This is a genomic window from Streptomyces sp. NPDC051207 (assembly GCF_040682395.1).
Lineage (GTDB): Bacteria > Actinomycetota > Actinomycetes > Streptomycetales > Streptomycetaceae > Streptomyces.
In genome coordinates, this window is sequence record NZ_JBFBAX010000003.1 from 1 (window position 1) to 112,198 (window position 112,198).

Sequence of the window (112,198 nt, forward strand, 5' to 3'; positions counted from 1 at the left end):
TAATCCCCACCGAAGTGGTTCATCGTTCGACTTGCATGTGTTAAGCACGCCGCCAGCGTTCGTCCTGAGCCAGGATCAAACTCTCCGTGAATGCTCTACCCGTGATCGGGTGACACATCACGAGAGCGGAACAGCCAGGCGGAATGAGCCCGACCGTTCACAGCGTCCTCGCTGTGTATTCTTCAAAGGAACCTCGCCCCAGCAGAAGCTGGAGACGGGGTATCAACATATCTGGCGTTGACTTTTGGCACGCTGTTGAGTTCTCAAGGAACGGACGCTTCCTTTGTACTTACCCTCTCGGGCTTTCCTCCGGGCGCTTCCCTTCGGTCTTGCGTTTCCGACTCTACCAGATCCTTTTCGACCCGATTCCCTGTCGGCGGGAAATCGACAGACCTTCTCGCTTTCGCTCGTCGGCCTTTCGGCATTCACTACGCTAGCCGATCCTCCGCCCAACTCATAATCGAGGTCCGCAGGCTTCGAATTCGGGCATGCCAGCACGCCGAATTCGACCCCGCTGAGGGGTGATCGTAGGTAGTGGGTTGGCCGCTCCGGCTGCAGGCGATCGCCGTACCCGGTTCAGCGGCTCGGACTACATTACGCACTCCGTGGGGCCCGGGTCAACTTCGGCGGCGCCTCGGCACATGCGCCCGGTACGGGCTCACCGTCGGGTCGTTGGCGATCCAGTACCGCCAGGGATGGACGTCACCGTTGCCGCCGTCGCCGGACACCCCGGTGCGCGGGCCGTTGCGTACCTGGTCGGGCGGTACGGCGCTGCCCGTCAGGACGCGCAGCGGGGTGTCTCCGGCAGCGCACGCGTCCGTGCCGTCAAGGGTGCGGTCGACGTCCAGGGCCGTGGCCAACCGCGCCGGGCCTTTGGCCAGTTCATTGTCGTTGCGGGCCGAAAGCCGACGCTTGCGGGCCCACTCGACTCCCTCGACGATCTCGCCCGCGCGGAGCAGGACCGCGCTCGCCCTCCCCTCGGGGCCGCACACCAGGTTCATGCAGTGCCACATGCCGTAGGTGAAGTAGACGTACACGTGCCCGGGCGGGCCGAACATGACGTCGTTGCGGGGCGTGCGGCCCCGGTAGGCGTGGGAGCCGGGGTCGTTCTGGCCGTCGTAGGCCTCGACTTCTGTCAGGCGCAGGGCGATCGGGCCGTCCGGGTCGCTGCGCACCAGGATGCGGCCCAGGAGGTCGGGGGCCACCTCGAGGACGGGGCGGTCGAAGAACTCTCTGGGCAGGGGCGTACGGTCGGGGCTCGCGATCATGCCCTCCGAGGGTACTGGAGGCGGGCCGGGGCCACGGGGTGGTCAGCGGGTTCCGCCCTGGCGAGGGTGAGTACGGAACCGGCCACCGCCGGATCGCGTTGGTAGAGGTCAGAGGATCTCGGTTCACGCAACACGTGCCGGGCCGCGGGGCCCGTCCGGAGAGGGAGAGACATGGCGTTCAAGAAGCTGCTCGCGAGCCTGGGGGCCGGCGGAGCCTCCGTCGAGACGGTGCTGAACGAGGTGAATGTCGTTCCGGGCGGTGTCGTCCAGGGTGAGGTGCGCATCCAGGGCGGGTCCGTGAACCAGCAGATCGAAGGGCTGTCCGTCGGGCTGCAGGCCAAGGTCGAGGTGGAGAGCGGCGACGAGGAGTACAAGCAGAACATCGAGTTCGCGAAGCAGCGCCTCGGCGGTGCCTTCGAGCTTCAGGCGAACGCGGTGCACGCGGTGCAGTTCGGCCTGGAGATCCCGTGGGAGACGCCGATCACCACGATCGACGGTCAGCCGCTGCGCGGGATGAACATCGGTGTCACGACGGAGCTGGAGATCGCCCGGGCCGTGGACTCCGGTGACCTGGACGCGATCAACGTGCACCCGCTGCCGGCGCAGAAGGCGATCCTGGACGCGTTCATCCAGCTGGGCTTCCGCTTCAAGAACGCGGACATGGAGCGCGGGCAGATCCGCGGTACGCGGCAGAAGCTGCCGTTCTACCAGGAGATCGAGTTCTTCCCGCCGCAGCAGTACCGCGGGCTGAACCAGATCGAGCTGAGCTTCGTCGCCGACGAGAACGCGATGGACGTCGTGCTGGAGATGGACAAGAGGCCGGGTCTGTTCAGCGAGGGCAGCGACACGTTCCGCTCGTTCCAGGTCGGGCTGAACGACTACCAGGGGACCGACTGGGCGGCGTACCTCAACCAGTGGCTGTCGGAGGTCGGCAGCAAGCGGAACTGGTTCTAGGCTCGACACCTACGGAACGAACCGATCAGGAGGTACCGAGGTGACCGAGCTCAAGAGGCGGCCGCTCCCCCACGACTTCCATCCGCCCGTGCCGTCGTTCACGGTGACGAGTGAGGACGTCGAGGAGGGCGCGACCCTCAAGGACGCTCAGGTCCACGCGGCCGGCAACACCTCGCCGCATCTGCGGTGGGAGGGCTTCCCGCCCGAGACCAAGAGCTTCGCCGTGACCTGCTACGACCCGGACGCCCCGACGGGCAGCGGGTTCTGGCACTGGGTCGTGTTCGACATCCCGGCCTCGGTGACGGAGTTGCCGGCGGGTGCGGGCAGCGGCAAGTTCGAAGGGCTGCCCGAGGGCGCGATCCAGGTGCGCAACGACTACGGGACGAAGGACTTCGGCGGTGCCGCGCCGCCGCCCGGGGACGGTCCGCACCGGTACGTGTTCACGGTGTACGCCGTTGACCAGGAGAAGCTCGGACCCGACGCGGACGCGACGCCCGCCTTCGTGGGCTTCAACCTGCGGTTCCACACGATCGCGCGGGCCCAGCTGATCGGTGAGTACGAGGTGCCCGCCGAAGACTGAGCAGTTCCGGGCGTTCACGGAACGTTTGCCCGCCCCTGGTCTTGGAAGTGATCAGGGGCGGGCATTTTTTCGTTGCCGGGGGCCGCGAGGGGCAGCTCTCGCGGAGCAGCAGATATTGCGTTGTCCATCTCGGCGTGCCCGGCCAGAGTTGGTCCCAGCCCGCCAGGGGGGTGGGCCGGTGCACACGGGAGGTGGGCTGGTATGCGGGACACGCTGGTACTCAACGCGAGCTTCGAGCCGCTGTCGACGGTGACGCTGAACCGAGCCGTCGTTCTGGTGCTCCAGGACAAGGCCGTCGTCGAGCAGGCCCACCCCGAGCTGCGTATGCGGGGAGCCGCGGTCGACATACCGGCGCCCCGGGTCATACGGCTGTGCCAGTACGTACGGGTGCCGTTCCGAAGACGGGCTCCGTGGTCGAGGCGGGGTGTCCTGGTGAGGGACCGGCACAGGTGCGCGTACTGCGGCCGGCGGGCGACGACCGTGGACCACGTGGTGCCGCGGTCGCAGGGTGGTCAGGACACCTGGCTGAACACGGTGGCGTCGTGCGCGGAGGACAATCACCGCAAGGCGAACCGGACGCCGGAGCAGGCGGGGATGCCGTTGCTGCGGGAGCCGTTCGAACCGACGCCGGCCGATGCGATGTTGCTGGCGCTGGCCAGGGACGACTTCGATGCGTTGCCGGACTGGCTGGCGGTGGATGCGGCCTAGCGTCCGCCGGGTTCGGGTTGTTGTGCCCGTGACGGTGCGTTTCTGGCTTGTCGCGCAGTTCCCCGCGCCCCTTTGGGGTGCGGGGAACTCTTTCTTTCTCCGTGCCGTCAGTCGATGGACGGCTTCTCGCGGCGTTCCTGGGCCGGGACACTCGCGCCGCCACCGCTGCCGGAACCGCCGCCCAGGCCGCCGAAGTTGCCCATGGCGCCGGACAGGCCCTTGAGGGCGTCGCCGATCTCGCTGGGGACGATCCAGAGCTTGTTGGCGTCGCCCTCGGCGATCTTCGGAAGCATCTGGAGGTACTGGTAGGACAGCAGCTTCTGGTCCGGGTCGCCGGCGTGGATCGCTTCGAAGACCGTACGGACGGCCTGGGCCTCGCCCTCGGCGCGCAGTGCGGCGGCCTTCGCCTCGCCTTCGGCGCGCAGGATCTGGGACTGCTTCTCGCCCTCGGCGCGCAGGATTTCGGACTGCCTGACGCCCTCGGCCTGGAGGATCGCGGCGCGCTTGTCGCGGTCGGCGCGCATCTGCTTCTCCATCGAGTCCTGGATGGAGGTGGGCGGCTCGATCGCCTTGAGCTCGACGCGGTTGACGCGGATGCCCCACTTGCCGGTGGCCTCGTCGAGGACGCCGCGCAGGGCCGCGTTGATCTCCTCGCGGGAGGTCAGGGTCCGCTCCAGGTCCATGCCGCCGATGATGTTGCGCAGGGTGGTGACGGTGAGCTGCTCGATCGCCTGGATGTAGCTGGCGACCTCGTAGGTGGCGGCCCGGGCGTCGGTGACCTGGTAGTAGATGACGGTGTCGATGTTGACGACCAGGTTGTCCTGGGTGATCACCGGCTGGGGCGGGAACGGGACGACCTGTTCGCGCAGGTCGATGCGGTTGCGGATGGTGTCGATGAACGGGACGACGATGTTGAGGCCCGCGTTGAGCGTGCGGGTGTAGCGGCCGAAGCGCTCCACGATGGCGGCGCTTGCCTGTGGGATGACCTGGATCGTCTTGATCAGGGCGATGAAGACCAACACCACCAGAATGATCAGGACGATGATGACCGGTTCCATCGACGTTCCCCGTACCCTTCTCCGCCTCGGCGCTCGTGGAAGATCCGAAGATCCTACGGCTGTTGAAGATCTTGCTGGTCGAGTCTGACAGACCGTCGTGTGCCGCGTGGGGCGTTCGGCGCAGTCCGCGTCGTGCGAGGTCACATGATGATGGCCGTGGCCCCCTCGATGTCCACGACGTCCACTTCCTGTCCGACTTCGTACGCGCTCCCGGTGTCGAGGGCGCGTGCCGACCAGACTTCTCCGGCGAGCTTGACACGGCCGCCGTTCGCGTCGACGCGTTCCAGCACGACGGCTGTCCTGCCCTTGAGCGCGTCCACGCCGCTGGCGAATTCGGGTCGTTGTGAGCGGTGCCGGTTGGCGATGGGCCGTACTGCGGCGATGAGGGCGGTCGAGACGACGACGAAGGTCACGACCTGGGCGACGGCGCCGCCGCCGAAGAGGCCGGAGACCACCGCCGCGGCGACGGCGCCCACCGCGAGCATGGCGAGTTCGGGCATGGCGGTGATCACCAGCCCGATGCCGAGCGCTGCCGCTCCTACCAGCCACCACACCCATGCGTCGATGTCCACATGGTCATGGTAGGACCGGGGAGCCGGTCGCCGACAGGGCGCCGATCATTTCAACGTGCGTGCGCGGGCGGGTTTTTGGGTTTTCAGGACAGCGGCAGGCCCTGCGCGGTCCAGCGGTCGCCGACCTGCTCGACCACGAGGGGCAGGCCGAAGCAGAGGGAGAGGTTGCGGGAGGTGAGTTCCAGCTCGAGCGGTCCGGCGGCGAGGATCTTGCCCTGGCGGATCATCAGGACGTGGGTGAAGCCGGGGGCGATCTCCTCGACGTGGTGCGTGACCATGATCATCGACGGTGCGATGGGGTCGCGGGCGAGGCGGCCGAGGCGGCGTACGAGGTCCTCGCGGCCGCCGAGGTCGAGGCCGGCGGCGGGCTCGTCGAGGAGGAGCAGTTCGGGGTCGGTCATCAGGGCCCGGGCGATGAGGGTGCGCTTGCGCTCGCCCTCGGAGAGGGTGCCGAACCTGCGGTCCAGGTATTCGGACATGCCGAGGCGGTCGAGAAAGGCGCGGGCGCGCTGCTCGTCGATGTCCTCGTAGTCCTCCTGCCAGTGCGCGGTCATGCCGTACGCGGCGGTCAGCACGGTCTGCAGGACGGTCTGGCGCTTGGGGAGCTTGTCGGCCATGGCGATGCCGGCCATGCCGATGCGGGGGCGCAGTTCGAAGACGTCGGTGCCGGGCTTGCCGAGGGTCTCGCCGAGGACGGTGGCGGTGCCCGTGCTGGGGTGGACGTAGCTGGACGCGACGTTGAGGAGGGTGGTCTTGCCGGCGCCGTTGGGGCCGAGGATCACCCAGCGCTCGCCCTCTTTCACCGACCAGGAGACCTGGTCCACCAGAGCCCGGCCCTCGCGGACCACGGATACGTCCTGAAGCTCCAGAACATCGCTCATGAGCGCGTTGTCTCCCCTTGCAGTGTGGCCGGTCTCGGCTGTCGCATTGGCCTGTGGCTCGGTCCGCCGCGCCGATGGGCGCAGCCCTCTAGGAAATCTACGCCACCGGTCGGCGCATCCATTCCATCGGTCCTGTCCTTAGGGTGGGGGGCATGCTCTCGGAACCACGCTCTGGACGACTGGCCTCGTGGGGTAATGCCCTTTTGGCCGGACATGTCTCCCCGGATGAGGCGGTGCTCGCGATCGTCGGTGAGGACGCCGTGCACCGGGTGGAGGGACTGCCGGGTGAGTCCGCGCCGGTCGGGCTGACGCTCGCGCTGGGGCGGCTGCGGACGCTCGGGGTGACCGCGCTGCGGGTGGCGCTGCCCGCGCCGGGGCATCCGCTGGGGCTGAGCGGGCCGCCGGAGTTCAACGCGCGGGCGTTGGAGGCGGAGGAGGCCGTGGTGTGTCACGGCGCTGCCTTCGGGCTGGTGCCCGAGGTGTACGAGGCCGGGCCCGACGGTGATGTGCATGTCGAGGTCGTGTGGCACTGCCTGCCGGTGCGGGAGGCGCCGCCCGCCGATGTGCCCTCGCTCGGGGAGGCCGAGCGGGAGCTGGCGGAGGCGCTGCGGGATGCGACCGAGGTGCTGTCGCGGCTGGACGTGGCCGGGTCGGGGCCCGTGGCGGAGGCGGCGATCGACGCGTACCGGGCGCGGGCCGAGGCGGGCAGGCAGGTGCTGGCCCCGGGGTATCCGCCGCGGGCGGTGCGGGTGCTGGAACTCGCGCAGCGGGTGGGGCTGCTGATCTCCGTGGCGTACGACAACGGGCACGGCGGGGCGGTGAGCGCCTCGGAGATGGCGGCGCGGGCGGAGGCGCTGCGGCCGGTGGAGCGGACGGCCCGGCGGGCGCAGGTCGCGGCGTACAACTCCGTGGTGGAGGAGCGGGAGCGGGGGGTGCGCTGAGCGCCGGCCGATGTGCCGCCGTGCGACCGGGCGGGGTGTGCCCGTCCGGCGTTGACGGGGTGCCGCCCGCGTCCACCGCGCCGCGCCGGGCTGCACGCGTGCCCCGCGGGATGCACGGTCGGTTCCCCGGCGTGGCGGCCGCGGGTCAGGGGTTCAGGCCGAGGTTGCCGAAGGCCGGGTTCAGCGCGCCGATGACGGTCACCGAGTCGCCCACCGCGTTGACCGGGATGTGCGCCGGGGCCTGGATCAGGTTGCCGGAGCCGACGCCCGGCGACGCCGCGGTCCGGCCCGCGGCGTGCGCGCCGTCGGTGGCGGAGGCCATGCCCGCACCGGCGGCGGCCAGACCGCCCGCCATCATCGTCGCGGCACGCTCCGAAGAACGGCCGGGGTGGGCGGAGGGTGCGCCATGTGGGGGACATTCCCACGACAGTATGAATCTCAGCCTGGAGGGGAACCTTCCGGGTCTCCGGTCAGCCGCACAGGCCGTGCCGTACGGCCCACAGGGCCGCCTGGGTGCGGTCCGCCAGGTCGAGTTTCATCAGGATGTTCGACACGTGCGTCTTCACCGTCTTCTCGGAGAGGACGAGGGCGCGGGCGATCTCCCGGTTGGAGCGGCCGTCCGCGATCAGGCCGAGCACCTCGCGCTCCCGTTCCGTGAGCGAACCGCCCCTGCCCTGCCCGGAGTTGGTCTCCTCCTGGGACAGCAGGGCGCCGGCGACCTCGGGCTGGAGCAGGATGTGGCCCGCGTGCACGGAGCGGATCGCGCCGGCCAGGGCGTCGGGGTCGACGTCCTTGTAGACGTATCCGGCGGCGCCGGCGCGCAGTGCCGGGACCACCGTGCGCTGTTCGGTGAAGCTGGTGACGATCAGCACGCGCGCGGGGTTGCCGAGTTCGTGGAGGCGGCGCAGCGCCGCGACGCCGTCCATGACCGGCATCTTGACGTCCATAAGGATGACGTCGGGCCTGAGCTCCTCGGCGCGGGCGACTCCCTCGGCGCCGTCGGCCGCCTCGCCCACGACCTCGATGTCGTCCTGCACTTCGAGGAAGGTGCGCAGGCCGCGGCGGACCACCTGGTGGTCGTCGACGAGCAGCACCTTGATCGCGTCAGCCACCGGGGACCTCCATCTCGATGGTGGTGCCCTTGCCGGGCATCGACTCCACCGTCAGGCGGCCGCCCACGCCGCCGACCCGGTCCCGCATGGAGACCAGGCCCAGGTGGCGTCCCGCGCGGCGCACCGAGCGCGGGTCGAAGCCGCAGCCGTCGTCCGTGACCCGCAGGACGGCGCCGCCGCCGACCCGGTCCAGGGTCACGTCGACGTGGTCCGCCCCGGAGTGCCGCAGCGCGTTGTGCAGGGCCTCCTGGGCGACCCGGAGCAGGGCCTCCTCCTGGGCGGACGGGAGGGCCCGTACGCCGTGGCTGGTGAACGTCACGCGCGCGGTGTGGGCGCGGTCGAGGACCTGTGTCTGGGTGCGCAGGGTGGCGACGAGGCCGTCGTCGTCGAGGGCGGCGGGGCGCAATTCCACGACGGCGGCGCGCAGTTCGTCGGCGGCCTCCGCGGCGAGCGCGGTCACCTGCTGCAACTCGTCCTTGGCGCGGGCCGGGTCGCGGTCGACCAGGGCGGCCGCGGCCTGGGCGGTCAGGCGCAGCGAGAACAGCTTCTGGCTGACCGCGTCGTGCAGTTCGTGGGCGAGGCGGGAGCGTTCCTCGACGATGGTGAGTTCGCGGCTGCGCTCGTAGAGGCGGGCGTTGGTGAGGGCTATCGCCGCGTGCTGGGCGAGGATGCCGAGCAGTTCCTCGTCGTCCTCGGTGAAGCCGCAGCCGCCGTGGGGTCTGGGGCAGTTCTTGTTCGCCAGGAACAGGGCGCCGATGACGTCCTCGCCGTCGCGGACGGGCAGGCCGAGGAAGTCGGCCAGGTCGGGATGGGCGGAGGGCCAGCCTCCGAAGCGCGGGTCCTCGCGGACGTCGGCGAGGCGCTCGGGGCGGGCCTCGTGGAGCATCGCGGCGAGGATGCCGTGCTGGCGCGGGAGGGGGCCGATGGCCTTCCACTGCTCGTCGCTGACCCCGTCGACCACGAACTGCGCGAAGCCTCCGTGGTCGTCGGGGACGCCCAGCGCGGCGTACTGCGCGTCGAGCAGTTCGCGGGCCGAGGCGACGATCGTCTTGAGGACGTCGCGCACCTCCAGGTGCCTGCTCATGGCCAGCAGCGCGGAACTCACCGCCGCGAGGCCGGACCGCGGTCCGTGGCTCATGTCCTCAACGGTACCGGCGGGGGCCGACAGTGCGGATCGGGCGCCTGGCGGCCCTCGCCGGGCCGGTGGTCCTAGGTCCCCGGCCCTCCGTCCGGGCCGCGGGTGTAGGGCCGGGGGCCCGGGGACGGGGGCGTAGGGCGAAGTGCCCCGGGGTCTGCGTCCGGCGCCCGAGGCGGCCGGGGCGGGCCGGTTCCTAGGTTGAGGGCACGCCCGACGGGGCGGCGTTCGACGACGAGGGGACGGATGTCATGCCGGTTGCGATCATCACAGGGGCCTCGAAGGGGCTGGGGCTGGCGCTCGCCGGGGCGCTGGCCGCGCGGGGCTGGGATCTGGTGCTGGACGCGCGGGGGGCGGTCCCGCTGGCGGAGGCGGCCGGGTCGGTGTCCGCGCACGGCACCCGGGTCACGGCCCTGCCGGGGGACGTCACGGACGCCGGGCACCGCGCGGAGCTGGTGGCGGCGGCGTGGCGGCTGGGCGGGGTGGACCTGCTGGTGCACAACGCCAGCGCGCTGGGCGCCGAGCCGCTCGTGACGCTGGAGGAGCTGCCGCTGGAGGGGCTGCGCCGGGCGCTGGAGGTGAACGCGGTGGCGGCGCTGGGCCTGGTCCAGGAGGCGCTGCCGCTGCTGCGGGCCTCCCGGGCGGGCACGGTGATCGCGGTCAGCTCGGACGCGGCGGCGGAGGCGTACGGCACGTGGGGCGGCTACGGGGCGTCCAAGGCGGCGCTGGACCAGCTCGCGGCCGTCCTCGCCGTGGAGGAGCCGGACCTGCGGGTGTGGGCGGTGGACCCCGGGGACATGGCGACGGACCTGTACGCGGCGGCCGTACCGGACGACGACGGTCCGCGGCCCGATCCGGCCGAGGTGGCGCCGGCCTTCCTGCGGCTGCTGGACGAGCGGCCGGTGAGCGGGCGGTATGCCGCCCCGGCGCTGCTGGAGGGACGGCGGTGACGCGGGCCGCGGGGGTTCCCGTGCGGGAGCGGGCGTGGCGGGTGCCCGCGGAGCTGTCGGCGCGGGTGCCGGCCGAGCAGCGCGGCCCCGGGCTGGACCGGGACGCCGTACGGCTGCTGGTGTCGCGCGGGACCGAGGTGTCGCACCACGCGTTCGCGGAGCTGCCGCGGCTGCTGCGGGCCGGTGATCTGCTCGTCGTCAACACCTCGGCCACGCTGGCCGCGGCCGTCGACGGGCGGGTCGGGCACGCGCGTGTGGTGGTGCACTTCTCCACGCTGGGGGACGACGGCCGGTGGGCGGTCGAGCTGCGGGAGCCCGACGGACGGGGCACGACACGCGCGCGTGCGGGCGGGCCCGCGGGTACGCGGGTGTGGCTGCCCGGCGGGGTGCGGCTGGAGCTGGCGGAGCCGCTGGACGCGGGGAGCGACCGGTTGTGGTGGGCGTGGGCGTCGGGGCCGGGGGTGCCCGGGATGCTGCGGGAGCACGGGCGGCCCATCCGCTACGCGTACACGGAACGGGACCAGCCGCTGTCCGTGTACCAGACGGTGTTCGCGCTTGCCTCACCCGACGGGCTCGGCAGTGCGGAGATGCCCAGTGCGGCGCGGCCGTTCACCGCGCGGCTGGTGGCGGAGCTGGTGAGCCGGGGGGTGCAGTTCGCGCCGGTCACGCTGCACACCGGGGTGGCCTCGGCGGAGGCGCACGAGCCGCCGTATCCGGAGCGGTTCGCGGTGCCGGAGGCGTCGGCGCGGTCCGTCAACGCGGTGCGCGCGGGTGACGGGCGGGTGATCGCGGTGGGCACGACCGCCGTGCGGGCCGTGGAGTCGGCGGCCGGCGCCGACGGGGTCGTACGGGCGCGGTCGGGGTGGACCGATCTGGTGGTGACCCCGGAGCGCGGGGTGCGGGCGGTGGACGGGCTGCTGACGGGGCTGCACGAGCCGGCGGCCTCGCATCTGCTGATGCTGGAGGCGGTCGCGGGGCGGGCGGCGGTGGAGCGCGGCTACGAGGAGGCACTGCGCGGGCGCTACCTGTGGCACGAGTTCGGGGACGTCCATCTCGTCCTGCCGTCCACGGGCCCGGAGTTTGCTCACGCAGAGCAGCGCACGGCAGACAGCCGGTGAGACGGGGAGAGGCGGGGTGTGAGCCCGGGCATAGGGCGTAGGTCACGTACGAACGTCAATAGGAGGTAAACACCCCCAAGTCGCGCCACATGGGCGGGGCGGATGGTCCGATCTGCCCCGCTTTACCCTTTCTAGATCCACTACCGGGCTTCGTACGTCACACCTTTGCCACGGGATTTTGCGGCCGCTAACAATGGCTCACGTCGCTCAGCGCCGCGGGTTCCACCGCGGCGTTTGTGCAGGAAGCACCCGTGTCCCCACCGGACGACGAGCGACCTCCGCGCTATCCCAAGAGGTCCAATCGCCATGCCCAAGATCAGCCTGAACCGTGGTCCCAGTCGTGCCCTGAACCGCAAGCACAAGATCGCTGTTGCCGGTGCCGCCGCCTTCGGCGTCTCCGCCCTGGCCTTCTCGGCCGTGCCCAGCAACGCGTCGACGACGACCACGAGCGAGGCCGTGTCCGCCGCTCCGGTGAAGTACAGCTCCGAGCGCATCACCGACGTGAAGACCAGCGTCACCGACCAGCTCGCCGAGGCGAACCTCAAGGTCGAGGCCATCGAGGCGAAGAAGAAGGCTGCTGCCCAGGCCGCCGCGAAGAAGAAGGCCGCCGCCGCTGCCGCCGCCAAGAAGAAGGCCGCCGCCGCTGCCGCCGCCGAGAAGGCCGCGCAGGAGCGCAGGGCCAAGGAGGCCGCCAGCCGCTCCGCGCAGCGCGCCCCGGTCAAGAAGACCTACGCCAACAACCTCGACGGCTGGATCCGTGAGGCCCTCGACATCATGAAGAAGAAGGGCATCCCGGGCTCCTACCACGGGCTGCACAAGAACATCATCCGGGAGTCCTCGGGCAACCCGAAGGCCATCAACCTCTGGGACATCAACGCCCAGAACGGCATCCCGTCCAAGGGCCTGCTCCAGGTGATCCCGCCGACGTTCGAGGCGTACCACGTGTCCGGCACCCCGAAGGACATCTGGAACCCGGTCTCCAACATCACGGCCGCTGCCAACTACGCGGCCGACCGTTACGGCTCGATCGACAACGTCAACAGCGCGTACTGAGGTCGGCGCGGACCTCTCTCGCAGACGCCGAAGGGCGGCACCCTCCTGACGGAGCGCCGCCCTTCGGGCACGAACGGGAGCGGTCAGTTGCGCATGACCTCGGGCTCGTGGCGGCGCAGGAAGCGGGCCACGAAGAAGCCGCACACGACGCCCAGGAAGAGCAGGGCGGCCATGTCCATGGTCCAGGCGGTCACCGTGTGGTCCCACAGCGGGTCCGTGCCGGCGCCCTCCTCCGGCGGGCTGATCCGGTTGAAGTCCAGCGTGGCGCCCGCGGCGGCGACGGCCCAGCGCGACGGCATCAGGAACGAGAACTGGTTGACGCCGGCCGTGCCGTTCAGCGCGAACAGGCAGCCCGTGAACACCACCTGGATGATGGCGAACATCACCAGCAGCGGCATCGTCTTCTCGGCCGTCTTCACCAGCGACGAGATGATCAGGCCGAACATCATCGACGTGAAGCCCAGCGCCATGATCGGCAGGGACAGCTCGACCAGCGTGAGCCCGCCAAGGACCAGGCCCTCCTCCGGGATCTCCCGGGTGGAGAAACCGATGACACCGACCAGCAGGCCCTGCAGCACGGTGATCATGCCGAGCACGAACACCTTCGACATCAGGTACGCCGACCGGGACAGGCCGGTCGCGCGCTCCCGCTCGTAGATGACCCGTTCCTTGATCAGCTCACGGACCGAGTTGGCGGCACCGGCGAAGCAGGCGCCGACCGCGAGGATCAGCAGGACCGTGGTGGCCGTGCCGTTCGGGATGACGCGGCCGGTCTGCGGGTGCGCCGGGTTGGGCAGCAGACCGCGGTCCGGGTCGATGAGCAGGCTCACCGCGCCGAGGACGGCCGGCAGGATCAGCATCAGCGCCAGGAAGCCCCGGTCGGAGGCGATCACCGAGACGTAGCGGCGCACCAGCGTGACGAACTGCGACATCCAGCCCTGCGGCTTCGGCGGGCGCATGGCCTGCATCGGCGGCATCTGTACGGACTGCGGGGCGACGGCGTCGATGTCCGCGGCGTACATCTGGTAGTGCTGCGAGCCCTTCCAGCGGCCCGCCCAGTCGTAGTCGCGGTAGTTCTCGAACGCGGAGAAGACGTCGGCCCAGGTGTCGTAGCCGAAGAAGTTCAGCGCCTCCTCGGGCGGGCCGAAGTAGGCGACCGAACCGCCCGGCGCCATCACCAGCAGCTTGTCGCACAGCGCCAGCTCGGCCACCGAGTGCGTGACGACGAGGACCGTACGGCCGTCGTCGGCGAGGCCGCGCAGCAACTGCATGACGTCGCGGTCCATGCCCGGGTCGAGGCCGGAGGTCGGCTCGTCCAGGAAGATCAGCGACGGCTTGGTGAGCAGCTCGAGAGCCACCGAGACACGCTTGCGCTGGCCGCCGGAGAGGGAGGTGACCTTCTTGTCCTTGTGGATGTCGAGCTTGAGCTCGCGCAGCACCTCGTCGATGCGGGCGTTGCGCTCGGCGGCCGTGGTGTCGGCCGGGAAGCGCAGCTTGGCCGCGTACGTGAGGGCCTTCTTGACGGTCAGCTCCTTGTGCAGGATGTCGTCCTGCGGGACCAGACCGATGCGCTGGCGCAACTCGGCGAACTGCTTGTAGAGGTTCCGGTTGTCGTAGAGGACCTCGCCCTGGTCGGCCGGGCGGTAGCCGGTGAGCGCCTTGAGCAGCGTCGACTTGCCGGAACCGGACGGTCCGATGACCGCGATCAGCGACTTCTCCGGCACGCCGAAGGAGACGTCCTTCAGGATCTGCTTGCCGCCGTCGACCGTGACGGTCAGGTGGCGCGCGGAGAAGGACACCTCACCGGTGTCGACGAACTCCTCGAGCCGGTCGCCGACGATGCGGAACGTCGAGTGGCCGACGCCGACGATGTCGGTCGGGCCGAGCAGCTGCGAGCCGCCCTTCGCGATCGGCTGGCCGTTGACGTACGTGCCGTTGTGCGAGCCCAGGTCGCGGATCTCCATGCGGCCGTCGGGCGTCGAGTGGAACTCGGCGTGGTGCCGCGAGACCTGGAGGTCGGAGACGACCAGGTCGTTCTCCAGGGCACGGCCGATGCGCATCACACGGCCGAGGGCGAACTGGTGGAACGTGGTCGGGCTGCGGTCGCCGTAGACCGGCGGCGCCCCCGCGCCACCACCGGGTGCCTGCTGCTGCGGGATGTGCGCGGCGGGCTGCTGCGGCTGCTGCCAGCCGGCCCGCGGGGCCTGCTGCGGCGGCGTCTGCGGCGCCCAGCCGGGGTTCGCGCCCTGCGCCGCGTACGGCTGCTGCTGGGGCTGTGCCTGCGGCGTCGCGACGGCGGCGTCCGAGAAGGCCACCCGCGGTCCGTCGGTCGCGTTGCCCAGGTTCAGGGCCGTGCCCGGGCCGATCTCCACATGGTGGATCCGCTGCCCCTGCACGAACGTGCCGTTGGTGCTGCCGTGGTCCTCGACGATCCAGCCACGGCCGTTGAAACCGACCGTGGCGTGGCGCCAGGAGACCCTGGCGTCGTCGAACACGACGTCCCCCTGCGGATCGCGTCCGAGCGTGTAAGACCTGGACGGATCGAGCGTCCATGTCCGTCCATTGAATTCCAGTACGAGTTCCGGCACTCCATGCCCCACTGAGTTGTCCCCCGAATTGCCCCCGTTGCGGGGAGTCTAGGGATGTCGAACATCGGGGGGAACTATTTCAGGCTCGGACCCCTGACCGAAAGTCGGGCCTTGTGAAGACCGCGCGAGGGCGCTTCGCTCGTTTCCGTTCACGAGGTGGAAAACGGCCCGAAGAGTGGCAATCCCCTGCGAGGGGGACATGCACGGCATCCGCCGTGCCGCGGATCGGGGGGCGATCGGGGGCCCGCCATGAACTCTGCCGTGCGCACCGCGGCCGGGAGGCACGGCCCACGCGTGCCGTGGGCAGACGTCCTGGTGCCCGCGGTGGCCGCGGCGAGTTGGGCGTTGACCGCCATGGCGGGCGTCGCGGCGCTCGGCCCGCACCTGCTGGACGCGGACGCCACCGCCGCGCTCGGGCCGATGACCGCGGCGGCCGTGGCACTCGGCGCGTGCGGTTCGGTCGCCCCCTCCAGCGACGTGTCCGTGTTCGGTCTGCACGGCGCCGAAACCCCCACCGCCGTCCAGATCACGCCACTCGGCGTGAGCCTGCCGGCGCGCTGCTGATGTCATACGTCTTCCTGCGGTCCTTGCGCAGCGCGGGAGTTGCGGTTCCGCCGGCCGAACTCCTGGCCCGGGCGGGGCGGCTGGGGGTCGGCGCGGGGATGGTGATGTTGTTGGCGGGGGTTTTGACGGGGGGGGCGGAGGGTGTGTCGACGGCTCTGGTGGTGCGGATTCGGGTGCGTACGTTGCTCGTGCGACCGGGCGTGGTGTGTCGTTCGTCGGGTGGTGTGCGGTGCGGCTCGGGGTGGTGCCCGCGGTGACGCTGCCGGTGCTCGTGTGGCTGATGGACGTGTCCGTGGGCGCCTCGCTGCCGGTGCTCGGCGTCGACGTGCTCGGCGCCGGCGTCGAACTGCACAGTCGCCCCGGCCCGGCTGTGCTGCTCGGGGCAGCGTGGGGCGCGGGCGCCGCTGCCGTCGGGGCGGTGCCGGCGTGGGTGACCGGGGCGGCGGGGCGGAGAGCGGCACCGATGCCAGTGGCTGACGCGGTGAGCAAGGCGGGCGCGGCGGGTGGGGACGCTGTTGTCCGTGTCCACGGTGCGACGTTCCGGCCGGGCGGCTCGGTCCGTATACGCCGAGTACGCCGCACCGGCCGCCGAACCCGGCCGCCCATCCGTATCCGCGGCTGCCGGAGGAACGCGGGGAAGCGAGGGAGGCGGGGGATGCACGGAGCTCGGAGGAGGGCGGTGAGGGGACTGGGGGTGGGCGCAAGCCGAACGGCGAGCGGTGATGCCCCCCCTCCGCACACAAGCCAGGCAGCCCGCCGCAACCACCGGGACACCCACTGTTCCCTGTCCGGCTGGCGGACCTCGGGGGCGGAGGGCACTGCGTGCCGGATACGGTGGAAGCACCATGAGCGCATCGCAGACCTCCGACGTCCCCACGCTCCTTGTCAAGATCTTCGGCAAGGACAGGCCGGGCCTCACGGCCGGCCTCTTCGACACCCTCGCCGCCTTCTCCCTCGACGTGGTCGACATCGAGCAGGTCGTCACCCGGGGCCGGATCGTTCTGTGCGCGCTCGTGACGGAGCCGCCTCAGGGCATGGAGGGCGAGCTGCGGGCGACCGTCCACAGCTGGGCGGAGTCGATGAAGATGCAGGCGGAGATCATCTCCGGCATCGGTGACAACCGTCCGCGTGGCCTCGGCCGCTCCCTGGTCACCGTGCTCGGCCACCCGCTCACCGCGGAGGCGACGGCCGCGATCGCCGCCCGGATCACCCGGACCGGCGGCAACATCGACCGTATCTTCCGGCTCGCCAAGTACCCCGTGACCGCGGTGGAGTTCGCGGTGTCCGGCGTCGAGACCGAGCCGCTGCGCACCGCCCTGGTCACGGACGCGGCGGCGCTCGGCGTGGACGTGGCGGTCGTCGCCGCGGGTCTGCACCGGCGCGCGCAGCGGCTGGTCGTCATGGACGTGGACTCGACGCTCATCCAGGACGAGGTGATCGAGCTGTTCGCGGCGCACGCCGGCTGCGAGGACAAGGTCGCCGAGGTGACGGCGGCGGCGATGCGCGGCGAGCTGGACTTCGAGCAGTCGCTGCACGCGCGCGTGGCGCTCCTGGCGGGCCTGGACGCGTCGGTGGTCGACAAGGTGCGCAGCGAGGTGCGGCTGACGCCCGGCGCGCGCACCCTGATCCGTACGCTGAAGCGGCTCGGTTACCAGGTCGGCGTCGTGTCCGGCGGGTTCACGCAGGTCACCGACGACCTCAAGGAGCGTCTCGGTCTGGACTTCGCCCAGGCGAACACGCTGGAGATCGTCGACGGGAAGCTGACCGGCAGGGTCACCGGCGAGATCGTGGACCGGGCGGGCAAGGCGCGGCTGCTGCGCCGCTTTGCCTCGGAGGCGGGCGTACCGCTGTCGCAGACGGTGGCGATCGGTGACGGCGCCAACGACCTGGACATGCTGAACGCGGCCGGTCTCGGTGTCGCCTTCAACGCCAAGCCGGTGGTGCGGGAGGCCGCGCACACGGCGGTGAACGTGCCGTTCCTGGACACCGTGCTGTATCTGCTCGGCGTCACCCGCGAAGAGGTCGAGGCGGCGGACACCCTCGACGCGCACTGAGCCGGCTCCCCCGCCTTTACGGGGCCCGCCCCAGGCACGTGAAGGGCCCGGCACCACCCGGTGCCGGGCCCTCGTCGCCTGTCTGCCGGTCGGCCCCGAGTGGCCTTGGGGCCTACTCCGAGGGCGCCCAGTAGTCGACCAGGGTGGCGACACCGGGCTCCACGGACTTCCAGTCCCCGGTGACGGTCAGGACGGCGAAGGCGGCGGCCGGGAAGCCGCGGCGGACCATCCGGTCACGGACGCCGCCCTCGGCCGAGCCGGCCAGGACTTCGGCGAGGCCGTGGATGCCGGGGTTGTGGCCGATCATCAGGACGTTGCGCACGTCGTCGGGGGTTTCGTTGAGCACGGTGATCAGCTCGCCGGGCGAGGCCTCGTAGATCCGCTCCTCGTACACGGTCTTCGGTCGGTGCTCGAACTCGTGTACGGCGAGCTTCCAGGTCTCGCGGGTCCGGGTCGCGGTGGAGCAGAGGGCCAGGTCGAAGGGGATACCGGTGTCGGCCAGCTTGCGTCCGGCGAACGCGGCGTCCATGCGCCCCCGCTCGGCGAGCGGTCGCTCGTGGTCGGTCACCGGTGGCCAGTCGGCTTTCGCATGCCGGAAAAGGACAATCCTGCGGGGTTCTGCGGCGCTCATGCGTCCCAGCTTCGCACGAAACAGGCCATGAGGCGCAGGGAGTTGACGGCCGTCCCGGACTCCGCCCGGTGCCCGGTCGGCACGCGGTCAGCGCATGATCAGATGCCGCAGGTGGTCGAGGACCTGGGTGACCGCCGGGCCGCCGGCGCCCGCGTGGGCGTCGGACGGGTGCAGTATCAGCGCGAGCAGGGCGACGAAGGACAGCGTGGGCAGGGCGAGGGCCCACCAGGGCAGCCTGCTGTCGGCGCCGACCGGGGATGCCGGGTGGGGCCGGGTGTGCGTGGGGGCCGACATGGGTGCCTCCGCAGGTCTCCGGGACGAGTGGTCCGCGCCGCGTGGTCCGCCGTACGCGGCCACATCTCGAAGCTACGGAATCCGCGGCCGTCGGCCCATCCGGAGATCCACCCAGGTGACCCTGAACCTGGCCCCCTAAGGGATGGGGGTGCCAGCCCTACCATCGGCGGGCCGGGCGGGGTCCGGTCAGGGTGCCGCGAGGGACGCGACAACGCCGATGATCACGAAGATGGCGAAGAAGGCGCCGAAGACGAGCAGCATCTTCTTCTGGCCGTTGCGGGGGTTCGGGTCGAGCACTGGCATACGGCAAGTCTCGCACCCGGGCGGCCCGGACACCGACACCGGGGGCGGGGATCCGCGCGGGGCCGGTGCGCCCGTCCGGCCCGGATCAGCGGGCCGCCTCCGCCTCCACGGTGCGGTCGCGGCCGGCCAGGACGCCCATCACCATCTGCGGGATCATCAGGGCGGTCATCAGCGCGAGCGGCAGTCCCCAGCCGCCGCTGTGCTGGTAGAGCACGCCCACCAGCAGGGGGCCCGGGATGGAGATCAGGTAGCCGGTGCTCTGCGCGAAGGCGGACAGCTGGGCGACGCCCGCGCCGGTCCCGGCCCGCATCCCGACCATGGTGAGCGCGAGCGGGAACGCGCAGTTGGAGACGCCCAGCAGCAGGGCCCAGGCCAGGGCACCGCCGGCCGGGGCGACGTACAGGCCGACGTATCCGGCGAGGCCGCAGGCGCCGAGCGCGAGGGCGATCGGGCCCTGGCTGGGCAGCCGGGTCGCCAGGCGCGGGATGACGAAGGCCAGCGGCACGCCCATCACCATGGTGACGGCGAGCAGCAGCCCGGCGGTGCCCGCGGGCACGCCCGCGTCCCGGTAGATCTGCGCCATCCAGCCCATCGTGACGTAGGCGGCGGTGGCCTGGAGCCCGAAGAACACGGCGAGCGCCCAGGCGGTACGGCTCCGCGTGATGCGCAGCGCGGGCCGCTCCTCGCCCGTGCCGTGCCCCGCGCGGGACGTGTCGGCACGCGGCGTGCCCCGGTCCCGTACGAAGCCGAGCCACGGCAGGACGGCCGCCGCCGCCAGCGCGGACCACACGGCGAGGCCGGACTGCCAGTTCCCGCCCAGGGCGCCGGTGACGGGCACGGTCGCCGCGGCGGCGACGGAGGTGCCGAAGGCGAGGGCCATGGAGTACACGCCGGTCATGGAACCGACGCGGTCGGGGAACCAGCGCTTGACGATGACCGGCATCAGGACGTTGCTGACCGCGATGCCCATGAGCGCGAGGGCGCTGGCGGCCAGGAAGCCGGGTGTGCCGCCCGCGTACGGGCGTATCAGCAGCCCCGCTGCGATGGCGGCCATGCCGGCGCAGACCACCGCGCCGGGGCCGAAGCGGCGGGCCAGCCGCGGGGCGGTGACGCCGAAGACGGCGAAGCAGAGCGGGGGCACGGAGGTGAGCAGCCCGGCCACGCTGCCGCTCATGCCGAGCCCGTCGCGGACCTCTTCGAGGAGCGCGCCGAGGCTGGTGATGGCCGGGCGGAGGTTCAGGGCGGCCAGCACGATGGCGACGACGAGCAGCCGCATCCGCCACACGCGCGTGCCGGCTCCCCCGGCTTCCTCCCCGGGGCCGTGCTTGCCGGACGTGCCGGATGTGCCGGGCTCCCCCGGTTCGCGGGCGTCCGGTGTGGTGTCCGGTACGGCGGCCGATGTGCGTGCGGTCGTCGTGGTCGTCGTGGACTCTGGCGTCCGGTTTTCCTCACTAGCCATGCACACCATCATAGAATCATGGGATGATTGGTTGTCCATGGTCCGGCGGTCCCCCGCCGGAGCGGCCGTGCAAAGGTGGGACATGCCCCTGAGCCATCCCCGGCGTTCCGCGCTCTCCGAGCAGGTCATCGCCGCGCTGCGCACCCAGATCACCTCGGGCGAGTGGCCCGTCGGCTCCCGCATCCCGACCGAGCCCGAGCTGGTCGAGCAGCTCGGGGTCGCCCGCAACACGGTCCGCGAGGCCGTCCGCGCCCTCGCGCACAACGGCCTGCTGGACATCCGCCAGGGCTCCGGCACGTACGTCGTGGCGACCAGTGAGCTGGCCGGTGTGATGCACCGCCGCTTCGCCGGCGCCGACCCGGGGCACATCGCGGAGCTGCGGTCCACGCTGGAGTCGGGCGCCGCGAAGCTGGCCGCCGAGCGGCGCACGGAGAAGGACCTCAAGCAGCTCGACACGCTGCTGCGGCGCCGTGACGAGGCCTGGGAGTCGGGCGACACGGAGGCGTTCGTGACGGCGGACGCGACCTTCCACCTGGCCGTGGTGTCGGCCTCCCACAACGACGTGATGACGGCGGTGTACGCGGACCTCGGCGAGGTGCTCAGGGACTGGCTGCGCGAGGACGTCGGCGCGGAGCTGACACCGGAGACGTACATGGACCACGCGCGGCTGGTCGACGCGATCCGCGCGGGCGACACGGCGGCCGCCGCGGCCGAGGCCGCGAGCTATCCGTTCCTGTGCCGCCCGGGGCGGTTCAGGAGCCCCGGTTCTGGTGGCTGACCCACACCGCGCGGACCTCCTTCCAGCACCGGCCGGTGAGCCGTACGGTCTCGGCCGGGCCGGTGTCGGCGGGGGCGCTGTCGGTGTCGAGGTCCCACCAGCGTTCGCACTCGATGTGCAGGCGCACGCGGTCGGTCTGCACGTACGGGTTGTGGCAGTGGGCCACCGCGTGCGAGCCCCGGACGGCTATGCGGCACTCGGCCCCGAAGGGCGCCGCCACGGCGGACCGCGCGCCCGCCACGCGCGCGTGCGGCATGACGTCGTACGGCACCCGCACACGGGCGTGGGCCGGCGCCTCGTACCGCACCCCCACACGCGCGTGCGGCGTCACCTCGTACGGCACCCCCACACGCGCGTGGGCCGGCGCCTCGTACGGCAGGCTCAGCAGGAGGGCTGCGGCTACGGTCACCGACGCAAGGCCGTGGATCAGGTGCACAGGGACCTCCTCGGCCACGCTGGGGAGGGAATCACGCGGTGGCCGCGTGTCTCCAGAGTGCGCGGACGGCCGGGTCCGCCGCCCGGCCGGCAGGGCCGAACGGGTGACGCCCCGCTCCCCGCGCGGTGCGGGAAACGGGGCGTCCGGGCCGCAGCAAAGGGCTGCGGACCCTCAGGCGCCGATGGCGTGCAGACCGCCGTCCACGTGGATGATCTCGCCGGTGGTCTTCGGGAACCAGTCGCTCAGCAGCGCGACGACACCGCGGCCGGCCGGCTCGGGGTCCTTCAGGTCCCACTCCAGGGGCGCGCGGGTGTCCCACACGGCGGCCAGGTCGCTGAAGCCCGGGATGGACTTGGCGGCCATGGAGCCGAGCGGGCCGGCCGAGATGAGGTTGCAGCGGATGTTCTGCTTGCCCAGGTCACGCGCCATGTAGCGGCTGGTGGCCTCCAGGGCGGCCTTGGCCGGGCCCATCCAGTCGTACTGCGGCCAGGCGTACTGCGCGTCGAAGGTGAGGCCGACGACGGAGCCGCCGTTCTGCATCAGCGGCAGGCAGGCCGTGGTGAGCGACTTCAGGGAGAACGCCGAGACGTGCATCGCCGTGGCGACCGACTCGAAGGGCGTGTTCAGGAAGTTGCCGCCGAGCGCGTCCTGCGGCGCGAAGCCGATGGAGTGCACGACGCCGTCCAGGCCGCCCAGCTCCTCGCCGACGACGTCCGCGAGACGGCCGAGGTGCTCGTCGTTGGTGACGTCGAGCTCGACGACCTTGGTGGGCCTGGGCAGCCGCTTGGCGATGCGCTCGGTCAGCGTGGGCCGCGGGAACGCGGTCAGGATGATCTCGGCACCCTGCTCCTGGGCCAGCCTCGCGGTGTGGAAGGCGATGGAGGACTCCATCAGCACACCGGTGATCAGGACGCGCTTGCCCTCGAGAATTCCGCTCATGGTGATCAGTGACCCATTCCCAGTCCGCCGTCTACGGGGATGACGGCTCCAGTGATGTACGAGGCGTCGTCCGAGGCGAGGAACCGCACCGTCGCGGCGATCTCCTCCGGCTGCGCGTACCGGCCCAGGGGCACCTGCGCCACGATGTTCGAGCGCTGCTCGTCGGTGAGCGCCTTGGTCATGTCGGTGTCCACGAAGCCGGGCGCGACGACGTTGAAGGTGATGTTGCGCGAGCCGAGCTCACGGGCGAGGGAGCGCGCGAAGCCGACGAGGCCGGCCTTGGAGGCGGCGTAGTTCGCCTGGCCGGGACCGCCGTACAGGCCGACGACCGACGAGATGAGCACGACGCGGCCCTTCTTGGCGCGCAGCATGCCGCGGTTGGCCCGCTTGACGACCCGGAAGGCGCCGGTGAGGTTGGTGTCGAGGACGGACGTGAAGTCGTCCTCGCTCATGCGCATCAGGAGCTGGTCCTTGGTGACGCCGGCGTTGGCGACGAGGACCTCGACCGGGCCGTGCTCGGCCTCGATCTCCTTGTAGGCCTGCTCCACCTGCTCGGTGTCGGTGATGTCGCACTTGACGGCGAGGCAGCCCCGGTCGGTCAGGTCGGCGGGTGGCTCGCCCGAGCGGTACGTGAACGCGACCTTGTCGCCGGCGTCGGCGAAAGCGCGGGCGATGGCGAGGCCGATGCCCCGGTTTCCTCCGGTGACGAGAACCGAGCGGCTCAACGGATCACCCTTTCCTTAGCGGTCTGGCACACCGCCCGAGCCACAGGTTCCCCCGGCTTACAGGCGGCTTCCCGGAAAACCTATCGGTCCCGTACCTGCCGGGGACATTCGGGCACCCACAGTGGCTTACGGGACTCACTGTCGGGTCCCTACAGAAAACCGCCGGCCACGTCGGGAAAGGTGTGGTCCGCGGGCGGCCCCGGGGGACATGATCGGAGGCAGCCAGGTCACGTCCACAGAAAGAGACGCCGGTGCCTCATACGATCGACGAAGCCTTCACGGCACTGCCTTTGCGCGCCCTCGCCGACGCCGCGCTCGCCCGGGCGCGGGCCCTGGGGGCCGAACACGCGGACTTCCGGTTCGAGCGGGTGCGCAGTGCCTCCTGGCGGCTGCGGGACGCCAAGCCGTCCGGGTCGTCGGACACCACCGACCTCGGGTACGCGGTGCGGGTCGTGCACGGCGGTACCTGGGGGTTCGCCTCGGGCGTCGACCTGACCATGGACGCCGCCGCCAAGGTCGCCTCGCAGGCGGTGGCCATGGCGAAGCTGTCGGCCCAGGTGATCAGGGCGGCCGGGTCGGACGAGCGGGTGGAGCTGGCCGACGAGCCGGTGCACGCGGACCGGACGTGGATCTCCTCGTACGGGATCGACCCGTTCACCGTGCCCGACGAGGAGAAGGCCGGACTGCTCGCCGAGTGGAGCGCGCGCCTGCTCGCGGCGGACGGGGTGGACCACGTCGACGCCTCGCTGCTGACCGTCCACGAGAACAAGTTCTACGCCGACACGGCGGGCACCGTGACCACGCAGCAGAGGGTGCGGCTGCATCCGCAGCTGACCGCGGTGGCGGTGGACGACTCCAGCGGCGAGTTCGACTCGATGCGGACCATCGCGCCGCCCGCCGGACGCGGCTGGGAGTACGTCACGGGCACCGGCTGGGACTGGGAGGCGGAACTCGCCGAACTGCCCGAGCTGCTCGCCGAGAAGATGCGCGCGCCGAGCGTCCGGGCGGGCACGTACGACCTGGTCGTCGACCCGTCCAACCTGTGGCTGACGATCCACGAGTCCATCGGGCACGCCACCGAGCTGGACCGGGCCCTCGGCTACGAGGCGGCCTACGCCGGCACCTCGTTCGCCACGTTCGACCAGCTCGGCACGTTGAAGTACGGCTCGGAGCTGATGAACGTCACCGGCGACCGCACCGCCGAGCACGGCCTGGCGACCGTCGGGTACGACGACGAGGGCGTCGAGGCGCAGTCCTGGGACCTGGTGAAGGACGGGGTGCTGGTCGGCTACCAGCTGGACCGCAGGATCGCCCGGCTGACCGGCTTCGAGCGGTCCAACGGGTGCGCGTACGCCGACTCCCCCGCGCACGTGCCGGTGCAGCGCATGGCCAATGTGTCGCTCCGGCCGGACCCGGCCGGGATGTCGACCGAGGACCTCATCGGGAGCGTGGAGCGGGGCATCTACGTCGTCGGCGACCGGTCCTGGTCGATCGACATGCAGCGCTACAACTTCCAGTTCACCGGGCAGCGCTTCTACAGGATCGAGAACGGCAGGCTCGCCGGGCAGCTGCGGGACGTGGCCTACCAGGCGACCACCACCGACTTCTGGGGCTCCATGGCGGCCGTCGGCGGCCCCCAGACGTATGTCCTGGGCGGCGCGTTCAACTGCGGCAAGGCCCAGCCGGGCCAGGTCGCAGCTGTGTCGCACGGCTGCCCGTCCGCCCTGTTCAGGAGCGTCAACGTCCTCAACACCACGCAGGAGGCCGGTCGATGAGCGCCCGTGTCAGCAAGCCGCACGAGATCGTCGAGCGCGCCCTGGAGCTGTCCCGCGCGGACGGGTGCGTCGTCATCGCCGACGAGCAGTCCACCGCCAACCTGCGCTGGGCGGGCAACGCGCTCACCACGAACGGTGTCACGCGCGGGCGGACGCTCACCGTCGTCGCCACCGTCGACGGCAAGGAGGGCACCGCCTCGGGTGTGGTGTCCCGGTCCGCGGTCACGGCGGACGACCTGGAGCCGCTGGTGCGGGCCGCCGAGGCCGCCGCGCGGGGTGCCGCGCCCGCCGAGGACGCGCAGCCGCTGGTGACGGGCGTGGCGCCGTCGCCGGAGTTCACGGAGGCACCGGCCGAGACGTCGTCCGCCGTGTTCGGGGACTTCGCGCCGGCGCTCGGTGAGGCGTTCGCACGCGCGCGTGCCGGCGGCCGTGAGCTGTACGGGTTCGCCAACCACGAGATGGTCTCCACCTACCTGGGCACCTCCACGGGCCTGCGGCTGCGGCACGACCAGCCCAACGGCACGCTGGAGCTGAACGCCAAGTCGCCGGACCGCACCCGGTCGGCGTGGGCGGGCCGCTCCACCCGGGACTTCAAGGACGTCGACCCTGCGGCGCTGGACGCCGAGCTGGCCGTGCGGCTCGGCTGGGCGGAGCGGCGGATCGAGCTGCCGGCCGGGCGGTACGAGACGCTGCTGCCGCCGACGGCCGTCGCGGACCTGCTGATCTACCAGATGTGGTCGGCGTCGGGCCGGGACGCGGCGGAGGGCCGCACGGTGTTCTCCAAGCCGGGCGGCGGCACGCGCGTGGGCGAGCGGCTCACCGATCTGCCGCTGACGCTGCGCAGCGATCCGGACGAGCCGGGTCTGCAGTCGGCGCCGTTCGTGATCGCGCACTCCTCCGGCGGCGACCAGTCGGTGTTCGACAACGGGCTGCCGCTGACCGCCACCGACTGGATGCGCGAGGGCACCCTGGCGCATCTGACGACGAGCAGGCACAGCGCCGGCCTGACCGGGCTGCCGGTGGCGCCGGGCGTCGAGAACCTGATCCTGGACGGCGGCGAGGACCGCTCGTTGGAGGAGATGGTCGCGGCCACCGAGCGCGGGTTGCTGCTGACCTGCCTGTGGTACATCCGCGAGGTCGACCCGGCGACCCTGCTGCTGACGGGCCTGACCCGGGACGGCGTCTACCTGGTCGAGAACGGCGAGGTGACCGGCGAGGTCAACAACTTCCGGTTCAACGAGTCGCCGGTGGGCCTGCTGGGGCGGGCCACGGAGGCCGGGCGCACGGAGCAGACCCTGCCGCGGGAGTGGAGCGACTGGTTCACCCGGGCCGCGATGCCGCCGCTCAGGGTGCCGGATTTCAATATGAGCTCTGTCAGCCGGGGCGTATAACCTCGTAGGCGTTCGCAGCCGGCGGGACCCGGCTGCCCGGAGATCACCGAGGAGACACGAGAACCGTGACGGACATCGTCGACGAGCTGAAGTGGCGCGGGCTGTTCGCCCTGTCCACTGACGAGGACGCTTTGCGCAAGGCGCTCGCGGACGGTCCCGTCACGTTCTATTGCGGTTTCGACCCGACGGCGCCGTCGCTGCACGTGGGGCACCTGGTGCAGGTGCTGACCGTGCGCCGGCTCCAGCAGGCCGGGCACCGGCCGCTGGCGCTGGTCGGCGGCGCCACGGGCCTGATCGGCGACCCGCGCCCGACCGCGGAGCGCACGCTGAACTCGCCGGAGACCGTCGCCGGCTGGGTGGAGAAGCTGCGCCGCCAGATCGAGCCGTTCCTGTCCTTCGAGGGTGAGAACGCGGCCGTGATGGTCAACAACCTCGACTGGACGCAGAACCTGTCCGCGATCGAGTTCCTGCGGGACATCGGCAAGCACTTCCGCGTCAACAAGATGCTGACGAAGGACTCGGTGGCCCGCCGCCTGGAGTCGTCCGAGGGCATCAGCTACACCGAGTTCAGCTACCAGCTGCTGCAGGGCATGGACTTCCTCCAGCTCTACCGGCGCTACGGCTGCACGCTCCAGCAGGGCGGCAGCGACCAGTGGGGCAACCTCACGGCCGGCCTGGACCTGATCCACCGCCTGGAGCCGGACGCCTCGGTGCACGCGCTGGCGACGCCGCTGATGACGAAGGCGGACGGCACCAAGTTCGGCAAGACCGAGGGCGGCGCCGTGTGGCTCGACCCGGAGATGACGACGCCGTACGCGTTCTACCAGTTCTGGTTGAACGTGGACGACCGGGACATCTCGGGCTACATGCGGATCCTGTCCTTCAAGTCGCGTGCGGAGCTGGAAGAGCTGGAGGAGCAGACCGAGGAGCGTCCGCAGGCCCGTGCCGCGCAGCGCGCGCTGGCGGAGGAGCTGACGACGCTGGTGCACGGCGCCGACCAGACGGCCGCCGTGATCGCCGCGTCCAAGGCGCTGTTCGGCCAGGGCGAGCTGGCGGAGCTGGACGAGAGGACGCTGGCGGCGGCCCTGTCCGAGGTGCCGCACATCCGGGTCGCCGAGCTGGGACCGGTGGTCGACCTGTTCGCCGAGGTCGGCCTGGTCGCCAGCAAGTCGGCGGCGCGGCGCACGGTGAAGGAGGGCGGTGCCTACGTGAACAACGCGAAGGTCACCGCCGAGGACGCCGTCCCCGCCCGGGAGGACCTGCTGCACGGGCGCTGGCTGGTGCTGCGCCGCGGCAAGAAGAACCTGGCCGCGGTCGAGGTCACCGGCGCCTGACCCGGCAGTGCGGCATGCGCAGGGGGCGGTTCCCGGCGGGAAACCGCCCCCTGCGGCGTGGGTGGGACCGGACGCCGCGCTGTGCGGGCCCGGTGGCCGTCAGGTCCGTTGCCTCTTCTTGCCGCGCATCGTCATGTAGGCCATGTCGACCAGGAAGACGATGACGACGGCGGCGGCGAGCTGGAAGGCGTGCCGCGCCCAGTCGATGCCCGCGGTCTCGTCCACGCCGAAGCCGCGGGCGATCGCGTTGCCCGCGATGGCGCCCAGGATGCCGCAGATGGTGGTCAGCCACAGGGGACTGTGTTGTTTACCCGGAATGATCGCCTTGGCGAGCAACCCCAGTACGAATCCCACGATGATCGCCCACAACCAGCCCATGGCTGCCTCCTCGTCCCGCTCGGCGTGAGCATTACCGCCAGTCTCGGCCGGGCTGCCGTACGCCGCATTCCGGGTTGGGCCGTACGGGGGACGGCGCGGCCGGTGCGGCCGGAAGCCACGGGGCCCCGGTCTCGTGACCGGGGCGGCCGCGGCGTACCGTGGGAGGTGTCCGGGCACGGGTTCCCCGACCGGCCGCGGACCGGGTGACGGGGCGAGCCGATGCGGGCGGATGGTGGAGTGTGATGCGGAAACAGCGTGGCGACGGCAACGCCCAGGTGTTCCGGATCACCGGAGCCCGGACGGGTCTGCAGGAGGACGTGCGGGGCCGGCAGCGCCGGTATGTCATCTCGATGTCGGTCCGCACCCTGTCGGTGATCCTCTCGGCGGTGCTGTGGAACGTGGAACGGCATGTCGCGATCGTGGCGCTGGTGCTGGGCGTGGTGCTCCCCTACGTGGCGGTGGTGATCGCCAACGCCGGGCGCGAGAACGCGCCGTCGCTCCCGTCGACGTTCGTCGTGACGCCGACTCCGCCGATGATCGCGCCGCCGCGTGCGAACGACGGTCCGGCGCGGTCCGTCCCGGACGACGTGGCGTCCGACGCGATGCCGGGCCCGGGAAGCGAGCGGCGTGACAGCTCCTGAGGTACATGCGGGCCGTAAGCGGAAGCAGGTTTCTCGCCAAAGCTCAGGAAAACCTCAGACGGATCATGCCATTCCAGTGCCGGGCGACGGGTTACCCGTGACATACTTCGTAAGCGCTCCGCATCCCCCGTCGGAGCGACGGACCGACGCCGGGCAGCTCCCCCCGTGGCTGCTCGGCGTCGCCTTGTCTGCGGACCTGTGAGACGAACCCGTGAGTGACGAAAAGCCGATCTGCTCCGCCAAGGGCTGCCACGCCGACGCCGTGTGGGTGCTGGCCTGGAACAACCCCAAGCTGCACACCCCGGAGCGCCGCAAGACGTGGCTGGCGTGCGAGGAACACCGCGAGCACCTCTCGCAGTTCCTCGGCGTACGGGGCTTTCTGAAGGACGTCGTGCCGCTCGCCGAGTGGCAGGCACCCGAAGGCTCCGAGCGGCCCGGGAGCAGGCCTGGGGAAAGCTAGCCGCCGATCGCCGACATCGGGCGGTCCGGCTGGACGAAGGACGGGTCGTCCAGGCCCGCGCCCGCCTTCTTGCCCCACATGGCCAGGCGCCAGATGCGGGCGATCTCCTCGTCGGGTGCGCCGGACCGCAGCGCCGCGCGCAGGTCGGTCTCCTCGCGGGCGAACAGACAGGTGCGGACCTGGCCGTCGGCGGTGAGGCGGGTCCGGTCGCAGGCGGCGCAGAACGGGCGGGTGACGGAAGCGATGACGCCCACCCGGTGCGGTCCGCCGTCCACCAGCCAGCGCTCGGCGGGGGCGGAGCCGCGCTCCTCGGAGCCCTCGGCGGTGAGCTCGAAGCGGGTGCGCAGGGAGGTCAGGATGTCCCCGGCGGTGATCATGCCGTCGCGCTTCCAGCCGTGCTGGGCGTCCAGGGGCATCTGCTCGATGAAGCGCAGCTCGTACTCGTGTTCCAGGGCCCAGGCGAGCAGGTCGGGGGCCTCGTCGTCGTTCAGGCCGGGCATCAGCACGGAGTTGACCTTGACCGGGGTGAGGCCGGCCGCGCGGGCGGCGTCGAGGCCTTCGAGGACGTCCTTGTGCCGGTCGCGGCGGGTGAGGGTCTTGAAGACGTCGGGGCGCAGGGTGTCCAGCGAGACGTTCACCCGGTCCAGGCCCGCCGCCTTGAGGGCCTCGGCCGTGCGCTTGAGGCCGATGCCGTTGGTGGTGAGAGACGTCTGGGGGCGCGGCTCCAGGGCCGCGACGCGCTCCACGATGCCGACCAGGCCGGGGCGCAGCAGGGGCTCGCCGCCGGTGAAGCGGACCTCTTCGATGCCGAGGGAGGTCACCGCGATGCCGATGAGGCGGACGATCTCGTCGTCGGTGAGCAGGTCGGGCTTGGCGAGCCACTGCAGGCCCTCCTCGGGCATGCAGTAGGTGCAGCGCAGGTTGCACCGGTCGGTCAGTGAGACCCGCAGGTCGGTGGCCACCCGGCCGTAGGTGTCGATGAGCACGTGGGCCCCCTCCCTCGTCGCGGACCGCGCGCGTTGTGCCGTCGTCAACGAGCCTACGTGACACCACCGACAACGGCCGAGGCCCGATCCCACGACGTGGGACGCGGCCGTGTCGTAGAGAGCTACGACACGGCCGCGCGTGCAGGGGGTGCGTGCAGGGGGTGTCAGTGCGCGCCGGTGCCGGTCAGGGACCGGACCTCCAGCTCCGCGTACTTGGCGGTGTCGGGCTCCTCCTTGGACAGGACCGTGCCGAGCCAGCCCATCAGGAAGCCGAACGGGATGGAGATGATGCCCGGGTTCTTCATCGGGAACCAGGCGAAGTCGACGTCGGGGAACATCGCCTTGGGGTCGCCGGAGACGACGGGCGAGAACAGCACCAGGCCGACGGCCACGATGAGACCGCCGTAGATCGACCACAGGGCGCCCTGGGTGGTGAACCGCTTCCAGAACAGGCTGTAGAGGATCGTCGGCAGGTTGGCGGAGGCGGCGACCGCGAAGGCGAGCGCGACGAGGCCGGCCACGTTCAGGTCGCGGGCGAGGGCGCCGAGCAGGATGGAGACGGCGCCGATGCCGATGGTGGCGAGCCGGGCGGCCCTGACCTCTTCCTTCTCGGTGGCGTTGCCCTTCCTGATGACGTTGGCGTAGATGTCGTGGGCGAACGACGAGGACGAGGCGAGGGTCAGGCCCGCGACGACGGCGAGGATGGTGGCGAAGGCCACCGCGGAGATGGTGGCGAGCAGGATCGCGCCCCAGGTCGAGTCGACGCCGCCGAGGTGCAGGGCGAGGAGCGGGGCCGCGGTGTTGCCGGACGGGTTGGACGCGATGATCTCTTCCTGCGAGATGAGCGCCGCGGCGCCGAAGCCGAGCGCGATCGTCATCAGGTAGAAGCCGCCGATGATGCCGATCGCCCAGTTCACGGACTTCCGGGCGGCCTTGGCGTTGGGCACGGTGTAGAAGCGGATCAGGATGTGCGGCAGGCCGGCGGTGCCGAGGACCAGGGCGAGGCCCAGGGAGATGAAGTCCAGCTTGGTGGTGCCGGTGGCGCCGTACTGCAGGCCGGGCTCCAGGAAGGCGGCGCCCTTGCCGCTGTTCTCGGCGGCCGTGCCGAGCAGGTCGGAGATGTTGAAGTTGAACTTCAGCAGCACCAGGAAGGTGATCAGGAGGGTGCCGCCGATGAGCAGCACGGCCTTGACCATCTGGACCCAGGTGGTGCCCTTCATGCCGCCGATGGAGACGTACACGATCATCAGGATGCCGACGAGGGCGACGATGAGGATCTTGCCGGCGTCGGAGGTGATGCCGAGCAGCAGCGAGACGAGGACGCCGGCGCCGGCCATCTGGGCCAGCAGGTAGAAGATCGACACGACGATCGTGGAGGTGCCGGCCGCGGTGCGCACCGGGCGCTGGCGCATGCGGTACGCGAGGACGTCGCCCATGGTGTAGCGGCCGGAGTTCCGAAGCGGTTCGGCGACCAGTAGGAGGGCCACGAGCCAGGCGACCAGGAAGCCGATGGAGTACAGGAAGCCGTCGTATCCGAAGAGGGCGATGGCGCCCGCGATGCCGAGGAACGACGCGGCCGACATGTAGTCGCCGGAGACCGCGAGGCCGTTCTGGAAGGCGCTGAAGGAGCGTCCGCCCGCGTAGAAGTCGGCGGCGTCCTTGGTCTGCCGGCCCGCCCAGACGGTGATGAAGAGGGTTGCGACCACAAAGAGTGCGAACAGGGTGATGATCAGTGGCCGGTGCTCGCTGGCCTCGTTGGCCGCGAGGGTCGTGGCGAGGTTCATGCGCGCTTCTCCATCCGGGACTTGATCGCCTCAGCCTTGGGGTCGAGCTTCGCCGCGGCGTGCCGGGAGTACCACCAGGCGATGAGGAACGTGGTGACGAACTGCAGGATGCCGAAGACGAAGGCGACGTTGATGTTGCCGAACAGCTTGGTGCCCATGAAGCCGCCGGCGTAGTTCGACAGCAGCACGTACAGCAGGTACCAGACGATGAAGGCGACGGTCAGCGGAAAGGCGAACGACCGGTAGGAGCGCCGCAGTTCACCGAATTCCGTGCTCTGGTGCACCTCGGCGAACTCCTCGGCGGAGGGTAGGACGTGCGGCTCTTTCGAGGGGGGCGGTGCGTCGGTGGCCACGGAGTCTCCTCGCGTTGCGGGTGCGGTTTCGGCAAAGGGACGGGGGCGAGTGTCCTCGCCTTCCCTGCCCAAGGTCACGGCGCCGCGCGAGGACCGGTTCAACCGAACTCGACTACTTTCCGAACTCACGTCCGGCAAGTCATTGCTGGCCAGCGACATGGGAGATAGCTTCACCTCTGCACAACCGTCATGTACCTGCCCGAGCACCACCTGTGTCTCGGGCCGGTTTCGTTTCCGGATGATGTGGAGACCCCATGGCTCATCTGCGTTCCAGACGCTCGCTCGCGCTCGCCGTCCCCGTCGTGCTGTCGCTGACCGCCTCGCTCGGCTTCCTGCCGGCCGCCGCGTCGGCCGCCCCGGCGGCGGAAACCGCCGCACAGGCCGCGGACGCCCCCAAACTGGCGTATGTCGTGAACACCTCGACGAACCGGGACACGATCGCGTCGGTGACGAAGGCCGTCGCCGAGGCCGGCGGCACCGTCGTCGTCACGTACGACAGGATCGGCGTGATCGTCGTCCACTCGGCGAACCCCGCCTTCGCGCAGCAGATGCGCACGGTGCGCGGTGTGCAGTCGGCGGGCGCGACCCGCACGGCGCCGCTGACCGCCGCCGGGACGACCGCCGAGGGCGCCGTCCAGATGCTGTCGGACGAGCAGGCCGAGCGCACCGCGCGTGCCTCCGCGGCCACGGAGGGCAGCGAGCCCCTGGAGGCCGACCAGTGGGACCTGCGCGCGATAGGCGCCGACAAGGCGGCACGGATCAACCCCGGCAGCAGCGACGTGACCGTCGCCGTCATCGACACCGGCGTCGACGACACCCACCCGGACCTCGCCCCGAACTTCGCCGCGTCCCAGTCGGCGAACTGCGTGGGCGGCAAGGCCGACACCAGCGAGGGCGCCTGGCGCCCGTACACCTCGGCCGACTACCACGGCACGCACGTGGCCGGTGAGGTCGCCGCCGCGCGCAACGGCATCGGTGTCGCGGGCGTCGCCCCGGGCGTCAAGGTCGCCGGCATCAAGGTGAGCGACCCGGACAACGGCCTCTTCTACCCGGAGAGCGTCGTGTGCGCCTTCGTGTTCGCCGCCGACCACGGCGTGGAGATCACGAACAACAGCTACTACGTCGACCCGTGGCTCTACAACTGCATGGACGACCCGGACCAGCGGGCCATCGTCGACGCGGTCAACCGGGCGCAGCTGTACGCCACGAAGAAGGGCACCCTGCACCTGGCCTCGGCGGGCAACTCCAATCACGACCTGGACGCCGACGCCATCGTGGACGACTCCAGCCCGGACGACTCCACGCCGGTGAACCGCACCATCGACCCGCACGAGTGCTTCGACATCCCGACCCAGCTGCCGGGCGTCGTCACGGTCAGCGCGACGGGCGTGAAGAACCTCAAGTCGTACTACTCCTCGTACGGCAGGGGCGTCGTGGACGTCGCGGCGCCGGGCGGCGACCGGCGCTACCAGATCCCGGACACGCCGTCGAAGAACGGCCGCATCCTGTCCACCATGCCGAACGGCCAGTACGCCTTCCTGCAGGGCACCTCGATGGCCTCGCCGCACGCCGCGGGCGTCGCCGCGCTGCTGAAGTCGACGTACCCGCACGCCGGCCCGGCCCAGCTTCAGGCCCTGCTCAAGGCGCAGGCGGACAACCCTGGCTGCCCCGAGTCGTACGACCAGGACGGCGACGGAGCGCAGGACGCCGTGTGCGAGGGCGGTCAGCGCCTGAACGGCTTCTACGGCTTCGGCATCGTCAACGCGCTGCGCGCGGTCGACTGACCGGCGCCGCCGACCTCCCGCACGGCCCTCCTGTACCGCGAACGAACTGGAGACACCTCATGACAGCGCCTCACCCGCGCTTCAGTCGCGCGATCGCCCTCCCGGCCGGGATGGCGATGGCGACGGCGCTCGCGTTCCTGCCGAACGTCACCGCGTCCGCCGCGGAGGCGCCCGCGCAGGTCGCCGCGGACGCGACCTCGCTCAGCTACGTCGTCAACGTCCGCCCGGGGCACGCCCCTTCCGGTCACCTGAAGAAGGCCATCGGCGAGTTCGGCGGCACGGTCGTGACGTCGTACGACCAGATCGGTGTCATAGTCGTCCACTCCTCGAACCCCGACTTCGCCGAGCGGATACGCACGGTGCGCGGGGTTCAGTCGGCCGGTGCCACCCGCACCGCGCCGCTGCCCGCGCAGTCCACGACCGACGTGGGCACGCCGAGGGTGCTCAGCGCGGCCGAGGTGGCCGGCGCCCAGGCGGTGGCGGGGCAGGACCCGCTGCAGCCACTGCAGTGGAACCTCCCCGCCATCAAGGCGGACAAGGCGCACGCGAAGTCGCTGGGCAGCAGCAAGGTCACGGTCGCCGTCCTCGACACGGGCGTCGACGACACCCACCCGGACCTGGCGCCGAACTTCGACCGGGCCGCGTCCGTCAACTGCGTGTCGGGCAAGCCGGTCACGGCCGACGGCGCCTGGCGGCCGGGCCCCACGGAGAGCGCGCACGGCACGCACGTGGCCGGTGAGATCGCCGCGGCGAAGAACGGCATCGGCATGACCGGTGTCGCGCCCGGCGTGAAGGTCTCCGGCATCAAGGTGTCCAACCCGGACGGCTTCTTCTACACGGAGGCCGTGGTGTGCGGCTTCGTGTGGGCGGCCGAACACGGCGTCGACGTGACGAACAACAGCTATTACACCGACCCGTGGTACTTCAACTGCACGGACGACCCGGACCAGAAGGCGCTCGTGGAGGCGCTGACCCGGGCGACGAAGTACGCCGAGCGCAAGGGCGCGGTGAACGTCGCGGCGGCCGGCAACGAGAACTACGACTTCGCCGCCGACGAGATCACCGACCCGGTGTCCCCGAACGACACCACGCCCACCGAGCGCGTCGTCGACCCGTCGGAGTGCTACGACATCCCGACCCAGCTGCCGGGTGTCGTCACGGTCGCGGCGACCGGCGCGAAGGGCCTGAAGTCGTCGTTCTCCAACCACGGCCTCGGCGTGATCGACATCGCCGCGCCGGGTGGCGACCGCACGATCTACCAGACGCCGGCGCCGCCCGCCGTGGACGGCCGCATCCTGGGCACGATGCCCGGTGGCACCTGGGGCTACATGGCCGGTACGTCGATGGCGTCGCCGCACGTCGCGGGCGTCGCCGCGCTCATCAAGTCGACGCACCCGAAGGCCTCGCCGGCCTTGGTGAAGGCCCTGCTGTACGCGCAGGCCGACGCCACGCCGTGCACGGACCCGTACGACATCAACGGCGACGGCAAGGTCGACGCGGTGTGCCAGGGCTCGAAGAACCGCAACGGGTTCTACGGCTGGGGCATGGCCGACGCGCTGGACGCGGTGACCAGGTGACCGCGCCGGTCGCGGTGTGAGCGGTGGGGCCGGGCCGTGTGCCCGGCCCCTTCGCATGCCCGGTGGCGGTCGCGGTGCCCGCCCTGTGGGCGTGGGGCGGTCTCAGGCGGCCGAGGTCTCCTCGACGGGTGCCGCGGCGGGCGGGGCGGGCTGCCAACCGGGGCCGCGAAACAGCCGCCCGGCGCGCTCGCGCCAACTTCGCGCCGCCCTCAGGTCCCTGGCGATGGCGACGTACTCGTGGGTGGCGACCTTTAGCGGGTTGTACGTGGTGATGTTCTTCGTCAGTCCGTACACCGGCCGCTCGGTCTCGGCCACGAAGGACCCGAAGAGGCGGTCCCAGACGATGAGGATGCCGCCGAAGTTGCGGTCGAGGTAGCCGCCCTGGGAGGCGTGGTGCACCCGGTGGTGGGACGGCGTGTTGAAGACGGACTCGAACCAGCGGGGCATCTTGTCGATGCGCTCGGTGTGGATCCAGAACTGGTAGACGAGGTTCGCCGAGGAGCAGAACGCGAGGGCCGCCGGGTGCACGCCGCACACGATGAGGGGGACGTAGAACGGCCAGACGGTCAGGGACGTCCAGGGCTGGCGCAGCGCGGTGGTGAGGTTGAACCTGCGGCTGGAGTGGTGCACCACGTGGCAGGCCCACAGGATGCGGACGACGTGGTGGCCGCGGTGCGACCAGTAGTAGAAGAAGTCCTGCGCGAGCAGCATCAGCGGGATCGTCCAGTACAGCACCGGCACGCGCAGCGGGGTCAGTTCGTAGAGCGCCGTGTAGACGGCGACGATCGGGATCTTCCACAGGAAGTCGAAGACGAGGCTGCCCAGGCCCATGCCGACGCTGGTCGCGGCGTCCTTCGCCTCGTAGCCCGCCGCCTCCTCGTCGGGATGGAGGCGCACGCTGATCATCTCGACCACGGTGAGCAGCACGAAGGCGGGTATGGACCACAGCACGACATCGGGCAGGTTCGGCATGAGTGCACCGTAAAACCGCGGGCGGCCCACGACCAGACCTTGTTACCGACAAGTATTGCGGCGTCGGCGGGCGAATCCTCCGTCACATCCCGGGCGGGTCGGGACATGTGACGCCGAGTCCGGCGCGGCCCTCCCGGTCCGCGCTGTCAGTCGCGGCCCGTATCCTCAGGGACCATGCTCGAAGACCGCATGACGACCGCAGCGCCCCCGACTGCGTGGCCGGCCGCGTATCCCCGGGGATACGCGGTCGTTGACGTGGAGACCACCGGCCTGGCACGGGACGACCGGATCATCTCCGCGGCCGTCTACCGGCTGGACGCGCGCGGCGAGGTCGAGGACCACTGGTACACGCTGGTCAACCCGGAGCGCGACCCGGGCCCCGTGTGGATCCACGGCCTGACGAGCGACGTCCTCGAGGGCGCGCCCCTCTTCGGGGACGTGGCCGAGGAGTTCACGGACCGGCTGCGCGACCGGGTGCTCGTCGCGCACAACGCGGTCTTCGACTGGCAGATGATCGCACGCGAGTACGCGCGCGCGGAGCGCGAGGCGCCGGTGCGTCAGCGGCTGTGCACCATCGCCCTGTCGAAGGAGCTGGGCCTGCCGCTGCCCAACCACAAGCTGGAGTCGCTCGCCGCCCACTTCGGTGTCGTGCAGCGGCGCGCGCACCACGCGCTGGACGACGCGCGCGTGCTGGCGGAGGCGTTCCGGCCGAGCCTGCACGCCGCCGCGGCGGGCGGCCTCAGGCTGCCGCTGCACGAGTGCCGGCCGCTGACGGAGTGGTCGGACCGGCCCGCGCCCCGCATCGGGCAGCAGGCCGGCCACGGCGGCTACCGGGCGGCGACCGGCTGGCGTCCGTCCCGCAGGCGCCCCGCGTGCCCCTACCCCAACCCGGGCCGTTACGAGGTGGGCAAACCCCTCAAGCAGGGCATGCGCGTGGCGTTCTCCGGGGACACCTCCGTCGACCGCGAGCTGCTGGAGGACCGGGCGACCGAGGCCGGTCTGCACGTCGCGTCGAGCCTGTCCCGGCTGACCAGCCTGCTCGTCACGAACGACCCGGACTCGGGCACCTCCAAGGCCGTCAAGGCCCGGCAGTACGGCACGCCCGTGGTCGACGAGGCGGCCTTCGGGCAACTGCTGGGGGACGTCGAACCGGCGGACGGGTGACCCGTACGGACGGGTGATTGCCGGGCGACTCGCCCGGCGCCCGCTCGCCCGCGCGGCGCCGAGCGCCCACTGTGTGGCGCATGGCACGTTGCGAGGTCTGCGGAAACGACTACGGCATGACGTTCGAGGTGCACGCGCAGGGCGCCGTCCACGTCTTCGACTGCTTCTCCTGCGCCATTCACCGCATGGCGCCCATCTGCGAGCACTGCCGCGTCCAGATCATCGGCCAGGGCGTCGAGGTCGAGGGCCACTGGTACTGCGGTGCCCACTGCGCGCGGGCCGAGGGAAAGGCGGGCATCGTCGACAAGGTCTGACAGGTCTGAACCCGTACCCGGCGCGAGACACCCCCCGACCGAGTTGTACGGTCGTGGGGTGTACCGCTTCCTGTTGTCCCGGCAGTGGGTGATCCTCACGCTGGTCGCCCTCCTCCTCATCCCCACGATGATCAGGCTGGGCATCTGGCAGATGCACCGCTACGAGCAGCGCACCGCCCGCAACGAGCTGGTCTCCGAGGCGCTGGCCGCCGAGCCGGTGCCCGTGACCAGGCTCACCGCCCCCGGGCACGAGGTCGGCGCCGGCGAGCGGTACCGCCGCGTGACCGCGCGGGGACACTTCGACACCGACGGCGAGGTCGTCGTCCGCCGCCGCACCAACGCCGACGAGCAGGTCGGCTACCACGTCCTGACCCCGTTCGTCCTCGCGGACGGCAAGGTGCTGCTGGTCAACCGGGGCTGGATCCCCGGAGACGGCCTCGGCCGACAGGCCTTCCCCCCGGTCCCCGCACCGCCGCGCGGCGAGATCACCGTCACCGGGCGGCTGATGCCCGACGAGACGACCGAGGCGAGCGGCATCAAGGACCTCAAGGGCCTGCCGGACCGGCAGGTCATGCTCATCGACAGCGAGGAGCAGGCGCGCCGCCTCGGCGCCCCGGTGCTCGGCGGCTACGTCGTGCAGACCGCGCCCGAGCCGAAGGGCGGCACCCCGCAGCTGATCGGTGAGCCCGGCCGGGAGAACGCCGCGCTGAACTACGCGTACGCCGTGCAGTGGTGGCTGTTCGCCGCGGGCGTCCCCGTCGGCTGGTTCGTGCTGGTCCGCCGGGAGGCGCGCGAGCGCGCGGAGGCGGCGGCGAAGCGCGGCACCGGCGAGCCGGAGGAAGCCGAGGGCGAGACGGACGACACGGACAACACGGACGACGCTGACGACGCTGAGGGCGCGGAACGGGCTTCGGTGTAACCGACGTCACATCCCTCGCGTCGCCTGGCCGAGCCCGGCGCGGATTGCGCCCCAGGTCCGCCGGGAACCCGCACGTGCGTGCACCCCCGCATCGAGGACTACGCCCTCATCGGCGACGAACAGACCGCCGCGCTCATCGGCCTGGACGGCTCGGTCGACTGGCTGTGCCTGCCCCGCTTCGACTCGGCCGCCTGCTTCGCCAAGCTCCTCGGCGACGAGGACAACGGCCACTGGCGCATCGCCCCCGTGGGCGCCGAGCGGTGCACCCGGCGCGCCTACCGCCCCGACACGCTGGTCCTGGACACCGAGTGGGACACCCCGCAGGGCAGCGTGCGCGTCACCGACCTGATGCCGCAGCGCGACCGCGCCCCCGACCTGGTCCGCATCGTCGAAGGGCTCAGCGGCGAGGTCACCGTGCACAGCGTCCTGCGGCTGCGCTTCGACTACGGCTCGCTCGTGCCGTGGATGCGCCGGGTGGACGGGCACCGGGTGGCCGTCGCCGGACCGGACTCGGCGTGGCTGCGCTCCGAACCCGAGGTGCGCACCTGGGGCAAGGACTTCGGCACCCACTCGGAGTTCACCGTCGCCGCCGGCGAGAAGGTCGCGTTCGTCCTCACCTGGCACCCTTCGCACGAGCCGCGCCCCCCGCTGGTCGACCCGTACGAGTCGCTGGAGCACAGCGTCGCCGACTGGCGGGCGTGGGCGGCGCGGTGCCGCTACGACGGGCCGCACCGGGACGCCGTGGTCCGCTCCCTGATCACCCTCAAGGCGCTCACCTACGCGCCGACCGGCGGCATCGTCGCCGCGCCCACCACCTCCCTGCCGGAGGAGCTGGGCGGCGTGCGCAACTGGGACTACCGGTACTGCTGGCTGCGCGACTCGACGCTCACCCTGGGGGCACTGGTGGCGGCGGGCTACCAGGAAGAGGCCGAGGCGTGGCGGAACTGGCTGCTGCGCGCGGTCGCGGGCTCCCCCAAGGACCTGCAGATCATGTACGGCCTGGCGGGCGAGCGGCGGCTGCCGGAGTTCGAGGTGCCGTGGCTGTCCGGCTTCGCCGAGTCGGCGCCCGTGCGGATCGGCAACGACGCCGTGAACCAGCTGCAGCTCGACGTGTACGGCGAGGTCATGGACTCCCTGGCGCTGGGCCGCCGTTCGGGACTGTCCGCCAAGCCCGACGTGTGGGCGGTGCAGCGGGCGCTGATGGACTTCCTGTGCACGGCGTGGCGCCAGCCCGACGAAGGGCTGTGGGAGGTGCGCGGCGGGCGCCGGCAGTTCGTGCACTCCAAGGTGATGGTGTGGGTGGCCGCCGACCGGGCGGTGCGCGCGCTGGAGCGGCACCCGGAGCTGCCGGGCGACCTCGACGGCTGGCGGGCGATGCGCGACGAGGTGCACCGCGAGGTCTGCGAGAAGGGCTACGACCCACGGCGCAACACCTTCACGCAGTCCTACGGCTCGCGCGAGCTGGACGCCGCGCTGCTGCTGATCCCGCGCGTGGGCTTCCTGCCGCCCGACGACCCCCGGGTCCTCGGCACCATCGAGGCCGTCCGCGAGGACCTGGGCCACCACGGCCTGCTGCGCCGCTACAGCGCCGACGAGACGATCGTCGACGGGCTGCCCGGCGGTGAGGGCGCCTTCCTGGTGTGCTCGTTCTGGCTCGCGGACGCGCTGCACGCGACCGGCCGCACCAAGGAGGCCCGCGAGCTGTTCGAGCGGCTGGTGGAACTCAGCAACGACGTCGGGCTGCTGGCGGAGGAGTACGACCCGGTGGCGGGGCACCAGCTCGGCAACTTCCCGCAGGCGTTCAGCCACATCGGCCTGGTGAACACCGCCCTCGCCCTGTACGGGGACGACGGGGCAGGATAGGGCCATGGATCTTGGACTGAAGGACCGGGTGTACGTCGTCACCGGGGCCACCCGGGGCCTCGGCAACGCCGCCGCGCGCGAGCTGGTCGCCGACGGCGCGAAGGTGGTCGTCACGGGGCGGGACGACAAGACGGTGACCGAGGCCGCCGCCGCGCTGGGCCCGAACGCGCTCGGCGTCGCCGCGGACAACGCCGACCCGCGGGTGGCCGAGCGGCTGATCACCGCCGCGCGTGAGCACTTCGGCGGCTTCCACGGCGTCCTCGTCAGCGTGGGCGGGCCGCCGCCGGGTTTCGTCGCGGACACCACGGACGAGCAGTGGCAGGCGGCGTTCGAGTCGGTGTTCCTCGGGGCGGTACGGCTCGCCAGGGGGGCCGCGGCGGAGCTGGACGAGGGCGGCGTCATCGGGTTCGTGCTGTCCGGTTCGGTGTACGAGCCGATCCCGGGCCTGACCATCTCCAACGGGCTGCGCCCCGGCCTCGCCGGCTTCGCGAAGTCCCTCGCCGACGAACTGGGCCCGCACGGCATCCGCGTCGTCGGCCTGCTGCCGGGCCGCATCGACACCGACCGGGTGCGGGAGCTGGACGCGCTGTCCGCCGACCCGGAGGCGACCCGCCGGGCCGCCGAGTCCCGCATCCCGCTGCGACGGTACGGCGCCCCGCAGGAGTTCGGCCGCGCGGCGGCGTTCCTGCTCTCCCCGGCGGCCTCGTACCTGACGGGCATCATGCTTCCGGTGGACGGGGGCGTACGGCACGGGTTCTGAACGGCGGGGCGGGCCCGCCGGAGTCGGCCCGGCCCGGGTCGGCGCGGCGCCGACCCGGCGTCACCCCACCCGTTCGGCCTGGTGCCTGACGCCCTTCAGGCGTACCTCGGCCGGCAGGGAGGCCAGGCCCGCCGAGTCGCGGGCGTGCGCGAGGGCCCCGGTCGTCAGCCGGTGGAGCGCGGTCGCGGGGGCGACGTGCGGTGCCAGCAGCAGCCGTACCCGGGCCGCGGGTGCGCTGCGGCGGCCGGTGAGGGCGACGTCGGCGCGTTCGACGCCGTCCATGCCGCCCGCGTCCTGCGCGACGGCGCTCTCCAGGGCGCGTCCGCGCAGCAGGGCGCCCTCGCCGTCGCCCGTGTCGACCAGCACCTCGGCCAGGCGCCGCCGGCGCAGTACCGCGACCAGCCACCACAGGGCGAGCAGCACGAGGACGGCGAGCGCGGCGAGGACGGCCGGCCACCACCAGCCGGCGTCCCGCCAGCGGGTCCGCTCGGCCGCGCTCAGCAGGACGTCGCGCCGCCCGTGGTGGATCCACCAGGACGGCGCGGGCGCGCCCAGCCCCACGGCCAGCACGGAGCCGCCGAGGGCGAGCAGGACCAGGCCCAGCAGGCCCAGCAGCACACGGTTGACGGTCCTGAGCACGGTCCTCACCCCTTCCTGCCGGGCCGCCGGACATGCACCGACAGCGCGGGCGGCCGGGCAAGGCCCAGCCCTCCGACCGCCTCGGTGAGCACGTCGTCCAGGTCGGCGCGTACCTCGTCCAGTGCGCGGAAGTGCGACACCGCGCGCACGTGGGCCCGGGAGCGGCGCATCCGCACCCGCGCCGACTGCACGCCCGGCACTTCCATGGCCCGGTCCCGCAGCACCAGGGCGGCGGCGTCGCGGTGCAGCCCGGCGCGCACGTCGGCGTGCGGCCGGCGCATCGGCAGCACCCCCCGCAGGCCGGGCGTGAGGGCCAGCACGAGCAGCCACAGGCCGAGGGCGGCAGCGACGCCGGCGCCGATCAGCACCCAGATGTCGTCCAGGGGCCGCTGTGCGAGCTGCCGGGCCAGTGCGCGGCGCCAGCCCATGGCGGGCCGGCCGGCGCGCACGGCCGCGACGTCGTACAGCAGCAGCCCGGTCCCGGCCAGGAGCAGCAGGGCGACGAGGCCCGCGGGGACGCGGCGCGCCGACCAGAACCGTCCGCTGCCGCCCGCGTCGCCGTCGAGCACGGGCGGCGCGTCGTACGCGGCGGCGGACGCCGACTGGCCCGGCCTGCCCCGCTCTTCGTCGTCGCCGGGGCCGGTGGCCTTCTCGATGACCGGCAGCCGCCGCGTGGTGCCCTCGGCGCCCTCGGGCTCGCTCATCGGGTCCTCCCGTGTGCCGCGCCGTGCGCCGGGGACAGCTGCAGCCGCTCCACCTCGACCGCGACCTCCGGCACCTCCATGCCCACCAACGTGCCTACCCGTTCGGCGACTTGGCGACGCACCGCGCGGCAGCGGGCGCCGATGTCGCAGGGGTAGTCGAGTTCGACGTGCACGCGGACGCGGGCCGCGGCGTGGCGGACCACCACCGTGGCGTGCGGCGGCCTGCCGTCCGGGGGCGGCGCGCCCAGGGCCTCGCGCGCCGCCTGCGAGGCGATCTTGGCGACGACCCGGTCGGCGATCCGGGTCGCCCCGCGCTCGCCCGGCGGTACGACGGCCCGGGGTGCGCGGAACGCCTCGGCCGAGGTACTCACCCGAGTCACCGCCGCCGGTCGTCGCGGGTGCGGAAGAAGTCGCCGAACTCCAGGTCCCCCTCCAGGAACCGGCCGACGACGAAACCGACGGCGCCCAGCGCCGCCACCAGCAGGAATGCCCCGAAGCCACCGAAATATCCGGCGAATCCCAGCGCCATTCCGGCCACCATGCCGATCACGGCCATGCTCATCCTGCGCTCCTCAGCTCATCAGCCTCGTCGTCGGGTGCGGCTCACTGGATCCGGGGCTCGGGTTCTTCGTCCTCCTCCTCGGGGAGCTTCACGTCGCTCACGGCGATGTTGACCTCCACCACCTCCAGGCCCGTCATCCGCTCGACGGCGGCGACGACGTTCTCCCGCACGTCCCGGGCGACATCGGCGATGGCGACGCCGTAGTCCACGACGATCTCCAGGTCGAGCGCCGTCTGCACCTCGCCGACCTCGGCCTTCACCCCGCGTGTCACCGACTTGGCCCCGCCGGGCACCCGGTCCCGTACGGCGCCGAAGGTCCGCGAGATGCCGCTGCCCATGGCGTGCACGCCGACGACGTCCCGGGCCGCCAGTCCGGCGATCTTCTCGACCACCCCGTCGGCGATGGTGGTCCGTCCCCGGCTCGCGGGGTCTCCCCCGCCGCGCTTGGCCGACTGCGTCCTGCGGGCGGAGGCGTCGGGCAGCTCCTTGGCGTCTTCGGGCACACCCGTCCGGTTCGGCTCGGTCGTGTCACTCATGTCCACACGTCCCTTTCGGTCGTCCTCACGACCACCGTAAGCGCGGTTGCCCTCCCGCGCGCCGGGGATGCGGCAGGCTGGAGGAATGACAGCGGACGGGTGGAAACGGGCGGTACGGCAGCAACTGGGCCTCGGCAGGCTGCTGCCGCTGGGCGGACCACGTGACGGGGCGTGGCTCGCGGAGGCCGCGGCCGGGGCGGTGCTGCGGCGTGCGGCACGGGACGTGCCGGGGGTGCGGCCGGACGGGCTGCGGATCGCCCTCGCCGACCCGGAGGACACCGACGACCCGGTGGTGCCGCCCCCGCCCGGCGCCCTGCCGCCCGGCCCGCTGCGCGTGACGGCCGACTTCGCGGCGACGGCGGCCGAGCCGCTGCCGACGACGGCCTCCCGGCTCCGGGCGGCGCTGTCGGCCGCGGCGGCGGACCGGCTCGGGCTGCGGGTGACGGAGGTGGACCTCCGGGTGACGGCGCTGCTGGAGGACCTGGAGGGTTCGCAGGAGGCCGCCGCGGGACCGGGCGAAGCGCCTGCTGCCGAGGGCTCGGGCCGTGCGACACCTGCCGACGACTCCGGCGCACCGGACCCTGCCGGGCCCGGCGACGCCACGCCCCCCGGCGACGCCGCCCCGGGGTCCTCGGACCTGCCGGACCCTTCCGGGCCCGGTGACACCTCGGCCTCCGGCGACGCCGCCCGCGTGGCCCGTGCCGTGCTCGCCGTCCCCGGTGTCACCCGGCTGACGGGCGTGCCGGGGCGGCCGGTGCGGTTCCAGGAGACGGCGGGGGCCGCCGCGCTGCCGAGACGCCACGTTCAGGTGCAGTGCGCCGTGCGCGCGGACCACCGCGTCCTGGACGTGGCCCGGGAGGTCCGCGCGCGGGCGGCCGAGGTGCTGCCGGACCGGCCGACGGTGACGGTGCTGGTCACCGCCGTGGAGTGACGGTCCGGGGACGGGGGCGGACGGGCTCAGTCGCCGATCCCGGCCAGGTCCCGCAGTCGGCGTGCCTGTGCCGCGCGTTCGGCGGCGCGCTGCGATTCGTAGTCCCGGTCGAGGGCGCCGCGCAGCAGCGCCTTGGTCTCCACGACGGCGTTCCGGTCGGCGGCGAGCAGCGCCGACGTCAGGTCGCGTACGGCGTCGTCGAGCTGGTCGGCGGGCACGGCGAGGTTGGCGAGGCCCGTGGCGACGGATTCCTCGGCCGTGACGAACCGTCCGGTGACGCAGATTTCCAGCGCGCGGGCGTAGCCGACCAGGCCGACGAGCGGATGGGTGCCGGTCAGGTCGGGCACCAGGCCGAGGCTGGTCTCGCGCATGGCGAACTGCACGTCGTCCGCGACGACGCGCAGGTCGCAGGCGAGCGCGAGCTGGAAGCCCGCCCCGATGGCGTGCCCCTGGACGGCGGCGACGGACACGATGTCGCTGCGCCGCCACCAGGTGAACGCCTCCTGGTACTCGGCGATGGCCGCGTCGAGCTCGGCGTCGCCGCCACGCGCGAGGTCGAGGAACGACGGTTCCCCGTCGAAGCCCTCGGGTGTGAACGCCTGCCGGTCGAGCCCGGCCGAGAACGACTTGCCCTCGGCGCGCAGCACGACGACCCGGACGGTGCCCGGCAGCAGCCGGCCCGCCTCGGCGAGCGCCCGCCACAGAGCGGGGCTCTGCGCGTTGCGCTTGGCGGGGTTGGTCAGCGTCACCGTGGCGATCGCGTCGTCGACGGTGAGCCGTACCCCGTCCTTGTCGAGTACCGGACCGAGGTCCTTGGCGGGCGAAGCCATGGGGCGCCTCCGATGGGTGCGGTCAGAGCGGACGCCGTACGGAGGTCCGTACGGCATCCCTAAGTGACTGCACAGTAACCACCCGGCGGGTTGGTCCGCCGACCGGGTGGCCACCGTCGGAGCCGTGGGGTCGCCCGGGGCGTCAGGCCGATGCGGCCTTCTTGCCCCGGGTCGCCCCGCCACGCCCTCGCAGCGTGACGCCCGACTCACTGAGCATGCGGTGCACGAAGCCATACGAGCGGCCGGTCTCCTCGGCCAACGCCCGGATGCTCGCACCGGCGTCGTACTTCTTCTTCAGGTCTGCCGCGAGCTTGTCGCGCGCGGCGCCGGTCACCCGGCTGCCCTTCTTCAGAGTCTCGGCCACCCGTGCCTCCTCATGGGAAGTGCGCTCTGGTCTCCTCATGATCACCCCTCCGGGGCAGGATGGCCACCCATTCGGCAAGGTCCGTGAGACATCGTTGTGACGACGGGAGTGCGTCCCCACAACCGGAATCGACTCTTCCAGCGGGTGGGATCCGTACGTCCGAACGGGTTGTCCCGTGAAGTTCCTGGTCAGGCGAGCGCGACGGCCGACCCCTCGGGGAGTGAGGGATCGGCCGCGAAATCCGTGTACGACACACCTCGATACGAGGAGATCTCACACAGATGGTGGATCACCGATGGGCCGAATGATCCATACGGAGTGGATCAATGCGGTCCGGTTCGGCGGGAGCGGGGTCAGGCGAGGGCGACGAGGTCGGCGTAGTCGGAGCCCCACAGGTCCTCGACGCCGTCCGGGAGCAGGATGATCCGCTCCGGCTGGAGCGCCTCGACGGCACCCTCGTCGTGCGTGACGAGGACGACGGCGCCCTTGTAGGTGCGCAGCGCGCCGAGGATCTCCTCGCGGCTGGCCGGGTCGAGGTTGTTGGTGGGCTCGTCCAGCAGCAGCACGTTCGCCGAGGAGACCACCAGGGTGGCGAGGGCGAGCCGGGTCTTCTCCCCGCCGGACAGGACACCGGCGGGCTTGTCGACGTCGTCGCCGGAGAACAGGAACGAGCCGAGCACCTTGCGGACCTCCACGAGGTCCAGGTCGGGCGCCGCGGAGCGCATGTTCTCCAGGACCGTGCGGTCGGGGTCGAGGGTCTCGTGCTCCTGGGCGTAGTAGCCGAGCTTGAGGCCGTGGCCGGGGACGACCATGCCGGTGTCGGGCTGTTCGACGCCCGCCAGCAGCCGCAGCAGGGTGGTCTTGCCGGCGCCGTTGAGGCCGAGGATGACGACGCGGGAGCCCTTGTCGATGGCCAGGTCGACGTCCGTGAAGATCTCCAGGGAGCCGTACGACTTCGACAGGCCCTCGGCCATCAGCGGGGTCTTCCCGCACGGCGCGGGCTCGGGGAAGCGCAGCTTGGCGACCTTGTCGGACTGGCGGACGTCCTCCAGGCCGGCCAGCAGCTTCTCGGCGCGCCGGGCCATGTTCTGCGCGGCGACCGTCTTGGTGGCCTTGGCGCGCATCTTGTCGGCCTGGGCGTTGAGCGCGGCGGCCTTCTTCTCGGCGTTCTGCCGCTCGCGCCTGCGGCGCTTCTCGTCGGCCTCGCGCTGCTGCTGGTAGAGCTTCCAGCCCATGTTGTAGATGTCGATCTGGGCGCGGTTGGCGTCCAGGTAGAACACCTTGTTGACGACCGTCTCGACCAGGTCGACGTCGTGGGAGATCACGATGAAGCCGCCGCGGTAGGTCTTCAGGTAGTCGCGCAGCCAGACGATCGAGTCGGCGTCGAGGTGGTTCGTCGGCTCGTCGAGCAGCAGGGTGTCCGCGTCGGAGAACAGGATGCGGGCCAGTTCGACGCGGCGGCGCTGACCGCCGGAGAGGGTGTGCAGGGGCTGGCCGAGCACCCGGTCGGGCAGGTTCAGCGCGGCGGCGATGGTGGCGGCCTCGGCCTCGGCGGAGTACCCGCCCTTGGTGAGGAACTCCGTCTCCTGGCGCTCGTACTGCTTGAGGGCCTTCTCGCGGGTGGCGCCCTGGCCGTTGGCGATGCGCTGTTCGTTCTCGCGCATCTTGCGGATCAGGGTGTCCAGGCCGCGCGCGGAGAGGATGCGGTCGCGGGCGAGGACGTCGAGGTCGCCGGTACGGGGGTCCTGCGGGAGGTAGCCGACCTCGCCGGAGCGGGTGATGGCGCCCGCGGCCGGGATGGCGTCGCCTGCGAGGCACTTGGTGAGGGTGGTCTTGCCCGCGCCGTTGCGGCCGACGAGGCCGATGCGGTCGCCCTTGGCGACACGGAAGCTGGCGTTTTCGATGAGGACGCGGGCACCGGCGCGCAGCTCGATGCCGGAGGCGGAGATCACGGGTCAGACTCCTGGGCGGGTGGGGGCGGGATGGGCGGCTGAGGACGTTCCCGCCGTCTAATGCGCGAGGAGAAAGGCCATGGGGGCCAGTCTACCGGGGCAGTGCAACCACATTTCCTGGCGCCGGGTGTGCGGGGGCGGGGCCCGGGAAGTCGCAGACGGACGGCAGGGCGCGCCGCCCGGCCGGACCGGCGCCCGGCGTGCGGGTGCGGGCGGCGGCGCGGACGGCAGGCGGCGGTCCGGGTGCGGGCCAGGAGTACGGAGGGCGGTGCCCATGCAGTTCGACGACCGGGCGGATCTGGACACCTCCGAGGTGCGGGACGTGCGCGGCAGCCGGATCCCCGGTGGCCGGGCGACCGTGGGCGGCGGGGTCGTGGGGCTGGTCACGCTGCTGCTGGGGCTGTTCCTCGGGGTCGGCCCGGACCAGCTGGGGCTCACCGAGGGCGGGGAGCCCGCGGCGGCCCCGTCCTCGCAGGGCCAGGTGCAGCAGTCGTGCCGTACCGGGCAGGACGCGAACACCCGGGACGACTGCCGGATCGTGGCGGTCGTCAACAGCGTGCAGGACTACTGGGACCAGGAGTTCGAGCGGCGCGGCGGCACGTACACGCGATCGGCGACGGTGTTCTTCACGGAGCGGGTGGGCACCGGGTGCGGCTCGGCGACGTCGGAGGTGGGCCCCTTCTACTGCCCCGGTGACCAGAAGGTCTACCTGGACCTGGGGTTCTTCGGCGAACTGCGGAGCAAGTTCGGGGCGAGCGGCGGGCCGTTCGCTCAGGCGTACGTGGTGGCGCACGAGTACGGGCACCACGTCCAGGACCTCACGGGCACGCTGGAGCGGTCGCGGGACGGGCGGACCGGTGAGGACAGCGGCTCGGTGCGGGTGGAGCTCCAGGCCGACTGCTACGCGGGCGTGTGGGCGCACCACGCGACGTCGACGCCCGACGAGTCGACGGGACGGCCGCTGATCACCGACCTGACGGACGCCGACATCCGGGACGGCATGGACGCGGCGGCGGCCGTGGGCGACGACCGGATCCAGGAGCGGTACCAGGGCCGGGTGACGCCGCACACCTGGACGCACGGGTCGGCGGCTCAGCGTCAGCGCTGGTTCGACCAGGGGTACCGCACCGGGGACATGGACCGGTGCGACACCTTCCGCTGAGGCCGGCTCCCGCGGGACGGGCCGTTGTCAGTGGCGGCTGCGAGACTGGGCGGCAGGTGAGGAATCCCGCAGGGATCACGAGGGAGTGATCGGCATGGCAGGCTCGATCGGCGGACCCCCGAGCATCTACCCGACGCTGTTGTACGCGGACGCGAAGGCGGCGATCCGGCAGCTCACGGAGGCCTTCGGCTTCACGGAGCTGTCGGTCTACGAGGGCGAGGACGGCACGGTGCTGCACGCCGAGCTGGCCCAGGGCAACGGCGCGGTGATGCTCGGCTCCAAGGGCCGCGGCGGCGTGTTCGACGCGGCGATGAAGAGCGCGGGCACCACCGGGGTGTACGTCGTCGTGGACGACGTCGACGCACACCACCAGCGGGCCGTGGAGCACGGCGCGGAGATCCTGATGCCCCCGACGGACCAGGACTACGGCTCGCGGGACTACATGGCCCGCGACCTCGAGGGCAACGTCTGGAGCTTCGGCACGTACGCGCCGGCGCTCGGGAGCTGACTCGGGGGGCGCCCCGGGCGGTCAGCCGGCCCCGGTGTGCACCTGGAAGGCGGCCCGGCGCACGGCCTTCGCCAGCGCCGGATCGGGGTGCGCGGCGGCCAGCGCGACCAGCACCTGCACGGTGCGCGGATGCCCGACGGCGCGCACCTCCTCCAGCAGCGCCGGGACGGTGGGCTGCACCGCGGACTCCAGGTGCCGTACGAGCAGCGGGGCGTCGCCGTGGTCGGCGACCGCGGCGGCGGTGTCGACCCACAGCCAGGTGGCTTCCTCGCGGGTGAGGACCTCGTGGGCGTCCTCGGGGTCGACGCCGTCGTGCTCGGCCAGCCACAGCAGGGCGTACGGCCGCAGCGTCGGCTCCTCCAGCACGGCGCGGACGTCGTGCTCGGCGGGGGCGCCGACGACGCGCAGCGCCTCGAAGGCGAGGCCCCGCAGCAGGGCGTCCTCGCCGCGGGCGGCGCCGAGCAGTTCGGCGACCGCGCTGCCGACGGGGCGGGCGGCGAGCCAGGCGCGGTACTCGGCGCGGGCCGCGTTCGGGCGGAGCTGGGCGCAGCCGCGCAGCATCGCCTCGGCGGACTGCTCGATGTTCCCGGCGGGGCTCTGCGCGGCGACGCAGATCTGCTCCAGCTTGACCCAGACCGCCCAGCTGCCGAGCGGGGTGAGGGTGGCCTGCCCGTCGCCGTAGGTGAGGGCGCCGACCGAGGCGAGCGCGCGCAGCGCCCAGTCGAGGAGCGGCTCCAGCGGGGCGTCGTCCGGCTGGGGCGCGACGGGCTCGGGCTGGGGGCCGTAGGGGATCTCGCAGCGCTCGGTGCGCAGTTCGGTGACGCGCTGCTCCAGGAGGTCGAGGAGCTGCGGGACGGGGACGGGCCCGGCGGACAGCTGGAGGAAGGAGAGCACCTGCGGCATGGCCGAGACGACCTCGGCGACGGCGGCGGGCGCGTGGCCGTCGGGCTCGGGGAAGGCGAGCGACCAGGCGTCGAAGAGGGCGACCCAGCCGCGCAGTACGGCGCTGTCGTCGCGGTGCCAGGCGCGCAGCCGCCAGCCGGGGCGGGCGCGCCCGCCGTGCACCTCGACGAGGCCGGCGAGGCGGGCGGTGTCCCAGTCGGCCCGCACCTGAGCGGTGGTCAGGCCGAGGTCCCGGGCGGCCTGTTCGGCGGTCGCGTCGGAGAGGGTGGCCTTGCCGTCGGCGGTGGCGCCGCCGCGGCCGGGGCCGAGGGCGCTGTCGGCCCAGCGGGCCACGCGGGCGGCGCCGGCCAGCTCGGAGCGTGCCATTCTGGCCAGTTCTGACCGTGCGGGGGTGCCCTCCGGGGGGCGCGGTGCCGGGCGGCGCGAGGGCCGCTGGTTCACCGCTCTGGGGGCGGCGGCCAGGGATCGCGGGCGGACGAGTCGGAGCCTGGAGTCGCGCGGAATACGGGACGTCACGGGTGCAGTCTTCCGGTTGACGGTCCGAAAACCCAAACGGAATGGCGCCGGGGGGCGTGAGGGCGGCCCGGGCACCTGCTTCCGTGAGCGGTGCGGCATCGGCTCAGGCCACTGGTACGGCATGAAACGGAATCGCCGGGCGGGTGGCCCGGCAGCGATCACATCAGGGGGGTCAGAAAGCGGCGCAGGGTCTCTTCGTAGCCGTCCGGGTCGGCGTTCCACATGGCCCCGTGGGGGGCGTCGCGGACGGTGTGCAGGGTGATGAGGCCGGGGCGGGAATCGGCGAGGCGGCGGGACAGCTGCCAGGGGGCCACCCGGTCGCCGGGCCCGTGCACGACGAGCGTCGGCACGCGCGGGGCGGCGGGACCGGTGCAGGCGCCTATGCGGCCCCGCGCGGCGCGCACCGCGAGCGGCAGCAGCACGCCGGGGGTGCGGCGGGCGGCGGCGAGGGCGCGCAGCGTCGTCTCCCAGTGCAGCACCGGGGAGTCCAGGACCAGCCCGCTGACCCGGTCGCGCAGCTGTGAGCGGGCGGCGGCGCGCAGCGCCATGGCGGCGCCGGTGGACCAGCCGTACAGGACGACCCGGCGGGCGCCGGAGCGCACGGCGTGGTGGAGCGCCGCGTCCAGGTCGTGCCACTCGGTCTCGCCGAGGTGGCCGACCCCGTCCGGCGAGCGGGGGGCGCCGGGGTCGCCGCGGTGGGCGGGGGCGAGCACCGGTAAGTGGTGGCGGCGCAGGAACGGCATGACGTTCATGGTGTGTTCGCGGGTGGTGCCGAGGCCGTGCACCGCGATGACCCAGGTCTCCCGGCTGCCCGGCACGAACCAGGCCGGGAGCGCGCCGAGTTCGCCGGGCACCTCGACGTCGGCGTGGTCCAGGCCGAGGGCGGTGCCGGGGTCGCCGACGTGCAGGTTCGGGGTGAGCCAGGCCTTGTCGCCGGGTTTCAGGGTGCCGTGGGTGACGCGTTCCAGGCGGCGCACGACGGTGTCGGCGGTGTGCTCGGCGGCGGGCAGGACGGGGCCGACGACCGCGTGCGAGCCGTCGCCGGCGAGGCCGTAGTGGCCGGGGCGCAGGGCCGCCGGGTCCCGGGTGAGCGCGACGCGGCCCGCGGCCGTGCCGTGCACGGTCAGACGGGGTTCGGTCGGCAGGGGCCGGCCGGGGGGCGCCTTGAGCGCGGCGTCACTGGCGAACCGGCCGGCGGCGACGCTCGCGGCGCCCGCTGCCAGGGCTGCGGTGACGGCGGCGGCCGTCGCGTTGACTGTGCGCACCCGTCCAGTGTCCCGGCGGAGCCGCGCACGGGCCAGTGGGACGGGCCCGGGGGTCAGCGGCGCTGCCCGTAGCCCTTGAGTTTCTCCTGCACTTCGGTCAGTTGTTCGCGCGTCAGCAGCGTCGGGGTCGCGCCGGGGACGGACGACGCCGTGAGCCACAGGCGGCACATCCACTCCAGCTGGGCCGTGCGGTCGTAGGCCTGGTCGAGGGTGGCGCCGTGGGTGACGGTGCCGTGGTTCTGCAGGAGGCAGCCGGTGCGGCCGGCCAGGGCCCGGAGCATGTTCTCGGCCAGTTCGGGGCTGCCGTACGTCGCGTAGGGGGCGACCCGGACGGGGCCGCCGAGGGCCGCGGCCATGTAGTGGATCAGCGGCAGTTCGGGCACGAGCGTGGAGACGGCGGTGGCGTGCACGGCGTGGGTGTGGACGACGGCGCGGGCGTCGGTGGTGCGGTACACGGCGAGGTGCATGGGCAGTTCGCTGGTCGGCACGAGGGTGCCGAGGACCTGCCGGCCGTCGAGGCCGACGCCGGTGATGTCGTCCGGGGTCAGCCGGTCGTAGGGGACGCCCGACGGGGTGACCAGGACGGTGTCGCCGACGCGTACCGAGACGTTGCCGGAGGTGCCGACGACCAGGCCGTCACCGACCGTCCGGCGGGCCGCCGCGACCAGCTCGTCCCAGGCCTGCGCCTGCGCCGCGGTGGGGACCCGCGCAGCCCCCGCACTCCGGGTCCCCGCCCCCGCCGTCCGGGTGTGCGCCCGCGGCTCTCCCTTGCGCCCGTCCCCCGCCACCGGTACCTCCTCGCGGTGCTCTGCCATGCGGCGATCCTGCCAGGCCGGGGCCGGGTGCCGGAGCGGGTGACGAACATCTCCTCCGCCGCGCGCGGGACCGGCGCGTGGGGCGGCCAGGGGCGCCCGGGGGCCTGCACGCCCGGCGCCCGGGTCGACGAGTGACGTCAACCCCTTCCCCCAGTCACCCCGAAGCCCCTCTCAGTTCACCTTCCGTTCACTCTGGTTACCTACGGTCGACACGCCAATGACCTCGAACGATTGCATGGGTAAATGGAAAGCTTCTCGCTGATTCTCGCGATTGTGGTGGTAACCGCACTCGTGTTCGATTTCACGAACGGTTTCCACGACACCGCCAACGCGATGGCCACCACCATTTCGACCGGTGCACTCAAGCCCAAGATCGCGGTGGCCATGTCCGCCGTGCTGAACCTCGTGGGCGCCTTCCTCTCGGTGGAGGTCGCCAACACCATCTCCAAGGGTCTCGTCGACGAGACCGGCATCCGTCCCGAGGTCATCTTCGCCGCGCTGGTCGGTGCGATCCTCTGGAACCTGCTGACCTGGCTGGTCGGTCTTCCGTCCAGCTCGTCGCACGCCCTCATGGGCGGCCTGATCGGCGCCACCATCGCCTCCGCGGGCATCGGCGCGGTGCACGGCGACGTGCTCGTCACCAAGGTGCTGATCCCGGCGATCGCCGCCCCGCTCGTCGCGGGCGTCGCCGCGATGATCGCCGCCCGGCTGACCTACACCCTCGGCAAGAAGGCCGACGGCAAGGCCGCCGCGAAGGGCTACCGCTCCGGCCAGATCGCCTCCGCGGGCCTGGTCTCCCTCGCCCACGGCACCAACGACGCCCAGAAGACGATGGGCGTCATCACCCTCGCCCTGGTCGCCGGCGGCGCCGTCGCCCCCGACTCCGACCCGCCCATGTGGGTCGTCCTCTCCGCGGGCATCGCCATCGCGCTGGGCACCTACCTCGGCGGCTGGCGCATCATCCGCACCATGGGCAAGGGCCTGACCGACCTCCAGCCGCAGCAGGGCTTCGCCGCCCAGACCAGCGCGGCCACGGTCATCCTGGCCTCCTCCCACCTGGGCTTCTCCCTCTCCACCACGCACTCCGTCTCCGGTTCGGTGATGGGCGCGGGCCTCGGCCGCAAGGGCGGCGTGGTCCGCTGGTCGACGGCCACCCGGATGTTCATCGCCTGGGGCCTGACGCTGCCGGCCGCGGCCCTGGTCGCCGCCGCCGCCGAGTTCGTGTGCGGCCTGGGCGACTGGGGCACGGCGCTCGTCGCGGTCTTCCTGGTGGTCTCCAGCTTCGCCATCTGGAAGATCTCCCGCCGCGAGATCGTCGACCACACGAACGTCAACGACATCGACGAGCCGGCCGGCGTCGTGAGCACCGCGATGGCCGCGGTCACCCCGCCCCCGGTGGGCACGGTGCCCGAGGGCTTCTCGGCGACCGTCCCGGCCCAGGCCTCCGCCGACGCCAAGACCCCGTCGGCCACCACGACCGTCTGAGACCCGGCGCCCGGTTCGCCGGGTACGCCAGGTACGAAGGAAGAGAAGCAGCATGAAGATCGACTGGGCGGCCCTCGGCTCCGTCTTCGGAATCAGCCTCGTGGTCACCGTGGCCCTCGTGGCCCTGTTCAGCGTCGGCATCGCCGGACTGTCCCGCCGTGAGCGGGCCGCCGAGCAGGGCGGGACCGCGGCCCTCGCGGTCACCGGCGCGTACGCGTGCTTCGCGGCGTGCGCGGCGGCCGTGGGCTACGGCATCTATCTGATCGTCGCCTGACGCCACCGCGCGCGGGCACCGCGGGGTGCGGGACGGACCACCGTCCCGCACCCCGCTTCGCCGTACCCGGGCGGTGCGCGTGCCCTGCCGGTGCCGTACCGGAGCCGTGCGCGTGCCGTGTCCGGGCCGTGCGCGTCAGGCCGTCGTGTGGGCCTCCGCACACTCCGCCCGCGCAGGTCAACGGCAAGTTGACGGGTGTTCTCGGGGCGTGGTGGACTTCCGGGGCCAAGTACGGCGGCACGAGAGGAAGCCGGTGCGAATCCGGCGCGGTCCCGCCACTGTCACCGGGGTTCGAAGACCCCGGGAGCCAGGAACTCTCACCGCCGGTCTCGTCGAACCAGGGCGCGGACACCCTGAGTGAGGACATATCGCCATGCGCGGCTGCCGACCGAGGAACACCACCAGCGACCCGTCTGTGACAGTGGCCGGCTGAGCCGATGGGTGCCGACCGCGTCTTCGCGTACGGCGCCGCCACCGGCCTCCTCGGCGACCTGCTCCTCGGCGATCCGCGCCGCGGGCACCCGGTCGCCGCGTTCGGCCGGGCCGCGGCTGCCGTGGAACGGGTGTGCCGGCGGGACCACCGCGGGTGGGGCGCGCTGCACACCGCCGTCTGCGTCGGCGGGGCCGTCTCGGCCGCCGCCCTCGCCGACCGTGCCGTACGCCGCTCCCCCGCCGCCTCCGTCGCGCTGACCGCAGCCGCCACCTGGGCCGTCGTCGGCGGCACGTCACTGGCCCGCGAGGCGCGGGCCGTCGGGCGCGCTCTGGAGGCCGGGGACGTCGAGGCCGCGCGGGCCCGGCTGCCGCACCTGTGCGGGCGCGATCCGCAGGCGCTGGACGCCGGCGGCATCGCCCGGGCCGTGGTCGAGTCCGTCGCCGAGAACACCTCGGACGCCGTGGTGGGTGCCCTGGTGTGGGGCGCGGTGGGCGGTGTGCCGGGCCTGGTGGGCTTCCGGGCCGTCAACACGCTGGACGCGATGGTCGGCCACAAGTCCCCGCGCTACCGCCGCTTCGGCTGGGCCTCCGCCCGCCTGGACGACCTCGCCGGATGGCCCGGCGCCCGACTGACCGCCGTCCTCGCCGCCGCCGCGGGCGGCAACCCCCGGGGCGCGCTGCGGGCCTGGCGTGCCGACGCGGGCCGCCACCCGAGCCCCAACGCCGGGCCCGTGGAGGCGTCGTTCGCCGGTGCCCTCGGGGTGCGGCTGGGCGGCACGCTGTCGTACGGCGGGCGGGTGGAGCACCGGCCGGTGCTCAACGGAGCGGCGGGGCGCGCCGTCGAGGTCGGTGACATCGACCGGGCCGTGCGGCTGTCGCGGCGGGTGGGCCTGCTCGCGCTCGGCGTGTGCGCGGCCGGACGGCTCCTCGTGAAGGGACGTACGTCATGAACGGTGGAGGGCTGCTCGTCGCCGGTACCACCTCCGACGCCGGCAAGAGCGTCGTCACGGCGGGGATCTGCCGGTGGCTGGTGCGGCAGGGCGTGAAGGTGGCGCCGTTCAAGGCGCAGAACATGTCGCTGAACTCGTTCGTGACGCGGGAGGGCGCCGAGATCGGGCGGGCGCAGGCCATGCAGGCGCAGGCGTGCCGCATCGAGCCGACCGCGCTGATGAACCCCGTCCTGCTGAAGCCGGGCGGTGAACAGTCCAGCCAGGTCGTGCTGCTGGGCAGACCGGTGGGCGAGCTGAGCGCGCGCGGCTACCACGGGGGGCGGCAGCAGGCGCTGCTGGGCACGGTGCTGGACTGCCTCGCCGAGTTGCGGGGCACGTATGACGCGGTGATCTGTGAAGGGGCGGGCAGCCCGGCCGAGATCAACCTGCGCCGGACGGACATCGTGAACATGGGCGTCGCACGCCGTGCCCGGCTGCCCGTGCTGGTCGTCGGCGACATCGACCGCGGCGGCGTCTTCGCGTCGTTCTTCGGCACGGTCGCGCTGCTTTCGCCCGAGGACCAGGCGCTCGTCGCCGGGTTCCTCGTCAACAAGTTCCGCGGGGACGTGTCCCTGCTGGAGCCCGGCCTCGCCATGCTGCACGGCCTCACCGGGCGGCCCTCGTACGGGGTGCTGCCGTTCCGGCACGGACTCGGCATCGACGAGGAGGACGGGCTCAGGGTCTCGCTGCGCGGCACCGTGCGCGAGTCGAACACCGCGCCGCCCGTCGGGGAGGACGTGCTGCGGGTCGCCGTGTGCGCGGTGCCGCTGATGTCGAACTTCACGGACGTGGACGCGCTGGCCGCCGAACCGGGCGTGGTGGTGCGGTTCGTGGACCGGCCGGAGGAACTGGCGGACGCGGACCTCGTGGTGCTTCCCGGTACGCGCGCAACCGTCCGGGCGCTGGAGTGGCTGCGCGAGCGGGGGCTCGCGGAGGCCGTCGTGCGGCGCGCCCGCGAGGGTCGGCCCGTGCTCGGCATCTGCGGCGGCTTCCAGGTGCTCGGCGAGCACATCGAGGACGACGTGGAGAGCCGCCGGGGACATGTCGACGGGCTCGGCGTGCTGCCCGTGCGGGTGCGGTTCGCCCGCGAGAAGACCCTCACGCGGCCGGCCGGGGAGGCCCTCGGCGAGCGGGTCGAGGGTTACGAGATCCACCACGGGGTCGCCGACGTCCTGGGCGGGGAGGCCTTCCTGGACGGCTGCCGGGTCGGCCAGGCCTGGGGCACGCACTGGCACGGCTCGCTGGAGTCGGACGGTTTCCGGCGGGCCTTCCTGCGCGAGGTGGCCGCCGCCGCGGGCCGCCGCTTCGTGCCCGCCCCCGGCACGTCGTTCGCCGCGCTGCGCGAGGAGCAGCTCGACCGGCTCGGCGACCTGATCGAACAGCACGCGGACACGGACGCGCTGTGGCGGCTCATCGAGTCCGGCGCGCCACAAGGACTGCCTTTCATCCCACCGGGAGCGCCCGCATGAGCACAGTGTTGTTGTTGTCGACCGCCGACACGGACCTGCTGGCGGCCCGTGCCTCCGGCGCGTCCTACCGGATCGGCAATCCCACCCGCGTGGACGTCGCCGGGGAGCTGCCCGCGCTGCTCGACGGCACGGACGTCGCCGTCGTACGCCTCCTGGGCGGCAAGCGGGCCTGGGAGGACGGGCTCGCGGCGCTGAAGGCGTCCGGTGTGCCCACCGTGCTGCTGGGCGGCGAGGCCGTGCCGGACGCCGAGCTGATGGCCGAGTCGTCGGTGCCGGCCGGGGTCGTCGCGGAGGCGCTCAAGTACCTCGTGGAGGGCGGCCCCCACAACCTCACGCAGCTCGCCCGGTTCCTGTCGGACACCGTGCTGCTGACCGGCGAGGGCTTCACCGAGCCGCAGAAGATGCCGGAGTACGGCGTGCACGGCGCGCGCGTGGCGGCCGAGGGCCGGCCGACCGTCGGCGTGCTCTTCTACCGGGCGCACGAGCTGAGCGGCAACACCGCCTTCGTGGACACCCTGTGCGACGCGATCGAGGCGCACGGCGCCAACGCCCTGCCCGTGTACTGCGGTTCGCTGCGCGGCGCCGACGCCGGGCTGTACGAGCTGCTCGGCACCGCGGACGCCCTGGTGGCGACCGTGCTGGCGGCGGGCGGCACGCACGCCTCGGGGGCCTCGGCGGGCGGCGACGACGAGGCGTGGGACATCGGCGCGCTCGCCGACCTGAACGTGCCCGTGCTGCAGGGGCTGTGCCTGACCTCCTCGCGTGCCGCCTGGGACGCGTCGGACGCCGCGCTGTCCCCGATGGACGCGGCGATGCAGGTGGCGATCCCCGAGTTCGACGGGCGCCTGATCACCGTGCCGTTCTCCTTCAAGGAGCAGGGCCCGGACGACGTGCCCGTGTACGTCGCCGACCCGGAGCGTGCCGCGCGCGTCGCCGGCATCGCCGTACGGCACGCCCGGCTCAGGCACAAGGCGAACGCGGACAAGAAGCTCGCGCTGGTCTTCACCGCGTACCCGACGAAGCACTCGCGGGTGGGCAACGCGGTCGGCCTGGACACGCCCGCCTCCGCGGTGCGGGTGCTGGACGCGCTGCGGGACGCGGGCTACGGCGTCCACGGTTACCCGGACAACGGGGACGAGCTGATCCACCGGCTCATCGAGGCGGGCGGCCACGACGTGGAGTGGCTGACCGAGGACCAGCTGGCCGCCGCGCCCGCGCGGGTGCCGCTGGCCGACTACCGGGCCTGGTTCGACACGCTCGACCCCGAGCTCAGGGACGGCATGCTCCAGGCGTGGGGCGAGCCGCCGGGCTCGCTGTACGTGGACGGCGACGACATCGTGCTGGCGTCGTTGCGGTTCGGGAACGTCGTCGTGATGATCCAGCCGCCGCGCGGCTTCGGGGAGAACCCGATCGCGATCTACCACGACCCGGACATGCCGCCCTCGCACCACTACATGGCGGCCTACCGCTGGCTGGAGAACAGCTTCGGCGCCGACGCGATCGTGCACATGGGCAAGCACGGCACGATGGAGTGGCTGCCCGGCAAGGGCCTCGGCCTCAGCGGCGGCTGCGCCCCGGACGCCGTGCTCGGCGACCTGCCGCTGGTCTACCCGTTCATCGTCAACGACCCCGGCGAGGGCACCCAGGCCAAGCGGCGCGGGCACGCCACCGTCGTGGACCACCTGGTGCCGCCGATGGCACGGGCCGACACCTACGGCGACCTGGCCAAGCTGGAGCAGCTGCTCGACGAGTACGCGCTCGTCTCCGACCTGGACCCGGGGAAGGCCCCGGCGGTGCGCGCGCAGATCTGGACGCTGGTCAAGGCGGCGGAGCTGCACCACGACCTGCACGTGGACGAGCAGCCCGACGACGAGGCGTTCGACGAGTTCGTCATGCACATCGACGGCTACCTGTGCGAGATCAAGGACGTGCAGATCCGCGACGGCCTGCACGTGCTGGGCGGCGGCCCGGTCGGCGAACCCCGCGTGAACCTGGTCCTCGCGGTGCTGCGGGCCTCCCAGGTGTGGGGCGGGCAGGCCAACGCGCTGCCAGGCCTCCGGGCGGCGCTCGCCGCCCACTTCGGCCTGGACGAGAAGGAGCTGCTCGCCGAGCCGGGCGCTGCCGTGAAGGTGCCCGCCGAGCTGACCGGCCTCGTGGACGGCCCGGCCCGCAGCGCCGCCGACACGATCGACCTGCTGGAGCAGCTGTGCCGGCGGTTCGCGGAGGGCATGGAGGCGCGCGACTGGGACGCGGCGGCGGTCCCCGCCCTGGTCCGTGAGGTCGTCGGCGCCGAACTCCCGGAGGCGGTGGCGGTGCTGGAGTTCGCCTGCCGCGAGGTCGTGCCGCGCCTGGCGCGCACCACGGACGAGATCGGCCACATCCTGCGCGCGCTGGACGGCGGTTACGTGCCCGCCGGCCCCTCCGGCTCCCCCACGCGCGGCCTGGTCAACGTCCTGCCGACCGGCCGGAACTTCTACTCCGTCGACCCCAAGGCGATCCCGTCCCGGCTGAGCTGGGAGGTCGGCCAGTCGCTCGCGGACTCGCTGGTGCAGCGCTACCTCCAGGACACCGGCGCCTACCCGAAGTCCGTCGGACTCACCGTGTGGGGCACGTCCGCGATGCGCACGCAGGGCGACGACATCGCCGAGATCCTCGCGCTGCTGGGCTGCCGCCCCGTGTGGGACGACGCCTCGCGCCGCGTGACGGGCTTCGAGGTGGTGCCCCTGGCGGAGCTGGGGCGGCCCCGCATCGACGTCACGGTCCGCATCTCCGGCTTCTTCCGGGACGCGTTCCCGCACGTCGTGGGCCTGATCGACGACGCCGTGCGCGCGGTGGCCGAGCTGGACGAGCCCGCCGAGCAGAACTTCGTGAAGGCGCACGCCGACGAGGACACCGCCGCGCACGGCGACCGGCGGCGCGCCACCGCCCGCGTCTTCGGCTCCAAGCCGGGCGCGTACGGCGCCGGTCTGCTGCCGCTGATCGACGCCCGCAACTGGCGCTCGGACGCCGACCTCGCCGAGGTGTACGCGGTGTGGGGCGGCTACGCCTACGGGCGCGGGCTGGACGGGCGGGCGGCGCGCGGTGACATGGAGACCGCGTTCCGCCGGATCGCGGTCGCCGCGAAGAACGTCGACACCCGCGAGCACGACCTCGTCGACGCCGACGACTACTTCCAGTACCACGGCGGCATGGTCGCCATGGTCCGGCACCTCACGGGCGCGAGCCCCGAGGCGTACGTGGGTGATTCGGCGACGCCCGACCAGGTGAGGACCCGCACGCTGGGCGAGGAGACGCACCGCGTGTTCCGCGCCCGCGTGGTCAACCCGCGCTGGATGGCGGCGATGCGCCGGCACGGCTACAAGGGCGCCTTCGAGATGGCGGCCACCGTCGACTACCTCTTCGGCTACGACGCCACGGCCGGGGTCGTGGACGACTGGATGTACGAGAAGCTGGCCGCCGAGTACGTGTTCTCGCAGGAGAACCAGGACTTCATGCGGAAGTCCAACCCGTGGGCGCTGCGCGGCATCACCGAGCGGCTGCTGGAGGCGGCGGACCGCGGTCTGTGGGCGGAGCCGGACGCGGAGACGCTGGAGCGGCTGCGCGCCACCTATCTGGAGCTCGAAGGCGACTTGGAGGGCGACCGGTGACCACTCCCTTTCCGTTCACGGCCGTGGTCGGCCAGGACGACCTGCGGCTCGCGCTGCTGCTGAACGCGGTGTCGCCGCGGGTGGGTGGCGTCCTGGTGCGCGGCGAGAAGGGCACCGCCAAGTCCACGGCGGTGCGTGCGCTGTCCGCGCTGCTGCCCGAGGTGGCGGTCGTCCCCGGGTGCCGGTTCTCCTGCGACCCCGCCGCACCCGACCCGTCCTGCCCGGACGGGCCGCACGAGACCGGCGGCGGGGTGAGCCGGCCCGCGCGCATGGTCGAGCTGCCCGTCGGTGCCTCCGAGGACCGGCTCGTCGGCGCGCTCGACATCGAGCGGGCGCTCGCCGAGGGCGTGAAGGCCTTCGAGCCGGGCCTGCTCGCGGGCGCGCACCGCGGCATCCTCTACGTCGACGAGGTCAACCTCCTCCACGACCATCTGGTCGACCTGCTGCTGGACGCCGCCGCGATGGGCGCCTCCTACGTCGAGCGCGAGGGCGTCTCCGTGCGGCACGCCGCGCGTTTCCTGCTCGTCGGCACCATGAACCCCGAAGAGGGCGAGCTGCGCCCGCAGTTGCTCGACCGGTTCGGGCTGACGGTCGAGGTGTCCGCCTCGCGCGAACCCGACCAGCGCGTGGAGGTCGTCCGGCGGCGGCTGGCGTACGAGGACGACCCGGCCGGGTTCGCCGCGCGCTGGGCCGACGAGGAGGCCGCCGTACGGGCCCGGGTCGTCGCGGCGAGGGAGCTGCTGCCGCAGGTGCGGCTCGGTGACGGGGCGCTGCGGCAGATCGCGGCGACCTGTGCCGCCTTCGAGGTGGACGGCATGCGTGCCGACATCGTGATGGCGCGCACGGCGACGGCGCTGGCCGCGTGGGCGGGCCGTACCGACGTGCTGGCCGAGGACGTGCGGCAGGCGGCGCTGCTGGCGCTGCCGCACCGCAGGCGCCGCAACCCGTTCGACGCACCGGGCCTGGACGAGGACACGCTGGACGAGACGCTGGAGGAGTTCTCCGGCGAGAGTGAAGGCGAGGGCGACGGCGGCCCCGAGGACGATCCCGACCCCGACGGACCCGGTGGAGGTGGCGGTCAGTCGCCGTCCGGGTCGCCCGACAGCGACGGGGACACGGGCGCGCGGCCGGAGGCCGGTGAGGGCGGGGAGCCGCAGCCGTCCGGGGCCGGTGCCGGTGAGCAGTCCGCCGTACGGGCCGCCGAGCCGTTCCGTGCCAGGGTGCTGAGCGTGCCCGGCCTGGGTGAGGGCGCCGCCGGGCGGCGTTCGCGGGCGCGGACCGAGCACGGGCGCACCACCGGGGCGCGCCGGCCGCGGGGGGCGCTGACGAAGCTGCACCTGGCGGCGACCGTGCGGGCGGCGGCGCCGCACCAGCGGGCGCGCGGCCGGTCGGGTCCCGGGCTCGTGGTGCGCCGGGACGATCTGCGGCAGGCGGTGCGGGAGGGGCGTGAGGGCAACCTCGTGCTGTTCGTCGTGGACGCCTCCGGGTCGATGGCGGCGCGGCAGCGCATGAGCGCCGTGAAGGGTGCCGTGCTGTCGCTGCTGCTGGACGCCTACCAGCGGCGGGACAAGGTGGGCCTGGTGACGTTCCGGGGCGCGGGCGCCGAGGTGGCGCTGCCGCCGACGTCGTCGGTGGACGCCGCCGCCGCCCGGCTGGAGTCGCTGCCGACGGGCGGCCGTACGCCGCTGGCGGCCGGGCTGCTCAGGGCGCACGAGGTGCTGCGGGTGGAGCGGCTGCGGGACCCGGCGCGCCGGGCGCTGGTCGTCGTCGTGACCGACGGGCGGGCCACGGGCGGCCCGGAGCCGGTCGCGCTGGCGGGGCGGGCGGCACGGCTGTTCGCCGCCGAGGGTGTCGCGTCGGTGGTCGTGGACTGCGAGTCGGGGCCGGTGCGGCTGGGGCTCGCCGGGCAGCTCGCGGGTGAGCTCGGCGGTACGGCCGTGACGCTGGACGAGCTGCGGGCGGACTCGATCGCCGGTCTGGTCAAGGACGTACAGGACAACAGGAGGGTGGCGTAATGCCTCAGGGGAAGCCGGCGGTCGTACCCGACGACGGTCTGACGACGCGTCAGCGGCGCAACCGGCCGCTGGTCGTCGTGCACACCGGCGTCGGCAAGGGCAAGTCCACCGCCGCGTTCGGGCTGGCGCTGCGCGCCTGGAACCAGGGCTGGCCGATCGGGGTGTTCCAGTTCGTCAAGTCGGCGAAGTGGAAGGTCGGCGAGGAGAACGCGCTGCGGGTGCTGGGCGCCAGCGGCGAGGGCGGCACCGTCGACTGGCACAAGATGGGCGAGGGCTGGTCCTGGGTCCAGCGCGACGCGCAGATGGACAACGAGGAGAAGGCCCGCGAGGGCTGGGAGCAGGTCAAGCGGGACCTGGCCGCCGAGACGTACCGGCTGTACGTGCTGGACGAGTTCGCCTACCCGATGCACTGGGGCTGGGTCGACACCGACGAGGTGATCGAGGTGCTGCGGGACCGGCCCGGCACCCAGCACGTGGTGATCACCGGGCGGAACGCGCCCGGCAAGCTGGTGGACTTCGCCGACCTCGTGACCGACATGTCCAAGGTGAAGCACCCCATGGACGCCGGGCAGAAGGGGCAGAGGGGCATCGAGTGGTGATGTCGTCCGTGCCGCGGCTGGTCGTCGCCGCGCCCTCCTCGGGCAGCGGCAAGACCACCGTCGCCACGGGGCTGATGGCCGCGCTGACCGCGCGGGGGCTGGCCGTGTCCCCGCACAAGGTCGGCCCGGACTACATCGACCCCGGGTACCACGCGCTCGCCACCGGGCGCGCGGGGCGCAACCTCGACGCGTATCTGTGCGGACCCGAGCTGATCGGGCCGCTGTTCGCGCACGGGGCGCGCGGCTGCGACATCGCCGTGGTCGAGGGCGTGATGGGGCTGTACGACGGTGCCGCCGGGGAGGGCGAGCTGGCGTCCACCGCGCAGGTCGCCAAGGTGCTGCGGGCGCCGGTGGTGCTCGTGGTCGACGCGTCGTCGCAGTCGCGGTCGGTGGCGGCGCTGGTGCACGGTTTCGCGTCCTGGGACCCCCGGGTGCGGGTCGGGGGCGTGATCCTGAACAAGGTGGCGTCGGACCGGCACGAGGAGCTGTTGCGGGAGGCGCTGGACTCGGCGGGGGTGCCGGTGCTGGGTGTGCTGCGGCGGGCGGCTCCGGTGGAGACGCCGTCGCGGCATCTGGGGCTGGTGCCGGTCGCCGAGCGGCGGGCCCAGGCCGTGAACGCCGTTGCCGCGATGGCGGCGCAGGTTGCCGGCGGGTGTGATCTGGAGGCGCTGGCCGCGCTGGCGCGCAGTGCGGGTGCGTTGTCGTGCGCGGTGTGGGACGCGGCCGAGGCGCTGGCTTCGTCGCCCTCGCCGCCCTTTCCCCGCCCTTCCCCGGGGGCTGCCGCCCCCGGACCCCCGCTGCGGCCCGAGGGGCCTCGTCCTCAGGCTCCGGACGGGCCGCGGGTCGCCGTTGCCGGAGGGGCCGCGTTCACGTTCTCCTATGCCGAGCATGCCGAGTTGCTCACCGCCGCCGGGGCCGAGGTCGTCACCTTCGATCCGCTGCGGGACGAGCGGCTGCCCGACGGGACACGGGGACTGGTGATCGGCGGCGGGTTCCCCGAGGTGTACGCCGCCGAGCTGTCCGCCAACGAGGGCCTGCGCAAGGCCGTCACCGCGCTCGCGGAGAGCGGGGCGCCCGTCGCCGCCGAGTGCGCCGGGCTGCTGTATCTGTGCCGGGAGCTGGACGGGCTGCCGATGTGCGGGGTGCTCGACGCCACGGCGCGGATGACCGAGAAGCTCACCCTGGGATACCGGGACGCCGTGGCCGTCGGGGACAGTTCGCTCGCCGTGGCCGGGACGCGGATGCGGGGGCACGAGTTCCACCGCACCGCCGTCGAGCCCGGCGCGGGGGCGGCACCCGCCTGGGGCGTACGCGGTCCCGCGCGGCGGGTCGAAGGCTTCGTACAGCGCGGTGTGCACGCGAGTTACCTGCACACGCACTGGGCGTCCGCGCCCGGTGTCGCCCGTCGGTTCGTGGAGAGGTGCCGGACGTCATGAGCAGCAGGCTGATCGGGATCGGGGTCGGTCCGGGCGATCCGGAGCTGGTGACCGTGAAGGGCGTCAACGCCCTGCGGGCCGCCGAGGTCGTCGTCGTGCCGGTGATGGACACCGGCGAACGCGGGCGGGCCGAGGCGACCGTGCTGCACTACGTGCCCGCCGAGAAGGTGGTGCGGGTCGTGTTCGCGCTGAACGAGCGCACCGACCGGGCCCGCCGCGAGGCCGCCTGGGACGCGGCCGGCGGGCGCGTCGCCGAGTTGCTGCGCGCGCACGGCTCGGTCGCCTTCGCCACCATCGGCGACCCCAATGTGTACTCGACGTTCACGTATCTGGCGCAGACCGTCGCCGAGCTGGTGCCCGGGACGGTCGTGGAGACCGTGCCCGGCATCACCGCCATGCAGGACCTGGCCGCGCGGTCGGGTGCCGTGCTGACGGAGGGGACCGAGCCGCTGACGCTGGTGCCGGTCACCGCCGGGGCCGCCGTGCTCAAGGACGCCCTGAACGGTCCCGGGACCGTCGTGGCGTACAAGTTCGGGCGGCAGGCCGGTGAGGTCGCCGAGGCGCTGCGGGAGACCGGGCGGATCGGGGACGCCGTGTGGGGGTCCGCGCTCGGGCTGCCCGCGGAGTCCATCCGGCCGGCCGGTGACCTCGACGGCGCTCCCCTGCCGTACCTGTCGACGCTCATCGCGCCGCCCCGGCGCGAGGGCGGCCGGGGCGGCAAGCTGTGACGGCACCGGGGGCGCTGTGCGGAGACCGACAGCGCGCGGCCCCGCCGCCCCCGCAGAGCCCTCGTGCTTCGTAGAACCCGCACATCCCGTAGGAGAGGACCCCTTCCCATGGCCGATGCCCCCGCCGGCAAGGTGACCTTCGTCGGTGCCGGCCCCGGTGCCGCCGATCTGCTGACGTTTCGCGCGGCGCGTGCCATCGCCGAGGCGGACGTCGTGATCTGGGCCGCCAGCCTCGTCCAGGAGGAGGTCCTCACGCACGCGCGCGTGGACGCCGAGATCCTCGACTCGGCGGCGATGTCCCTGGAGGACGTCGTGGCCGTGTACCGGCGCGCGTCCGAGGAGGGCCTGCGCGTGGCCCGTATCCACTCCGGTGACCCGGCGCTGTGGGGCGGTACGCAGGAGCAGGTGGACCGGTGTGCCGAGATCGGCATCGAGACCGAGATCGTGCCCGGCGTGTCGTCCTTCTCCGCCGTGGCCGCGCTCGCGCAGCGGGAGCTGACCATCCCGGAGGTCGCGCAGTCGGTCGTGCTGACCCGGCTCGGCGGCGGCAAGACGCCGATGCCGCCCGGTGAGGAGGTCCGGGAGTTCGCCCGGCACGGCACGACCATGGCGGTGTTCCTGTCGGCGGCCCGCAGCGGCCAGCTGGTGCGGGAGCTGCTGGAGGGCGGCTACCCGACGGACACGCCGGTCGTCGTCGCGTACCAGGCGACCTGGCCGGAGGAGCTGATCGTGAAGTGCACGATCGCCACGCTGGAGGAGACGGTCAAGGAGCACAAGCTCTGGAAGCACACGCTGTTCCTGGTCGGCCCGGCCCTCGACGCGCACGGCACCCGCTCGCACCTGTACCACCCCGGTCACTTCCACGGCTACCGCAAGGCGGACCCGGAGGCCCGCAAGGCCCTGCGCACGCGGGGTGCGAGCACGTGATCACAGTCGCCGGTACGGGCACGGGGGCGCCGCTTCCCGGGGACGTGCTCGCCGGGGCCGGTCTCGTCGTCGGCGGGCGCCGGCACCTGGACGCCGCGCGGCTGCCGGACACGGCGGAGCGGGTCGTCCTCGGGCCGCTGGCCCCCGCGCTGGACGCCGTGGCCCGGCACCTGGACAAGGGCGGGGTGGACGGGCGGGTGGTCGTGCTCGCCTCCGGGGACCCCGGCTTCTTCGGGATCGTGCGGGCGCTGGCCGAACGCTTCGGCCCGGACCGGCTGGACGTACGGCCCGGGGTGTCGTCCGTGGCCGCCGCGTTCGCGCGGCTGGGGCTGCCGTGGGACGACGCCGTGGTCGTGAGTGCGCACGGGCGGGACCTGCGCACCGCGGTGAACGTGTGCCGGGCGCGGCCCAAGGTCGCCGTGCTGACCGGCCCCGGGGCGGGCCCCGCCGAGCTGGGCGCCGAACTCGCCTTCTGCGGGCGGGTCCTGGTGGTCGCGTCGGCGCTGGGCTCGGCGGACGAGCGCGTCGAGCGGGTCACGCCCGCGGAGGCCGCCGCCCGGGACTGGGGCGCGGACGTCAGCGTGGTGCTGTGCCTGGACGAGGCGCGGGCGCTGGGCGGGGTCCGTACCGTCGCCGGACCCCCGGCGCCGCCCGCGGGATGGGCGCTGGAGGAGGCCGCGTTCGCGCACCGCGACTCGATGATCACCAAGTTCGAGGTGCGGGCGCTGGCCCTGGCCCGGCTGGGGCCGCGCCTCGGCGACCTCGTGTGGGACATCGGCGCGGGCTCGGGTTCCGTCGCCGTCGAGTGCGCCCGGCTCGGCGCGGCCGTCACCGCCGTCGAGCAGACCGCGGACGGCGTGGAACGCGTCCGCGCCAACGCCGCCACGCACGGTGTCGACGTGCGCGTGGTGCACGGGGCGGCGCCCACGGTGCTGTCCGACCTCGCCGACCCCGACGCCGTGTTCGTCGGCGGCGGTGGCCGCGAGCTGCCCGGGATCGTCACGGCCTGCGCGCGGCGCGCCCGGCGGACGGTCGTCGTGGCGCTGGCCGCGCTGGACCGGGTGCCGGCCGTGCGGGACGCGCTGACCCGGGCCGGGCTCGACTGCGACGGGGTGCTGCTGCAGTCGTCGCGGCTCGCGCCGCTGCCGGGGGACGTGACCCGGCTGGCGGCCACCAATCCCGTTTTCCTGCTGTGGGGCGACAGGCCCCGGGCGCGTACCGAAGGAGTTGCTCAGTGATCGGCCTCATTTCCGCCACCGCGGCGGGGGCGGCGGCGCGCGACCGGCTGGCCGCGGCCTGGCCGGACCGCACGCGCGTGTACGACGGGCCCGCCGGGGACTCCGTACGGGCCGCGTTCGCGGAGTGCGAGCAGCTCGTGTGCTTCCTGGCGACCGGCGCGGTGGTGCGGCTGATCGCGCCGCTGCTGTCCGGCAAGGAGGCCGACCCGGGCGTGGTGTGCGTGGACGAGAGCGGGCGGTACGCCGTGTCGCTGGTCGGCGGGCACGGGGGCGGCGCCAACGCACTCGCTCACGAGGTGGGTGAGGTGCTCGGCGCCGAGCCGGTGGTGACGACGGCGACGGACGCCGTGGGGGTGCCCGGCCTCGACACGCTCGGGCTGCCGGCCGAGGGGGACGTCGCGGGGGTCTCCCGGGCGCTGCTGGACGGGGAGGCGGTCGCGCTGCGCGCCGAGGTCCCCTGGCCGCTGCCCGCGCTGCCCGTGGCCGCGGACGGCCCGTACACCATCCGCCTGACGGACCGACAGGTGGCGGCGGGCGAGCGCGAGGTCGTGCTCCGGCCGCCCTCCCTCGTCGTCGGTGTGGGCGCCTCCAGCGGTGCCCCCGTGGACGAGGTGCTGGGGCTGGTCGAGGCGGCGCTGCGGGACGCCGGACTCTCGGTGCGCAGTGTGGCCGAGCTGGCCACCGTGGACGCCAAGGCCGGGGAGCCCGGCATCGTGTCGGCCGCCGAGCGGCTCGGCGTGCCCCTCGTGACGTACTCCGCCGAGGAGCTGGCCGGGGTGGCCGTGCCCAATCCCTCCGACGCGCCGCTCGCCGCCGTCGGCACGCCCTCCGTCGCCGAGGCCGCCGCCCTCGCGCGCGGCGGTGAACTGCTCGTCCCCAAGCGGAAGTCCGCGCGCGCCGACGGGCGGCCCGCGATGGCGACCTGTGCCGTCGTACGGCGGCCGGGGCGCGGCCGGCTCGCGGTCGTCGGGCTCGGACCCGGCGCCCGCGACCTGCTCACCCCGCGCGCCAGGGCGGAGCTGCGCCGGGCGGCCGTGCTCGTCGGGCTCGACCAGTACGTCGACCAGATCCGCGACCTGCTGCGGCCCGGCACCCGCGTCCTGGAGTCGGGGCTGGGCGCCGAGGAGGAGCGGGCCCGCACCGCGGTCGAGGAGGCCCGGCGCGGGCAGGCCGTCGCGCTCATCGGCAGCGGCGACGCGGGCGTCTACGCGATGGCCTCCCCCGCGCTCGCCGAGGCGTCCGACGACATCGACGTGATCGGCGTGCCCGGTGTGACGGCGGCGCTCGCGGCCGGGGCGATCCTCGGCGCGCCGCTCGGCCACGACCACGTGTCGATCAGCCTGTCGGACCTGCACACGCCGTGGGAGGTCATCGAGCGGCGGGTGCGGGCGGCGGCCGAGGCGGATCTCGTCGTGACGTTCTACAACCCGCGCAGCCGGGGCCGCCACTGGCAGCTGCCGAAGGCGCTCGGCATCCTCGCGGAGCACCGGGAGCCCGGCACGCCGGTCGGTGTCGTCCGCAACGCGTCACGGCCGGACGAGTCCAGCCGGCTGACGACCCTGGCCGCGCTGGACCCGGCGACGGTCGACATGATGACCGTCGTCACCGTCGGCAACACGGCGACGCGTGAGATCGCGGGCCGCATGGTGACGCCGCGCGGCTACCGCTGGCAGCAGGACCCCGAGGAGGAGACCCGGTGAACCGTGTGGTCCACCCCATCGAGCAGGAGTCCTTCCGGCGGCTGCGCGCCCGCCTGGACACCTCGCACTTCCCGCCGCTGACCCGGGCGGTCGTGGAACGCGTCGTCCACTCCTCCGCCGACCTCGGCTACGCCGGTGAACTCGTCATGGACGAGGGCGATCTGGTGACGGCGCACGCCGCGCTGCACGCCGGGGCGCCGGTCGTCGTGGACGTGGAGATGGTCGCGGCGGGCATCACGCGCCGCGACACGGTCTGCCGTCTGGGGGACGCCGTGGCCACCGGGGGCCTGACGCGTTCGGCGCAGGCGATGCGTCTGGCGTACGAGCAGGTCGGGCCGGGCGCGCTGTGGGTGATCGGCTGTGCGCCGACCGCCCTGGAGGAGCTGCTGACCCTGGACGCCTCCCCGGCGCTCGTCATCGGTCTGCCCGTCGGTTTCGTCGGGGCGGCCGAGTCCAAGGCCGCGTTGCGCGAGAGCGGGCTGCCCGCCGTGAGCAACGTGTCCGAGAAGGGCGGCTCGGCGGTCGCCGCCGCCGCGCTCAACGCCCTGCTGTACCACCCCACCACCGAGGAGAAACCGTGACCACCCCGCCCGCCCTGCTCATCGCCGGCCACGGCACCCGGGACGAGGCCGGAGCCGAGGCGTTCCGCGACTTCGTCCGGGAGCTGGGCCGCCGCAACCCCCGACTGCCCGTCGCGGGCGGCTTCATCGAGCTGTCCCCGCCGCCGCTGGGCGAGGCGGTGACCGCGCTCGTGGAGGGCGGGGTGCGCCGGTTCGCGGCCGTGCCGCTGATGCTGGTGTCCGCCGGCCACGCCAAGGGCGACATCCCGGCGGCGCTGGCCCGCGAGAAGGAGCGCCACCCCGGCATCTCCTACACGTACGGCCGTCCGCTGGGCCCGCATCCGGCGCTGCTGAGCGTGCTGGAGCGGCGCCTGGACGAGGCGCTGGGCGGCACGGGCCGCACGCCGCAGGACCGGTCCGACGTGACGGTGCTGCTGGTGGGGCGCGGCTCGACCGACCCCGACGCCAACGCCGAGGTGCACAAGGCGGCCCGGCTGCTGTGGGAGGGGCGCGGTTACGCGGGCGTGGAGACGGCGTTCGTGTCGCTGGCGGCGCCGGACGTGCCGAGCGGCCTCGACCGGTGCGTGCGGCTCGGGGCGCGGCGGATCGTCGTGCTGCCGTACTTCCTGTTCACCGGGATCCTGCCGGACCGGGTGCGGCAGCAGACGGAGGGCTGGGCGGACGCGCACCCCGGTGTCGACGTGCGGTCGGCGGACGTCATCGGCCCGGAGCCGGAGCTGCTGGACCTGGTGATGGAGCGGTACGCGGAGGCCGTCGAGGGCGATCTGCGGATGAACTGCGACTCGTGCGTGTACCGCATCGCGCTGCCGGGCTTCGAGGACAAGGTGGGCATGCCGCAGCAGCCGCACTTCCACCCGGACGACGACGGGCACCACCACCACGGCGGGCACACGCACTCCCATGCCCACTGAGGCGTCCGCAGCGGGCGGGCACGACCTGCGGCACCACGGGGACGCCGAGGTGCGCGACGACGGCGCCGAGCTGGTGGACCTCGCCGTGAACGTCCGCGCGCACACCCCGCCGGACTGGCTGCGGGAGACCGTCGCGGGCTCACTGGGCAGGCTCGCGGCGTATCCGGACGGCCGGGCGGCGCGGGCGGCGGTGGCGGGGCGGCACGGGCTGCCACCGGAGCGGGTGCTGCTGACGGCGGGTGCCGCCGAGGCGTTCGTGCTGCTGGCCCGCGCCCTGAAGGCGCGCCGGCCGGTCGTGGTGCACCCGCAGTTCACGGAGCCGGAGGCGGCGCTGCGGAACGCCGGGCACTCCGTGGGCCGGGTGCTGCTGCGGGCCTCGGACGGCTTCCGGCTGGACCCGGCGGCCGTGCCCGGGGACGCCGACCTGGTGGTGATCGGCAACCCGACGAACCCGACGTCGGTGCTGCACCCGGCCGACGGCATCGCCGGGCTCGCCCGGCCCGGGCGCACGCTCGTGGTCGACGAGGCGTTCATGGACGCGGTGCCGGGCGAGCGGGAGGCGCTGGCGGGGCGCACCGACGTGCCGGGACTGGTCGTGCTGCGCAGCCTCACCAAGACGTGGGGCCTGGCGGGGCTGCGCATCGGTTACGTCCTGGCCGCACCCGGGACGATCGCGGAGCTGGAGCGGGCCCAGCCGCTGTGGCCGGTGTCCACCCCGGCGCTCGCGGCGGCCGAGGCGTGCGTGAGTCCCCGCGCCCTGGCCGAGGCGGCGCACGCGGCGCACCGCGTCGCCGCCGACCGGGACCATCTCCTGGCGGGCCTCGCGCGGTTCGCCCCGGACGGGGTCCGGGCCGTGACGCCCGCCGAGGGCCCTTTCGTCCTCGTGCGCCTGCCCCGCGCCGCCGCCGTCCGCCATCACCTGCGCGGCCTCGGCTTCGCGGTGCGGCGCGGGGACACCTTCCCCGGCCTGGGCGAGGAGTGGCTGCGCCTCGCGGTCCGGGACAGGACCACGACGGACGCCTTCCTGCGGGCCCTGGAGCGGGCGACGGCGAGGGCGAAGGGCTGAGAAGGGCTGACGACCGGCCGCTGCGCCGTCAGCCCTCCGGGCCTAGCTCCTCTGCCGGCGGGCCATCGCCACCGCTCCCCCGCCCGCCGCCAGCAGCGCGACCGCGCCGCCCGCGATGTACGGCGTCCGGGAGTCGCCGCCCGTCTCGGCGAGGCCGGTGTCCCCGGCCGGGGCGCCCTGCGGCTTCACGGCGGGTGCCTCGGCGGACTCGCAGGTGGCTTCGGCGAGGGTCACCGTGCCCTGGACCTCGGCGACGTTCAGCTTCAGCGGGTTGACGGAGACCGTGAGCCGGAGGGCGGTGGCCGCGGCCGTGCGGGAGGTGGTCTCGCGCTCGGACAGGCCGAGCCGCACCTCGCCGACGCCGGGCACGCTCACATCGGTCGTGCCGCCGCCGGAGAGGGTCACGCGCTTGCCGAGCACGGTGACCGTGCCCAGCACGTTGGAGGAGGCGACCGGTGTCCGGCCGGTCACGCAGGTCGCCTTCGCGGTGACCTGCTCGACCTCGATGAGGGACAGCAGCGGCAGGCCCGGCACGTGCAGCCTGGCACGGGCGAGTTCGGTGGCGCCCTCCGCCCTGCCCGCGGTGGCCGTCGCCGTCGCGCGGGCCACGTCGGCGCGCAGCACGGTGAAGGGCTGCCCGCCGTCGACGCCGTCGAGGGTGGCCGTGAGGGCGGTCTTCTCGGCGCTGTGCGGCGCCCGCACCTCGTTGAGGGAGACCGCGAGCGGGACGTTCACGGTCTTGTTGAGCAGGGACACGTCGAGCGCGGCGCGCAGGACGACGGCGCTCGCGCGGCCGTGGTCACCGGTCGCGTGGGCGGAGCCGGCGCCGGCCAGGGCCGCGGGACCGGCGGCCAGGGCCGTGGCCGTCGCGACGGTGGCGAGACGGCGTGCGGGCATGCGGAACGTGTTGCCGTTCACGGTGGTGGGACCCCCAGGTGAGTCGTGCTCGGGACCCGGTAAGAATTACGCACGGAGAGTGAACGGTCAGCGATGCAGGGTGACTTCACTCCATCGGGGGTTTCCGCGCACCTTTTCGATTCTTCCGGCACGGACGTTCCCCTGGGCCCCTCTGGCCCCCTCCGCACGGGTGAGCGCGCGGAGGGCGCAGGAGGAGCGCGCGGCGAGCACGGGCGTCCCGGAGGCGGCGACGGAACGTCAACCCGGCACATCGATCGGTCCCGGCCCGCCACCCCCGGGTCCGCTACCCGACGACCCGCCCGTTCAGCACCACCCGGCGCGGCGCCGCCAGCACCCGTACGTCCGCCCGCGGGTCGGCCTCGTAGACGACCAGGTCGGCCGCCGCGCCCTCGTCCAGGCCCGGCCGGCCGAGCCAGGCGCGGGCGGCCCAGGTGCCCGCGGCGAGGGCGTCGACGGGCGGGATGCCGGCGGTGACCAGCTCGGCCACCTCGGCCGCGGCCAGCCCGTGCGGCAGGGAGCCGCCGGCGTCGGTGCCGACGAAGACGGGGATGCCGGCGTCGTAGGCGGAGCGCACGGTGTCGTAGCGGCGTTCGTGGAGCCGGCGCATGTGGGCCGACCAGCGCGGGAACTTGGCCTCGCCGCCGTCGGCGAGCTTCGGGAAGGTCGCGATGTTCACGAGGGTCGGCACGATGGCGACGCCCCGCTCGGCGAACAGCGGGACGAGGTCGTCGGTGAGGCCCGTGGCGTGCTCGACGCAGTCGATGCCGGCCTCCACGAGGTCCCGCAGGGAGTCCTCGGCGAAGCAGTGCGCGGTGACGCGGGCGCCCAGCCGGTGCGCCTCGGCGATGGCCGCCTCGACGGCGCCGCGCGGCCAGCAGGCGGACAGGTCGCCGAGGTCGCGGTCGATCCAGTCGCCGACCAGTTTGACCCAGCCGTCGCCGCGCCGGGCCTCCTGGGCGACGTACGCGACGAGGTCCTCGGGCTCGATCTCCCAGGCGTAGTTGCGGATGTAGCGGCGGGTGCGGGCGATGTGCCGGCCGGCCCGGACGATCTTCGGCAGGTCCTCGCGGTCGTCGATCCAGCGGGTGTCGGCCGGTGAACCGGCGTCGCGGATCAGCAGCGTGCCCGCGTCCCGGTCGGTGAGGGCCTGCTGCTCGGCGACCTCCTCGGGGACGGCCCCGTGCCGGTCGAGGCCGACGTGGCAGTGGGCGTCGACCAGGCCGGGCAGCGCCCAGCCCTCGACGGTCGTGACGTCCCGGGCCCCGGCGGGACGGTCGTAGGAGATCCGCCCGTCGATCACCCACAGCTCGTCCCGGACGTCCTCCGGTCCGACGAGCACCCGTCCCCTGACGTGCAGCACCGCGCGATCGCTCATACCCGGCACCCTAATGAGGCGCTACGAAGTCCTGCCCACCTGGTCCGGTGTCCCCTCCTCCACCTCGGCCATCGCCGGGTCGAGGAGGCGGGCGAGGAAGTGGCGGGTGCGTTCGTGGCGCGGGGAGCCGATGACGCGTTCCGGGGTGCCGTCCTCCACGACGACGCCGCCGTCCATGAAGACGACCCGGTCGGCGACCTCGCGGGCGAAGGTCATCTCGTGGGTGACGACCATCATCGTCATGCCCTCGTCGGCGAGCATGCGCATCACGGCGAGGACGTCGCCGACCAGCTCGGGGTCGAGCGCCGAGGTCGGCTCGTCGAACAGCATCACCTCGGGGTCCATGGCGAGCGCGCGGGCGATGGCGACGCGCTGCTGCTGGCCGCCGGACAGCGACGCCGGGTACGCGTCGGCCTTCTCGGCGAGGCCGACGCGCCGCAGGTTCTCGGCGGCCACCTGCGCGGCCCGCGCCTTGTCCCGGCGCAGCACCCGGCGCTGCGGCAGGGTGAGGTTCTCGGTGACGGTGAGGTGCGGGAAGAGGTTGAACTGCTGGAAGACCATGCCGATGCGGCGGCGCACGGCGTCGATGTCGACGTCGGGGTCGGTCAGTTCGGTGCCGCCGACGTGGACCTGCCCCTGGGTGGGCTCCTCCAGGAGGTTCACGCACCGCAGCAGCGTGGACTTGCCGGAGCCGGACGGGCCGATGACGCAGACGACCTCGCCCTGGCCGATGTCCAGGTCGATGCCGCGCAGGACGTGGTTGCCGCCGAAGGACTTGTGCAGGTCGCGTACCCGGATCTCGGGGCGCCCCGCAGGGGTGTTGTCGCTCATTTCACGGCCTCCTGGGCCTTCGCCTCCATGCGGCGTACGACGAAGCCGAGCGGGACGGTGACCAGCAGGTAGCACAGGCCGGCGACCAGGATCGGCGTGGAGTTGGCGGTGGTGCTGGCCAGGTCGCGGCCGAACTTGGACAGTTCGCGCTCGGCCAGGGTGACGCCGAGGAACAGCACCAGCGAGGAGTCCTTGAAGAGGACGACGAACTCGTTGGTGAGCGGCGGGAGGATGATCCGGAACGCCTGTGGGACGATGATCGAGACCATCGCGCGGGCCGGTGAGAACCCGAGCGAACGGGCCGCCTCCATCTGCCCCTTGGGTACGGCCTGGATGCCCGCGCGGATGGTCTCCGCCATGTACGCGGCGGCCACCAGGCCGAGCGCGAGGGCGACCTTGCCGTAGGTGCCGCCGACGATCTCCGTGCCGGGGAAGGCGAGCGGCACGGCCACGCCGATGAAGATGAAGATCAGCAGGGCGGGCAGGCCGCGGAAGATCTCGATGTAGATGCCGGCGAGCCAGCGGTAGGGGCCCACGGACGACAGCCGCATCAGGGCGACGACCATGCCGAGCACCAGTCCGACGGCGAAGCCGCTCACGGTGTAGAGCACGGTGTTCTTCAGCGCCAGCGTGATGACGTCCGGGAACATCTCCCGCGCGATGGCCGACTGGGCGAACTGGTTCTTCAGCCGTGCCCAGTCGGCCGCGACCGCGAAGGCGGTCACGGCCGCGACGAAGACGGCGTACTGCACGCCGCGCGACAGGCTGCGCCTCTGCCGCCGGGTCAGGCCCTTCTTCTTCGGGGACTTCTCCGGCCGGAGTGCGGTGTCCGCCTCGGTCATGAGGCGGCGGGCGACGCGGCGGACTCGTCGTACGGGCCGATCCACTTCTCGTACAGCTTCTTGTACGTGCCGTCCGCCCTGGCGTCCGCGAGGGCTTTGTTGATGGCCTCCCGCAGCTTGGTGTTGCCCTTCTTCACCGTGAAGCCGTACTGCTCGCCGGTGTCGATGTTGTCGGCGACCTCGAAGGCGCCGGCGTTGGCCTTGTCCTTCAGCCAGCCCTGGACGACCGGGTAGTCGATGACGACGGCCTTGACCTGGCCGGTGCGCAGGCCGTTGAGGACGGCGTCGGAGGACTCGAAGGAGACCGGGTCGAAGCCCTGCTTCTTGGCGTAGTCCTCGCCCGTGGTCTGCGCCTGGGCGCCCAGCTTGATCTTCTTGGCCTTCACGTCGGCGAGCGAGGCGACGCCGCTGTTCTTGCCGACCAGGACGGCCTGGGTGGCGTTGAAGTACGGGTCGGAGAAGTCGACGTTCTTCTTGCGCTCCTCGGTGATGGTCATGCCGGCGGCGGCCAGGTCGCACTGTCCGGAGTTGAGGAACGCGCCGGTCTTGAAGTTCTCGAACGGCGTGTCCACGATGTCCTGCTCGACGCCCAGGTCCTCGGCGACGAGGTCGATCAGGGCGACGTCGAAGCCCTGCACCTTGCCGTCGATCTCCGACTGGAAGGGCGGGTAGGGCAGGTGGGTGCAGGTGGTGAGCCGGCCCGCCTTGACGAGGTCGACACCGCCCGCGGCGGTCGTGGAGCCGCTGCCGCCGTCGTCGGTGGAGGTGCACGCCGCCACGAGCAGCAGCCCGGCCGTCGCGGTGGTGGCGGCCAGGATGCGCGTCCGGCGCCCGTGGAGCGTCTTCACTGGGGTCCTCCTGTGCGGGAACGGTGGGTTCCGATGATAAGGAGACCTTGGGGCTCCTCAAATCAAAACGATGGCGTACGGGTGGTCCGGCCTAAGAAGCCGACGGTCGCGGCGGGGCGGAGAGGGGCCGGTTACGCTCGTCGGTGTCCACTCCGTGACCGATGAGCCCGTCTCCGTGAGCGAAGAGAGCAGCGCCGTGACGACCCACCCCTTCCTCGATCTGACCCCGATGAGCGCCGCGCAGTTCGCCTCCGTCGAGGACCGCGTGGCCCGGCTGCTGGACACCCGCCAGGACGTCGTGATCATGCAGGGCGAGGCGCTGCTGCCGCTGGAGGGCGCGATCCGGGGCACGGCGGGGCCGGGCACGACCGCGCTGAACGTGATCACCGGTCCGTACGGCCGGACGTTCGGGGACTGGCTGCGGGACTGCGGCGCGAGTGTGATCGACCTGTCCGTGCCGTTCCACACGGCGGTCACGGCCGAGCAGGTCCGGGAGGCCTTCGCCGAGCACCCGGAGATCGACTTCGTGTCCCTGGTGCACGCCGAGGCCGCGACCGGCAACACCAACCCGGTCGCGGAGATCGGCGAGGTGGTGCGGGAGCACGGGGCGCTGTTCTACCTGGACGCCGTCGCCTCGGTCGCTGCGGAGCCGGTGCTGCCGGACGCCTGGGGCGTGGACCTGTGCGTGATCGGCGCGCAGAAGGCGATGGGCGGCCCGGCCGGGGTGTCGGCGGTGTCGGTGAGCGAGCGGGCCTGGGCGCGGATGGCGGCGAACCCGCGGGCTCCGCGCCGCTCCTACCTGTCGCTGCTCGACTGGAAGGAGCGCTGGATCGACGCCGGCCGCAAGGCGCTGCCGCACGCCCCGGCGCAGCTGGAGATGCTGGCGCTGGAGGCGTGCGTGGAGCGCATCGAGGAGGCGGGCCCGGAGACGGTGATGGCCCGGCACCGGTCGGCCGCGGCGGCGACCCGCGCGGGCGCGCTCGCGCTGGGCGGCGGCCTGGAGCCGTACGTGCACGACGCGCGGGACGCGGCGCCGGTGGCGACGACGCTGCGGGCGCCGTCGGGCGTGGTGGCCGCCGAGCTGGTGGCGCGGGCGCTGGAGTCCGACCCGATGCTGCCGCTGGCGGCGGGCGGGGGCGCGCTGGCCAAGGAGATGATCCGGGTCAACCACTACGGTCCCGAGGCTCGGCGCGGGGCGGTGCAGGGCAGCCTCGCCGCCCTGGGCGTGGCGCTCGCCGAGCAGGGCCTGGCCGTCGACCCGGACGCCGCCCGGCGTGCCGCGGAGGCCGCCTGGCAGTGACCGGCACCTGAATTCCATCGATTTATCTGGATACTCCAAGCGCATTTCTTGAATTCTCCGGAGAACAGCTTCCCGTATTCTTCTGCCCGCTTTCGCCGACCCTAAACACGAAGATTTCGAGAACGCGAATCGACGTAATCCGGGCAGCTAACGTGCTGCTTACATCGTTGTGACACGTTCCACATCGCCGTCGTTTTGCCCAGTATTTTCCGGACAAACAGCGGGTTTTCGGCGGGCCCTCGCCCGTCCGTACGCGCCCGCGTGATAACACATGTCGCGCGCATATGTAACCCCGTCCGGCGATGCAATTCGCAATTTCGCTGGGTAAATTCCATTTACATGACTGCCGCACAAGCAGACCTGCACACTTCTCGCCCGGAAATCCCGGACGGGCTGCGAATCGACCGCCCGGTGGTTGCGGACGGTGCGGAGCTCTGGCGTATCGCCAAGGACTCCGGGAAGCTCGACCTGAACTCCTCCTACAGCTACCTGCTGTGGTGCCGTGACTTCGCCGGGACCTCGGTGGTGGCGCGGGCGGCCGACGGACGGCCCGTCGGGTTCGTGACCGGATACCTGCGGCCGGACAGTCCGCGGACGCTGCTCGTGTGGCAGGTGGCCGTCGACTCCGCCCACCGCGGGCGCGGGCTGGCCGCCCGGCTGCTCGACGCGCTGACCCGGCGCGTCGCCGCCGAGCAGGGGCTGACCCGCGTCGAGACCACGATCACCCCGGGCAACACCGCGTCCGAGCGCCTCTTCGAGTCGTTCGCCGCACGGCACGGCGCGCGCGTCGAGCGCGAGGTGCTCTTCGGGGCGGACCACTTCCCCGACGGCCCGCACGACCCCGAAGTCCTCTACCGCATCGGTCCGCTCCCCGCGGTCCACTCCGCCTGACCCCCCACGCCTTCACGCATCGAGGAGCGATTCGTCGTGACCATCACCCAGCCCGACCTCAGTGTCTTCGAGACCCTCGAGTCCGAGGTGCGCAGCTACTGCCGCGGCTGGCCCACCGTCTTCGACCGCGCGCTCGGCAGCCGCATGTACGACGAGGACGGCCACGAGTACCTGGACTTCTTCGCGGGCGCCGGCTCGCTCAACTACGGCCACAACAACCCCGTGCTCAAACGCGCCCTGATCGACTACCTGGAGCGCGACGGCGTCACGCACGGGCTCGACATGTCGACCACGGCCAAGCGCCGTTTCCTGGAGACCTTCCAGAACCTGGTGCTCCGGCCGCGCGACCTGCCGTACAAGGTCATGTTCCCGGGCCCGACGGGCACCAACGCCGTGGAGTCCGCGCTGAAGCTGGCCCGGAAGGTGAAGGGCCGCGAGGCGATCGTGTCGTTCACCAACGCCTTCCACGGCATGTCGCTGGGCTCGCTCGCGGTGACCGGCAACGCCTTCAAGCGGGCCGGCGCGGGCGTCCCGCTGGTGCACGGCACGCCGATGCCGTTCGACAACTACTTCGACGGCCAGGTCCCGGACTTCCTGTGGTTCGAGCGCCTGCTGGAGGACCAGGGGTCCGGCCTCAACAAGCCGGCCGCCGTGATCGTCGAGACCGTGCAGGGCGAGGGCGGCATCAACGTGGCCCGCGCCGAGTGGCTGCGCGCCCTGGCCGACCTGTGCGAGCGCCAGGACATGCTGCTCATCGTGGACGACATCCAGATGGGCTGCGGCCGCACCGGCGCCTTCTTCTCCTTCGAGGAGGCCGGCATCACGCCCGACATCGTCACCGTCTCCAAGTCGATCAGCGGCTACGGCCTGCCGATGTCGCTGTGCCTGTTCAAGCCCGAGCTGGACATCTGGGAGCCGGGCGAGCACAACGGCACCTTCCGCGGCAACAACCCCGCCTTCGTCACGGCGACCGCCGCGCTGGAGGCGTACTGGGCCGACGGGTCGGCGATGGAGAAGCAGACCCGCACCCGCGGCGAGCAGGTCGAGCAGCACCTGATCGCCATCACCGAGGAGAACCTCGCCGACGTGAAGGAGTACCGGGGCCGCGGCCTGGTGTGGGGCATGGAGTTCCACGACAAGACCCGCGCCGGGCGCATCGCGCGCCGCGCCTTCGAACTCGGGCTCCTCGTCGAGACGTCCGGGCCGGAGAGCGAGGTCGTCAAGCTGCTCCCCGCCCTCACCGTCAGCCCGGACGAGCTGGACGAGGGCCTCAAGACCCTCGCCCGTGCCGTGCGCGAGACCGCCTGAGCGCGGGCGCGGGCCGGCCGGACGCACCGTGCGCACCGGAAACACCCATCTAGGAGGCATCGCAACACCGTGATTGTCCGCTCTTTCAAGGACCTGGAAGGCACCGACCGGCACGTGAAGTCAGCGTCCGGCACGTGGGAGAGCAAGCGCATCGTCCTCGCCAGGGAGAAAGTGGGCTTCTCCCTGCACGAGACGGTCCTGTACGCCGGTACGGAGACGTCGATGTGGTACGCCAACCACATCGAGGCCGTGGTCTGCGTCGAGGGCGAGGCCGAGCTGACCGACCACGAGACCGGGCAGACCCACACGATCACGCCCGGAACCATGTACCTGCTGGACGGGCACGAGCGGCACACGCTGAAGGTGAAAGAGGACTTCCGCTGCATCTGCGTGTTCAACCCGCCCGTGACCGGCCGTGAGGACCACGACGAGAACGGGGTGTACCCGCTGCTCACCGAGGAGGTGTGATCCATCGTGACCACGACCGTCACCGATCTCTATCCCAGCCGAGGCACCACCGAGGTGGCCGTCCCTCGCCAGGACCCGGTGGTCTGGGGCGCGCCCGACGCGCCGGGGCCGATCTCGGCCGCCGACCTCCAGTGCTACGAGCGCGACGGCTTCCTCGCCGTCGACCGGCTCATCACGGACGACGAGGTCGCCGTCTACCGGCAGGAGCTGGACCGGCTCGTCAACGACCCGGAGATCCGTGCCGACGAACGCTCGATCGTCGAGCCGAAGTCGAAGGAGATCCGGTCCGTCTTCGAGGTGCACCGGATCAGCGAGGTGTTCGCGCGGCTGGTCCGCGACGAGCGGGTCGTCGGACGGGCACGGCAGATCCTCGGCTCGGACGTGTACGTCCACCAGTCGCGGATCAACGTCAAGCCCGGCTTCGGCGCCAGCGGCTTCTACTGGCACTCGGACTTCGAGACGTGGCACGCCGAGGACGGCCTGCCCCGGATGCGCACGGTGTCCGTCTCGATCGCGCTGACCGAGAACTACGACACCAACGGCGGGCTCATGATCATGCCGGGGTCGCACAAGACGTTCCTCGGGTGCGCGGGGGCCACGCCGAAGGACAACTACAAGAAGTCGCTGCAGATGCAGGACGCGGGCACGCCGTCCGACGAGGCGCTCACCAAGATGGCGTCGGAGTACGGCATCAAGCTGTTCACCGGCAGGGCCGGGTCGGCGACCTGGTTCGACTGCAACTGCATGCACGGCTCCGGTGACAACATCACGCCGTTCCCGCGCAGCAACGTGTTCATCGTCTTCAACAGCGTCGAGAACACGGCCGTCGAGCCGTTCGCGGCACCGGTACGGCGTCCCGAGTTCATCGGGGCCCGGGACTTCACGCCGGTGCGGTAACCGGCACACGGGCAGGCACGGGCGGGCCGCGTCACCTCGGGTGGCGCGGCCCGCCCGTGCCCTTGGAGCCGTGCGTTCAGCCCGACAGCACGTCCAGCAGGCGGTCCACGTCGGCCGGGGTGTTGTACAGGTGGAACGCGGCACGCAGGTTGCCCGCGCGGTCGGAGACCTCGACGCCGGCGCGGCTCAGTTCCTCCTGGCGGTGGCCGAGTCCGGGCACGGAGACGATGGGCGAGCCGGGCGCGGGCACCGGCTCGTGGCCCAGCCGCCCGAGGCCGGCGCGGAAGCGGTCGGCGAGCGCGAGGTCGTGGGCGCGGATCGCGGCCACGCCGAGTTCTTCGACGAGCTCCAGGGAGCGGCGGGCACCGGCGTAGGAGAACAGGGCCGGGCTCTCGTCGAACCGCCGTGCGGAGTGGGCGAGTTCCTCGATCGGGCCGTAGCAGGAGTCCCAGGGGCGCTCCCCGGCCACCCATCCGGCGAACAGGGCGCGCAGCGTGCCGGGGTCCTGCGGCGCGACGAGGAAGGTGACGCCCCGCGGGCACAGCAGCCACTTGAAGGCGACGGCGACGGTGTAGTCGTAGGCGTCCGCGTCGAGGTCCAGCCAGCCGGCGGCCTGCGAGGCGTCCACGAGGGTGCGCGCCCCGTGCTCGCGGGCCGCCGCGCGGATCGCGGGCAGGTCGGCGACCCGGCCGTCCGCGGACTGGGCGGCGCTGACGGCGACCAGGGCGGTGCCCTGCCGCACCGACCCGGCGACCCGCTCCAGCGGCACGGCGCGCACCTTGAGGTCGCCGCGCAGGTGGAAGGGGTTCACCAGGGAGCTGAAGTCGCCCTCGGCGGTGAGGACTTCGGCGCCCGCGGGCAGGGACGCGGCGATCAGTCCGGTGTAGACGGCGACGGAGGCACCGGCCGCGACGCGGTCCGCGGGCACGCCGGTCAGCCGGGCGAAGCAGGCGCGGGCCGCTTCGACGTCGGCGAACATGTCGGTCGGCTGCCCGGCCGCCGCCGCCTCCACGGCCGTGTGCAGGGCGGCCACGGTGCGGGCGGGCAGCAGCCCCGTGCTGGCGCTGTTCAGATAGGTGTTCTTCGGCGCGAACTCGGTACGGACCAGGCTCTCGAAGGTCTCCATGCCACCACTGTGACGCCGGGCCGTTGCCCCGTCCATCGCGTATTTCCTGGCGGCTGCGCAAAGCAGCGCTTATGGACGGCGTCCGGCCCCGCGCCCGCGCGGGCGACCGGGGAGCCGCGTGGGGTCGCCGTCAGGGGCTGTTCCTCAGCCAGCCCTCGCGCACTCCGAGGGCGAACAGCTTCTGCGTGAGGTCCCACAGGCGGGGCGAGCCGTCGGCGATGACGGACGTGCGCTGCCTCACCCGCTCCTCGGTCACCCCGGGGGTCCGCCACGTGCCGCCCGCGTTGCCGGCGTTCAGCAGCAGCGGCTGGAGCCGGTCCATGGCCTTGGCGAACCTGGCCTCGGCGGTCGTCCGGGCCTCGAACTCCTCCCACAGGGCGAGGAAGTGCGCGTTCTGGTCGGCCGGCAGCAGGGCGAACAGCTTGCTCGCCGCGGCGGCCTCGCGTTCGTGCTGGTCGGCCTTGGCCGCGTCGTCGAAGAGGCAGGTGTCCCCGGCGTAGATCTCCACGAGGTCGTGGACCAGGACGAGCTTCAGCGTGCGCTCGATGTCGATCGGTTCGGCGGCGTACTCCGCGAGCACGAGGACCATCATCGCCAGGTGCCAGGAGTGCTCGGCGTCGTTCTCCCGGCGGTCGGCGGCGAGGAGGGGGCTCAGCCGCAGGACGGTTTTCAGGCGGTCGATCTCGGCGATGAACTCCAGTTGGCGTACCAGTCGTGACGGCAGGTCGGGTGAGATGCCCGTGACGTCGAGCAACTCGTTCCGGGCGCCGGAATCGGGGTGAACGGTGTCCACTGCTCCTCCAGGGGTGGCGGTCGGGCGGGCGGTGCGGCCCCGCGGGCGTCAGATGCGCAGCAGGTCCAGCAGCCTCGGGTGGTCGAGTTCCTGCACGATGGTGACCGGGGGCCGGTCCGAGCAAAGGTCCCGCCAGTCGACGGCGGTGACCCCGTGCGCCGCGCTTCCCGGCCCGTATCCCACGTAGACCCGGTGCCGTGCCGCCCTGGTGACGACGGACGGGTCCAGGGCGACCGCCATCGCCAGGGGGTCGGCCCGCCAGTACGCCGACCGCTTCCCGTACCCGGGGTCGGTCAGGTAGCGGTTGTCCACCAGGTGCCGCAGGCTCGTGGCCGCCGGGGAGTCGCCGGTGAAGAAGGAGTCGAAGTCCTCCCGGGTGAAGGCGTGGTCCAGGGTCGCCTCCCAGGTGAGCAGCGTGAGGTCCGGGAAGTGGGCCAGCACCAGGTCGGCCGCCGCCGGATCGGCGCCGAAGTTGAACTCGGCGTTGAGGGTCAGGTTGCCCCTGCCGTACACGGCGCCGCCCATCACCACCACGCGGGCCAGCAGGTCGGGGAGCTTCGGTTCCAGGCGCAGGGCGAGAGCGATGTTGGTGAGCGGGCCGAGGGCCACCAGCGTGATCCCTCCCGGGTCCCGGCGCGCGGCCTCCACCAGGGCGAGGGCCGCGGGCAACGCGTGCTCCGTGACCTCGGTGACGGGCCATCTCGTCATCTCGCCGAGCCCGTCCGCCCCGTGGATGTCGGCGGCGCCGACCCATGCGCCGGCCAGCGGACCGGCGGCGCCCCGGTGCACGGGGACCCGGGCCGCCTCCTCCCCGAAAGCGCCGAGGAGCCAGCGCGCGTTGGCGGTCACGGCGTCGATGCCGACGTTGCCCGCGACCGTGCAGATGGCGTCCACCCGGGCGGCGGGCCGCTTCGGGGACGGGGTGAGGGCCATGGCGAGGGCGTGGGCGTCGTCCAGTCCGGGATCGGTGTCGATGATCAGCGTGCGCAACGCGGACTCCAAGGGTGGGAGTGAGGAGGCGGGGGATGCTGGACGGATGTGGTGCCGGGTGCGCCCCGGCCGGCGGCCCGCTCAGGCGGCGGGCACGAGAGAGCCCAGGAGCTTGCGGTACCGCAGCATGGGCAGTTCGGGCTCCCGCTCGACGTGCTCCGCCTCGAAGACGACCCGCGCCTTCTGCAGCGAGGTCAGCAGCGCCTCCAGGACGGTCCGCGCGAGGAGGGCGCCCGGGCAGTAGTGCTTGCCGGCGCCGAAGCTCAGGGGGCGGATGCCCTTGCCGCGGTCACGGATCTCCAGGGGATCCGGGAACGCCTCGGGGTCGAGGTTCGCCGTCCCCAGGCAGAGGTTGATCCGGTCGTCGGGCTCCAGCCGGTACGGGCCGACCGACACCGGTCGACGCGCGTAGCGGGTGGCGAAGCGAAAGGGCGTCCCCAGGCGGAACACCTCCTCGCGCAGGACGGCCACGGGCAGCTGGAGCAGGGCCTGTGCCCCCAGGCGGTCCCCCACGACGCACAGGGCCGTGGTGGTGGGGTCGTAGGCCCCGGTGATCATCTGCGTCAGGTACGCCGTTGCCGCCTCGGGGCCGAAGGACGGGTCGTCCCACACCTTCGCCAGCTTCGCCACGACCGGCGTCGGCGGATCGGTCCGGGCCGTCTCCAGCCAGGACCGGAGTTCGGCGACCGCCTCCAGCGCGCGGTCGATGAGGGTCATGTCGAGGTGCGCCGCGGCGAGTTCGTCCATGACGGCCTCGCTCAGCCCGATCAGCCGGGCGGCGTCCGCCCGTCCGACGAGGGTGGCGATCACCTCCCGTCCCGTCGGGCGGGCCACCTCCTCCAGCCAGTCGAACCTCTCGCCGGGGGGCGTGGCGAGACGCGCTTCGAACAGCTCGGTGCAGGTGGCGGCCAGTTCCGGTGTCACGGTGCCGCGCAGGAGCCGGACCACCGTGCGGCGCGCCCGGCGGTGGTACTCGCCGTCGGAGAACACCGGCCAGTGGGAGAGGAAGCGTTTCAGCTCTGTCCTGCGCGCGGCGTCCCGCTCCGACAGGCCGGCCAGCCTGCGGTCGGCGGACCGCTGCGCCCAGACGTCGCCGGTGGTCAGCAGCTTGCGCACATCGGCGGCACGCAGCGCGTAGGGGCCGCCGTTCTCGGCCGCCGCCTGGTAGGGGCAGGCCCGCACCGCGTCGGCCAGCGCCGTGAAGGGATCGCGGGCGCTGTAGTCCCCGAAGACGTCAAGCATGGGAGCCGTCCACGCTCGTGGCGTTCGGCGGGGAAGCGGCTGCCTGTTCCTTCGGCGGCTGCGCCGTCGCCCCGGAGCGGGTCCGGTTCGACACGTGGAACATCATGGCCGTGCGGTCCCAGTCGGGCTCGTGGTCCGCCATGTCGATGATGCGCCGCAGGACGTCCTGGTCGTCCAGGATCGCTCCGACCGACTCGGCCACCGTGATCTGCCGGGACGGGCGCCAGACGCGCTCCACGGGATCTCCCGGGTGAATGCGGCCCTCCTTGAGGACGCGCAGGTACGCGCCGGGGCGGCGGGCCGCGTTGAAACGCTTGGCCCAGCCCTCCTGCTGCATCCAGCCGCCGAACGTCCCGCAGGCCATGCGCGGCGCCATGACCTGCAGCAGGACCTCGCCGACCTGCCACTTCTCCGCGAGAACCGAGCCGTTGACGTCGAACCCGGCGAAGTCCAGGTTCTCTCCGAACATGCCGTTGCGCAGCGGCACACCGAGCTGTTCGGACCACCAGTCCAGGTCCTCCCGCGCATACGCGTAGACGGCCTGCATTTCACCGCCGTGGAAATCCGCGAACTGCTCGTCGCCTTCCAGCCCTAATTTACCGACCGTTATCCCTCCGGACACCGGCAGCTTTTTGATCGCGGACTTCTTCCGTCGCGCGAATTCGGTGGGAACACATGGGCCCGTATTGATCGAAAGAATGTACCCCATGTCAAAAAAGCTAACACCGCTTACAACGTTGGTCAACCGGCCCATACTGGGAATGCATTGCCGTCGGATGTGCGGGCATTTCACGGCACGCCAAAACAACAGCCTCGGCTTTCCGGGCTGTTCGTGAATTACGTGAATTCGTGAATGCCTTTTGCCGGCGACGGCATGCGGGACCGGCCGGCGGCGTGCTCGCGCACGCCGCCGGCCGCCCCGTCAGGCGTCACCGCTCGGCCGGGGACCGGCTCGCCTAGCGCGCGCCCTTCGCCCGTGCCTGGATGAAGAACGCGGGCACGTTGACGTGCCGTTCGCCGGACTTGACGGTGCCCTGGTAGTCGATCGGTGCCGTGGAGAGGATCTCGAAACCGGCCGCCTCCAGCTCACGCTGGAGCGTCCCCTCCTCGCGGACCGCCGGCAGCGGGACACGGTCGAAGACGAAGCCGAACTTCTCCGCCGGCACGCCGCCGCCTTGCAGCTGCCCGAGGATGAAGTCCCGGCTGGCGGGGGCGAGTTCGTAGAAGAACGCCCCGCCGGTGCTGCCGGCGAGGTGGGCCAGAGAGGTGGTGGCGAGCTTCAGTTCGTCCGGGGTGAAGGCGTGCAGCACCGTCCGCACGTACAGGCCCGCGTCGCCGATGCGGTCGTGCAGCGCGGCGGCCTGTTCGGGCTTGAGCAGGTCGAGCTGCTCGTACGAGACGCCGGGGGCGCTGTGCTGCTCCCGGGCGCGCTCCACGGCGCTCGGCGCCACGTCCACGCCGATGACCCGGTCGAAGTGCTGGGCGATGGCCGCGGTCTGGGCGCCGTCGCCGCAGCCGACGTCGATGACGGGAAGTGAGGGGTCGAGGACGCTGCCGAACAGGTGGAGGTGCGCATGGGCGACGTAGGTGGGGTCCACGTCCCAGGGTGAGGTTCCCGGCCCCTGGGGCAGCTCGGTCCAGAAACGGTCCCACATGGTCTCGAAACGACTCACTTGACTCCCTCTCGTTGCGCGGTGACTACTACGGGAAGGTGCCCCGCGTCTCCACCGGGACAGGGAGGCGTGGGGCAGGTCGAGCCTGAGCAGCGAACATGCCGGTGGCTCGTGCCGTCCGGGCGGGACGGCACGCCACCGGAGGAACCTCGTCGACCGGCGAACCGGGCGACCGGAGAGCTGACCGGGCCGCGAAACGTCGGAGGACGCCGGCCCGTGCACACAACGACGGCATCAGCTTCCGGAAAACGACAGAGCGAAAGCAGCCGAACAAGTCGAGTGTAACTGTCCACCTCGGCGAACGCATCGACGCCGTTAATTCAAGGCGGAAGCAGTCTCAAATCAGTCTGATCATTTCCGCGCCCGCCCGCCCTGCGGGCCGATAAAGGCGCGGGTCACAGCGGAAAAGGGCCCGGGCGGAGCCCGTCGCCGACGCTGGCCAAAAAGCGCGCACGGCTGCCGCTCGCGGTCAAGCAGAGCCTCTGGATCAGGCCTTTTCGTGGCCTTGGTGCCAGTCTTCCTCGATGTCCGGAAACTGCCGGTCCGGGGCGCCGCATACGAAAGAGGACGGGACCGGCGGTCCCGTCCTCTTTCCCTGCGTCGCGGTCAGCGCTCCAGGCGGCCGTTGAACCTGCGGGGCACGCCGAGCGGGTTGTCGTCGCGCAGCTCCGGGGGCAGCAGCGCCTCGGGGGTGTTCTGGTACGCCACCGGCCGCAGCCAGCGCTCGATGGCCGTGCCGCCGACCGACGTGGACGTCGAGGTCGTCGCCGGGTACGGCCCGCCGTGGTGCTGGGCGGGGGCGACCGCGACGCCCGTCGGCCAGCCGTTGACCAGGACGCGGCCCGCGAGCGGCGTCAGTTCCTGGAGGATCTCCGTGCCGCGGCCCTGGCCCGCCGTCTCCTCCTCCGAGAGGTGGACGGTCGCCGTGAGGTTGCCGGGCAGGCGGGACAGGACGGCCCGGACCTCGGACTCGTCGTCGTAGCGGGCGACGACGGTGACCGGGCCGAAGCACTCCTCTAGGAGCAGGTCGTGCTCGCCCTCGTCGGCCAGCCGGCCCGCCGGGACGGTCAGGAAGCCCGGGCTGACGGTGTGCTCGCCGCCCGCGCCCGGCGTCACCGGGGAGTCCACGTCGGGCAGCTGGGCGCGCTCGGCGACGCCGGCCACGAAGTTGTCGCGCATGCGGTGGTCGAGGAGGACACCGGCGTCGGTGTTGCTGACGGCCTCCGTCAGGGACTTCACCAGCCGGTCGCCCGACGGGCCGGACGGGGCGAGCACCAGCCCGGGCTTCACGCAGAACTGGCCGACGCCCATGGTCATCGAGCCGGCCAGGCCCGTGCCGATCGCCTCGGCGCGCTCACCGGCCGCGGCCTCGGTGACCACGACGGGGTTCAGGGAGCCCAGCTCGCCGTGGAAGGGGATGGGGACGGGGCGGGCGGCCGCCGCGTCGAACAGGGCCCGGCCGCCGCGCACGGATCCGGTGAAGCCGGCCGCGGCGATCTGCGGGTGCTTGATCAGCTCGATGCCGGCCTCGAAGCCGTGCACCAGCCCGAGCACGTCCTCGGGGATGTCGTGCCGGGCGGCGGCGCGGCGCAGCACCTTGGCGACCAGCTCGGACAGGGCCGGGTGGTCGGGGTGGGCCTTGACGACGACGGGGCAGCCCGCGGCGAGGGCGCTGGCGGTGTCGCCGCCGGCGACGGAGAAGGCGAACGGGAAGTTCGACGCCGAATAGACGGCGACCACGCCGAGCGGCACCTTGTAGCGGCGCAGGTCCGGGACGGGCGGGGTCGCGGTGTCGTCGGGGTGGTCGATGACGACGTCGAGGAAGGCGCCCTCGTCCACGATGTCCGCGAAGGCCCGCAGCTGGTAGCAGGTGCGGGCGAGTTCGCCGGTCAGCCGGACCGGGCCGAGGGCGGTCTCGGCGTCGGCGGTCTCGACGAGGCCGTCCTTCGCCGCCTCCAGCTCGTCGGCGGCGGAACGCAGGAACGCCGAGCGCACCGCGCGGTCGGCGAGGGCGCCCCGCGCGGCGTGGGCGGCGCGGACGGCGGCGTCCACCTCCTGGGCTGTGGCTTCCACCGCAACCTGTTCACGTTGCTTCCCGGTTCGGGGGTCGACACTCCAGACTGGTGCTGCTGCCACCGCAGATCCCTTCACATTGATTGCCGCATGCACTGCCGCAGTTCTGTACGATCCACCAGGGGCGTTCGATATACTGAACGCTGTCTCTGATGATGAATGCTGTGCGGAGACTATATCTCCACGTGCTCGTCGAACGAAGGGGTCAACGGCGATGTCGGCAGGCGAGGCGGGCGGCGGGGCGCAGGTCAAGTCCGCGGTGCGGACGGTGGAGCTGCTCGAGTACTTCGCGGCCCGGCCCGGCATGCACTCCCTGACGGCGGTCCAGGAGGCCGTCGGCTACCCCAAGTCCAGCCTCTACATGCTGCTGCGCACCCTGGTGGAACTGGGCTGGGTGGAGACCGACGCGACGGGCACCCGGTACGGGATCGGCGTACGGGCCCTGCTGGTCGGCACCTCGTACATCGACGGCGACGAGGTGGTCGCGGCGGCCCGCCCGACACTGGACCGGCTGTCGGACGACACCACGGAGACCATCCACCTCGCCCGCCTCGACGGCACGAACGTCGTCTATCTCGCCACCCGGCAGTCGCAGCACTACCTGCGCCCCTTCACGCGCGTGGGCCGCCGGCTGCCCGCCCACTCCACCTCGCTGGGCAAGGCGATCCTGGCCACCTACGCGGACGAACAGGTCCGCAAGATGCTCCCGGAGACGCTGCCCGCGCTCACCGAGAACACCATCACCGACCGGGAGAAGCTCATCGAGGAGCTGCACCAGGTGCGGGAGCAGGGCTTCGCCGTGGACCGCGAGGAGAACACCCTGGGGCTGCGCTGCTTCGGCGTCGCGATCCCCTACCGCACACCGGCCCGCGACGCGATCAGCTGCTCGGTGCCGGTGGCGCGGTTGACGCCGGCGCACGAGCAGCTCGTCAAGGACGCGCTGTTCGACGCGCGCGACCGCCTCACGCTCGCCACCCGGAGGCTCTGATCCGTGGACATCGCCCTGCGTGCCGTGCACGACAGTGATCTTCCCGTGTTCTACCGCCAGTTGAACGACCCCGAGTCGCTGCGCATGGCCGCCTTCACCCCCGAGGACCCCGCCGACCGGGACGTCTTCGAGGCCCACTGGAAGCGGCTGCGCGCCTCGGACCGCGTGCTGGTGCGCACGGTGCTGGCCGACGGGGACGTGGTGGGCAACGCCGCGGTGTACGGCGAGCCGGGCGAGCGGGAGGTCACGTACTGGATCGACCGGGCGTACTGGGGGCGCGGCATCGCCACCGCCGCGCTGCGGGCGCTGCTGGCCGAGGTACCGGAGCGCCCGCTGTACGCGCGTACCGCGGCGGACAACGCCGGGTCGCTGCGCGTCCTGGAGAAGTGCGGCTTCCGCCACTCGGCGCTGACCACGGGGTACGCGCCCGCGCGGGGCGGGGAGATCGACGAGGTGGTCCTGCTGCTGGAGGGGTGACGGCCTCACCGGCGGCGACGACACGCCCCTCCCCCGTGCGGCGGAGGCGGATCGTCGGTGTGCAGGACGTGCCGGGGACGGTGCGCGCGGGAGTCTTGGCGCATGACGCAGTCACTCGCTCCCGCCCCGGCCCGCGCCGCCGGCGGCCCCGCCCTCCCCCCGTCCAGCAGGCTGCTGCGCGCGGTCGCCGTCCTGTCCTGCCTGCCGTACGTCTCCCTGAAGATCGCCTGGATCGCCGGCAGCCGGATCGGTGTCCCGGCGGGCAGTCCGCTGCTGGAGAACCGCACGAGCCTGGTCGTCGCCAACGTCCTCACCGTGCTGATGGACAGCGCGGTGATCGTGCTGGCGCTGCTGCTGACCCGGCCGTGGGGGCGCCGGGTGCCCGCCTGGCTGCCGGCCTTCCCGATGTGGGCCGCCACCGGGCTGCTCGCGCCGATCATGGCCGGGTATCCGCTCCAGCTGCTGGTGACCGCGTTCGGCGGCGGCGCCCCGGGCACGGACGGCGGCTCGGGCGAACCGTTCCTGGCCGACTGGGTGTTCGCCGTCGTCTACGGCGGCTTCATCGTGCAGGGCCTCGCGCTCGGCACCCTGTTCGTGCGCTACGCCCGCGACCGCTGGGGCCACCTGTGGCAGGGCAGGGTGGGGGACCTGCCGGCCGGGCTCATGGGCCCGGCGCAGCGGGCCGCCGCGGTCGCCGCCGCCGTGCTCGCCCTGTACCCGCTCGCCCTGCGGCTGCTGTGGGCGTCGGGCGGCACGACCGGGCTGAGCGAGGGCGTCGTCGCGGACCGCGGCAGTGACTTCTACGTGCTGGAAGCCCTGTACGCCGGTTTCCTCCTGGTCGCGGTCGCCGCGGGCTGCCTGCTCGCCTTCCGGCGCGGCCGGGCGCTGCCGGTGCGGGTGCCGCTGGCGCTCGCCTGGGCCGGTTCCGGTGCCGTGGCCTGCTGGGGCGGCTGGATGGCGGCGGCCTCCCTGGTGCCCTCGGACGATCCCGGCGACCGGCCGACGGGGCTGATGTACCTCGCCTACTCTGGCCAGATGACCGTCGGCCTGCTCGTCGCCACCGTCGCCGCCCACTGCCTCGCCAAGCGGTCCGCCACGGCCGCGAAGCGCCCGGCGGCGTGAGGGACGCCGCCCGGCTGCTGTTCGGCCGGCGGGCGCGGCTGCGCTGGATCCACCTGATCCTCGGCGGCGCGCTCGCCATGCCGTACGTCCTCGCCGGCGAGCTGGTCCTCGGCCAGGCCACCGGGGCGATCCTCGGGCCGATGCCGCTGGCCCCGTTCGCCGTGGGCCTGCCGGTCGCCGCCGTCACGTCGCTGTTCCCGCTGACCCGGCCGCTGGAGGCCGGGGCCGTGCGCTGGCTGTGCGGCATCGACGACGACCGGCTGGCGTACGGCCCCGCCCGCGGCCGGGGCGAGAAGGCCCGTACCGCGCTGTGGTTCACGCTGCATCTCGGGCTCGGCGGGATCGTCGCGGGCATGACCCTCGCCGTACCGCCGTTCGGGGCGCTGCTGATCGTGCTGCCGTTCGTCGTGGCCCTGGGCGACAGCCGGCTGGGGCTGCCCGAGGTGTTCGGCGAGCCGTGGGCGCTGGCCCTGTCCCCGGTCGCGGGCGTCGCCGTGCTGCTGGCGCTGGCCGGTTGCGCGGCCGGGAGCGGGGCGCTGCTGGCCCGGTGGGCTCCGGTGCTGCTCGGGCCCGGTCCGGAGGACCGGCTGGCGGCGGCCGAGGCGCGCGCCGCGGACCTGGCCGTGCGCAACCGGCTGGCCCGGGAGCTGCACGACTCCGTCGGCCACGCGCTGAGCGCGGTGATGCTCCAGGCCAGCGCGGCCCGCCGCGTCCTGGACGCCGATCCGGAGTTCGCCCGGGAGGCCCTCGCCGCGATCGAGGACACCACCCGGCGCACGGTCGGCGAACTCGACGCCGTGCTGGGCGTGCTCAGGGACGGCGACGCGCCGGGCACGGCCCCCGCGCCCACTCTCGAGTCCGACCTCGACGGGCTGCTGCGCCGCACCCGGGCGGGCGGAGCGAGCGTGACGGCGACCGTCGGAACCGGCGTCGGGACGCTGCCGCCGCTGGTGTCCCGGGAGGCGTACCGCATCGTGCAGGAGGGGCTGAGCAACGCCCTCAGGCACGCCGGTGACCGGACCGCCGTGGACCTGCGGCTGGGGATCGCCGACGGTCATCTGGAGATCACCGTCACCAACCCCCTCGGCGACGCCCCCGGCACCGGTGCCCGCCCCGGCGGCGGTCACGGGCTGCGCGGCATCGCCGACCGGGCCCGGCTGCTGGGCGGCACCGCCCGGGCCGGCGCGGACGAGGGGCTGTGGCGGCTGCACGTACGCCTGCCGATGAAGGGACCCGCATGAGCCGTCCGCCCCTGAGGATCGTCCTCGCCGACGACGAGCGCATGGTGCGCACCGCGCTGCGCGCGATCCTCTCCGCCGAGCCCGACCTGGAGGTGGTGGGCGAGGCCGCCGACGGCGCGGAGGCGGTGTCGGTCGTGCGCGAGACGCGGCCCGACGTGGTGCTCATGGACGTCCGGATGCCCGGGACGGACGGCATCCGCGCCACGGAGCGGATCCTCACCACGCTGGACGACCCGCCCCGGATCGTCGTCGTGACCACCTTCGAGAACGACTCCTACGTGTACGACGCGCTGCGCGCCGGGGCCGCCGGGTTCCTGCTGAAGCGGGCCGACGCCGACGAACTCGTGGCGGCCGTACGGCTGGTGGCGCGCAGCGACAGCCTGCTGTTCCCGTCGGCCGTGCGGGCGCTGGCCGCCGAGCACGCGCGCGCGAACCCCGCGCCGCCGCCCTGGGTGGCGCGGCTGACGGCCCGCGAGAGCGAGGTGCTGCGGCTGATGGCGGGCGGGCTGACCAACGCGGAGATCGCGCGGCGCATGGACGTCGGCCCGGCCACCGTGAAGACGCACGTGGCCTCGGTGCTGTCGAAGACCGGCACCCGGGACCGCACGCAGGCGGTGATCGCCGCGTACGAGGCGGGTTTCATGAACTCCCGGTGAGCGCGTCGAACCGGACGCGGCCCTCCGCCGTGTACCCCGTCGGGGTCGACGGGGCGTACGGCATTCGAGGTCCCGTGCGCGGGGCACTGCTGCGCTCCCGGTCCCGTCCGGGTGCCGGAGACCACCGCGAGGAGAGGTTCACCCGTGGGCACCAGGCCCGGAGCGCAGGTTCACCCCGGCGGACGTCGGTCACCCGTGAGTACCGCGTCGAGCCAGCCGAACACCTCCTCCTGCATGGGTGCCGTGAAGACGTGCCCGAGCCCCGGCCACACCTCCGTGCGCAGGCGCTCCCCGGCGTGCCGGGAACGCCAGACGGCTCGCATCCTGCCGTAGGCCGTGCGGACTCCCTCGGCGGTGAACAGGGTGTCGTGCTCGCCGTCGAGGAAGTACATCGGGCGCGGGGCGGCGATGCTCGCCACGTCGGGGATGTCGAGGTGGCGGGCGAGGCCGGGGTGCAGCATGTAGTACGAGGACTGCCCGCGCAGCGTGTTGTTGCCGGGCACCATCATCTCCTTCAGGCCGGTCATCCAGCACACGCTCGCCGCCGCGGCCACGTGGTCGCTGAGCGCGGCCGTCTGCCAGGCGCGGTAGGCGCCCATGGAGAACCCGGCTGCCGCGACCCGGCGGGCGTCCACCCGGTCCAGACCGGCGAGGAATGCGGCGGCGCGGGCGTCCTCGCGGGCCATCAGCCCGGCGAGCGAGGAACCGAGGTGGAAGAGATTCGAGGCGAGGGCCTGCTGCTGGTCGTAGCCGACGGGACCGCGGTCACCCCAGCCCGGGGCGTCCAGGCACAGCACCACATGGCCGCGCCGGGCGAGTTCGTCGCCGACGAAGCGCCCGCTGAAGTACCGGTCCGCCCAGGCCCGCGCGGAGGCGAGCCGGGTGTCGTCGTACCAGGGGCGGACGAGTTTCTCCTTGCCGATGTCGAACTTCGCGCCGTGGTCGTGCAGCAGGAGCACCGCGGGGAAGGGCCCGGTGCCGTGCGGGGTGAGCAGGGCGCCCCGGACGCGTTCGTAGCGGGTGAGGGACACGGTGACCAGCTCGCGCGTGAAGCCGTCGCCGTCGGCGCGGCCGGTGAACTCGGGGGCGTACGGCACGCCCCGCTGCCGGTCGACGAGCAGGTGTTCCTCGACCTTGGCGCGGGCGGCGCGGCGCCAGGCCCCGAAGTCGCGGACCGGGGAGGTGCCCCAGGCGAGCGGGAAGTCCAGCTCGTCCTTGAGCACTTCGTGGAAGGGGGGCAGGCCGCTGCCGGCGGGCTCGGCCGCCTCGGCGCTGCCCGCTGCCCGGCCGGTCAGGAGCGCGGCGGTGGCCGCCGACGTCACGAACGCGCGGCGGCCCACGGCGTCACGGCCGTCGGCCATGCCGGTCCGCCTCCCGCCACGGCGCCCAGTCACCGAGGTACGCCTCACGGGTGTGGGACGCGGCCTGCTCGGCGGTCAGCTGCGGCCGGTTCTCCGGGACGGTGACCTCGGCGCCGGGCCCGCAGTTGCGGTACTCGGCGAAGCGCTGCGCCTGCCACGGGTAGGCGTCCGACATGGTGGCGTAGGGCGCGACCGCGTCGATGCCGGCGCCGAGCACGCTGTCGCGGACGGTGAGCATGGGGCGGGCGGTGCGGTCGGAGCTGGGCACCCAGGGGCGGGCCAGCTTGTAGTACGCGTCGGGGGCCTCGCTGCTGATGCGGCTGTGCGTCACGAGGTGGCCGCGCGGGTTGGCGCCCGCCGTGGACGGCGCGAACACGAAGCCGTACGGGGCGCCGGACAGGTCGGTGCGGGTCAGGGTGCGGAAATGGCAGTGCTCGAAGACGGCCGTGGCCCGGCCGAACACGAAGTCGACGTCGCCCTCGGCGTAGCAGTGCGCGAAGTACTGGCGGGCGAACAGCCCCAGGGAGTTCGTGTCGGTGTAGAGGGTGTCCTGGTGGCCGAGGAAGCGGCAGTGGTGGAAGGCGGAGCGGTCGCCGGTCACCTTCAGGGCGACGGCCTGGGTGCCCGGGACGCCCGGGTGGTCGGCGCGCAGCCAGTCGTTGGCGAAGGTGATCCGGTGGGCGGTGAAGCCGTCCGCCCTGACGGTCGTGGTGGCGGAGCCGCTGGTGCCGTAGGTGCCGGAACCGTCGGGCTTGGGCGTGCCCGCCGCGTTGCCGTACACGATGACGACGTCCCGGGGCCCGTCCCCGGCGCCGAGCCAGGTCATGTCCGTACGGGTGAGGTCGACGGAGACGGTCTCGCGGTAGACGCCCGGTGCGACGACGAGGGTCCGGCCGCCGCCGGTCGCGGCGTTCACGGCGGCCTGGACGGAGGTGAAGTCGCCGCGGCCGTGCGGGTCGACGTACAGGGTGCCCGGGGTGAGGCGGGCGGCCGGTGAGCCGTACCGGCCGAACGGGCGCGGGCGGGCGGTGGCCGAGGCGGTGCCGGGCGCGAGGCCCAGCGCGGCACCGGCCGCGGCGGACGCCAGCAGGAACCCTCTTCTGGACGGGGGCATGCGGGTGCTCCTTGGTGTGCGGCTCGTGCGGGCGGGTCGGGTACGTCCTCGCCGTGGGAGGGGTGGTACGGGGGCCGGGGCGGCGCACCCCAGCTGGGGATGCGGTGCGGTCCGCCCCGGCCGGTCCTCGGGGCGGGTCAGCGCAGCCGGCCGGCGCCCGCGCGGTGGTCGACGATCGCGGGGACCGCGCGCGGCGGGTCGACCCTGGTGCGCAGGGTGGGTGTCCAGCCGGCGCCGGACCGCAGGGTCTCGGCGGGGATCTCCGCGTTGTGCACGGCGATCAGGTCGGTGAGGCGGCCGTTGACGTAGTTGTGCTCGGCGGTGAGGGGCGCCTCGCTCCACTTCTTCAGCGTCTTGGCGGCGCTCACGCCGTCCGCCAGCGAGAACGCGTTGTGCGTGGCGTACAGCCGCGACTCCTTGCCGATGCCGAAGGTGTAGCCGTAGCGCTGGCCGGCGGTCACCACGAAGTGGTTGTTGTACGCGTCGACCTGGCCGAAGCGCACGCGCGGGGCGCGCTCCACGATGCCCTCGAAGCGGTTGTGGTGCAGCGTGACCTTCAGCCTGCCCGTGTCGGTCGCGGCGGCGCTGTCGCTGTTGCCGATCAGCATGGTCTTGTCGTGGTCCTTGAAGGAGTTCCACGACGCGGTGACGTAGTCGGAGCCGCGCACGACGTCGAGGAGGCCGTCGTGCTGCTGGTAGACCTCGCCGTAATGGGTCGGCAGGGAGCTGTCCGGGTGGCGGCCGTCGGTGAGCGTGTTGTGATCGATCCACACATGGGTCGAGCCGTACACGACGACGGCGTCGTACTCGGAGTTCCAGGCGCCGGTGGGGCCGTCGGTCGGGTCCCACTGCGGGAAGCAGTCGAGCGGGGCCTCGATGGTGAGGTTGCGGACGATGACGTTGTCGACGCCGCGGATCTGGAGGCTGCCGCCGAGGATCCCGGAGTTGCGGCCGACGCCGATGATGGTGGTGTTGGCGGGGACGCTCGCCTTGATGGCCGCGTCCTGGTTCTTCGCCGAGGCGGCCCGCAGGTCCTCCTGCGTACCGCTGACCGGGGTGTCGTACCCCCACACAGCGGGGTCGTAGTCGGCGAGGTACCGGTCGAAGTCGTAGCCCTCGGCCTCGAACGCCTCGCAGCCGTCGGCCACGGCGTCGATCATGCCCTTCACCTTGATGATCTTCGGTGCGTCGCCGCCTGCCGCGAGGGCGGCCTTGAACTCCGCCCAGGTGGTCACGGTGTGGACGTGCTCGGCGTCCGCGGCGGCGCCTCCGGTGGTGCCGGTGCCGTGGGAGCCCCAGCCGTCGCCCGCGCGGAGCGTCTGCCGGGCGATGTCGCCGTGCGCCTGCGCGGCGGTCCCGGTCAGGGACAGCACGAGCGCGGTGCACCCGGCCAGCACACCCACCTTCATGGCATGCCCATGCCATATATGTCTGTTCACAGTGCGGCTCTCCTTCTTCGGTCCTTCGGGGATTTACGCGGGGGTGGCCTCGGGCCAGGTGATCCACGACTCGGGGACCGCGTCGTCCAGGCGGCGCACGTCACGCGGCGCCAGCACCCGGGTGCGCAGCAGCTCCCGCACCACGAGCCGCGCGACCTCGATCGCACCCGGCGGATTGACGTGCGTGTTGTCCTGCTCGGTCGCGGTCCAGTTGAAGTACTTCTTCGTCTCCTCGGCGCCCAGCCGCTGCCACAGCGCGAGCGACAGGGCCTGGATGTCGAGCAGCGCCACCTGCTCCTCGGCGGCCAGCGCCCGCATCGCCGCCGGGTACTCGCCGTGCGTCGGCAGCGCGTTGCCGCCCGCGTCGAACCGCCGCCGCTCCACGGGCGTGGCCAGCACGGGCCGGGCGCCACGGGACCTGGCACCCTCGACGTACCTGCGCAGATATGCCTGGTACGTCGACCAGGGCTCGGTGTACCGGGCCGGGTCCGCGGCCTTCTCGTCGTTGTGCGCGAACTGGATCAGCAGCACGTCCCCGGGCCGGATGGCCCCGAGCACGGCGTCCAGCCGCCCCTCGTCGGCGAAACTCTTCGAACTGCGCCCGTTCACGGCGTGATTGGCCACCACCAGCCCCGAGTGCAGGAAGAAGGGGGCGGCCATTCCCCACCCGGTCTCGGGAGCGGCGTCGGCGTACTTCTGCGCGGCGGTGGAGTCCCCGGCGACGAAAAGAGTCCGCCTCCGCCGCTCCCCGGCCCGGACCACACCGCCCGTACCGAGGGCGAGGGGAACGGCAGCCATGGCGGCGAAACCAACCTGTCTACGGCTCAGCGACACGATCCCGTGCCTTTCAGGATACGGAGGGGATGCGCCCCTTCTCGGGGCGCGGGACTGTGGTGACATGCGGCTCCGCCGCGTGGGCGCGAGCGACCAGGGACGGCCCGCAGCCCGAGACCTCACGGACCGCCCCCGGCGAAACCGCGACCCTTCCAGCAGGACCGTCAGCCCTTCTGCCCCTTCCACTCCGCCTGCGCCTCATTCAGCTGCTCGGCCAACGTGTCCAGGAAGTCCTTCGCGCTCATCTTCCCGAGCAGCACCTTCTGGAAGTTCGGCTCGTTGTCGGCCTTGGAGATCGTGTTCCAGTCCGGCAGGTAGTACGGCAGCTGGACGATCGTGGTCGACCCGTCGGACAGCGCCTGCGCGGCCAGCTTCGTCGGCTCCGCCTTCTCCACCCACGCGTCCTTCGCCGCGTCGGTGTTGGCCGGCACCTGTCCCGCCGACTCGTTGAACTTCGAGTTCGACTCGTGGGAGGCGGCGAACTCGATGAACTTCCAGGCCGCGTCCTTGTTCTTGGAGCTCTTGAACAGGCCGAGCCCGTCGACCGGGTTGGACACCTGGACGCGCTTGCCGCCGGGACCGGTCGGCTGCGGAATGCCCCGGAACTTGTCGGTGCCGAAGGCCTTCACGTGGTCCTGGTACGAACCGAGGTTGTGGTTCAGCATGCCGATGGTGCCGGAGTCCCACTGGGCGACCATCTTGGTGAAGTCGTTGTTCAGGTCGGCCGCCGGGGTGACCTTCTTGTAGAGGGCCGCGTACTTCTTCAGCGCCTCGACGTTCTTCGGGTCGTTGACGGTGGTCTTCTCGCCCGTGGAGTTCCAGAAGGACGTGATCCCGGACTGCCCGTACATCGCGTCCATCGCCTGGGCGATGGAGCCGGCGCCGCCGCGGATGGTGTAGCCGAACTCGTTCTTGCGGACGTTGGTGAGCCTCTCCGCGGCCTTGTAGAAGTTGTCCCAGGTCGACGGCTCGTCCAGGCCGGCCTTCTCGAACAGGTCGGTGCGGTAGTACAGGACGCCGTTGTTGGCGGAGGTCGGCACCGAGTACAGCCGGTCGTCGCCGCCGCCCGCGGCCTTCATGGAGGTGAGCATGTCCTCGTTGAGCTTGCCGTTCAGCGTGGACTTGGCGAGGCGGAAGTCCAGCGGCTCCAGCGCGTCCTGCGCGGCGAACCCGGCGAGCATGGCCGCGCCGACACCGCCGACGTCCGGCAGGCCGCCGCCCTGCAGGGCGGTGTCGACCTTCGACTGGTACTCGGTGGAGGCGATGCCGACGTACTCGACGTCGATGTCCGGGTTGGCCTTCTCGAAGTCGGCGATGATCTCCTTCCAGATGTCGGTGCGGACACCGCCGTTGTTGTCCCAGAAGACGATCTTGCCCTTGCCGCTGCCGTCGGCGCCGCTGTCGCCGCCCGCGCCGCTGCCGTCGTCACCGCACGCGGTGGCGGTGAGGGCGAGCACGGCACCCAGGGCGACGGCGGCCGTGGTGCGGCGCCTGCCGGTGCTTCTGCTGCTGCGAATGCTGATCTTCATTGGTCGGCTCTTTTCTTCTGGGTACGGCGGTGATGTGACGTTGTGGGGGGCGAGGCCCGGGAGCCTCGGTGGAGGGCGTGAGGGGTGAAGGGCTAGGGCGTGAGGGGCGCGGGCGTGATCCGGAAGCGCGTGAAGGTCGCGGTGCCGGCGTGCCCGTGGCCGTCCGGGGCGACGGCGAACAGGCCGAGCAGGGCGCCGACCCAGCGCCAGGGGGTCGCCGCGAACACCGGTCCCGAGGGCTGGAAGCCGTCACCGGTGTCGGCGGAGAACCGGCAGCGCGCCCCTGCGCGGATCTCGATCCGCAGCCGGGCCCGGCCGTCGGGCGCGGGCCGCGGGTGGGCGGCGTCCCGCTCCCTCTCGGCGACGCTCTCGCCGAACCGGTGCACCAGGTGCGCCTGCCCGTCCGCGCCCCGCTGGAGCCCGATCCAGCCGAACGCGTCGCCGAGGACGGCGAGCCCGGCCCGGGCGCCCGGCGCCTGACCGGCCAGGCTCAGCTCGACGTCGACCAGGCACGGCATGCCGGGCAGCCGCTGCGTCAGCACGTTCGGCAGGGTGCGCGGATCGTGCGCGCCGGCCGAGCGGACGCAGGTCAGCCGCAGCCCGTCGGCGGAGTGCTGGGTGGCCCAGCCGTCCTGGGGGTTGGCGGTCCACTGCCACTGGCGGCCGTGGCGTCCGCCGGGGAAGTCGTCGTCCGTGGCGGGCGCGGCGGGCGGCTGCGGCGACAGCGCGGGGCGGCGGTGCTCGGTGACGGGGGCGCCGTTCTCGCCCAGGACCGGCCAGCCCCCGGCGTCCCAGGTCATGGGCTGGAGGTGGACGACCCGGCCGTAGGCGCCGCGCTGCTGGAAGTGCAGGAACCAGTCCTCGCCGGACGGGGTGCGCACCCAGCCGCCCTGGTGCGGGCCGTTGACGTCGGTGTCCTTCTGCTCGAGGACGATCCGCTCCTCGTAGGGGCCGAAGAAGTCGCGGGAGCGGAAGGCGCCCTGCCAGCCGGTCTCCACTCCCCCGGCGGGCGCCAGGATCCAGTACCAGCCGTCGTGCCGGTAGAGCTTGGGGCCCTCGAGGGTGAACCAGCCGGGGATGCGGTCACCGTCCACGATCACCTTGCCCTCGTCGAGGACGCCGGTGCCGTCGGGGCGCATGCGGTGTCCGGTGAGGCGGTTCTTGATCCCGGAGCGGGACTTGGCCCAGGCGTGCACGAGGTGGGCCTCGCCGGTCTCCTCGTCCCACAGCGGGCAGGGGTCGATCAGGCCCTTGCCCGCCTTGACCAGGTGCGGCCGGGTCCAGGGGCCGCGGATGCGGGGGGCGTTGACCTGGAAGATGCCGTGGTCGGGGTCGCCCCAGAAGATCCAGAAGCGGTCGTCGTGGTGGCGCAGGGACGGTGCCCACACCCCGCAGTCGTGCCGGGGCGCGGTGAACTCCCCGGCGGGTTCGAGGCGTTCGAGGGCGTGGCCGACCAGGGTCCAGTTGACGAGGTCGCGGGAGTGCAGCAGCGGCAGGCCGGGGGCGCGGCCGAAGCTGGAGGCGGTGAGGTAGAAGTCGTCGCCTGCGCGGATCACGTCCGGGTCGGACCAGTCGGCGTTCAGGACGGGGTTGCGGTAGGTGGTGTCGCTCTGCTCGGCGGTCACGGGCTCACCGCCTTGCGGACCAGGGCGGCGGCCGTGTCCCGGTCGAGGCGGCCGTCGGCGACGACGGTGACGACGCGGCGGACGAGGGTGCCGCCGGGCGGGACGGGGACGCGCCCGGTGTGCGCCAGCGACGAGCCGACGCCCGGGTATTCGGCGGTGCGCACGAACCACGGGTCGCGGCGGGTGGCGTCGGTGGCCCCGGCGAACACCAGCGTCCAGGTGGAACCGGCGAGCGCCAGCCAGTCGGCGCGGCTGCCGTGCACCTCGCTCTCGCCCTCGGCGCCGGGCGTGAAGACGTCCGGTGGGGTGTCCTCCTTGCGGGCCCGCCAGAAGAATCCGCCGTAGGCGGCGCCGGGGCGGCCGTTGGTGGCCGGGCTGCCGACGGTCAGCGGGCGGTCGGTGGCGTTGGTGAGGGAGAAGGTGAGGTCCAGGGCCCACGCGGTGGGGGTGAGCCCGGTGGCGGCGACGGTGCGGCGCTCGCGCAGCAGCTCGGTCCCGGCGGCCACCCAGCGCAGCTCCTCCACGAAGCCGTCGGGGTCGCGCAGCTGGAACGCGGTGTGCCGCTGGGTGCCGTGGTTGTCCAGCTCGGTCGGGCCCCGGTCGCGCACGTAGGTCCGTCCGCCCCAGAAGTTGTGCCCCTCGACGTCGGGAACGGCGACACCGACGCCGAGGTGGTGGGGATGGTCGGCGGGGCTCAGCTCGGTGACGGCCACACCGGACAGGGTGGTGACGGGGTGCAGGTACGGGCGCGGGGACAGCCGGGCGGGCAGCTCGGGCCGGACGACGTACCGGCCCACCGGGCGGCCCGCGACGCGCAGGACCGCGGAGTCGTTGCCGGTCATCGGGCGCTCACCCCCTGGTGGCGGTGTGGCGCGGGAAGCGCCCAGGGGGCGCCGAGTTCGGAGTAGAGCGCGAGGGTGTCGGCGGCTGCCGCGACCAGCCCGTCGACGCCGGGCACGACGCGGCGGTTCTCGCCGGGGACGCGCCGCCAGGAGCCGGGCGGCAGCGGGTCCGGGTCGGGGGCCCGCCGGATCGCCTCGACGACGGTCATGAAGGCGCCCGTCGCGTCCGGCGGGACGAGCAGTGCGGCGCCCTCGGTGAGGTGGGCGACGAGGTTCTCCAGCAGGTCGGTGCGGCCGTGCCGGGTCTCCTCGGGGCCGTGCCCGGCGCGCTGGAGCAGCACGCGGTCCTGCTTGTACCAGAAGGTGATCCGGCCGCTGCTGCCGTGCACGAGGACGTACGGCTCGCCGGGCTCCTCGGCGCACAGCGTCACGGCGACGGTGACCGGGTGGCCCTGCGCGGTGGTGATCCGCACGCACGAGGTGTCGTCGGCCTCGATGTCGTTGGCGCGCAGCAGCTCGGTCTCGATCGCGGTGACGTCCTCGGCGCGGGTGCTGCCGCCGAGGGCGAGGGCGGTGACGACGGCGTGCGCGAGGGGGTTGGTGAGCACCCCGTCGACCACGTCGGTGCCGTTCATGCGCCGCTTGCCCGCCCAGGGCGCGCGCCGGAAGTACGCCTCGTCGCGCGCCCAGGCGCCGCCCGCGCCGAGCCCGGTGAGGTCGCCGATGGCGCCCTCGGCGATCAGCTCGCGGATCGCGGGCACGGCGTGCGAGCCGAGCGACTGGAAGCCGATCTGGCAGGCCACGCCGGCCGCGGCGACGCCGTCGGCCATGCGGCGGTATGCGGCGTAGGAGGGGGCGGGGGGCTTTTCCAGCAGGATGTGGACGCCCCGTTCGGCGGCGGTGAGCGCGAGGTCGGTGTGGGTCGGGATGGGCGTGCAGATCACGGCGATCCGGGCGCCGGTGGAGTCCAGCAGGGCGCCGAGGTCGGCGGACTGCTCCGGTGTGCCGAGGCCGTCGAGTTCGTCGCCGGTGAGCGGGGTGAGTTCGCAGACGCCGGCCAGGCGGACCAGGCCGCGGCCTTGAAGGCGGCGGATGTTGGCGAGGTGCCAGCGTCCGTGGCCGCGGGCCCCGGCGAGGACGACGGGCAGCGGTGTGCTGGTCTGCCGGCTCCTCATCCCTTCACCGCCCCCGCGCTGAAGCCGGTGATGAGCCACTTCTGGATGAAGGCGAAGACCAGCACGACCGGTACGGCGGCGATGATGCCGCCCGCGGCGAGCGCGCCGAGGTCGACGCTGTCGGCGCTCATCAGGGTGTTGAGGCCGACGGGGATGGTCTGCTTGCTCTGGTTGTTGAGGAACATCAGGGCGAACAGGAAGTGGTTCCAGGAGTGCACGAAGGCGAAGGAGCCGACGGCGATCAGGCCGGGCCGCAGCAGCGGCAGCACGATGATCCGGAAGGCCTTCATCCGGCCGCAGCCGTCGACCCAGGCCGCCTCCTCCAGGGAGTACGGCACGTTCTTGATGAAGTTGCTGATCAGGATCATCGACAGCGGCAGCTGGAACACCGTCTCGGCGATGATGACGCTGCCCAGCGAGTTGATCATCTGGAGTTCGGCGAAGATCTCGAACAGCGGGACCAGCAGCAGCGCGCCGGGCACGAACTGGGAGCACAGCAGGGCCAGCATGAAGGCCCGCTTGACGCGGAAGTCGAACCGGGCGAGGGCGTAGCCGCCGGCCAGCGCGACGACCGTCGTCATCACCAGGGTGGCGAGGCCGACGAGCACGCTGTTCTGGAAGTAGACGCCGAAGCTGCGCTCGGTCCACACCTTGTCGAAGTGCTCGAAGGTCATCGGCCAGGGCACCAGCGAGGTCGAGCCGGGCGGGCGCAGGGCGAACAGCAGGATCCAGTAGAACGGGATCAGCGTGAAGACGAGGTAGACGCCCAGCGGCAGGTAGATCTGCCAGCGCGGGGCCTCGTCCCAGGCGCGGCGCCGGGCGGGCGGGCGCGGGGGTTCGGGGGTGACGCGGGCGGGCGCGGGGGCGACCGCGGTGGCCTCTTGGGTGATCACTTGTTGTCGCCTCCGAACTTGCTCAGCCGCAGATAGACGATCGAGCAGAAGAGCAGAATCACGAACGCCACCGTGGTCAGGGCCGACGCGTAACCGAAGTTGTGGGCGTCGACGCTGGTGTTGGCGATGTAGAGCGGCAGGGTCGTGGTCTCGCCCGCGGGCCCGCCGCCGGTCAGGGTGTAGAGCAGGTCGACGTTGTTGAACTCCCACACCGCGCGCAGCAGCGTGGACAGGATGATGGCGTCCTTCAGGTGCGGCAGCGTGATGTGCCAGAACTGCTTGATGCGGCTGGCCCCGTCGACCTCGGCGGCCTCGTACAGGTCCTTGGAGACGGACTGGAGGTCGGCGAGGATGAGGATCGCGAAGAAGGGCACGCCGCGCCACAGGTCGGCGACGATCGCCGCCGGGAACACGGTGGAGGTGTCCGACAGCCAGCTGGTGCCGTACGAGCCGATGCCCAGGTCCGCGAGGTAGCGGCTGATGCCGGTCTGGGAGTTGTAGAGCAGCACCCAGATCGCGGAGGTCAGGACGCCGGAGACGGCCCACGGGGAGAAGACCAGGGCGCGGCCGACCGCCCGCCCGACGAAGGTCTGGTTGACGATCAGGGCGAGTGCCAGGCCGAACAGCAGCTGGAGGGTGACCTCGACGAACACCCACTTGGCGCTGAAGACGAGGGTGTCCCAGAAGATGGGGTCCTCGGTGAAGGCGTGGACGAAGTTGTCGAGGCCCGCGAAGCCGTTGCGCCAGGGCTTGGTGGGGTTGTAGTGCTGCAGGCTGTAGTAGAAGACGCTGAGGACCGGGTAGGCGATGAAGCCCAGCATGAGCAGGGCGGCCGGGGCGATCAGCAGGTAGGGAAGCCTGCGCGGAGTGGCGGAGGCACGGCGCCGCCGAGGTGGCGCGGGCGGTTTCGCCACGGCTGCGGCTTGGGCCATGACTGTTCTCCGTTCGTGAGCGTTCTCGTGCGGGGTGAAGCGCTTTCTGTCGTGCTGTGCGGGGGCCCCGGCCGCCGGGTGGGGCGGCCGGGCGGGGTCAGCCCGCGTACGGGTCGTGCACCGTGCCGGGCCGCGCGAGGAACTCGAAGTCGCAGCCGGTGTCCGCCTGGGTGATCTGCTCGTTGTAGAGCGCGCCGTAGCCGCGTTCGTAGCGGGCGGGCGGCGGTGTCCAGCGCGCCCTGCGGCGCTCCAGCTCCGCGTCGTCCACGTGCAGGTGCAGCGCGCGCGCCTCGACGTCCAGGGTGATCAGGTCCCCGCTGCGCACCAGCGCGAGGGGGCCGCCGACGTGGGACTCGGGCGCGACGTGCAGGACGCACGCGCCGTAGCTCGTGCCGCTCATGCGCGCGTCGGAGATGCGGACCATGTCCCGCACGCCCTGCTTGAGCAGGTTGTCGGGGATGGGCAGCATCCCGTACTCGGGCATGCCGGGGCCGCCCTTGGGTCCGGCGCCGCGCAGCACCAGCACGCTGTCGGCGGTGATGTTCAGCGCCGGGTCGTTGATGGTCCGCTGCATCGTCCGGTAGTCGTCGAAGACGACGGCCGGGCCGGTGTGCTTCAGCAGGTGCGGCTCGGCGGCGATGTGCTTGATGACGGCGCCGTCCGGGCAGAGGTTGCCGCGCAGGACGGCGACCCCGCCCTCGGCGGCGACCGGGTTGTCGCGCGGCCGGATGACGTCGTCGTGGTGCACCCGGGCGCCGGCGAGCTGCTCGCGCAGCGTGTCGTGGGCGACGGTGGGCCGGTCCAGGTGGAGCAGGTCCGGGATCCGGGAGAGGAACCCGGGCAGCCCGCCCGCGAAGTGGAAGTCCTCCATCAGGTACGTCTGTCCGCCGGGCCGGACGTTGGCGAGGACCGGCACCGTGCGGGCGATGCGGTCGAAGTCGTCCAGGGTCAGCCTGACGCCCGCGCGGCCCGCCATGGCGATCAGGTGGATCACGGCGTTGGTGGAGCCGCCGAGGCCGAGGACGGTCGTCACCGCGTCCTCGAAGGCCTCCGGGGTGAGGATGTCGCCCAGCCTGCGGTCCTTGTGGACCAGTTCGACCACGCACAGGCCCGCGGCGGCGGCCATCCGGTCGTGCCCGGAGTCGACGGCCGGGATGCTGGAGGCACCCGGGACGGTCACGCCGAGCGCCTCGGCGGCGGCGGTCAGCGTGGACGCCGTGCCCATCGTCATGCAGTGGCCGGGCGAGCGGGCCAGGCCGCTCTCCAGCTCCTGCATCTCGCAGTCGCCGATCAGGCCGGCCCGCTTGTCGTCCCAGTACTTCCACATGTCGGTGCCCGAGCCGAGGGTCTCGCCCCGCCAGTGGCCCGGCAGCATGGGCCCGGCCGGCACGAACACCGCGGGCAGGCCGGCGGACGCGGCACCCATCAGCAGCGCCGGCGTGGACTTGTCGCAGCCGCCCATCAGCACGGCGCCGTCCACCGGGTAGGAGCGCAGCAGCTCCTCGGTCTCCATCGCCAGCAGGTTGCGGTAGAGCATCGGGGTCGGCTTCTGGAAGGTCTCACTGAGCGTGGCGACCGGGAACTCCAGCGGGAAGCCGCCCGCCTGCCACACCCCGCGCTTGACGGCCTGGGCGCGGTCGCGCAGGTGCACGTGGCAGGGGTTGATGTCCGACCAGGTGTTGAGGATCGCGATGACCGGCTTGCCCAGGTGCTCCTCGGGCAGGTAGCCGAGCTGGCGGGTGCGGGCCCGGTGGCTGAAGGACCGCAGCCCGTCGGTGCCGTACCACTGGTGGCTTCTGAGGTCCTCGGGGCGCTTCTTCGGTGTGCTCATACGGACCATCCGGACGCGATGGCGGCGACCTCGGCGCGCTCGCTCTCGGGCAGCTGCCTGCTCGGCGGGCGGACCTCGCGGCGGCACAGGCCGAGCGAGGCGAGGGCCTCCTTGACGACGGTGACGTTGTTGGCGGAGCCGTTGGCGGCGCGCAGCTCCTCGAAGCGGCGGATCTGCTCCCAGACCTTCATGGCGCCCGGGTAGTCGCCCGCCCGCAGCGCCTCGATCATGTTCAGCGAGACCGACGGGGCGACGTTGACCAGCCCGGAGGTGAATCCGGTGGCGCCCGCGGAGAAGTACGACGGCGCGTACGGCTCGGCGAGCCCGGCCACCCACACGAAGCGGTCCAGGCCGGCGTCCCGCGCGAACGCGGCGAACCGGGACGCGTCCGGGACGGCGTACTTCACGCCGATCACGTTGGGGCAGTCGTCGGCGAGTTCGGCGAGGCGGGCGCCGGTCAGCTGCGGGTTGCGGATGTACGGTACGACGCCCAGCTCGGGCACCGCCCCGGCGATCGCGCGGTGGTAGTCGACCCAGCCGCTCTGCGAGACGTAGGGGTGGACGGGCTGGTGCACCATCACCATCGCGGCGCCCCGTTCCCGGGCGTGCCGGGCGGAGGCGACGGCGGTCGGCACGTCGTGGCCGACGCCGACCAGGACGACGCCCCGGTCACCGGCCTCCTCGACGGTCAGTTCCGTGACGAGGCTGCGCTCCTCGGGGGTGAGGGCGTAGAACTCGCCGGTGTTGCCGTTGGGGGTCAGAGTCGTGACACCACCGTCGAGCAGCCGGCGCAACAGGGCCCGGTAGGTGTCCCGGTCGACGGAGCCGTCCTCCGCGAACGGGGTCACCGGGATCGCCACCACGTCGGCCAGGGCCGCCCGCTGCGTCTCGAACGTCGCTGTCATGCCTGACCGTCCTCTTTCTGGGCCTCGTATTCCGCGGCGGGGAAGGCCCGCTCGACGAACGACGCGATGTGTGCGTGCAGGGCGCGCGCCGCGCCGTCCGCGTCACCCGCGAGGGCGAGGCGCAGGATCTCGCGGTGCTCGCCCGCCTCCCGCTCCCAGGAGGGGTCGGCGGCCCACGCGACCGCGGAGACGAGGGCCGCCTGGTCGCGGACCTCGTCCAGCATCCGGCCGAGCAGCGGGTTGCCGCAGGGCAGGTACAGGGCGCGGTGGAACTCCCGGTTCGCCAGGGACCGTTCGGCGGTGTCCGTGGCGATGTCGGCCCGGGTCAGCGCGTCCCTCGCGGCCTCCAGGGTGGAACCGCGCAGCACCGCCCGCCGCAGCGCCTCGGGCTCCAGCAGCAGCCGCACGTCGTAGACCTCGCGCGCCATGTCCGCGTCCACCATGCGCACCGTGACGCCCTTGTACTGGCTCATCACGACCAGTCCGGTGCCGGCCAGGGTCTTGAGCGCCTCGCGGACGGGGGTCTTGGAGACGCCGAACTGGGCGGCGAGCTCGGTCTCGACCAGGGCCTGCCCCGGCGTCAACTGCCCGGTGAGAATGCGGCGTTTGATCTCCTCTAGCACGTACTGCGTGCGGGAGGGGATCGGGGTGGGCACAGAGGTCATGCGCGCCTCTCGGATCTCGCATATCGCGTCTCATATATGACGTACGAAGTACGACGCGTTGAAGGTAGAAAGGGCTTGCTGTTTCGTCAATGCTTCGCGCAGAAGAAAACGGGGTGACGTCGAAATCGGTCCGCGATCGTGGGATTTGAGGCTTCTGAACGGTTTGCGGGCGACATGAGTGGACCCCCGAGGACGGTGGTGCGGTCCTCGGGGGCCGGGTGCGGAGCGGTTCCGTGCGGCCTACGCGCGCGGCGTCCAGTGCGGGTCGCGGCCGGCCAGACCCACCGTGCGGTCCAGCAGCGGGGCGTCGGCCGGGACCGGGACGGGCGGCCCGAAGATCTTGTTCTCGCCGGGCGGTTGCTCGGCCGCCGCGGTGACGAAGGCGTGCGCCGCCCGCAGCGCCTCAGGGTCGGGCTCGTAGTCCTGGCCGGTCGCGCGGGCCAGGTCCCAGCCGTGGATCACCAGCTCGTCGACGGCGACCGCCCCGGCGACCTCGCCGGGCAGGTCCACCCCGCCGGCCCGGGTCATGCCGGTCCAGGCGGCCGGGTCGCGCCACGCCTCGGCCAGCTCCTCGAGGACTGTGGGCAGCTCCTCGCGCCAGCCGGGCCCGACGTCCGGCATCGAGGCCTCCGGGCTGGTGTCGGTCGTCACGCCCAGGTCCTTGCGCCCCGCGTCACGGAAGGCGACGGCGAGCCCGAGCAGGTGGCCCAGCAGATTGCGCACGGCGTACGCCGGGCAGGGCGTCGGGCCCGCGAACTGCTCGTCGCTCACGCCCTCGGCGAGGCGTGCCACGATCCGGGTCTGCGGCCCGAGGTCGACGATCGGGGTGGGGGTCGGGTCGGTCATCGGTGCTCCTGCTCGTCGGCGTCCCTGACGGCGGCCACCCCGGGAAGACCGGGGGCCCGCTCAGGAGGTAGACCGACGGCGACGCCGGGACTCATCGGTGCCGGGCCGCATTCCTAGGGCATTCTCCCGATCCCCTCCCCGCCTCCTCAGGACCACGATGACCAGGCATGACGACCACCGGATCGACGAAGTGGGCGGTGGCGCGCGTACTGCGCGACCGCGACGCGGGCCTGTTCCTCACCGGAGTCGTGGTCTCTGGCTTCGGCACCTCCGCGCTCTGGCTGGCCGCCGGAGTCTGGGTCAAGGACCTCACCGGCTCGGACGGCCTGGCCGCGCTGTGCATGCTCGCCATGTGGGCCCCCACCCTCGCCGGGCCGCTGCTTGGCGCGCTCGCCGACCGGGTCCGCCGCAAGCCGCTGCTGATCGGCGTGAACCTGCTCATGGCCGCGCTGCTCCCGGCGCTGCTGGCCGTGGACGCGGCGGACCGGGTGTGGATCGTGTTCGCGGTGCTGTTCGCGTACGGCGCGGCGGGCGTCGTCCATGACGCGGCCGAGTCGGCGCTGGTCGCCACCGCCGTGGACACCGCGCTGCTCGGCGACTTCAACGGGCTGCGCACGACGGCCACCGAGGGCATGAAACTCCTGGCACCGCCGGCCGGCGCGGGCCTCTACACGGCCTGGGGCGGCCCGGCGGTCGCCCTCCTGGACGCGGCGACGTTCGTGCTGGCGGCGGGGCTCTGCTGGGGGTTGCGGGTCCGGGAGGGGGTACCGGTGGGCGCCGTGCGGGACGGTGCGGGCGGCGGGCCGGGGGACGGCGGCGAGGACAGCGGGAGTGGGCGGCTCGGCCGACACGAGAACCCTGGCCCACCCGGTGACGGCGACGGGCCCGAACAGGACGGCGGGCCGGGTGACGGCGGCGAGGACAGCGGGCGTGGATGGCCCGGCCAGCACGAGAACCCCGACCCACCCGGTGACGGCGACGGGCCCGAACAGGACGGCGAAGACAGCGGGCACGGACAGTCCGGCCGACACGAGAACCCCGGCCCACCCGGCGAGGGCGACGGCCCGGAACAGGGCGGCGAGGACACCGGCCGGTCCGGCCAACCCGGCGGCCGCGTCGGCGTCACCGAAGGCATGCGCCACCTCCGGTCGCACCCGCTCCTGCGCCCGCTCGTGCTGGCCGGTGGCGTCACCATGCTGTGCGCGGGGCTCGGCGGCGCGCTGGTCTACGCCGTGGTCGACGCCCTCGGCCGCTCCCCCGCGTTCGCCGGTGTGCTGTACGCCGCGCAGGGCGCCGGTTCCGTGGCGGTGGGCCTGGTCTCCGGACCGGCGATGCGCCGGCTGGGTGAGCGGCGGTTCGCGGCGCTCGGCATCGCCCTGTTCGCCGTCGCCGTGGCGGGGCGGGCGGT

General features: G+C 72.8%; 108 protein-coding genes, 1 rRNA gene, 1 pseudogene and 1 riboswitch (1 of these 111 cut by a window edge). Of the genes and pseudogenes, 52 read left to right on the forward strand and 58 right to left on the reverse strand.

Going from position 1 to position 112,198, the window contains the following annotated elements:
• Together AB0M97_RS03505 and AB0M97_RS03510 are read right to left on the reverse strand one after the other, a co-directional pair.
• Positions 1-91, reverse strand: a 16S ribosomal RNA gene (locus tag AB0M97_RS03505); the annotation flags it as partial.
• Between the two features lie 526 nt (positions 92-617).
• On the reverse strand, positions 618-1,268 hold the full coding sequence (locus AB0M97_RS03510) for a DNA-3-methyladenine glycosylase (protein ID WP_365959040.1): 651 nt from the start codon (positions 1,266-1,268) through the stop codon (positions 618-620).
• A gap of 171 nt (positions 1,269-1,439) precedes the next feature.
• Here AB0M97_RS03510 and AB0M97_RS03515 point away from each other — a divergent pair, with 171 nt between their 5' ends.
• From AB0M97_RS03515 to AB0M97_RS03525, 3 genes are all read left to right on the forward strand, one after another.
• A complete protein-coding gene (locus AB0M97_RS03515) occupies positions 1,440-2,222 on the forward strand; it encodes a sporulation protein (RefSeq protein ID WP_365959041.1) in 783 nt (260 codons plus the stop codon).
• A gap of 40 nt (positions 2,223-2,262) precedes the next feature.
• Positions 2,263-2,802 carry a YbhB/YbcL family Raf kinase inhibitor-like protein gene (locus AB0M97_RS03520; RefSeq protein ID WP_365959042.1) on the forward strand — a complete coding sequence of 180 codons (540 nt, stop codon included), beginning with the start codon at positions 2,263-2,265 and terminating at the stop codon, positions 2,800-2,802.
• 201 nt (positions 2,803-3,003) lie between these two features.
• Complete coding sequence (locus tag AB0M97_RS03525; protein WP_365959043.1) at positions 3,004-3,510, forward strand: HNH endonuclease; 507 nt, start codon at positions 3,004-3,006, stop codon at positions 3,508-3,510.
• A 107-nt stretch (positions 3,511-3,617) separates the two neighbouring features.
• Here the strand turns inward: AB0M97_RS03525 and AB0M97_RS03530 are convergent, their stop codons facing one another.
• The 3 genes from AB0M97_RS03530 to AB0M97_RS03540 form a co-directional block, all read right to left on the reverse strand.
• Positions 3,618-4,568, reverse strand: a complete 951-nt coding sequence (locus AB0M97_RS03530) for an SPFH domain-containing protein (RefSeq protein ID WP_365959044.1) — start codon at positions 4,566-4,568, stop codon at positions 3,618-3,620.
• Between the two features lie 140 nt (positions 4,569-4,708).
• Positions 4,709-5,140 (reverse strand): NfeD family protein, encoded by a 432-nt coding sequence (locus AB0M97_RS03535; protein WP_365959045.1) that lies wholly within the window; start codon positions 5,138-5,140, stop codon positions 4,709-4,711.
• 83 nt (positions 5,141-5,223) lie between these two features.
• Positions 5,224-6,021, reverse strand: coding sequence for an ABC transporter ATP-binding protein (locus AB0M97_RS03540; RefSeq protein ID WP_365959046.1), 798 nt, complete (start codon positions 6,019-6,021; stop codon positions 5,224-5,226).
• 152 nt (positions 6,022-6,173) lie between these two features.
• Here AB0M97_RS03540 and AB0M97_RS03545 point away from each other — a divergent pair, with 152 nt between their 5' ends.
• Positions 6,174-6,962: a hypothetical protein gene (locus tag AB0M97_RS03545; protein WP_365959047.1), complete on the forward strand. Its 789-nt coding sequence runs from the start codon at positions 6,174-6,176 to the stop codon at positions 6,960-6,962.
• Between the two features lie 145 nt (positions 6,963-7,107).
• On the opposite strand, the gene AB0M97_RS03550 is transcribed toward AB0M97_RS03545, so the two are convergent.
• The 3 genes from AB0M97_RS03550 to AB0M97_RS03560 all read right to left on the reverse strand — a co-directional run bounded on the left by AB0M97_RS03550 (position 7,108) and on the right by AB0M97_RS03560 (position 9,212).
• Positions 7,108-7,320, reverse strand: a complete 213-nt coding sequence (locus AB0M97_RS03550; RefSeq protein WP_365959048.1) for a chaplin — start codon at positions 7,318-7,320, stop codon at positions 7,108-7,110.
• Positions 7,321-7,432: 112 nt separating this feature from the next.
• Positions 7,433-8,074, reverse strand: a complete 642-nt coding sequence (locus AB0M97_RS03555) for a response regulator transcription factor (RefSeq protein ID WP_365959049.1) — start codon at positions 8,072-8,074, stop codon at positions 7,433-7,435.
• Positions 8,067-9,212, reverse strand: a complete 1,146-nt coding sequence (locus AB0M97_RS03560; protein WP_365959050.1) for a GAF domain-containing sensor histidine kinase — start codon at positions 9,210-9,212, stop codon at positions 8,067-8,069. Before AB0M97_RS03560 ends, AB0M97_RS03555 begins: the two co-directional genes overlap by 8 nt.
• 248 nt (positions 9,213-9,460) lie before the next feature.
• Between AB0M97_RS03560 and AB0M97_RS03565 the strand changes: the two genes are divergently transcribed.
• The 3 genes from AB0M97_RS03565 (at position 9,461) to AB0M97_RS03575 (ending at position 12,330) form a co-directional block, all read left to right on the forward strand.
• Positions 9,461-10,159, forward strand: coding sequence for an SDR family oxidoreductase (locus AB0M97_RS03565; RefSeq protein ID WP_365959051.1), 699 nt, complete (start codon positions 9,461-9,463; stop codon positions 10,157-10,159).
• Entirely contained in the window at positions 10,156-11,277 is a 1,122-nt protein-coding gene (locus AB0M97_RS03570; protein WP_365959052.1) for an S-adenosylmethionine:tRNA ribosyltransferase-isomerase, read from the forward strand. Before AB0M97_RS03565 ends, AB0M97_RS03570 begins: the two co-directional genes overlap by 4 nt.
• Before the next feature lie 306 nt (positions 11,278-11,583).
• On the forward strand, positions 11,584-12,330 hold the full coding sequence (locus AB0M97_RS03575) for a transglycosylase SLT domain-containing protein (RefSeq protein ID WP_365959053.1): 747 nt from the start codon (positions 11,584-11,586) through the stop codon (positions 12,328-12,330).
• An 83-nt stretch (positions 12,331-12,413) separates the two neighbouring features.
• On the opposite strand, the gene AB0M97_RS03580 is transcribed toward AB0M97_RS03575, so the two are convergent.
• The gene (locus AB0M97_RS03580) at positions 12,414-14,918 is read right to left on the reverse strand and encodes an FHA domain-containing protein (RefSeq protein WP_365959054.1); all 2,505 of its coding nucleotides are present in this window, start codon (positions 14,916-14,918) and stop codon (positions 12,414-12,416) included.
• A gap of 294 nt (positions 14,919-15,212) precedes the next feature.
• On the opposite strand from AB0M97_RS03580, the gene AB0M97_RS03585 reads away from it, so the two are divergent.
• From AB0M97_RS03585 to serB, 3 genes and pseudogenes are all read left to right on the forward strand, one after another.
• Complete coding sequence (locus AB0M97_RS03585) at positions 15,213-15,482, forward strand: streptophobe family protein (protein WP_365959055.1); 270 nt, start codon at positions 15,213-15,215, stop codon at positions 15,480-15,482.
• Between the two features lie 229 nt (positions 15,483-15,711).
• A pseudogene (locus tag AB0M97_RS03590) lies at positions 15,712-15,852 on the forward strand (hypothetical protein); the annotation flags it as partial.
• Between the two features lie 475 nt (positions 15,853-16,327).
• On the forward strand, positions 16,328-17,536 hold the full coding sequence (gene serB, locus AB0M97_RS03595) for a phosphoserine phosphatase SerB (protein WP_365959056.1): 1,209 nt from the start codon (positions 16,328-16,330) through the stop codon (positions 17,534-17,536).
• Positions 17,537-17,648: 112 nt separating this feature from the next.
• Here the strand turns inward: serB and AB0M97_RS03600 are convergent, their stop codons facing one another.
• From AB0M97_RS03600 to AB0M97_RS03615, 4 genes are all read right to left on the reverse strand, one after another.
• A complete protein-coding gene (locus tag AB0M97_RS03600; RefSeq protein WP_365959057.1) occupies positions 17,649-18,167 on the reverse strand; it encodes a histidine phosphatase family protein in 519 nt (172 codons plus the stop codon).
• Between the two features lie 87 nt (positions 18,168-18,254).
• Complete coding sequence (locus tag AB0M97_RS03605) at positions 18,255-18,461, reverse strand: hypothetical protein (protein ID WP_365959058.1); 207 nt, start codon at positions 18,459-18,461, stop codon at positions 18,255-18,257.
• Between the two features lie 186 nt (positions 18,462-18,647).
• Positions 18,648-18,764, reverse strand: coding sequence for an SGM_5486 family transporter-associated protein (locus AB0M97_RS03610; RefSeq protein WP_365959059.1), 117 nt, complete (start codon positions 18,762-18,764; stop codon positions 18,648-18,650).
• 85 nt (positions 18,765-18,849) lie between these two features.
• The gene (locus tag AB0M97_RS03615; protein ID WP_365959060.1) at positions 18,850-20,223 is read right to left on the reverse strand and encodes a CynX/NimT family MFS transporter; all 1,374 of its coding nucleotides are present in this window, start codon (positions 20,221-20,223) and stop codon (positions 18,850-18,852) included.
• An 82-nt stretch (positions 20,224-20,305) separates the two neighbouring features.
• Between AB0M97_RS03615 and AB0M97_RS03620 the strand changes: the two genes are divergently transcribed.
• Entirely contained in the window at positions 20,306-21,001 is a 696-nt protein-coding gene (locus tag AB0M97_RS03620; RefSeq protein WP_365959061.1) for a FadR/GntR family transcriptional regulator, read from the forward strand.
• On the opposite strand, the gene AB0M97_RS03625 is transcribed toward AB0M97_RS03620, so the two are convergent.
• The 3 genes from AB0M97_RS03625 to fabG all read right to left on the reverse strand — a co-directional run bounded on the left by AB0M97_RS03625 (position 20,976) and on the right by fabG (position 23,101).
• Positions 20,976-21,257, reverse strand: coding sequence for a hypothetical protein (locus AB0M97_RS03625; protein ID WP_365959352.1), 282 nt, complete (start codon positions 21,255-21,257; stop codon positions 20,976-20,978). The two genes, AB0M97_RS03620 and AB0M97_RS03625, sit on opposite strands and share 26 nt — an antisense overlap.
• A gap of 351 nt (positions 21,258-21,608) precedes the next feature.
• Positions 21,609-22,376, reverse strand: a complete 768-nt coding sequence (fabI, locus tag AB0M97_RS03630; protein ID WP_365959062.1) for an enoyl-ACP reductase FabI — start codon at positions 22,374-22,376, stop codon at positions 21,609-21,611.
• 5 nt (positions 22,377-22,381) lie between these two features.
• Entirely contained in the window at positions 22,382-23,101 is a 720-nt protein-coding gene (gene fabG, locus AB0M97_RS03635; protein WP_365959063.1) for a 3-oxoacyl-[acyl-carrier-protein] reductase, read from the reverse strand.
• 251 nt (positions 23,102-23,352) lie between these two features.
• Between fabG and AB0M97_RS03640 the strand changes: the two genes are divergently transcribed.
• From AB0M97_RS03640 to tyrS, 3 genes are all read left to right on the forward strand, one after another.
• Complete coding sequence (locus AB0M97_RS03640) at positions 23,353-24,876, forward strand: TldD/PmbA family protein (RefSeq protein WP_365959064.1); 1,524 nt, start codon at positions 23,353-23,355, stop codon at positions 24,874-24,876.
• Complete coding sequence (locus AB0M97_RS03645; protein ID WP_365959065.1) at positions 24,873-26,267, forward strand: metallopeptidase TldD-related protein; 1,395 nt, start codon at positions 24,873-24,875, stop codon at positions 26,265-26,267. The genes AB0M97_RS03640 and AB0M97_RS03645 overlap by 4 nt, the downstream gene beginning before the upstream one ends.
• A 65-nt stretch (positions 26,268-26,332) precedes the next feature.
• Positions 26,333-27,601 (forward strand): tyrosine--tRNA ligase, encoded by a 1,269-nt coding sequence (gene tyrS / locus AB0M97_RS03650; RefSeq protein ID WP_365959067.1) that lies wholly within the window; start codon positions 26,333-26,335, stop codon positions 27,599-27,601.
• A 99-nt stretch (positions 27,602-27,700) separates the two neighbouring features.
• Here tyrS and AB0M97_RS03655 read toward each other — a convergent pair whose 3' ends face one another.
• Complete coding sequence (locus tag AB0M97_RS03655; RefSeq protein ID WP_365959068.1) at positions 27,701-27,979, reverse strand: GlsB/YeaQ/YmgE family stress response membrane protein; 279 nt, start codon at positions 27,977-27,979, stop codon at positions 27,701-27,703.
• 242 nt (positions 27,980-28,221) lie between these two features.
• On the opposite strand from AB0M97_RS03655, the gene AB0M97_RS03660 reads away from it, so the two are divergent.
• Positions 28,222-28,620: a DUF3099 domain-containing protein gene (locus AB0M97_RS03660; RefSeq protein ID WP_365959069.1), complete on the forward strand. Its 399-nt coding sequence runs from the start codon at positions 28,222-28,224 to the stop codon at positions 28,618-28,620.
• A 211-nt stretch (positions 28,621-28,831) separates the two neighbouring features.
• Complete coding sequence (locus AB0M97_RS03665) at positions 28,832-29,080, forward strand: hypothetical protein (RefSeq protein ID WP_365959070.1); 249 nt, start codon at positions 28,832-28,834, stop codon at positions 29,078-29,080.
• On the opposite strand, the gene moaA is transcribed toward AB0M97_RS03665, so the two are convergent.
• The 3 genes from moaA to AB0M97_RS03680 all read right to left on the reverse strand — a co-directional run bounded on the left by moaA (position 29,077) and on the right by AB0M97_RS03680 (position 32,203).
• Positions 29,077-30,066, reverse strand: a complete 990-nt coding sequence (gene moaA, locus AB0M97_RS03670; RefSeq protein WP_365959071.1) for a GTP 3',8-cyclase MoaA — start codon at positions 30,064-30,066, stop codon at positions 29,077-29,079. The two genes, AB0M97_RS03665 and moaA, sit on opposite strands and share 4 nt — an antisense overlap.
• 164 nt (positions 30,067-30,230) lie before the next feature.
• The gene (locus AB0M97_RS03675; RefSeq protein ID WP_365959072.1) at positions 30,231-31,850 is read right to left on the reverse strand and encodes a cation acetate symporter; all 1,620 of its coding nucleotides are present in this window, start codon (positions 31,848-31,850) and stop codon (positions 30,231-30,233) included.
• Positions 31,847-32,203 (reverse strand): DUF485 domain-containing protein, encoded by a 357-nt coding sequence (locus AB0M97_RS03680; protein ID WP_365959073.1) that lies wholly within the window; start codon positions 32,201-32,203, stop codon positions 31,847-31,849. Before AB0M97_RS03680 ends, AB0M97_RS03675 begins: the two co-directional genes overlap by 4 nt.
• A gap of 254 nt (positions 32,204-32,457) precedes the next feature.
• On the opposite strand from AB0M97_RS03680, the gene AB0M97_RS03685 reads away from it, so the two are divergent.
• Complete coding sequence (locus AB0M97_RS03685) at positions 32,458-33,987, forward strand: S8 family serine peptidase (protein WP_365959074.1); 1,530 nt, start codon at positions 32,458-32,460, stop codon at positions 33,985-33,987.
• Positions 33,988-34,046: 59 nt separating this feature from the next.
• Entirely contained in the window at positions 34,047-35,564 is a 1,518-nt protein-coding gene (locus tag AB0M97_RS03690; protein WP_365959075.1) for a S8 family serine peptidase, read from the forward strand.
• Between the two features lie 102 nt (positions 35,565-35,666).
• Here AB0M97_RS03690 and AB0M97_RS03695 read toward each other — a convergent pair whose 3' ends face one another.
• On the reverse strand, positions 35,667-36,536 hold the full coding sequence (locus AB0M97_RS03695) for a sterol desaturase family protein (RefSeq protein ID WP_365959076.1): 870 nt from the start codon (positions 36,534-36,536) through the stop codon (positions 35,667-35,669).
• Positions 36,537-36,710: 174 nt separating this feature from the next.
• Here AB0M97_RS03695 and AB0M97_RS03700 point away from each other — a divergent pair, with 174 nt between their 5' ends.
• From AB0M97_RS03700 to AB0M97_RS03720, 5 genes are all read left to right on the forward strand, one after another.
• Positions 36,711-37,700 (forward strand): DEDDh family exonuclease, encoded by a 990-nt coding sequence (locus AB0M97_RS03700; RefSeq protein WP_365959077.1) that lies wholly within the window; start codon positions 36,711-36,713, stop codon positions 37,698-37,700.
• An 80-nt stretch (positions 37,701-37,780) separates the two neighbouring features.
• Positions 37,781-38,014, forward strand: a complete 234-nt coding sequence (locus AB0M97_RS03705; RefSeq protein WP_079168513.1) for a hypothetical protein — start codon at positions 37,781-37,783, stop codon at positions 38,012-38,014.
• Between the two features lie 58 nt (positions 38,015-38,072).
• Positions 38,073-38,933, forward strand: a complete 861-nt coding sequence (locus tag AB0M97_RS03710) for an SURF1 family protein (protein ID WP_365959078.1) — start codon at positions 38,073-38,075, stop codon at positions 38,931-38,933.
• Between the two features lie 78 nt (positions 38,934-39,011).
• The gene (locus tag AB0M97_RS03715) at positions 39,012-40,796 is read left to right on the forward strand and encodes a glycoside hydrolase family 15 protein (protein ID WP_365959079.1); all 1,785 of its coding nucleotides are present in this window, start codon (positions 39,012-39,014) and stop codon (positions 40,794-40,796) included.
• A 4-nt stretch (positions 40,797-40,800) separates the two neighbouring features.
• The gene (locus AB0M97_RS03720) at positions 40,801-41,556 is read left to right on the forward strand and encodes an SDR family oxidoreductase (protein WP_365959080.1); all 756 of its coding nucleotides are present in this window, start codon (positions 40,801-40,803) and stop codon (positions 41,554-41,556) included.
• A 60-nt stretch (positions 41,557-41,616) separates the two neighbouring features.
• Here the strand turns inward: AB0M97_RS03720 and amaP are convergent, their stop codons facing one another.
• From amaP to AB0M97_RS03745, 5 genes are read right to left on the reverse strand one after another with little or no spacing between them, the layout of a single operon-like run.
• The gene (gene amaP, locus AB0M97_RS03725; RefSeq protein ID WP_365959081.1) at positions 41,617-42,204 is read right to left on the reverse strand and encodes an alkaline shock response membrane anchor protein AmaP; all 588 of its coding nucleotides are present in this window, start codon (positions 42,202-42,204) and stop codon (positions 41,617-41,619) included.
• The gene (locus AB0M97_RS03730; RefSeq protein ID WP_365959082.1) at positions 42,201-42,899 is read right to left on the reverse strand and encodes a DUF6286 domain-containing protein; all 699 of its coding nucleotides are present in this window, start codon (positions 42,897-42,899) and stop codon (positions 42,201-42,203) included. The genes amaP and AB0M97_RS03730 overlap by 4 nt, the downstream gene beginning before the upstream one ends.
• Positions 42,896-43,270, reverse strand: coding sequence for a hypothetical protein (locus AB0M97_RS03735; RefSeq protein ID WP_365959083.1), 375 nt, complete (start codon positions 43,268-43,270; stop codon positions 42,896-42,898). The genes AB0M97_RS03730 and AB0M97_RS03735 overlap by 4 nt, the downstream gene beginning before the upstream one ends.
• Before the next feature lie 5 nt (positions 43,271-43,275).
• The gene (locus AB0M97_RS03740) at positions 43,276-43,461 is read right to left on the reverse strand and encodes a hypothetical protein (protein WP_365959084.1); all 186 of its coding nucleotides are present in this window, start codon (positions 43,459-43,461) and stop codon (positions 43,276-43,278) included.
• A 41-nt stretch (positions 43,462-43,502) separates the two neighbouring features.
• Positions 43,503-43,997, reverse strand: a complete 495-nt coding sequence (locus AB0M97_RS03745; RefSeq protein WP_365959085.1) for an Asp23/Gls24 family envelope stress response protein — start codon at positions 43,995-43,997, stop codon at positions 43,503-43,505.
• Between the two features lie 85 nt (positions 43,998-44,082).
• Here AB0M97_RS03745 and AB0M97_RS03750 point away from each other — a divergent pair, with 85 nt between their 5' ends.
• The gene (locus tag AB0M97_RS03750; protein ID WP_365959086.1) at positions 44,083-44,928 is read left to right on the forward strand and encodes a nucleopolyhedrovirus P10 family protein; all 846 of its coding nucleotides are present in this window, start codon (positions 44,083-44,085) and stop codon (positions 44,926-44,928) included.
• A gap of 26 nt (positions 44,929-44,954) precedes the next feature.
• On the opposite strand, the gene AB0M97_RS03755 is transcribed toward AB0M97_RS03750, so the two are convergent.
• The 3 genes from AB0M97_RS03755 to AB0M97_RS03765 form a co-directional block, all read right to left on the reverse strand.
• Positions 44,955-45,758 carry an enoyl-CoA hydratase/isomerase family protein gene (locus AB0M97_RS03755; protein ID WP_365959087.1) on the reverse strand — a complete coding sequence of 268 codons (804 nt, stop codon included), beginning with the start codon at positions 45,756-45,758 and terminating at the stop codon, positions 44,955-44,957.
• Positions 45,759-45,900: 142 nt separating this feature from the next.
• The gene (locus AB0M97_RS03760) at positions 45,901-46,122 is read right to left on the reverse strand and encodes a helix-turn-helix domain-containing protein (protein WP_018567695.1); all 222 of its coding nucleotides are present in this window, start codon (positions 46,120-46,122) and stop codon (positions 45,901-45,903) included.
• 353 nt (positions 46,123-46,475) lie between these two features.
• Positions 46,476-48,074 (reverse strand): ABC-F family ATP-binding cassette domain-containing protein, encoded by a 1,599-nt coding sequence (locus tag AB0M97_RS03765; RefSeq protein ID WP_365959088.1) that lies wholly within the window; start codon positions 48,072-48,074, stop codon positions 46,476-46,478.
• A 274-nt stretch (positions 48,075-48,348) separates the two neighbouring features.
• Here AB0M97_RS03765 and AB0M97_RS03770 point away from each other — a divergent pair, with 274 nt between their 5' ends.
• Both AB0M97_RS03770 and AB0M97_RS03775 read left to right on the forward strand, forming a co-directional pair.
• On the forward strand, positions 48,349-49,236 hold the full coding sequence (locus tag AB0M97_RS03770; protein ID WP_365959089.1) for a neutral zinc metallopeptidase: 888 nt from the start codon (positions 48,349-48,351) through the stop codon (positions 49,234-49,236).
• A gap of 94 nt (positions 49,237-49,330) precedes the next feature.
• Positions 49,331-49,744 (forward strand): VOC family protein, encoded by a 414-nt coding sequence (locus AB0M97_RS03775; protein WP_365959090.1) that lies wholly within the window; start codon positions 49,331-49,333, stop codon positions 49,742-49,744.
• Between the two features lie 21 nt (positions 49,745-49,765).
• Here AB0M97_RS03775 and AB0M97_RS03780 read toward each other — a convergent pair whose 3' ends face one another.
• From AB0M97_RS03780 to AB0M97_RS03790, 3 genes are all read right to left on the reverse strand, one after another.
• A complete protein-coding gene (locus AB0M97_RS03780; RefSeq protein ID WP_365959091.1) occupies positions 49,766-51,163 on the reverse strand; it encodes a hypothetical protein in 1,398 nt (465 codons plus the stop codon).
• 158 nt (positions 51,164-51,321) lie between these two features.
• On the reverse strand, positions 51,322-52,428 hold the full coding sequence (locus AB0M97_RS03785; RefSeq protein WP_365959092.1) for an alpha/beta hydrolase: 1,107 nt from the start codon (positions 52,426-52,428) through the stop codon (positions 51,322-51,324).
• Positions 52,429-52,481: 53 nt separating this feature from the next.
• A complete protein-coding gene (locus tag AB0M97_RS03790) occupies positions 52,482-53,243 on the reverse strand; it encodes a class II aldolase/adducin family protein (protein WP_365959093.1) in 762 nt (253 codons plus the stop codon).
• 243 nt (positions 53,244-53,486) lie between these two features.
• On the opposite strand from AB0M97_RS03790, the gene AB0M97_RS03795 reads away from it, so the two are divergent.
• The 15 genes from AB0M97_RS03795 to cobC all read left to right on the forward strand — a co-directional run bounded on the left by AB0M97_RS03795 (position 53,487) and on the right by cobC (position 72,740).
• The gene (locus AB0M97_RS03795; RefSeq protein WP_365959094.1) at positions 53,487-54,728 is read left to right on the forward strand and encodes an inorganic phosphate transporter; all 1,242 of its coding nucleotides are present in this window, start codon (positions 53,487-53,489) and stop codon (positions 54,726-54,728) included.
• A 52-nt stretch (positions 54,729-54,780) separates the two neighbouring features.
• The gene (locus AB0M97_RS03800) at positions 54,781-55,002 is read left to right on the forward strand and encodes a hypothetical protein (RefSeq protein WP_365959095.1); all 222 of its coding nucleotides are present in this window, start codon (positions 54,781-54,783) and stop codon (positions 55,000-55,002) included.
• A 242-nt stretch (positions 55,003-55,244) separates the two neighbouring features.
• Positions 55,245-55,319: riboswitch (cobalamin riboswitch) on the forward strand.
• Positions 55,320-55,439: 120 nt separating this feature from the next.
• Entirely contained in the window at positions 55,440-56,384 is a 945-nt protein-coding gene (locus tag AB0M97_RS03805; RefSeq protein ID WP_365959096.1) for a cobalamin biosynthesis protein, read from the forward strand.
• Entirely contained in the window at positions 56,381-57,892 is a 1,512-nt protein-coding gene (locus AB0M97_RS03810; protein ID WP_365959097.1) for a cobyric acid synthase, read from the forward strand. The genes AB0M97_RS03805 and AB0M97_RS03810 overlap by 4 nt, the downstream gene beginning before the upstream one ends.
• Positions 57,889-61,539 (forward strand): cobaltochelatase subunit CobN, encoded by a 3,651-nt coding sequence (cobN, locus tag AB0M97_RS03815; RefSeq protein ID WP_365959098.1) that lies wholly within the window; start codon positions 57,889-57,891, stop codon positions 61,537-61,539. The genes AB0M97_RS03810 and cobN overlap by 4 nt, the downstream gene beginning before the upstream one ends.
• Complete coding sequence (locus AB0M97_RS03820) at positions 61,536-63,554, forward strand: putative cobaltochelatase (protein ID WP_365959099.1); 2,019 nt, start codon at positions 61,536-61,538, stop codon at positions 63,552-63,554. Before cobN ends, AB0M97_RS03820 begins: the two co-directional genes overlap by 4 nt.
• The gene (gene cobO / locus AB0M97_RS03825) at positions 63,554-64,153 is read left to right on the forward strand and encodes a cob(I)yrinic acid a,c-diamide adenosyltransferase (RefSeq protein WP_365959100.1); all 600 of its coding nucleotides are present in this window, start codon (positions 63,554-63,556) and stop codon (positions 64,151-64,153) included. Before AB0M97_RS03820 ends, cobO begins: the two co-directional genes overlap by 1 nt.
• Complete coding sequence (locus tag AB0M97_RS03830) at positions 64,153-65,589, forward strand: cobyrinate a,c-diamide synthase (protein WP_365959101.1); 1,437 nt, start codon at positions 64,153-64,155, stop codon at positions 65,587-65,589. The genes cobO and AB0M97_RS03830 overlap by 1 nt, the downstream gene beginning before the upstream one ends.
• Positions 65,586-66,317: a precorrin-2 C(20)-methyltransferase gene (cobI, locus tag AB0M97_RS03835; protein ID WP_365959102.1), complete on the forward strand. Its 732-nt coding sequence runs from the start codon at positions 65,586-65,588 to the stop codon at positions 66,315-66,317. The genes AB0M97_RS03830 and cobI overlap by 4 nt, the downstream gene beginning before the upstream one ends.
• A 108-nt stretch (positions 66,318-66,425) precedes the next feature.
• Entirely contained in the window at positions 66,426-67,244 is an 819-nt protein-coding gene (cobM, locus tag AB0M97_RS03840; RefSeq protein WP_365959103.1) for a precorrin-4 C(11)-methyltransferase, read from the forward strand.
• Positions 67,241-68,482 carry a precorrin-6y C5,15-methyltransferase (decarboxylating) subunit CbiE gene (gene cbiE, locus AB0M97_RS03845; RefSeq protein ID WP_365959104.1) on the forward strand — a complete coding sequence of 414 codons (1,242 nt, stop codon included), beginning with the start codon at positions 67,241-67,243 and terminating at the stop codon, positions 68,480-68,482. The genes cobM and cbiE overlap by 4 nt, the downstream gene beginning before the upstream one ends.
• A complete protein-coding gene (gene cobJ / locus AB0M97_RS03850) occupies positions 68,479-70,182 on the forward strand; it encodes a precorrin-3B C(17)-methyltransferase (RefSeq protein ID WP_365959105.1) in 1,704 nt (567 codons plus the stop codon). Before cbiE ends, cobJ begins: the two co-directional genes overlap by 4 nt.
• Positions 70,179-70,763: a precorrin-8X methylmutase gene (locus tag AB0M97_RS03855; protein WP_365959106.1), complete on the forward strand. Its 585-nt coding sequence runs from the start codon at positions 70,179-70,181 to the stop codon at positions 70,761-70,763. The genes cobJ and AB0M97_RS03855 overlap by 4 nt, the downstream gene beginning before the upstream one ends.
• Complete coding sequence (locus AB0M97_RS03860; protein WP_365959107.1) at positions 70,760-71,674, forward strand: sirohydrochlorin chelatase; 915 nt, start codon at positions 70,760-70,762, stop codon at positions 71,672-71,674. The genes AB0M97_RS03855 and AB0M97_RS03860 overlap by 4 nt, the downstream gene beginning before the upstream one ends.
• A complete protein-coding gene (cobC, locus tag AB0M97_RS03865; protein WP_365959108.1) occupies positions 71,664-72,740 on the forward strand; it encodes an Rv2231c family pyridoxal phosphate-dependent protein CobC in 1,077 nt (358 codons plus the stop codon). Before AB0M97_RS03860 ends, cobC begins: the two co-directional genes overlap by 11 nt.
• 42 nt (positions 72,741-72,782) lie before the next feature.
• On the opposite strand, the gene AB0M97_RS03870 is transcribed toward cobC, so the two are convergent.
• The 5 genes from AB0M97_RS03870 to AB0M97_RS03890 all read right to left on the reverse strand — a co-directional run bounded on the left by AB0M97_RS03870 (position 72,783) and on the right by AB0M97_RS03890 (position 77,554).
• Positions 72,783-73,658 carry an SCO1860 family LAETG-anchored protein gene (locus tag AB0M97_RS03870; protein ID WP_365959109.1) on the reverse strand — a complete coding sequence of 292 codons (876 nt, stop codon included), beginning with the start codon at positions 73,656-73,658 and terminating at the stop codon, positions 72,783-72,785.
• A gap of 283 nt (positions 73,659-73,941) precedes the next feature.
• Positions 73,942-75,033 carry an amidohydrolase family protein gene (locus AB0M97_RS03875; RefSeq protein ID WP_365959110.1) on the reverse strand — a complete coding sequence of 364 codons (1,092 nt, stop codon included), beginning with the start codon at positions 75,031-75,033 and terminating at the stop codon, positions 73,942-73,944.
• A 21-nt stretch (positions 75,034-75,054) separates the two neighbouring features.
• On the reverse strand, positions 75,055-75,864 hold the full coding sequence (locus AB0M97_RS03880) for an amino acid ABC transporter ATP-binding protein (RefSeq protein ID WP_365959111.1): 810 nt from the start codon (positions 75,862-75,864) through the stop codon (positions 75,055-75,057).
• The gene (locus tag AB0M97_RS03885) at positions 75,861-76,706 is read right to left on the reverse strand and encodes an amino acid ABC transporter permease (RefSeq protein ID WP_365959112.1); all 846 of its coding nucleotides are present in this window, start codon (positions 76,704-76,706) and stop codon (positions 75,861-75,863) included. The genes AB0M97_RS03880 and AB0M97_RS03885 overlap by 4 nt, the downstream gene beginning before the upstream one ends.
• Positions 76,703-77,554 carry a transporter substrate-binding domain-containing protein gene (locus tag AB0M97_RS03890; protein WP_365959113.1) on the reverse strand — a complete coding sequence of 284 codons (852 nt, stop codon included), beginning with the start codon at positions 77,552-77,554 and terminating at the stop codon, positions 76,703-76,705. The genes AB0M97_RS03885 and AB0M97_RS03890 overlap by 4 nt, the downstream gene beginning before the upstream one ends.
• A gap of 229 nt (positions 77,555-77,783) precedes the next feature.
• Here AB0M97_RS03890 and AB0M97_RS03895 point away from each other — a divergent pair, with 229 nt between their 5' ends.
• The 5 genes from AB0M97_RS03895 to thpD all read left to right on the forward strand — a co-directional run bounded on the left by AB0M97_RS03895 (position 77,784) and on the right by thpD (position 82,418).
• On the forward strand, positions 77,784-78,854 hold the full coding sequence (locus AB0M97_RS03895; protein ID WP_365959353.1) for an aminotransferase class V-fold PLP-dependent enzyme: 1,071 nt from the start codon (positions 77,784-77,786) through the stop codon (positions 78,852-78,854).
• A gap of 339 nt (positions 78,855-79,193) precedes the next feature.
• Positions 79,194-79,745, forward strand: coding sequence for a diaminobutyrate acetyltransferase (gene ectA, locus AB0M97_RS03900; RefSeq protein ID WP_365959114.1), 552 nt, complete (start codon positions 79,194-79,196; stop codon positions 79,743-79,745).
• A gap of 36 nt (positions 79,746-79,781) precedes the next feature.
• A complete protein-coding gene (ectB, locus tag AB0M97_RS03905) occupies positions 79,782-81,053 on the forward strand; it encodes a diaminobutyrate--2-oxoglutarate transaminase (protein WP_365959115.1) in 1,272 nt (423 codons plus the stop codon).
• A gap of 69 nt (positions 81,054-81,122) precedes the next feature.
• Positions 81,123-81,521: an ectoine synthase gene (locus tag AB0M97_RS03910; protein ID WP_365959116.1), complete on the forward strand. Its 399-nt coding sequence runs from the start codon at positions 81,123-81,125 to the stop codon at positions 81,519-81,521.
• A gap of 3 nt (positions 81,522-81,524) precedes the next feature.
• The gene (gene thpD / locus AB0M97_RS03915; RefSeq protein ID WP_365959354.1) at positions 81,525-82,418 is read left to right on the forward strand and encodes an ectoine hydroxylase; all 894 of its coding nucleotides are present in this window, start codon (positions 81,525-81,527) and stop codon (positions 82,416-82,418) included.
• Between the two features lie 76 nt (positions 82,419-82,494).
• Here the strand turns inward: thpD and AB0M97_RS03920 are convergent, their stop codons facing one another.
• The 7 genes from AB0M97_RS03920 to AB0M97_RS03950 form a co-directional block, all read right to left on the reverse strand.
• Positions 82,495-83,544, reverse strand: coding sequence for an aminotransferase class V-fold PLP-dependent enzyme (locus AB0M97_RS03920; RefSeq protein ID WP_365959117.1), 1,050 nt, complete (start codon positions 83,542-83,544; stop codon positions 82,495-82,497).
• A 130-nt stretch (positions 83,545-83,674) separates the two neighbouring features.
• Positions 83,675-84,337, reverse strand: a complete 663-nt coding sequence (locus AB0M97_RS03925; RefSeq protein ID WP_365959118.1) for an HD domain-containing protein — start codon at positions 84,335-84,337, stop codon at positions 83,675-83,677.
• 48 nt (positions 84,338-84,385) lie between these two features.
• A complete protein-coding gene (locus AB0M97_RS03930) occupies positions 84,386-85,339 on the reverse strand; it encodes a nucleoside hydrolase (protein ID WP_365959119.1) in 954 nt (317 codons plus the stop codon).
• Between the two features lie 69 nt (positions 85,340-85,408).
• Positions 85,409-86,569, reverse strand: a complete 1,161-nt coding sequence (locus AB0M97_RS03935) for a cytochrome P450 (protein WP_365959120.1) — start codon at positions 86,567-86,569, stop codon at positions 85,409-85,411.
• Positions 86,562-87,191, reverse strand: a complete 630-nt coding sequence (locus AB0M97_RS03940; protein ID WP_365959121.1) for an MOSC domain-containing protein — start codon at positions 87,189-87,191, stop codon at positions 86,562-86,564. The genes AB0M97_RS03935 and AB0M97_RS03940 overlap by 8 nt, the downstream gene beginning before the upstream one ends.
• Positions 87,192-87,525: 334 nt before the next feature.
• On the reverse strand, positions 87,526-88,242 hold the full coding sequence (locus AB0M97_RS03945) for a class I SAM-dependent methyltransferase (RefSeq protein ID WP_365959122.1): 717 nt from the start codon (positions 88,240-88,242) through the stop codon (positions 87,526-87,528).
• Between the two features lie 606 nt (positions 88,243-88,848).
• Positions 88,849-90,378, reverse strand: coding sequence for an aldehyde dehydrogenase (NADP(+)) (locus AB0M97_RS03950; protein WP_365959123.1), 1,530 nt, complete (start codon positions 90,376-90,378; stop codon positions 88,849-88,851).
• A gap of 151 nt (positions 90,379-90,529) precedes the next feature.
• Between AB0M97_RS03950 and AB0M97_RS03955 the strand changes: the two genes are divergently transcribed.
• The 5 genes from AB0M97_RS03955 to AB0M97_RS03975 all read left to right on the forward strand — a co-directional run bounded on the left by AB0M97_RS03955 (position 90,530) and on the right by AB0M97_RS03975 (position 94,799).
• A complete protein-coding gene (locus AB0M97_RS03955) occupies positions 90,530-91,303 on the forward strand; it encodes an IclR family transcriptional regulator (RefSeq protein ID WP_365959124.1) in 774 nt (257 codons plus the stop codon).
• 3 nt (positions 91,304-91,306) lie between these two features.
• Entirely contained in the window at positions 91,307-91,780 is a 474-nt protein-coding gene (locus AB0M97_RS03960; protein ID WP_365959125.1) for a GNAT family N-acetyltransferase, read from the forward strand.
• 102 nt (positions 91,781-91,882) lie between these two features.
• Positions 91,883-92,902, forward strand: a complete 1,020-nt coding sequence (locus AB0M97_RS03965; protein WP_365959126.1) for a hypothetical protein — start codon at positions 91,883-91,885, stop codon at positions 92,900-92,902.
• Positions 92,899-94,143, forward strand: a complete 1,245-nt coding sequence (locus tag AB0M97_RS03970; protein WP_365959127.1) for a histidine kinase — start codon at positions 92,899-92,901, stop codon at positions 94,141-94,143. Before AB0M97_RS03965 ends, AB0M97_RS03970 begins: the two co-directional genes overlap by 4 nt.
• Complete coding sequence (locus AB0M97_RS03975) at positions 94,140-94,799, forward strand: response regulator transcription factor (RefSeq protein WP_365959128.1); 660 nt, start codon at positions 94,140-94,142, stop codon at positions 94,797-94,799. The genes AB0M97_RS03970 and AB0M97_RS03975 overlap by 4 nt, the downstream gene beginning before the upstream one ends.
• A gap of 170 nt (positions 94,800-94,969) precedes the next feature.
• Here AB0M97_RS03975 and AB0M97_RS03980 read toward each other — a convergent pair whose 3' ends face one another.
• The 14 genes from AB0M97_RS03980 to AB0M97_RS04045 form a co-directional block, all read right to left on the reverse strand.
• The gene (locus AB0M97_RS03980; RefSeq protein WP_365959129.1) at positions 94,970-96,160 is read right to left on the reverse strand and encodes a dienelactone hydrolase family protein; all 1,191 of its coding nucleotides are present in this window, start codon (positions 96,158-96,160) and stop codon (positions 94,970-94,972) included.
• A complete protein-coding gene (locus AB0M97_RS03985; protein WP_365959130.1) occupies positions 96,144-97,274 on the reverse strand; it encodes a pectinesterase family protein in 1,131 nt (376 codons plus the stop codon). The genes AB0M97_RS03980 and AB0M97_RS03985 overlap by 17 nt, the downstream gene beginning before the upstream one ends.
• 137 nt (positions 97,275-97,411) lie before the next feature.
• On the reverse strand, positions 97,412-98,683 hold the full coding sequence (locus AB0M97_RS03990; protein ID WP_365959131.1) for a pectate lyase: 1,272 nt from the start codon (positions 98,681-98,683) through the stop codon (positions 97,412-97,414).
• A 63-nt stretch (positions 98,684-98,746) separates the two neighbouring features.
• Positions 98,747-99,547, reverse strand: coding sequence for a rhamnogalacturonan acetylesterase (locus AB0M97_RS03995; RefSeq protein WP_365959132.1), 801 nt, complete (start codon positions 99,545-99,547; stop codon positions 98,747-98,749).
• A gap of 164 nt (positions 99,548-99,711) precedes the next feature.
• Complete coding sequence (locus AB0M97_RS04000; RefSeq protein ID WP_365959133.1) at positions 99,712-101,076, reverse strand: sugar ABC transporter substrate-binding protein; 1,365 nt, start codon at positions 101,074-101,076, stop codon at positions 99,712-99,714.
• Between the two features lie 92 nt (positions 101,077-101,168).
• Complete coding sequence (locus AB0M97_RS04005) at positions 101,169-102,701, reverse strand: family 43 glycosylhydrolase (RefSeq protein ID WP_365959134.1); 1,533 nt, start codon at positions 102,699-102,701, stop codon at positions 101,169-101,171.
• Positions 102,698-103,543 carry a PmoA family protein gene (locus AB0M97_RS04010; protein WP_365959135.1) on the reverse strand — a complete coding sequence of 282 codons (846 nt, stop codon included), beginning with the start codon at positions 103,541-103,543 and terminating at the stop codon, positions 102,698-102,700. The genes AB0M97_RS04005 and AB0M97_RS04010 overlap by 4 nt, the downstream gene beginning before the upstream one ends.
• The gene (locus AB0M97_RS04015) at positions 103,540-104,718 is read right to left on the reverse strand and encodes a Gfo/Idh/MocA family oxidoreductase (protein WP_365959136.1); all 1,179 of its coding nucleotides are present in this window, start codon (positions 104,716-104,718) and stop codon (positions 103,540-103,542) included. Before AB0M97_RS04015 ends, AB0M97_RS04010 begins: the two co-directional genes overlap by 4 nt.
• Entirely contained in the window at positions 104,715-105,611 is an 897-nt protein-coding gene (locus AB0M97_RS04020; RefSeq protein WP_365959137.1) for a carbohydrate ABC transporter permease, read from the reverse strand. Before AB0M97_RS04020 ends, AB0M97_RS04015 begins: the two co-directional genes overlap by 4 nt.
• The gene (locus AB0M97_RS04025) at positions 105,608-106,543 is read right to left on the reverse strand and encodes a sugar ABC transporter permease (RefSeq protein ID WP_365959138.1); all 936 of its coding nucleotides are present in this window, start codon (positions 106,541-106,543) and stop codon (positions 105,608-105,610) included. The genes AB0M97_RS04020 and AB0M97_RS04025 overlap by 4 nt, the downstream gene beginning before the upstream one ends.
• 97 nt (positions 106,544-106,640) lie before the next feature.
• A complete protein-coding gene (gene araD, locus AB0M97_RS04030) occupies positions 106,641-108,383 on the reverse strand; it encodes an L-arabinonate dehydratase (RefSeq protein ID WP_365959139.1) in 1,743 nt (580 codons plus the stop codon).
• Entirely contained in the window at positions 108,371-109,279 is a 909-nt protein-coding gene (locus AB0M97_RS04035) for a dihydrodipicolinate synthase family protein (RefSeq protein ID WP_365959140.1), read from the reverse strand. Before AB0M97_RS04035 ends, araD begins: the two co-directional genes overlap by 13 nt.
• Positions 109,276-109,944: a GntR family transcriptional regulator gene (locus AB0M97_RS04040; RefSeq protein WP_365959141.1), complete on the reverse strand. Its 669-nt coding sequence runs from the start codon at positions 109,942-109,944 to the stop codon at positions 109,276-109,278. The genes AB0M97_RS04035 and AB0M97_RS04040 overlap by 4 nt, the downstream gene beginning before the upstream one ends.
• A 240-nt stretch (positions 109,945-110,184) precedes the next feature.
• The gene (locus tag AB0M97_RS04045; RefSeq protein WP_365959142.1) at positions 110,185-110,790 is read right to left on the reverse strand and encodes a TIGR03086 family metal-binding protein; all 606 of its coding nucleotides are present in this window, start codon (positions 110,788-110,790) and stop codon (positions 110,185-110,187) included.
• Between the two features lie 167 nt (positions 110,791-110,957).
• Here AB0M97_RS04045 and AB0M97_RS04050 point away from each other — a divergent pair, with 167 nt between their 5' ends.
• Positions 110,958-112,198 carry the 5' portion of an MFS transporter gene (locus tag AB0M97_RS04050; protein WP_365959143.1) on the forward strand. Its footprint extends 322 nt past the window's final position, so only the first 1,241 of its 1,563 coding nucleotides appear in the window; it begins with the start codon at positions 110,958-110,960; its stop codon lies beyond the right edge, outside the window.

Bases quoted from the DNA above. Each gene is read 5' to 3' on its own strand.
- AB0M97_RS04025 (WP_365959138.1), bottom strand. From the start codon at position 106,543: ATGGCCCAAGCCGCAGCCGTGGCGAAACCGCCCGCGCCACCTCGGCGG.
- AB0M97_RS03790 (WP_365959093.1), bottom strand. From the start codon at position 53,243: ATGGCAGAGCACCGCGAGGAGGTACCGGTGGCGGGGGACGGGCGCAAG.
- AB0M97_RS03730 (WP_365959082.1), bottom strand. From the start codon at position 42,899: ATGAGCGAGCCCGAGGGCGCCGAGGGCACCACGCGGCGGCTGCCGGTC.
- AB0M97_RS03565 (WP_365959051.1), top strand. From the start codon at position 9,461: ATGCCGGTTGCGATCATCACAGGGGCCTCGAAGGGGCTGGGGCTGGCG.
- AB0M97_RS03980 (WP_365959129.1), bottom strand. From the start codon at position 96,160: ATGGCCGACGGCCGTGACGCCGTGGGCCGCCGCGCGTTCGTGACGTCG.
- AB0M97_RS03800 (WP_365959095.1), top strand. From the start codon at position 54,781: ATGAAGATCGACTGGGCGGCCCTCGGCTCCGTCTTCGGAATCAGCCTC.
- cobI (WP_365959102.1), top strand. From the start codon at position 65,586: ATGAGCAGCAGGCTGATCGGGATCGGGGTCGGTCCGGGCGATCCGGAG.
- AB0M97_RS03810 (WP_365959097.1), top strand. From the start codon at position 56,381: ATGAACGGTGGAGGGCTGCTCGTCGCCGGTACCACCTCCGACGCCGGC.
- AB0M97_RS03645 (WP_365959065.1), top strand. From the start codon at position 24,873: ATGAGCGCCCGTGTCAGCAAGCCGCACGAGATCGTCGAGCGCGCCCTG.
- AB0M97_RS03985 (WP_365959130.1), bottom strand. From the start codon at position 97,274: ATGCCCCCGTCCAGAAGAGGGTTCCTGCTGGCGTCCGCCGCGGCCGGT.
- AB0M97_RS03795 (WP_365959094.1), top strand. From the start codon at position 53,487: ATGGAAAGCTTCTCGCTGATTCTCGCGATTGTGGTGGTAACCGCACTC.
- AB0M97_RS03700 (WP_365959077.1), top strand. From the start codon at position 36,711: ATGCTCGAAGACCGCATGACGACCGCAGCGCCCCCGACTGCGTGGCCG.
- AB0M97_RS03600 (WP_365959057.1), bottom strand. From the start codon at position 18,167: ATGAGCGCCGCAGAACCCCGCAGGATTGTCCTTTTCCGGCATGCGAAA.
- cobO (WP_365959100.1), top strand. From the start codon at position 63,554: ATGCCTCAGGGGAAGCCGGCGGTCGTACCCGACGACGGTCTGACGACG.
- cobN (WP_365959098.1), top strand. From the start codon at position 57,889: ATGAGCACAGTGTTGTTGTTGTCGACCGCCGACACGGACCTGCTGGCG.
- AB0M97_RS03895 (WP_365959353.1), top strand. From the start codon at position 77,784: ATGAGCGCCGCGCAGTTCGCCTCCGTCGAGGACCGCGTGGCCCGGCTG.
- AB0M97_RS03755 (WP_365959087.1), bottom strand. From the start codon at position 45,758: ATGGCTTCGCCCGCCAAGGACCTCGGTCCGGTACTCGACAAGGACGGG.
- AB0M97_RS03550 (WP_365959048.1), bottom strand. From the start codon at position 7,320: ATGATGGCGGGCGGTCTGGCCGCCGCCGGTGCGGGCATGGCCTCCGCC.
- AB0M97_RS04040 (WP_365959141.1), bottom strand. From the start codon at position 109,944: ATGACCTCTGTGCCCACCCCGATCCCCTCCCGCACGCAGTACGTGCTA.
- AB0M97_RS03775 (WP_365959090.1), top strand. From the start codon at position 49,331: ATGGCAGGCTCGATCGGCGGACCCCCGAGCATCTACCCGACGCTGTTG.
- AB0M97_RS03605 (WP_365959058.1), bottom strand. From the start codon at position 18,461: ATGTCGGCCCCCACGCACACCCGGCCCCACCCGGCATCCCCGGTCGGC.
- AB0M97_RS03935 (WP_365959120.1), bottom strand. From the start codon at position 86,569: ATGCTTGACGTCTTCGGGGACTACAGCGCCCGCGATCCCTTCACGGCG.
- AB0M97_RS03620 (WP_365959061.1), top strand. From the start codon at position 20,306: ATGCCCCTGAGCCATCCCCGGCGTTCCGCGCTCTCCGAGCAGGTCATC.
- AB0M97_RS03675 (WP_365959072.1), bottom strand. From the start codon at position 31,850: ATGAACCTCGCCACGACCCTCGCGGCCAACGAGGCCAGCGAGCACCGG.
- AB0M97_RS03685 (WP_365959074.1), top strand. From the start codon at position 32,458: ATGGCTCATCTGCGTTCCAGACGCTCGCTCGCGCTCGCCGTCCCCGTC.
- AB0M97_RS03830 (WP_365959101.1), top strand. From the start codon at position 64,153: ATGTCGTCCGTGCCGCGGCTGGTCGTCGCCGCGCCCTCCTCGGGCAGC.
- AB0M97_RS03695 (WP_365959076.1), bottom strand. From the start codon at position 36,536: ATGCCGAACCTGCCCGATGTCGTGCTGTGGTCCATACCCGCCTTCGTG.
- AB0M97_RS03965 (WP_365959126.1), top strand. From the start codon at position 91,883: ATGACGCAGTCACTCGCTCCCGCCCCGGCCCGCGCCGCCGGCGGCCCC.
- AB0M97_RS04035 (WP_365959140.1), bottom strand. From the start codon at position 109,279: ATGACAGCGACGTTCGAGACGCAGCGGGCGGCCCTGGCCGACGTGGTG.
- AB0M97_RS04010 (WP_365959135.1), bottom strand. From the start codon at position 103,543: ATGACCGGCAACGACTCCGCGGTCCTGCGCGTCGCGGGCCGCCCGGTG.
- AB0M97_RS03880 (WP_365959111.1), bottom strand. From the start codon at position 75,864: ATGAGCGACAACACCCCTGCGGGGCGCCCCGAGATCCGGGTACGCGAC.
- AB0M97_RS03750 (WP_365959086.1), top strand. From the start codon at position 44,083: ATGACAGCGGACGGGTGGAAACGGGCGGTACGGCAGCAACTGGGCCTC.
- araD (WP_365959139.1), bottom strand. From the start codon at position 108,383: ATGGTCCGTATGAGCACACCGAAGAAGCGCCCCGAGGACCTCAGAAGC.
- AB0M97_RS03655 (WP_365959068.1), bottom strand. From the start codon at position 27,979: ATGGGCTGGTTGTGGGCGATCATCGTGGGATTCGTACTGGGGTTGCTC.
- cobC (WP_365959108.1), top strand. From the start codon at position 71,664: ATGCCCACTGAGGCGTCCGCAGCGGGCGGGCACGACCTGCGGCACCAC.
- AB0M97_RS03740 (WP_365959084.1), bottom strand. From the start codon at position 43,461: ATGAGCATGGCCGTGATCGGCATGGTGGCCGGAATGGCGCTGGGATTC.
- AB0M97_RS03955 (WP_365959124.1), top strand. From the start codon at position 90,530: ATGTCGGCAGGCGAGGCGGGCGGCGGGGCGCAGGTCAAGTCCGCGGTG.
- AB0M97_RS03530 (WP_365959044.1), bottom strand. From the start codon at position 4,568: ATGGAACCGGTCATCATCGTCCTGATCATTCTGGTGGTGTTGGTCTTC.
- AB0M97_RS03660 (WP_365959069.1), top strand. From the start codon at position 28,222: ATGCGGAAACAGCGTGGCGACGGCAACGCCCAGGTGTTCCGGATCACC.
- AB0M97_RS03975 (WP_365959128.1), top strand. From the start codon at position 94,140: ATGAGCCGTCCGCCCCTGAGGATCGTCCTCGCCGACGACGAGCGCATG.
- AB0M97_RS03745 (WP_365959085.1), bottom strand. From the start codon at position 43,997: ATGAGTGACACGACCGAGCCGAACCGGACGGGTGTGCCCGAAGACGCC.
- AB0M97_RS03525 (WP_365959043.1), top strand. From the start codon at position 3,004: ATGCGGGACACGCTGGTACTCAACGCGAGCTTCGAGCCGCTGTCGACG.
- cobM (WP_365959103.1), top strand. From the start codon at position 66,426: ATGGCCGATGCCCCCGCCGGCAAGGTGACCTTCGTCGGTGCCGGCCCC.
- AB0M97_RS03615 (WP_365959060.1), bottom strand. From the start codon at position 20,223: ATGGCTAGTGAGGAAAACCGGACGCCAGAGTCCACGACGACCACGACG.
- AB0M97_RS03720 (WP_365959080.1), top strand. From the start codon at position 40,801: ATGGATCTTGGACTGAAGGACCGGGTGTACGTCGTCACCGGGGCCACC.
- AB0M97_RS03510 (WP_365959040.1), bottom strand. From the start codon at position 1,268: ATGATCGCGAGCCCCGACCGTACGCCCCTGCCCAGAGAGTTCTTCGAC.
- AB0M97_RS03560 (WP_365959050.1), bottom strand. From the start codon at position 9,212: ATGAGCCACGGACCGCGGTCCGGCCTCGCGGCGGTGAGTTCCGCGCTG.
- AB0M97_RS03770 (WP_365959089.1), top strand. From the start codon at position 48,349: ATGCAGTTCGACGACCGGGCGGATCTGGACACCTCCGAGGTGCGGGAC.
- AB0M97_RS04015 (WP_365959136.1), bottom strand. From the start codon at position 104,718: ATGAGGAGCCGGCAGACCAGCACACCGCTGCCCGTCGTCCTCGCCGGG.
- AB0M97_RS03875 (WP_365959110.1), bottom strand. From the start codon at position 75,033: ATGAGCGATCGCGCGGTGCTGCACGTCAGGGGACGGGTGCTCGTCGGA.
- AB0M97_RS03990 (WP_365959131.1), bottom strand. From the start codon at position 98,683: ATGAAGGTGGGTGTGCTGGCCGGGTGCACCGCGCTCGTGCTGTCCCTG.
- fabI (WP_365959062.1), bottom strand. From the start codon at position 22,376: ATGAGCGGAATTCTCGAGGGCAAGCGCGTCCTGATCACCGGTGTGCTG.
- AB0M97_RS03885 (WP_365959112.1), bottom strand. From the start codon at position 76,706: ATGACCGAGGCGGACACCGCACTCCGGCCGGAGAAGTCCCCGAAGAAG.
- AB0M97_RS03920 (WP_365959117.1), bottom strand. From the start codon at position 83,544: ATGGAGACCTTCGAGAGCCTGGTCCGTACCGAGTTCGCGCCGAAGAAC.
- AB0M97_RS03540 (WP_365959046.1), bottom strand. From the start codon at position 6,021: ATGAGCGATGTTCTGGAGCTTCAGGACGTATCCGTGGTCCGCGAGGGC.
- AB0M97_RS03545 (WP_365959047.1), top strand. From the start codon at position 6,174: ATGCTCTCGGAACCACGCTCTGGACGACTGGCCTCGTGGGGTAATGCC.
- serB (WP_365959056.1), top strand. From the start codon at position 16,328: ATGAGCGCATCGCAGACCTCCGACGTCCCCACGCTCCTTGTCAAGATC.
- AB0M97_RS03705 (WP_079168513.1), top strand. From the start codon at position 37,781: ATGGCACGTTGCGAGGTCTGCGGAAACGACTACGGCATGACGTTCGAG.
- AB0M97_RS03690 (WP_365959075.1), top strand. From the start codon at position 34,047: ATGACAGCGCCTCACCCGCGCTTCAGTCGCGCGATCGCCCTCCCGGCC.
- AB0M97_RS03575 (WP_365959053.1), top strand. From the start codon at position 11,584: ATGCCCAAGATCAGCCTGAACCGTGGTCCCAGTCGTGCCCTGAACCGC.
- ectA (WP_365959114.1), top strand. From the start codon at position 79,194: ATGACTGCCGCACAAGCAGACCTGCACACTTCTCGCCCGGAAATCCCG.
- AB0M97_RS03805 (WP_365959096.1), top strand. From the start codon at position 55,440: ATGGGTGCCGACCGCGTCTTCGCGTACGGCGCCGCCACCGGCCTCCTC.
- AB0M97_RS03610 (WP_365959059.1), bottom strand. From the start codon at position 18,764: ATGCCAGTGCTCGACCCGAACCCCCGCAACGGCCAGAAGAAGATGCTG.
- AB0M97_RS03625 (WP_365959352.1), bottom strand. From the start codon at position 21,257: ATGCCGCACGCGCGCGTGGCGGGCGCGCGGTCCGCCGTGGCGGCGCCC.
- AB0M97_RS04045 (WP_365959142.1), bottom strand. From the start codon at position 110,790: ATGACCGACCCGACCCCCACCCCGATCGTCGACCTCGGGCCGCAGACC.
- AB0M97_RS04000 (WP_365959133.1), bottom strand. From the start codon at position 101,076: ATGAAGATCAGCATTCGCAGCAGCAGAAGCACCGGCAGGCGCCGCACC.
- AB0M97_RS03515 (WP_365959041.1), top strand. From the start codon at position 1,440: ATGGCGTTCAAGAAGCTGCTCGCGAGCCTGGGGGCCGGCGGAGCCTCC.